The organism is Pseudomonas sp. R4-34-07, assembly GCF_003852375.1.
Taxonomy (GTDB): domain Bacteria; phylum Pseudomonadota; class Gammaproteobacteria; order Pseudomonadales; family Pseudomonadaceae; genus Aquipseudomonas.
The window spans coordinates 4,405,741-4,519,312 of sequence record NZ_CP027760.1 but is presented as its reverse complement, the minus strand read 5'-3'; the positions used below and the strand labels follow the sequence as shown (position 1 = coordinate 4,519,312).

The window sequence follows — 113,572 nt, the reverse complement described above, 5'->3', positions numbered from 1 at the left end:
AGAATGTTACAGAGATGCTGCGGCAGGTCAGTGTTTAAGGGATATGCGGGTGCCGCTGGTCTGTTAGGCACCGCCAAAACCGCGCACGGGGACGCAGAGCGTCACGGGCTGAATTCCCACGCGGGAGCGTGGGAACGATCGTCACGATCGTCATTCAGTAATCCTTGCGCTTCCTGAATGCCCAGCGCCCGGCAATCAAGGTGAAGGTCGCCACCAGCGCTACCAGGATCCAGAAGCCCTCCGGGTCGGTGGACAGCGGTACCCCACCCACATTCATGCCAAAAAAACCGGCGATGATATTGATCGGCAGCGCCAGCACCGTCACCACCGTGAGGGTGAACAGCGTGCGGTTGCTCTGTTCGTTGAGGTTGGCGGCGATCTCTTCCTGCAACAATTTGATGCGCTCGCCCAGGGCCGTCAGGTCGTTGATGATCAGCGCGAACTCTTCGGTGGATTTGCGCAACTCCTTCACGTCTTCCTTTTGCAGCCATTGCGGCGGCCGGTTGAGCAGGCGCAACAGCGAGCCCGGTTCCAGCGCCAGCAGGCGTTGCAAACGCACCAGCACGCGGCGCGCGGCACCGAGTTCGGCGCGGTTGGTGGACAGGCGCGAGGACAGCAACTGGTCTTCGATCTGGTCGACGCTGAGGCTGGTCTTGCGCACGATTTGCGTCAGTACTTCGCCCTGGTCGCGCAGCAAATGCACCAGCAATTCCAGCGGCGAGCGGAAGCGTTCACCGGCTTTCACCGACGAGCGCAATTTATCCACCGAGTGCAGCGGTTGCAGGCGCGCACTGATCAGCAGGCGACTGCGCGCACACACCCATAACGTGGAAATATCCGACGACACCATGCTGCTGAAGTTGAAGACCACGTCGTTGACCACCGCCAACAGGGCGGAATCGACGTGCTCGATGCGCGTGGAGCGCGATCCTTCGTGCAATGCTTCGAAGAACTCTTCGGGCAATTCCAGGTGGGCCTGCATCCAGCGCTCACAGGCGGCGTGGGCCAGGTTCAGGTGCAGCCAGAGAAATGCTTGCGGATCGCCGGGTTGTTGCAAGTACGCAAGCGCGGTGGCCGAGTCAATCTGCTCGCCCTTTTCGCCGGGCAGAAAGCGGAAACCGTAAAGCAGGCCAAACAGATCGGGATCCTGATGGGCGTGATCGATGCTGTGGTTCATGGAGGCTCGCAGACAAAGCGCCTGTAGGACGTTTCACAGGTTCGCATGCGAATCATTGCAAGGTGCGATGACGGTTATGTGACGGTTTGGCGAGCGCCCATAAAAAAACGCGCCACCCGCAGGTGACGCGTTTTTTGGGGATCGAACTCAGGTGTCTTGCTTGTCTTCCAATACGGCGCCTGTTTTGGCGTCGAGCTTCACGTCCCACTTCTTGCCGGTGGTGTCGGTCAGGTCCACTTCGTAGACCAGCTTGCCGGCTTCGTGATCCAGTTCGGTGTCGTTGATGGTGGCGCCGGCATGCTTGGCGACGGCGGCAGCGTTGAGTTTTTCAAACGCCATCACGTCACCGGATTTGAGCAGGCCTGGAATCTGGTCCGGACGAACATCAGCCTGTGCCAAACCGGCAGTCAGAGTCAGGGCAGTGGCGGCGAACAGAGTGGTCAAGGTTTTCATGGTGTGTGTCCTTCTGGTTGAACTGTTTAAGTGGCGCCAGATTAACCGGCGCAACTTAACTCATGCTTAATGGCTGACTGCCACAAACGCCTCAGTACTTATGGTCGTTCAGCAGGTCCTGCACGCTGGACGACGGCCAGCGCTTGTAGAACTTCAGCAGTTCGGCAGCGCGGTTGGTAAAGATGCCATCGACGCCGGCCTTCATCACCTTGTCGAAATCAACCGGTTCATCCACGGTGTACACATGCACCAGCAGGCCCTTGTCGTGGGTCAGCTGGTTCATTTCAGGCTTGACCAGGTCGGTGTAGCTTTGGTCGCCGTGGTCGGTCAGCTCCGCCGAAGGGCCGGTGCCGATGGCGCCCAGGCTCTTGGCCTGGTCGACCCATTTTTCGAACTCGGCCGCATCCTTTGGTTCCTGCTTGGCGTAATAGGCGGCTTTGGTCGGCTCGCCGGACTCGGCAAAGGGCACTTTGGACTTCGGTTCGATGCTGCCTTCACCGACCCACAACAGCAGGATCTTCGGCGTGTTGGGCATTTCTTTCTGCAGTTCTTTCAGGCTGGCCACCTCGAAGGTTTGCAGCACCACGCGGCCCTTGCCTTGGCCGACACCGGTGTTGCTCTTGCCCAGCTTGGAGCCGGCGGAACTCAACCAGCCCTTGTCCAGCAGCTTGTTTTTCAGGTCGGCCTCGATGCCCGGAAATTGCTTGGGCTCCTTGGTCTCGATGTACAGGCCGGGTTTGTGTTGCGGATTGCCTTCGGCGATTTTGATGATGTCATCCAGGCTCTGGATTTTCAGGCCGACGAAACCAGGGCGCGCGCGGTCCGGGTAGGCGGCGTTGAACCAGCTGCCGGCGTCGAGGGTTTGCAGCTCTTTCCAGGTGAATTCGTTGGCCGGCGCGTCTTTGCGCTCGGGGAACTTGGTCGCCACGTCGGTGGTGCGTTGCAGGTTGTTGTCGTGCAGGGCGAACAATACGCCGTCCTTGCTGCGCTGCAGGTCCAGTTCCAGATAGTCGGCGCCCAGGTCGCGCGCGACCTTGTAAGCGGCGGCGGTGGACTCGGGGGCGTCATAGGAAGCGCCACGGTGGGCGATCACGGCAGGGTAGGGAATGCCTTCGTTTGTCGCCAATTCAGCCGGGCTGATGGGGTCGGCAGCCTGTGCAGGGCCAAGGCCGAGCATCAGCGCCAGCAGCAAGGTACTCCCTAGCGTGGCGTGCACCGGGCCTTTGGTTAACGTGACAGGCATAAGCGAAGTCCTTTCGTGGAGGTGACTTTGAGAAGGTGTCCTTTTTAGCAATTGATTGCGAAAGGCGCTATCACCAAACCGACATTAACGTGCGCGCGGGCCAATTTTGTGAATTTTTTTGTGACGCATTGCAGTACCCTTAGCCGAAGCTGCCCCGTTAGAGGACGGTATTTTCTGCCACGCGTGTAAACCATCTTTCCAGTCCCAGTAGGACTTTTCAGTGAGGTTTACCATGCGCATCACTTCCGAACTTATCTGCCAGGCCGCCGACCAACTCCACGGTTTTGTCGGCCTGAACCGCAAGACGGGCCAGTACATCGTACGTTTCAGCGAAGATGCCTTCGGCATGGACGTGGCCGATGACGGCATCATCCCCACAGCCGAGTTCGTCTGGGAACCGGCTGCCGACCACAGCATGATCCTGTCCCGCGCGCGCATTCAGTTGCTGCTCGCACAAAACATTGACGATCGCATCAACATCAGCGAACCGCTGCGGGTGTATATGCGCCGGATTGAGATCCCGCAGATCAGTGCGTTGCGTAGTTTGGTCAGTTAAGCGCAGGCCATTTGCAGCGTAGGTATCTACACAACTTTGGCGTAGTCCTGAACCTGTGGCGAGGGAGCTTGCTCCCGTGGCGACCTGGCGGCCTATAGCTATCTGACTGATGCCGCGCGATCCAAATGTGGGAGGGGCGGTGCGACGATTCGACTTGCTCCCGATGGCGGCCTGACAGCCGACCAGGATGCTGGATCAGGGCGAGTACATATCCGTTGCTGCGGTAACGGCTGCTATGGGTTCCGCCCTTACGGCGTCTCACTTTTGAAAAGCGCAAAAGTAAGCAAAACGCTCTTGCCCCACCACTCGGCACCTCGCTTAGGCTCGGTGTGCCCGTAATCCGACATTGATTTGGGGGGCCGCCGCCACGCGCCATCCATGGCGCGGGGCGGCTAAACCGGCATCTCTGCCGGTTTACCCCCCAAATCACTGTCGAATTCCGGCCAGCGTGGTTTAACGGGGCGCTTAAGAGCAAGAGCAAGAGCAAGAGCAAGAGCAAGAGCGGCTCGCTTCGCATCGTGGTTACCGTAGGCTGCTACACACTTGTGTAGATACCTATGCATTTTGCAGACGCACGATCATTCAGCGTGGAAGCTATAGGCCCGCTCCACCTTGCACACGCGGGTATGAAACGCTGTGTACCAGAGGGAGCGCCCTTGCTCGCGCACCTGCTTATGTTCGGCCTGCTGTTTCCAGGCCAGGATCGCCGCTTCGCTGCTCCAATAAGACACGGTGATCCCCAGGCCTTCTTCCCGCGCCGATTCCACGCCCAGAAATCCCGGCTGTTCATGCGCCAGTTCCAGCATACGCGCGGCGGCCTGACCGTAGCCCTGGTCGCCAGCGGTGCGCAGTGAGCTGAAGATTACCGCGTAGTAGGGCGGCGCCGGTGTCTTGGCGATCATGCCGAGGCCTCCTGGCACGCCGTGAGCAGGGCAATTGCCAGCGGCGGCGTGATGCCTTTGAGGGCGGCGCGTTCGGGTTGGAACAGGGTGGCGACGAAAAACGGGTGGTTCAGCAGCTCCACCGCTCGAAGGTCGCCTGCAGCGTCGTGACCGCTGGCAATCATCTCTCCTTCAAGCAGTGCATGAGCGAACTCGGGGTTGATGCCGTAGCGGCACCGATAACCTTCGTGGATATCCACGCTGCCATAGGCTTGCGCGATACGGGTGTAGGGCTCCAGGCGCACGGTGTCGTCGGCCTCCACCAGCGCACAACTCAACGGCGTGATGACGGCACGTTTAGCGCCCGGTACCAACTCGCCGTGTTCGGCATCCGCCCAGGCCAGCACGTTGCGGGCATATTCCAGCACCGCGTGTTGAAAACCACCGCAAGTGCCGAGGAAAGGTCGCCGCTGTTCGCGGGCGAACCGGATGGCTCGCAGTGCGCCTTCGGTGTCGCGGTACGGGCTGGCGGGCACGCACCAGAAACCGTCGAACCCGTGCAGCGAGGCCGTGGCGGTGATGGCGTCGGTGTCGAGCCATTGCACCTTGACGCTCAGCTTCAAGGCTTGGGCTGCTTGTTGCAGCGCCACGGGAATGGCCTGGTGCGCAATCACGTCAGGGTTGTAATCGCCGATCAGAGCGAGGTGCAGCGGGGCGTCTTTCATCGTGTGATCCCATGGCTTGTGGTGTCCTCAGGGGCACTATAGATTGGCGCTCACGCAATCAATATTGGCATTTGCCCACATGCTCAATGCAGCCGTGCACTATCAAGTCGACTATAACGATCTGTCGCTGGTCCTCGCCCTGGTTCGCGGCGGCACCCTGGCGCGGGCTGCCGGGCTGCTGCGGGTGGATGTGTCCACAGTGTTCCGGGCGGTGCGGCGCCTGGAAGCTGCTCTTGGCCAGACGTTGTTTGAAAAAAACCGTGCCGGTTATCTGCCCACCGGATTGGCCACCCACTTGGCGCAACAGGCCGAGCGCGCAGAACTTGCCCTGGAGGCCGCGCGCATCGGTGTGGAGCAGGGCGGGGAAGTGATCAGCGGCACGGTGCGCCTGACCTGCACCGACGCTGTGCTGCAAGGTCTGCTGCTGCCGGCCCTGGCCGGGTTCATGGCGAATTATCCGGCGTTGATCCTGGAGCTGAGCACCTCCAATGATTTCGCCAACCTCAGCCGCCGCGATGCCGATATCGCGCTGCGTCTGACCAGCAAGCCGCCGGAGCATCTCGTCGGACGTTGCCTGGGGACGGTGACGTATCAGGTGTGCGCCAGCGCCGACTATGCTCTTCGGCATGCACGCCAGGAACTGGCTGACCTGGCCTGGATCGCGCCGGACGACTTTTTACCCGACCACCCCACAGTGGCCTGGCGCCGTGAGCATCTGCCGGGCGTGCGTCCCGGTTATCGTTGCAACAGCATGCAGTCGGTGACCGAGTTGGTGCGCGCCGGGCTGGGGGTGGCGGCGCTGCCGGATTTTCTGATAGGCGATGGCCTGCAACCACTGGGCTGCGCATTGGCAGGGCATGACACGGCGCTGTGGCTGTTGACGCGCCCCGACTGCCGGGCGTTGCGTTCAGTGGTGACCCTGTTTGATGAGCTGGGGCGACATGTAAGCGGGTTGCGCAATTAGGTTTTGCGCACAAATTGCTCATGTATTTCGCACGTCAGGGTTTCGATACGTTCGGTCAGCTGTTTAGTCATTTCCGTCAGCCGCGTGTTTTGTTCCAGTAGCTCCAGCAACTGTTTGGTGGTTTGTGCGGCCTGGGCCTGGCGGGCGGTGTTGGCGGTGGCCAGGGCTTCGCGGTGTTGTGCGTCGGCGTCGGACTGGGCTTTGTCGCGCGCAGCCTGGCGCGTCTGGGCCAGCAGGATCAACGGCGCGGCGTAAGCGGATTGCAGGCTGAATGCCAGGTTGAGCAGGATGAATGGGTATACATCGAAGTGGGTGATGCCGGTCGCGTTCAGCACCACCCACAGCACCACAATGGCGGTTTGCGCGCCGAGGAAGGTCGGTGTGCCAAAGAACCGCGCAAAGGCTTCGGCCTTGAGAGCAAAGGTATCGTTGCCAAAGGTCGGCGCCAGGTGGGCGTGATGTCGGTGGAAGCGCAAGGGGTCGACAGGGGTTGGGTCAGGTTTATCGGTCATGGCGGGCTCGAGTCGGTGGCGTGAGGCATCACGCACTATAGACCCAGCCCTCGGCCCGCACATGAAGAAGCCGTCAGCGGTTGCCCCGCTCGTTGGCAAACGCGCTCACCGCCTGTACCGCCTCGCTGGTGCCTTCACGGATCTGCAGGATCACCGTACCGGCCTGGTTGGCCAGTTCCACGCCCTGGGCCGCACGGTCGCGGGTGGCGTCCATGCTGTCGATGGCCTGGCGGGTTTCGTCCTGGATCATGGCGATCATGCCGGAAATTTCCGCCGTGGAGCCGCTGGTACGTGCCGCCAATTGGCGTACTTCATCGGCCACCACGGCAAAGCCGCGGCCTTGCTCGCCCGCGCGGGCCGCTTCGATGGCGGCGTTGAGGGCCAGCAGGTTGGTCTGGTCGGCGATGCCGCGAATGGTGTTGACGATGGTGGTGATCTGCTGCGACCGCTCGCCCAGCTTGGCGATCAGTTGCGAAGAGGCGTCGATATCAACGGCGATGTCGCGCATGCCGGTGGCGGTTTTCTGAATCACCTCGGCGCCTTTTTCGGCCATGTCCTGGGTGTTCAGCGACAGGTGATAGGCCTGCGCAGCGCTTTGCGCGTCGGCCGCATGCTGTTGCACACGGGCCGTGACGTCCGAAGCGAACTTCACCACTTTGCACAGGCGCCCGCTGGCGTCGTACACCGGGTTGTAGTTGGCCTCCAGCCACAGCGTATTGCCGTGCTTGTCCACCCGCTCGAACTGGCCACTGAACAGTTCACCCTGGTTCAGGCGCTTCCAGAACTCGCTATAGGCTGGGCTGCTGGCCAGCGCCGGGGTGCAGAACAGGCGGTGATGCTTGCCCTGGATCTGCGCCAGGCTGTAACCCATGCGCTGCAGGAAGTTGGCGTTGGCGGTGATGATGGTGCCATCGAGGTTGAATTCGATCATCGCCATGGCGCGGTCGATGGCTTGCAGCTTGGCATTGGCTTCACTTTCGGCTTGCAGGCGGGGGGTGACGTCCATGGCGTACTTCACCACTTTGACCACGCGACCGGCTTCATCGCGTACCGGGTTGTAGCTGGCTTCCAGCCACACCGATGCGCCGTTGGCGCCTACCCGTTCAAAGGTGCCGGACTTGAATTGGCCGTTGCGCAGATGTGTCCACAGCTGGTGGTAGTCGGCGCTGCGCGCAAACGCCGGTGTGCAGAATATCCGGTGGGGCTGGCCCAGGATCTGTTCGGCGCGGTAGCCCAGGGTCTTGAAGAAATTGTCATTGGCGCGCAGCACCGTGCCCTGCACATCGAATTCGATAACCGCCATCGAGCGCTCGATGGCGTCCAGCAGGCTGGACTGTTGCACAGTGGTATGTTGCAAGGCGGTGATGGTTTTTTTGTAAGCGTTGAATAGCATGATCGGAAGCTCGAGCAGGCATGCGTATGAGGGATCCATGTAAATGCGCCTGACCCCGTAGGGCACCTGGGCCTCACGGTTGACTTGCTCATTGCCAGCTCCTTGTGCTGACAGAGGGGGGTGGAACAACGGGTTCAGAGTGATCGGCCTGCCAGGAAGTTCGCCTTCGGGTGGACACATTTCTAGCGAGGCGACCAATGGCGGCATTGTGCTACTGCGGCGGACTGACCTCATAGCCTGCAAGGAACAGATCAATCGCCGATTCGATCACATGAGCCTGGGACGTTGCGTCGAGGGTAGGCTGGCCAAGGGTGATCTGTGGCCAGAACGCAAAGGCTTTGAGCAGGCTTTGTATCTGGTGAGCCGCGAACGCCGGGTCTTTGCAACTCAGGCGGCCGTCTTCCTGGGCGGCGCGAACCCACTGGGTAAAGCCTTCTTCGCGCTCACTCAAGCGGTTGACCATGTCTTGGGCACGTTCCGGCGAATGAATGGTGGCCGCGATGGCCACGCGTGCCAAGTCGAGGAAGTTGGCATCCGCCATCATCTTCATTTTCGCTTCCAGCAACCCGCGCAGTTGATTGCGCAGTGGTTGGTCGCGGCTGTACGCCACATCCAGTTGCGCGGCGCTGCTGGCCCACAATTGGTGGAGTATTTCGGCGAACAGCTCTTCTTTACTGGGGAAGTGGTTGTAGACCGTGCGCTTGGAAACGCCGGCCGTGGCGGCGATCCTGTCCATGCTGGTGACCTCGAAGCCATTCTCGCGAAATTCGGCAATGGCCGCCGCCACGATGGCTTCGCGTTTACGGTCGGTGAGGCGTTGGGAGGCAGTCATGGAGGAGGTTGGGCTCAAAAATGAAATTACACTCGGCAGTTTACTTGCTTCGGGTTTTGTTGCAATGTAGAAACTACACTGTGCAGTGTAATTTATGAGCGGACGCAGGAGTCACTCTGTAATGGCTACGATTTCAACCCGTGTTGACCCGACATCCACTGCGCTCAGGCCTGCCGAGCGCGACCAGGGGCATTTCACCAACGACGCGCCGGTGCCCCACGGTGGCTTTGGCAAGACCTTGCGTATCTTTTGGAACATGTTGTTTAACAAGCCGCGCACCACAAGGCCTGTGGGTAACATCCCGGTACAACCCCTGACCCGCGAACACTTGGTGGCAGCCCCCGATCACAGCGTGTTCCGCCTGGGCCATTCAACCGTGTTGTTGAAAATGCGCGGTAAATTCTGGATCACCGACCCCGTGTTCGCCGAACGCGCCTCACCGTTCAGTTGGGCCGGCCCCAAGCGCTTCCACCAACCCCCGATCAGCCTGGAGGAGTTGCCGCCGTTGGAAGCGGTGATCCTTTCCCATAATCACTACGACCACCTCGACCGCACGGCTGTGATCCAATTGGCCGCCAAGACGCGGTACTTTCTTGCGCCCTTAGGCGTGGGAGACACCCTGGTCAAATGGGGGGTGGACGCCGCCAAGGTGCGGCAACTGGATTGGTGGCAGGGCACCGAGGTCGATGGCATTCGTTTTATTGCCACGCCGGCGCAGCATTTTTCCGGGCGTGGCCTGTTTGATGGCAACCAGACCCTGTGGTGTTCCTGGGTGATGATCGATGACGCGCGGCGGATCTTTTTCAGCGGCGACACGGGTTATTTCGACGGCTTCAAGCGGATCGGCGAGCAATACGGACCGTTTGACCTGACCCTGATGGAAACCGGCGCCTATAACGTCGACTGGCCTCATGTGCATATGCAGCCGGAGCAAACGTTACAGGCGCATATCGACCTCAGGGGTCGCTGGTTGCTACCGATTCACAACGGCACCTTCGACTTGGCGTTTCACGCCTGGCACGAGCCGTTCGACCGCATCATGGCGCTGGCCTGGGAGCGCAATGTGTCGATTACTACGCCGGCGATGGGGCAAGCGTTCCGGCTCAACCAGCCCGAACGAGGGCATGCGTGGTGGTTGGAGGTAGAGACTCAGGATGTAAAAGAACCGGCTGCGGGTTAGCTGAAGAGCCTGTGAAAAAGGTGTTTTTCAGGGTGTTTCGACTCTGCGACAAACGTCAGAAGAGAGTGCGATGATCCGTCGGAAAGTTAATTTCGAGGGGCGTTGCAATGAACGAGGACTGCAAGAAACTCTGGCGATTGGGCATGCCGTGCCTCTCAGCATCGTCGCTCGCCGTATCAGGCGAGCATGCCGATCCTGGTTCTTCAACCGTCACGCAGGCGCGAACCGATAACGCCAGCACCGGTGCTATCGTTTTCGGTGCCGGACGCGCTGAGGGGACGGTACTCATACCCGGCTACAACGCCTTGCCTCCAATGATCAAGCCCACGCGAGACCCCGCGTTATCACTGGTTGCCCTCAGTGGTGTCGACCCCACTGGGCCGGTGATGGTTGAAGTGCCCCTGGTGCAAAACAACAGCGCTTTTACTGGCTCCCCTGTGCTGGCGGGGTGGCGCATCGGCTATGCCATCCGCTACGTACGCGGTGGGCATGTTGAACCCACGGACCAGCGTGCAACCTTGCACCGTGCCTTCGTTATCCTCGGCCAAGCGGGTGTGCAATTAGTCGCAGTGGACGCGCAGCGTACGGACGACCCTCTCGAATCCGGTACGGCCATCGATGCGCTCGTGGCCAGCCATCGTTTGGATGCCCTGGTGTCAGACGCTCAGAGTGCGGCGTTTCATGCAGCGCGCAGAAGTGGATACCCCAGCGCCTGTCAGGCGCTGGAGGATGGCACCCAACTCTGGTTTTACGGGGCCCGCTGGGCGGCTGATCGCGTGCAGGTCCTGCTGCGAACTTACCGCCAGCTTCTATCAACTGTCGCGCCCACACCGGGTACGGAATGATCATACCGGGCAGCAGGATTAGCCTGCATAGCGACGCCGGAACAGCCTCTTAGACTCGTGTTGGGTTATCGGCCGATAGCTCTCTTTCAGTCAATTAGGGGTATTTCCATGATCGGACCAGTTTCAGCAGGTGGGTGGGCGACAGGCCTGTTGCAAGCGCTTTCAAATCCGCCGCAGGGCTTCAAGGGCGCATCTCAAATGTCGGTGGAGATGGCCAGCCGCGGCGGGGTCACCTCAGAATCGCTGGTGAAAGACACGTTCCGACAAATTGCCAATATTGATCATGGGCTGCAGGGCGGTAACGCGTTCATAGAAACCAATCCGGATGCGCTCCAGCAAGCCAGGGCGCTGGACCTTGAACGTGAAAAAGGCCAGGTGCGCGGGTATTTGCATGGCGTTCCGATCGCGCTGAAGGATGTATTCGAAACCAGGGACCGGATGCAGACAAGCGCCGGTTCCAAGGCTCTGGTGGGCAAGGCCGCCACTCAAAATGCCAAGGTCGTGGACAACTTGCTGAAGGCCGGCGTGGTGGTTGTAGGTAAAACCAACATGAGCGAGCTGTCGAACTTCCGCTCTGAATTACCGGTGGATGGCTGGAGTTCCCGAGGTGGCCAGACGCTGAACCCGCATCGCCTGGGCGGGACGGTAGCGGGTTCGAGCTCAGGTTCTGCCGTAGCGGTTGCCCAAGGGCATGTGCCGCTGGCGTTAGGGGTGGAAACCAACGGATCGATCACTACTCCCGCGGCCTACAACGGCGTTTTTGGCTTGAAAACCTCCGTGGGCTTGCTGAGTACCGAGGGTGTCATGACCAGTTCACGCATGGATACGATTGGCACGTTCACGCGCAATGTCTGCGATGCGGCAGAAGCGCTCAACGCCATGACCGAGACCACGCTTTACACCGAGGGACTGCGCTCCGATGCCTTGAAAGGCAAGCGAATTGGCTACACGCCTGTGCCTGAATTGTCCGTAGAGGAGGCCAAAGACCCCGCGAAGCGGGCGGACCGTAAGCATTTCGCGGATGCGCTTGAGGTGTTGAAGTCTCAAGGTGCGATCCTGGTGCCCGTGGGAACGCTGGAGGATGGCGTCTCTGAGCAAACCTACGCCGATTACAACGACGCATTATTTTCAGACGTCAAGCACCAACTGGAAGAGTATCTCGCCGGGCGCGAGGGTTTGCCTGTCAAATCGCTTTCGGAGCTGATTGCTTTTAATAAGCGTCACCAGCAGCCCGGTGAGCCGGACCAGAAAGTGTTGGAGCTTATCAATGGCCTGGTGAGCACTCAGGACCAGCGCGATAAGCTGTGGGCGGCCGTCATTCCGGTTTTCCAGAAAACCATCGATGATCCGATGAAAAAGCACAGGCTCGATGCGATGGTGTCGAACTTCCTCTCAAACAACTATTTTTTCAGCGCTGCGGCAGGTTACCCGGCAATGTCCATTCCGTCCGGCCTTGATGATGAGGGGATGCCAACGGCGCTTTACCTTTACGGGTCGGCTAACAACGATGCCACAGTGCTGTCGGCGGCCTATGTTTATGAGCAAGCCACACGGGCGATTAAACAGCCGGCATTCCGCCCTGGCACTCCCTTTACGCCAGCACCCGTAATGGCAGATAACGCGGTTGGGGGCCTGCAGGCAACGTCTGAATGTGATTCAGCCTCTGCGTGAAAGCAGCATGAAAGCGGGCTAATCCATCGCGTTGCCGCTGATCAGGCTGGACTCTACGCACCATTCGGTTGGGGAGTGGGTGACTCATTTGATGCAGCGGGTGAGCCCAGCAACCGAGAGAGGAGGCCTGGCGCCGCCGCTTCGGCCGATATGCTGTCGAACCGGCGTTTACTCATCCCCCACCCCGGTGCGAACCCTGGGAAAAACACCAGCCCTTGCGCTTCCAGGCAAAATGCCAGGGCCAATCGAGTGTCATCATCCACGTCGCCGTGGCTTTCCAATTGTTGAATGGCTTGCACCGCCACGCCAGCCTCGCGGGCCAGCTCTTCGCGGCTCCAGCCCAACATGAGGCGCGCCTGGGCGCAGTGTTTGGCGGTGAATTGATGAAGGACGATCTGCTGTTCTACGTAAGAGCTCATTGCCAGAGAGGACATGGGGATTTCTCCAGGTTCGACAGGGGAGGCACAACTATACTGTGTTTTTATACAGTTGTTTGTACCGCTCATCAACTCAGGGCAACGGGTGGTGTTTTTCAGTGTGCGTTTACTCCATCCCCGGCGCCTCCCGGATGATCAGATGATCCAGGTTTTCAATATTCGCGCTGAATACCCCGAACGTCTGTTCGGGGTTCTTCTGGCTCGGTACCTGCTTGAGCGCCGGCGTCACGCCATAGAAAAAGCAATACAACGGTCGTTCGCTGCCTGCAGCGGCCTTGATCTGCTCCAGGAATGCCGTGCGCTTGCGGTAGCTATCGAGCAGTTTCTTGCTCAGGTAGACGTTGACGGAGTAGGGCTTCTTGTCGAGCCATACCTTCTTTTCGAAATCGATGCGAACACTGTTGGTGTAGTCCTTGATGGCTTTGATCTTGCCCCAATAGATCAGGCCCTGGTTGTCTTGCAGGTATTCGATTTTCTTGAAAAACGTCCAGTACGTCGCCGTGTGCTCGCCGATTTTCAACGGCATTGATTTGAGCTTGTCCTTGTCGTCGATATTCGACACGTAGCATTCCACCGGGTGGGCGAATACGCTGGTTTTATCCGGGGTGGTGTCGTTGTTGGCGTGGGGTGTGGAGACACGATTCGCGGGGGCTTTCACCGGGTCTTGCAGGGCGACGTTCTCTGCGCCTGTCAGAAGGCTCCTACGTGTGTATTGACGTCGTGTGAGCACAAACTCCGACGGGAAATTTTCCTCGCGCTCGTCATCGCTTTCACCGGTTGCGCTCTTATGGGTGCTGGCGTAGCGGCAACCGTCGATATGCCGGGTGCTGGTCTTGTTCTTGAAATGCGGCGTGCGCTGGTAGGTGACGTTTTTTGCGTTGAAGGTGCTCAGCGTATTGCCCGTATCAAACGCCGCACGGCACACATCGTTGGGGCAGAGAAAGCGCTCCTTGTCGGAATCGAAATCGGCGGTTTCGTCGAAATTCAGGTCTCGTACGTCATAGATTGACAGTTTGTCATCGAGACTCAGGCTGTAGGCCGTGTCGAATTTCATGGGGCTCGGGTCCGTGAGAGGTTTGGCTATTAATAGCGAGAACCTGCGCAAATATCAGCAAGAACTTGCAACCCGCCGTCCACTCAGGAAGCAATCGACGCTTGACCAGTAATGAAAATGTATATCCCGTTGACATATCCATGCCGTGGTGTAGCGTTGCGTAATCACTTGATTGCTGGAGGTAAGTCATTATGGACCAAGGTTCTGTATTCCAAAGTAACCGCAGCCAAGCTGTGCGTTTGCCAAAGGCCGCTGCACTACCGGATGACGTAAAACGTGTAGATGTTGTCTCAATTGGCAGAGCACGAATCATCACTCCGGCTGGTGAGTCATGGGACAGCTGGTTTGATGGAGAGGGCGTCACGCCGGACTTCATGAACGACCGCGAGCAGCCTGCTGACCAAGAGCGGGAATCTTTTTAATGCTCAAGTTCATGCTCGATACCAACATCTGCATCTTTACCATCAAAAACAGACCCCAGCAGGTGCGCGAAACATTCAAAAAGCACTATGGCCAATTGGCCATTAGTACAGTGACCCTGATGGAGCTGATTTACGGTGCGGAAAAATCATCCAACCCAGAGCGAAACCTGGCCGATATCGAAGGCTTTGCAGCACGTCTGGAAGTCCTGAAATACGACCAGGATGCCGCCATGCACACAGGCCAGCTTCGCGCAGAGCTGGCGAGAGCAGGTACTCCGATAGGGCCATATGACCAGATGATCGCTGGGCATGCGCGTTCGCAGGGCCTGATTATGGTCACTAACAACCGGCGCGAGTTCGACCGTGTGCCAGGTTTGCGGGTAGAGGATTGGGTATAAGCGGCACGGGATCAAATGTGAGAGCTCTCGAGCCCCAGCGAGGCTGCGAAGGGATCGCCTCGCTGTCCCTGCCGGTCCCAATGACCCACATCACCGCTGCAACCGGGCCCGCCTTTTCTTCTTCGCATGAAAATGCCGAAAATGCGCATCCTGCGCCGCCGCCAGCAACTCCCGATCCCCGCGCGTATCGCCCCAGGCCCGCAGCCGATACTCGCCCAAATCCCCATACACCGCCTCAAGCCGCAGCACCTTATTCTCACAGCGGCAATTATTTCCGGTGAGCTTACCGGTCAACACCCCGTCGACCACCTCAAGCTCAGTCCCGATCAAGCGGATCCCCAGCCGATCGGCAAATGGCTGCAACACCAACGCCGGCGACGCCGAACACAGCGTCACCACCGCTCCCGAGCCCAACTCCTGTTCCACCGACAACACGCCCGCCGGGCGCATCAACCGCGCCCAATTGCGCTGGCAATACTCCTCGGCCTTGCGCTGCACCCACGCCTTCTCCACTCCGGTCATGAAGGTGCGGATCAACTGCGCCTTCAACTCATCCCGGCTGATCTGCCGCACCAAAAAGCGCAGCCCGGGCACCGCGAGCTTGACCATCCGGCCATAAAACGCGCCAGTGCCAAAGGCAAACTTGAGGAAGGGCACGAAACTGTCGTGGTGGGTGAGGGTGCCGTCGAAGTCAAAGACGGAAAGTACTTTGGCGTCAACGGGGCCGGCTTCGAGCATGTCTGGGTTCACGGGTTGGCCTCGGTCCTATCTAGTATTTTTTTGAATGTGCATCAGGTGTGACAGCAGGAGTCTACTCCCGTGCCAATCTTCCGATTTTGGCGTAAAGCCCTTCGGTGAACGCCTCCCGGTCACTCGACCGGTGACAACGCTGATGGCAATTGGGGCACAAGGCTACAGCATTGGTGATGCGATCCGAACCCTTTTGGGCGAGGCGGGAAATGCGATGTACTTCAAGAAATGGCCGTTCACCGCGCATAAAAAAGCCCTGAACAAGTCAGGGCTTAATGAGGTTGCTTGGCTCAGGAATCAATCCCAGCTCAGCGCGCCGCCGGTCTGATACTCGATCACACGGGTCTCAAAGAAATTCTTCTCTTTCTTCAAATCCATAATCTCGCTCATCCAAGGGAACGGATTAGTAGTCCCCGGGTACTCTTCCTTCAACCCAATCTGCGACAACCGACGGTTAGCGATGAACTTGAGGTAATCCTCCATCATCGCCGCATTCATGCCGAGCACGCCGCGTGGCATGGTATCCCGCGCATATTCAATCTCCAGCTGCGTACCTTGCAGGATCATCTGGGTCGCTTCTTCCTTCATCTCGGCATCCCACAGGTGTGGGTTTTCGATTTTGATCTGGTTGATCACATCGATACCGAAGTTCAGGTGCATCGACTCATCGCGCAGGATGTACTGGAACTGCTCGGCCACGCCGGTCATTTTGTTGCGGCGGCCCATGGAGAGGATCTGGGTGAAGCCGCAATAAAAGAAGATGCCTTCCAGCACGCAGTAGTAGGCGACCAGGTTGCGCAGCAGTTCCTTGTCGGTGTCGACGGTGCCGGTTTCGAACTTCGGATCGGAGATCGAGCGGGTGTACTTCAGGCCCCAAGCGGCCTTTTTGGCGACCGATGGAATCTCGTGGTACATGTTGAAGATCTCGCCTTCATCCATGGCGAGCGATTCGATGCAGTACTGGTAGGCGTGGGTGTGGATCGCTTCTTCGAAGGCCTGGCGCAGGATGTACTGGCGGCACTCCGGGTTGGTGATCAGGCGGTACACGGCCAACACCAGGTTGTTGGCAACCAGGGAGTCGGCGGTGGAGAAGAAGCCGAGGTTGCGCATGACGATGCGGCGTTCGTCGTCGGTCAGGCCTTCGGGGTCTTTCCACAAAGCGATGTCGGCGGTCATGTTGACCTCTTGCGGCATCCAGTGGTTGGCGCAGCCGTCGAGGTACTTCTGCCAGGCCCAGTCGTACTTGAAGGGCACGAGTTGGTTGAGGTCGGCGCGGCAGTTGATCATGCGTTTTTCATCAACGGCGACGCGGGCGGAGGCGCCTTCGAGTTCGGCGAGGCCTTCGGCGACGTCGAGTTTGTCCAGGGCGGCCTTGGCGCGCACGATGGCGGCGGAGTCATTGGCGGTGACGGCGCGGGCTTCGATGGCGGCGGCAGCGCCGGCCCCGTCGAGGCGGTCCATGTTGGCTTCGGTGGCGTGGCCGGCGTTGGCGCCTTTGGTGGCTACTTCGCCTTCTTCTTCTTTGTCGAATTCGTCCCAGCTCAGCATGACGTGTCGTCTCCTGCGTGAGGGCTCAAAGGTGCCCGTGTGAAACCGGATGGTTGGGTGTTCACACGGCCCTCGGGCCGCGGTGGATCTTAAGGAATCGTTTGTTGCAGCAGCTAGCGCAGGCATTAAACGCAATTGGGCTACGGGTTCTGCATGAGGCTTGAGGTGCGGAGCGGCGGGGCTTGCTCCAGCGGAGGCCTCAGGTCTGGCTCTTCGTCCCTGTGTAAAGGGATATTGCAGGCCCGATTTACCCGCGCATTATAGGGAAAAATTCGGGTTTGTGTTGTGGCGGATTGTCCCGGTGAGCGGACAAAAAGGCTGCTATTTGGGCCAGAGCGAGGGTTTGCAGGGGGTTGGCGGGGGAGGAATTTTTTGACGGGCGGTGGGATGTTTTTTTGTGGAGGGGAGGGCGGTGGATTAAGGACCGGCTCTTTGCCGCAAGAACGATTTCTTGCGGCGAACAAGAATCCACTAACCAATAATCAGCCGTTAGAGCAGCCGTTACCCATTACATGATAATTAAGAATATGACGTTGACCTTGGGAATCTTCATATTCCATCTTCGCCGGTACAACTTCGCATACTTCCGGGATGTTGCTCATGGAGACTACTTTAGCGACGTCCAAGTGGGTGCTGTAGGTATAGTCCTCAACAATCGGGGCGTTCTGGCCAGCCAGCTCGGTCGGGGCTTCGTCGGCCAGGGCGGCGGTGGCGCACAGGCTGCTGAGGGCTAAAACTAATAACGCTTTCATTTCTCTGTTTACCTTCTTCAGGGCGAAAGGGGTCACGGGGCCCTTGTGAGGCCGCGTGTGTAACTTGAGAGTTGGGAAGTTCGGATTAACGTTGCCTTCGTGGGGGCTGTTGCGGTGTTAATCTCGGTGTCGTGTTGACGGGGTTGATTCTAGGCCTGCGGCTTATATTCATATACCCGTGGTTTTGATAAACACTTTTGGCAGTTTTTGTAACAATCCCTCCATGAAGGTTTTTTCAGAAACCTGCGAAGCGCCACGGGGCGCGGGCCAGAGCGGCAGCTGGGCATAGCTGGGTAATTTGTAGGGTCTTGTTACTACCATCGTCGAATGGTTCTATAGGCCCACCCCGGCTACAACAGGGGCCATACAACAACAACTATGTCACCGAGGTAAGAAAGATGAGTGCGGCTTCCCTGTACCCCGTTCGCCCCGAAGTAGCAGCCAACACGCTGACCGACGAGGCGACCTACAAGGCGATGTACCAGCAGTCGGTGGTCAACCCCGATGGTTTCTGGCGCGAGCAAGCCAAGCGTCTTGACTGGATCAAGCCTTTCACCACGGTGAAGCAGACGTCGTTCGACGATCACCATGTCGACATCAAGTGGTTCGCCGATGGCACCCTGAACGTTTCCTACAACTGCCTGGACCGTCACCTCGCCGAGCGCGGCGACCAGATCGCGATCATCTGGGAGGGCGATGACCCTGCCGAGAGCCGCAACATCACGTACCGCGAGCTGCATGAACAAGTCTGCAAGTTCGCCAACGCCCTGCGCGGCCAGGATGTGCATCGCGGCGACGTGGTGACTATCTATATGCCGATGATCCCCGAAGCTGTGGTCGCCATGCTCGCCTGCACCCGCATCGGTGCGATTCATTCCGTGGTGTTCGGCGGTTTCTCGCCGGAAGCCCTGGCCGGTCGCATCATCGACTGTAAGTCGAAGGTGGTGATCACTGCCGACGAAGGCATTCGCGCCGGTAAGAAGATTCCGCTGAAGGCCAACGTCGATGACGCACTGACCAACCCGGAAACCAGCAGCATCCAGAAGGTCATTGTGTGCAAGCGCACCAATGGCACGATCAAGTGGAACCAGCATCGCGACATCTGGTACGAAGACCTGATGAAAGTGGCGGGCACTGTGTGTGCGCCCAAAGAGATGGGCGCCGAAGAAGCGCTGTTCATCCTCTACACCTCCGGTTCCACCGGCAAGCCCAAGGGCGTGCAACACACCACCGGCGGTTACCTGCTGTATGCAGCCCTGACCCATGAGCGCGTGTTCGACTACCGCCCTGGCGAAATCTACTGGTGCACCGCCGACGTGGGCTGGGTCACCGGCCACACCTATATTGTCTACGGCCCGCTGGCGAATGGCGCGACCACCTTGCTGTTCGAAGGTGTGCCGAACTATCCGGACATCACCCGGGTGGCGAAAATCGTCGACAAGCACAAGGTCAATATTCTCTACACCGCACCTACCGCGATCCGCGCGATGATGGCATCGGGCACCGCCGCCGTTGAAGGCGCCGATGGCAGCAGCCTGCGCCTGTTGGGCTCGGTAGGCGAGCCGATCAACCCGGAAGCCTGGGACTGGTACTACAAGAATGTCGGCCAATCCCGTTGCCCGATTGTCGACACCTGGTGGCAGACCGAAACCGGCGGCAACATGATGAGCCCGCTGCCGGGCGCCCATGCGCTCAAGCCGGGTTCGGCGGCGCGGCCGTTCTTTGGCGTGGTGCCGGCGTTGGTGGACAACCTCGGCAACCTGATCGAAGGCGCGGCCGAGGGCAACCTGGTGATCCTCGATTCGTGGCCGGGCCAGGCGCGTACGCTGTTTGGCGACCATGACCGTTTCGTCGATACCTACTTCAAGACCTTCCGTGGCATGTATTTCACCGGCGACGGTGCGCGGCGCGACGAGGACGGCTACTACTGGATCACCGGGCGTGTGGACGACGTGTTGAACGTGTCGGGCCACCGCATGGGCACGGCCGAGATCGAAAGCGCGATGGTGGCACACCCGAAAGTCGCGGAAGCGGCGGTGGTCGGCGTGCCGCATGACATCAAGGGGCAGGGCATTTATGTCTATGTCACTTTGATCGGTGGCGAAGAGCCGACCGAACAATTGCGCCTGGAGCTGAAAAACTGGGTGCGCAAGGAAATCGGCCCGATTGCCTCACCGGACGTGATCCAGTGGGCGCCAGGCTTGCCGAAGACGCGTTCGGGGAAAATCATGCGGCGGATTCTGCGCAAGATTGCCACGGCTGAGTATGACGGGTTGGGGGATATCTCCACCCTGGCCGACCCGGGGGTGGTGGCGCATTTGATCGAGACGCACAAGACCATGAACGTCGCGTAAGGCGGAGTGGATGGGAAAGAGCCCCATTCGGCGCAGGCCGGGTGGGGCTTTTTCATGGGCTCTCGAGACCACTGAAGCTCTATTGTGGGAGGGGGCTTGCTCCCGATAGCGGTGGGTCAGTTGAGACAGCTGTCACTGACCCACCGCTATCGGGAGCAAGCCCCCTCCCACATTTGGATTGCATTTCAAGGCCTGTACAGCTGCTGCCTGCATAGCCAGCTGACAAATAAATATCGGTTTTCACAGTAGGACGTTTCTGAATGTTACCGGTTAACGCAAATGTGTAACCCCGCGCCCAGGCATGAGGCAAACGGCTACGCTCGCGCCCAGGAAAACCGCGTTTCAGACACCCTTTGAAATAAGATTAAACGCCACACTTGCCGTGCTAGAAGGGTTTGCGAATAATAGGCCCGCAATTTGCAGCATCAGCTGGTTTAATATCTTTTGTCTCTGCATAAAATTCAGAGGCTGTCAATGAGTTGGAACCGCTTTCTCGGTGCTTCTGTAAATTGTTGTCGCATTGAGGAAATATCGGCTTCCAGCCTGTCGTTAGAATGCCGATCACTCGCTCGTCGTCGCTGGCACGCACTGGCGCAGGACGCTGCACCGCTTTCGGTTTCACCTTCGCCGCATCGTGGGCCATGGCTCATACTGCTGTTTTGCCCTATACCGATGGAGTCCCAAGATGAAGAAACTCGTGCTGTTGGGCGCCCTGGCGCTGTCCGTGCTGTCCATGCAGGCTTTCGCTGAAGGCAAACCGCTGAAAATTGGTATCGAAGCCGCTTACCCTCCGTTTGCCTCGAAGGCGCCGGATGGCAGCATCGTCGGTTTTGACTACGACATCGGCAACGCCCTGTGCAAGCAGATGGACGTGAAGTGCACGTGGGTCGAGCAGGAATTCGACGGTCTGATCCCCGCGCTGAAAGTGCGCAAGATCGACGCGATCCTGTCATCCATGTCCATTACTGAAGACCGCAAGAAATCCGTGGACTTCACCACCCGCTACTACCTCACCCCAGCTCGCCTGGTGATGAAGGAAGGCACTGCCGTCAGCGACAGCCTGGATGAATTGAAAGGCAAGAAAATCGGCGTGCAGCGTGGTTCGATCCATGACCGTTTCGCCAAGGAAGTCCTGGCACCGAAGGGCGCCACCATCGTTCCCTACGGCACCCAGAACGAAATCTACCTGGACGTGCAAGCCGGTCGCCTTGACGGCACCGTGGCCGACGCCACCCTGCTGCAGGACGGTTTCCTGAAAACCGACGCCGGCAAAGGCTACGCGTTCACAGGTCCCGCGTTCACCGACGTCAAATACTTCGGCGACGGCGTAGGCATCGCGGTTCGCAAAGGCGACAAGGAAAACCTGGAGCGCATCAACGCCGCTATCGCCGCGATCCGTGCCAATGGCGAATACAAGAAGATCCAGGACAAGTACTTCGACTTCGATATTTACGGCGCTGATGCCAAGTAAATAGTCGCAGCTGTCTGTCCGAAATGGCGCAAGCAACAGAACACTCTGAAGTTTGCGCCATTTTTTCATCCCCCCCTTTTCGAGGACCTGAATCATGTTGAAAGGCTACGGGGCCGTCATCCTCGATGGCGCATGGTTGACGCTTCAGCTCGCCTTGTCGTCCATGGCCCTGGCCATTGTTCTGGGTCTGATCGGGGTCGCGTTGCGCCTGTCGCCGGTGCGCTGGCTGGCGTGGCTGGGCGACCTGTACTCCACGGTGATCCGCGGGATCCCCGACCTGGTGCTGATCCTGCTGATTTTCTACGGTGGCCAGGACTTGCTTAACCGCGTCGCGCCGATGCTCGGCTTTGACGACTATATTGACCTGAACCCCCTGGCCGCCGGTATCGGCACCCTGGGTTTCATCTTTGGCGCCTACCTGTCGGAAACCTTCCGCGGTGCCTTCATGGCTATTCCCAAGGGGCAGGCCGAGGCCGGCCTGGCGTATGGCATGAGCAGCTTCCAGGTGTTTTTCCGGGTGATGGTGCCGCAGATGATCCGGCTGGCGATCCCCGGTTTCACCAATAACTGGCTGGTACTCACCAAGGCCACCGCGCTGATTTCGGTGGTGGGCCTGCAAGACATGATGTTCAAGGCCAAGCAGGCGGCCGACGCCACCCGCGAGCCTTTTACCTTCTTCCTCGCAGTGGCGGCGATGTACCTGGTGATCACCAGCGTGTCGTTGCTGGCCCTGCGCTATCTTGAGAAGCGCTACTCGGTAGGCGTAAGGGCGGCTGATCTATGATCTTCGACTACAACGTCATCTGGGAGGCCATGCCGCTGTACCTTGGCGGCTTGCTGACCACCCTGAAACTGCTCGCCATTTCGCTGTTCTTCGGCTTGCTCGCCGCCTTGCCCCTGGGCTTGATGCGCGTGTCCAAGCAGCCGATCGTCAACGGCGTGGCATGGCTCTACACCTATGTGATCCGCGGCACACCGATGCTGGTGCAACTGTTCCTGATCTACTACGGCCTGGCCCAGTTCGAGGCCGTACGGGAAAGCTTCCTGTGGCCGTTGCTGTCCAGCGCCACGTTTTGCGCGTGCCTGGCGTTCGCGATCAACACCAGCGCCTACACCGCCGAGATCATCGCCGGCAGCCTCAAGGCCACGCCCAATGGCGAGATCGAAGCGGCCAAGGCCATGGGCATGTCGCGCTACAAGCTGTACCGTCGCATCCTGCTGCCCTCGGCCCTGCGCCGCGCGCTGCCGCAGTACAGCAACGAAGTGATCATGATGCTGCAGACCACCAGCCTGGCCTCCATCGTCACTTTGATCGATATCACCGGTGCCGCGCGCACGGTGAATGCCCAGTACTACCTGCCGTTTGAAGCCTATATCACCGCTGGCGCGTTCTACCTGTGCCTGACGTTCATCCTGGTGCGCCTGTTCAAGTTGGCCGAGCGCCGCTGGCTGAGCTACCTGGCGCCACGGAAGCATTGATATGGAACGTATCGATCACCTGTTGCCCTGGGGCCACCTGGGTTGTGAGCGCCAGCTGAGTGTGTTCCGTTTCGGCAGTGGCGAGCGCAAGGCCTATATCCAGGCCAGCCTGCACGCCGATGAGTTACCCGGCATGCGCGCCGCCTGGGAGCTGAAAAAACGCCTTACCGACCTGGAACGCCAAGGGGCGCTCAATGGCGTGATCGAGCTGGTGCCCGTGGCCAATCCGATGGGCCTGGGCCAGCTGCTGCAAGGCAGCCACCAGGGGCGTTTCGAGGTCGGCAGCGGCAAGAATTTCAACCGCGATTTCGTCGAGTTGAGCGCGCCCGTCGCCGAGCGTCTGCACGGCAAGCTGGGCGATGATCCCCACGCCAATGTGCGCCTGATCCGCCAGGCCATGAGCGATGTGCTCAACGCCTTGCCGCCGCCGAGCAGCCAGTTGCAAGGCATGCAGCGCATACTGCTGGGCCATGCCTGCACCGCCGACATCGTGCTCGACCTGCATTGCGACGCCGAAGCCGCGCTGCACATGTATGCGCTGCCCCAGCACTGGCCGCAGTGGCGTTCGCTGTCGGCGCATTTGAATGTGAAGGTCGGCCTGCTGGCGGAAGATTCCGGCGGCAGTTCGTTTGACGAGGCGTGTTCGCTGCCGTGGCTGCGTTTGTCCCGGGCGTTCCCCGAGGCGCAGATTGCGCTGGCCTGTCTGGCGACAACCCTGGAGTTGGGCGGCCAGGCCGACACCGGCCGCGACGAGGCGATCTTCCACGCCGAGGGCATCCTGGCGTTCCTCGCCGAACAAGGCTTGATCAAGGGCGAATGGCCCGCACCGCAGCACGAGGCGTGTGAAGGCATGCCCTTCGAAGGCACCGAGTTGCTGTTCGCCCCCCACGCAGGGGTGATCAGTTACCTGCGTAAAGCCGGTGACTGGGTTGAAACCGGCGAACCGATTTTTGAAGTGATTGATCCTCTGACCGACCGCGTCAGCATTGTCTGCGCGGGCACGTCCGGGGTGTTGTTCGCCGTTGAACGGCTGCGTTATGCCCAAGCGGGTTTCTGGCTGGCCAAGGTGGCGGGGCGCGAAGCGCTGCGTCACGGGCGCTTGCTCAACGACTGACCACCTGTTTTTGTGAGAACCGACCGCATGTACAAACTTGAAGTCCAAGACCTGCATAAACGCTATGGCAGTCATGAAGTGCTCAAAGGCGTGTCCCTGGCCGCCGCTGCCGGTGATGTGATCAGCATCATCGGCTCCAGCGGTTCGGGCAAAAGTACCTTTTTGCGCTGTATCAACCTGCTCGAGCAACCTCACGCCGGCAAGATTCTGCTCAATAACGAAGAGCTGAAACTGGTCGCGAACAAAGACGGCGCCATGAAGGCCGCCGACCCTAAACAACTGCAACGCATGCGTTCGCGCCTGTCCATGGTGTTCCAGCATTTCAACCTGTGGTCGCACATGACCGCGCTGGAAAACGTGATGGAAGCGCCGGTGCACGTGCTTGGCATGTCGAAAAAAGACGCCCGTGAAAAGGCCGAGCATTATCTGGCCAAGGTTGGCGTGGGCCATCGCAAGGACGCGTTCCCCGGCCACATGTCCGGCGGCGAGCAGCAGCGCGTGGCGATCGCCCGTGCCCTGGCGATGGAGCCGGAGGTGATGCTGTTCGACGAACCCACCTCGGCCCTCGACCCGGAGCTGGTCGGCGAAGTGCTCAAGGTGATGCAGGACCTGGCCCAGGAAGGCCGCACCATGGTGGTGGTGACCCACGAAATGGGCTTTGCCCGTGAGGTGTCCAACCAGCTGGTGTTCTTGCACAAAGGTATCGTCGAAGAGCGCGGCAATCCGCGTGAAGTGCTGGTGAATCCGCAGTCTGTGCGTCTTCAGCAGTTCCTCTCCGGCAGCTTGAAATAACCCACTTCACTGGAGACGCTGCACCCTGTGGGAGGGGGCTTGCTCCCGATAGCGGTACATCAGATACACATTTGCTGATTGATCCGCCGCTATCGGGAGCAAGCCCCCTCCCACATTGGGATCTTCATCGTTTTGAGATTTCTATTCACTTACGGGCTAGCATTGGCCTTTGTCTTCATTACCGTTACTCGCTTCGGATAGCCTTCCATGACCGCCCATAAAATTGGTTTCCTGATTTGGCCCAGCACAAAAGCCCTCACGCTTGCGCTGGCTGAGGAGGCCTTGCGCGTTGCTCAGCGGGTGCATCCGGACGTGGTCTACGAGCTGTCGTTTTTGCTCGCAGAGCCGGCCACCGAAGGCGCTTGGCAACTGCCGGGCGAACCGTGGGCCGGCAAGCTGGAGGGGTTTCAGAAGCTGTTCCTGCTGGCCGATGAGCCGCCGACCGTCATCGCTTCCCAGCTCAGTTCGGCGCTCAAGCAACTGGTGCGGGCAGGGTGTGTGATCGGTGGCCTGTCGGCCGGTGTCTACCCCTTGGCCCAGTTGGGCCTGCTCGACGGCTACCGCGCCGCCGTGCACTGGCGCTGGCAGGATGATTTTGCCGAGCGTTTCCCCAAGGTCATCGCCACCAGCCATCTGTTCGACTGGGATCGCGACCGCCTGACCGCCTGCGGTGGCATGTCGGTACTCGACCTGCTGCTGGCGGTGCTGGCCCGTGATCACGGCGCCGAACTGGCCGGTGCGGTCTCCGAAGAACTGGTGGTGGAGCGCATCCGCGAAGGCGGCGAGCGCCAGCGCATCCCGCTGCAAAACCGCCTGGGCTCCAGCCATCCGAAGCTGACCCAGGCGGTGTTGCTGATGGAAGCCAATATCGAGGAGCCGCTGACCACCGATGAAATCGCCCAGCACGTGTGCGTGTCGCGACGACAACTGGAGCGGATCTTCAAGCAGTACCTCAATCGCGTCCCCAGCCAGTACTACCTGGAACTGCGCCTGAACAAGGCGCGCCAGATGCTCATGCAGACCAGCAAGTCGATCATCCAGATCGGCCTGTCGTGCGGCTTCTCTTCGGGGCCGCATTTTTCCAGCGCCTACCGCAACTTCTTCGGCGCCACCCCGCGTGAAGACCGCAACCAGCGGCGCAGCAGCAGCCCGTTCGAACTGTCGTCGGTGCCGTCCGAGCGCGGTTGAGTCGCGCCGTTATTCCTCCATCGGCTGGGGCGTGCCGGGCGCCGACAGGGGAACGCCGGCGCCGTCGAACATCGCGTCTTCCACGCCTAATTCGTAGCCCGTCTGGCGGTAGTAACTGCGCAGCAGTTCCAGGCTTTGCGCAGACAACGGATTGCCGCTCAAATCAGAGTCGTCATCCAGCGGCACGGGCATTTCCAGCAGGTCGCTGGGCAGCTCCATGATCTGGTTGTCGCTCAGGTCCACGGCCCGCAGGCGGCGCAGGCTGAAGAGCCCTTCCGGTACGTTTGTCAGCTCACAGCTGTGCAGGTAAACCGATACCAACCGCCGGAAATGACGCAGGTCAGGCGTCAGTGTCAGGGGGTTGTTGCTCAGGTCCAGGTATTCCAGCTGGACCAGGCCCGACAACAGCTCATTGCTGGCGGGCGTCAAGCGGATGTGGTTTTGCGCCAGCTTCAGGTAGCGCAGGCGTCCCAGGTGCACCAACGAGGCGGGCAGGTCGCCCAGTGTGTGGCGCTCGATGGTCAGGTTGATCAGGTTGGGAAAACACCTGAGCAACCCGTCGACCTGTTGATTGGTGCCGTCGCCGATGATTTCCAGCAGGGTGACGTGGTCGAAGCGCGCGGTCAGCGTCGGCATGTCCCCCAACAGTTGCCCGTCGAACACCAGCTTGAAGCTGCGTCGGATAAACACGCTGGAGTCGTCCAGTTCGCCCTCCCGGCGCCAGCAACGTTCGAGCAGGCTTTTGAAGGCCAATCGGCGCAGTTGTTCACGTGCGCGGGTGTCTTCGTCCAGCACCGTGTCGAGCAGCGGATCCCGTTGCGGGATGTCCGTGGCCCAGGCCAGCAACTGGCGTTCCAACTGGCGGTATTCGACGCCCCGGCGCGTGATTTCGGGCGCGGCGGCGTCCAGGTCGCCGGGCAACTGAAAATACAGGCGATTGATTTCGCGGGCGCCCAGGCTTGGATACAGTGCCTGGAGCTGCTGCACGTGCACCGGGGGCGCCTCGACGTTCCAGTGTTCGCCGCTAGCCTGGCAGTAGGTCTTGATACGCGCCAATGTTTGCCGCGACAACGGGTTGCCCGCCAGGTCGAACGACGCGCCGAAGGCGGCGGGCAATGCAAACCCCTGATCGGAAATGTCCTCGATGACGTTGTGGCTCAGGTCGACCCGTGTTCGATAAACACTGCCGGAGAGCAGCGCCGGCGGAATTTCGCGCAGGCCTGTGTTACTGAGCGACAGGCTAGCGAGGTTGCTCAGGCGGTTGAAGTCCGGCAGCCAGCTCAGGCGGTTGTTCGCCAGGTCCAGGTGCTTGAGGTGAACCATGCCGGACAGCACCTGGGCGCTGACGGGGTTGAGGGTGAGGCCGCAGTCGTCCAGGCGCAGGTGGGTCAATCGCAGCAAGTGCGGCAAGGTCTTGGGAAAGTGACTGAGGGCATAGTGCTCAACGGACAGCCGTTCCAGGTTGGGAAAACTGCGCAGGAACGCCCCCAGCAGCAGGTCGGAACCATCGCCGCTCAGCAGCAGGGATGAGACCTGCTTGAGTGGCCGGCTCAGGGCGGGAAGCTCGCCGCTGACGGGGTGCGTCAGCCTGAGTGTGAAGCATGGCTGATTGCCCTGGGCCTGTTCATCCTGCTCGGCTTCCCGGCGCCAGACAGCCTCGAGGGTGTCCACCAACCGTGCGCGGGCGGCGCGCGCCTGGACCGAGGCCAGCGGGTCTTCGGCCCAGGGACTCAGGTCCTGGCGAATGCTGCGGTAATCGGTGCCAAGCTGCTCCAGCGCGGCCTGGGTGGCGTCGAGGTCACCTGGAAAATCAAAAATGAGCTGATTGATGTCATCGTCGCTCAGGGTCGGGAACAGGCGTTTGGCCTGCTCGATGTCCGCACTGGGCGCATCGATATCCCAGCGGCCTGTGGTCCTTTGATAGTAAGCCTTGACGCGCTGCAGGGTCGCCCGCGAGAGCGGGTTGGCGCTGAGGTCGAACTTGCGGCTGGTGGCCACCGGCAAATCGAAGAGCGCTGCCGGCAGCTCGCCGATCTGGTTGTTCGACAGCACCGCCAGTTCCAGCTGCGGGCGGTCGAGCATGCCCGGCGGCAGCTCGCGAATGCCGGTATAGCTTAAATCCAAGTGCTGCAGCCGGGGCATATTGGCGACGCTGGGGGTCAGGCCCAGCGGGTTGTTGTACAGGTCCAGGGTCACCAGGCGGGTCATGCCGCCGAGGGCTGCACGGCTTTCTTCGCTCAAGATAATGTTGCAGTCGCTCAGGATCAGGGTGTTGAGGTCTGGCAGTCGGGCGATGCTCGGCGCAAGGCGGCCGAGGGAAAATTTGCTGATGGTCAAGTGACGCAGGCGTTGAAACATTTGCACAAACCTGTCCACCTCCAGCGGGGTGTGCGCACCGCTCAACTCCAGCAGGGTGATGTGCTCGAAATGCGCGGTGAGTACCGGCAGTTCGCCGTAGATGGGCATCGTCAATTGCAGCTTATGGCCGCTGAGAGCCGGCTGTTCGTGAAACTCATCAATCTCGGTTTCCTGACGCCAGCTACGCCTGATTTCTTCGGCCCACAGCCCGCGATCGCGGCGGGCGTATTGATACTCCTGGGTCGTCAGTGGTGCCTCGGTAATGGGGTGGAACGGCGGCGTCGCGTGCTCCCACACGGCAAGGTCGGTGTCCATTTTGTCGTACTCGGCCTGCAGCGTGATCAGGCTGGGCAGGGCGCCGCCCGGTCGGTCTTCCAGGGTTTGCACCAGTTCGCTGATCTGCTCGCGGTTGAGCCGAGGCAGCAGGTGGTGGGCGCGCTGCTCGAGGGAGAGCTGCGCCTGTGACGGTCCGGCGGCCTGGTAGCCTTCCATGCCGCCACGCAGGCGCATCACTTCGGGATTATAGGTGGGTTTGCGATAGGTGTCCTTGCCGAGCAGGGCGCGCAATTGCTCGCGGTCCAGTACATGTTCGGCAACCGCCTGGCGCAGGCGTTCGCCCTGGCCGATATGGATGTCCAGGGCGTCGCGTTGGCTGTCCGGGATAGCCTGGAGGATGGCGGTGTAGAAATCGGTGTCGGCGAACACCGGCCCCGTTTCATCGACCGGGGTGTAGTGGCCCGTTTCGGTGCGCACCAGGGTCCTCTTGAGTGTGGCGTCTTCGGCGCCGATGGCTTGCAGCAGTGGGCCGTTGGCGTGGTACTCGCGCAGTTCCAGGCGCAGGTCGGTCGACCATCCGGGCAGGCGCTCCAGGGACCGCAGGACCAGCAGATAGGTGTCCGGGTTGTCGACGGCGTCCAGGTACAACCCTTCGTAGGCACGGGTGGTGCGTACCTCCAACTGGGCCGAGGCGGCCTGCTCGACGATACGGGCGGGCACCTTGCCGAGGTCGATGGCCCGCCACTCCGCGCCGCTGGCACTGGCCAGCAGTTCCTCGGCCACGCTGGTGGGCAGCCCGCGTTCCGGGGCGGCATCAATGATTTTTTGCAGCGAGGCAGTGGGGCTGCGTTCTTCGCTGCGGTAGCGGGAGTCGAACAGGTTGAAGCGTTTGTCATGGGCAAGCCGGGCGATTTTTTTGCGCAGGGCGCCGGCGCGCAGGTGAGTGTGCGGGGCGGGCAGGTCGGCGGGTTCCTCCAGCAGCAGCTTGCGCTCGGGTTCATCCAGGCTTTCGATCAGGATGCGCAGCAATTCACCGTTTTTCAGCTGGCTTTCGCGCACCTGCACCACGTGCGCACCGGATTGCCCGGCGAACTCCCACTGGGTATTGCCGCTGGAGTCGACAAGACGCAGTGTCCTGGATACCGGCCATAGGCCGTTGCTGGTCAGTACCTGCAACTGAGTCTGGATATCGGCCTGCCGGTAAATTCCGGGGTCATCGCTGTTCATTTGCGTGATGAAGTCTTGCAGCGCCTGGTCAATCTTGAAGCGCTTGAGGGTGTCGGCCAGCAGCGGGGGGAGCGTTTGCTGGCGCATGTGCATCTTGCGCAAGGCATTGTCGTGGGTGCCGCTGACGCTATGTGCCTGGCGCAGGCGGGCGTCGCTGAGCCCGTCCGCCCGGTAGCCGAGGCGACGCATCAGGGTGGCATTGTCCCAGTTCAGCGGGCGCTCCATTTCGGTGATCCAGGCGCCCTGGCCGTTGTTCAGTAACCGTGGAGCGTAGGCGGCTGGGCGGCTGGGATGGCGTAGGGAATAGCGCAGGCTGGCGGGGTCTTGTTGCAGGCTGTAGTAATCGCCATCCAAGGGCAGCAGGATGTTGCCATTATAGCGGTACAGGCCTTGTGGGTCGGGACGTACTGTCTTGGGCGGTGTGAACTTGACACGATAGGGCGCAAGGTCGGGTTTCCACAGGCGCTGACGGCCCTCGGGTGTGGTCACGGGTGTCAGGCCGTTGAGAAAAACCAGGCACTCGCCGGGCAGTACCTTGCGCAACAGGCCTTGGGCGATAGGGATTCCGGTGGCAAACAAGCCCAGTTGCACCAGTTGCTCGACAAACCCCATGGTGTGCCCGAACGCTTCCCGCGTCAGGCCTTCAGCCCAGTCGATAACGCCCTCGAAGGCCTCGTCCAGCAGTTGGTAAGCGGTGTAGCCCAGCATCAGCAGCCCAAGCGGTGGAACAAAAGGGCTGGCAATCAGGGCTGCCACTTGCAGCAGCGCCGAGCCGATTTTCTGCACCAGATCCCAGCGCTCCCAACGGGCCTTGCGGTTGACGGCGGCGGTGGACACTGCCTGGCTGCTCGCGTCATCGCGCAACTTGCTCAACTTCATCTGGTACAGGTGCTGGAACAGGGGTTGCTTGATGGGCAGGCCACGAAACTCCAGCTTCGGCCGGCCCACCTCGGTCTCGCGCCAGCTCGGCAGCGGATCGCCCGTCGTATGGGGGTGCCAGGTCACTTCGCTCAGGCGGCGGTTGAGGTCGGCGAAGAAGCTGCCGATATCGGCATGGCTGACAAAACGGCTGAAAAAATGTTGAAAGTCCGTCGAACGCAGCCGTGCCGCGAGCGCCTGCATAAACGCCTGCGCGCTGGGGTATTGCTTGATCGGGTGCTGCGGGTCGTCGGGGATATAGGCGATGACCGGCGCCACCGCGCGGCTTGAGTCCAGGTGCGGCGAAAACACCACAATCCCGACCAGGCGACTGGACATGATGACCAGCTCATGGGCGATCAATGCCGGGCGCTGGCTGGCGTGGCTGATCAGGCTGTGCACCGCGTCATACCCGGCCTGCGGGATGTCGCCCTTGAGCAGCGCCATGTACAGCGACAGCTTGAGCGCGCTGGCCTGGCTTTGCTCGACGCGGGCCTGAAGCACCGCTTCGGCCACGGGGTTGCCCAGCCCCAGGTAATCCTCCAGATAACGCTGGTAGCGCCCGCCTATATCGAGTTCGCGGCACAGGGTGGCGAATTGCGCGACGCTGATGCGCGCTGCAATCGCCGGCAGGCTCTGGAAGTGTCCGGCGGCATTGGGCCGGGTGCTGAAGCCGGAGTTGTGCTCGTAGGCATCGGGCTCGGCTTCAGCCGGCTCGAAGTTGTGCAGGGCGGCCTTCAGCAGCGATACGCTCCAGGTGCGCGAAGCCCCGGCCCTGACGCGAACCCCGGCGAGGGTCAAGGGCACGTAGAGTTGCAGCCAGGTGCTGCGCACATCCAGGTCCAGCGCATATTGGCGCTTGAGCGCCGCTTGCAGCAACTCGGCGCCAAACGTCTCCGGGCTCTTGAGCTCGGCCAGGGCCTTGTCCACTTGGTTCTGCCGGGTCCAGGCTTCGCCGTTCAGGCGCTTGAGTTCTGCGTGTTGGGCGTCGCAGGCGTGCTTGTACCAGTCGGGAATACTCGGCGCGTGTTCGCCAAGGGCCGAACGCCTGGCGGGCGCGGCATCCCCCAGCCAGTGGGGGATGGCCTGCGTGAGAATTGCGTGGTGGATGTCGGGTGCGACGGGGATGGGGCGTTGGCGCATTGGATCGGTCCTTGAGGCTACAGGTGTTAATCCAGCAGACCAGTCCACGCCCGATCGACGGCGGTAAATACGTGGGGCGCCACGCCCGCGCCGATTTGCGAAGATCCCCTGCGCACGGAGCGGGCGCACGGTTTAAACTGCGCCATTGCGACGCTATTTGTCGCATTGGCGTAAACCCGCGTAAAACGCGGGTTGGCGCTATAAGAAGTTGTCGCTTGGCGGCAAGGCCGCACTGAAAACTGTCCTTACAATCCCTGCATCGCCCGCCAGTTCCAGGCAGGCGTTCCTCTTCAGGAGACTCCGATGTCCGTTGAGCAAGCCCCGGTGCAACGTGCCGATTTCGACCAGGTCATGGTGCCTAACTATGCGCCTGCCGCCTTCATTCCCGTGCGTGGCGCAGGTTCGCGCGTGTGGGACCAGGCCGGTCGCGAGCTGATCGACTTTGCCGGCGGCATCGCGGTCAACGTATTGGGCCACGCCCACCCGGCGCTGGTCGGCGCACTGACCGAGCAGGCCAACAAGCTGTGGCATGTCTCCAACGTGTTCACCAATGAGCCGGCGTTGCGCCTGGCGCACAAGCTGATCGACGCCACCTTTGCCGAGCGCGTGTTCTTCTGCAACTCCGGCGCCGAAGCCAACGAGGCCGCCTTCAAACTGGCCCGTCGTGTGGCGTTCGACCGTTTCGGCAGCGAGAAGTACGAGATCATCGCCGCGCTGAACAGCTTCCACGGCCGGACCCTGTTCACCGTCAACGTCGGTGGCCAGTCCAAGTACTCCGATGGTTTCGGGCCTAAAATTACCGGCATCACCCACGTTCCTTATAACGACCTGGAGGCTTTGAAAGCCGCCGTGTCGGACAAGACCTGCGCCGTGGTGCTGGAGCCGATTCAGGGCGAAGGCGGCGTACTGCCGGCCGAGCTGGCTTATCTGCAAGGTGCTCGCGAATTGTGCGACGCGAATAACGCGCTGCTGGTGTTCGACGAAGTGCAAACCGGCATGGGCCGCAGCGGCCACCTGTTTGCTTACCAACACTACGGCGTGGTGCCGGACATCCTCACCAGCGCCAAGAGCCTGGGCGGCGGTTTCCCGATTGCCGCGATGCTCACCCGTGAAGACTTGGCCAAGCACCTGGTGGTCGGCACCCACGGCACCACCTACGGCGGTAACCCGCTGGCGTGCGCAGTGGCTGAAGCGGTGATCGACGTGGTCAACACTCCCGAGGTGCTGGCCGGCGTGAATGCCAAGCACGACCTGTTCAAGGCGCGCCTGGAGCAGATCGGCGAGCAGTACGGCATCTTCACCCAAGTGCGTGGCATGGGCCTGCTGATCGGTTGCGTATTGAGCGATGCGTTCAAGGGCAAGGCCAAGGACGTGTTCAACGCCGCCGAGAAAGAAAACCTGATGATCCTGCAAGCCGGCCCCGACGTGGTGCGTTTCGCGCCGAGCCTGGTGGTGGAAGAGGCGGACATCAACGAAGGTCTGGATCGCTTCGAACGTGCCGTAAAAACGCTGACCCAAGCCTGATACACATCTTTCTGCCGGACCGGATCAAATGTGGGAGGGGGCTTGCTCCCGATAGCGGACGGTCAGTTGATGCAACTGGTACTGAACCACCGCCATCGGGAGCAAGCCCCCTCCCACATTGGATATGGGTTGTGCCTGACGTGTCCGGTATTTTTTCCTATGAGTTCTAGAGTTAAGGAGTGACACCATGCTGGTGATGCGCCCCGCGCAAATGGCTGATCTGGGCGAGGTACAGCGTCTGGCTGCGGACAGCCCGATTGGTGTCACCTCCTTGCCGGATGATGTGGAACGCCTGAGCGACAAGATCGCGGCCAGCGAAGCGTCCTTCGCGGCCGAGGTGAGTTTCAACGGTGAAGAAAGCTATTTCTTCGTGCTCGAAGACACCGAGACGGGCAAGCTCGCGGGCTGCTCGGCCATCGTCGCGTCGGCCGGCTACTCGGAACCCTTCTACAGTTTCCGGAACGAAACCTTCGTGCACGCCTCCCGCGAGCTGAAGATCCACAACAAGATCCACGTGTTGTCCCAGTGTCACGACCTCACCGGTAACAGCCTGCTCACCAGTTTCTACGTGGTGCCTGAGCTGGTCGGTTCGGCGTGGTCGGAGCTCAACTCCCGTGGCCGCCTGTTGTTCGTCGCCAGCCACCCCGAGCGCTTTGCCGATTCAGTGGTGACCGAGATCGTCGGCTACAGCGACGAGAACGGTGATTCGCCGTTCTGGGACGCCATCGGTCGCAACTTCTTCGACCTCAATTACGCCGCCGCCGAGCGCCTGTGCGGGCTGAAAAGCCGTACGTTCCTCGCCGAGCTGATGCCGCATTACCCGATCTACGTGCCGCTGTTGCCGGACGAAGCCCAGGAAGCCATGGGCCAGGTGCACCCGCGTGCGCAGATTACCTTCGACATCCTCATGCGCGAAGGCTTTGAAACCGACCATTACATCGACATCTTCGACGGCGGCCCGACGCTGCACGCACGGGTTTCGGGCATCCGCTCGATCGCCCAGAGCCGCGTGGTGCCGGTGAAGATCGGCGAGATGCTCAAGGGGGTCGGCCGCCAGTACCTGGTCAGCAACGCGCAGTTGCAGGATTACCGTGCGGTGATGCTGGAGCTGGACTACGCGCCCGGCAAACCGGTGACCCTCGACCTCGCCGCCGCCGAAGCCCTGGGCGTTGGCGAAGGCGCGAGCGTGCGTCTTGTTGCAGTCTGAGAGCCGGTATAAAACAGAGTTTCGCGGGTGGCTGCAAAGCGGCCCGTTCGAGGAGATAGCATGATCGTTCGTCCCGTACGCAGCAGCGATTTACCGGCCCTGATTGATCTGGCGCGCAGCACCGGCACCGGCCTCACCACCTTGCCGGCCAACGAAGAGCGCCTGACCCACCGCGTGGGCTGGGCCGAGAAAACCTTTCGTGGCGAAGCCGGGCGCGGCGATGCCGACTACCTGTTCGTGCTGGAGAACGACGAAGGCCGCGTGGTGGGCATTTCGGCCATCGCCGGCGCCGTCGGCCTGCGCGAGCCGTGGTACAACTTCCGGGTCGGCCTGACGGTCAGCGCCTCCCAGGAATTGAACATCTACCGCGAAATTCCGACGCTGTTCCTGGCCAACGACCTTACCGGCAACTCCGAGCTGTGTTCGTTGTTCCTGCACGCCGATTACCGCAACGGCCTCAACGGCCGCATGCTGGCCAAGGCGCGCATGCTGTTCATTGCCGAATTCCCGCAACTGTTCGGCAACAAGATCATCGCCGAGATGCGCGGCGTGTCCAACGAAGCGGGGCGCTCGCCGTTCTGGGAAAGCCTGGGCCGACACTTCTTCAAAATGGAATTCAGCCAGGCCGACTACCTTACCGGTGTCGGCAACAAAGCGTTTATCGCTGAGCTGATGCCCAAGTTTCCGCTGTACAGCTGCTTTCTTTCCGAAGACGCGCGCAACGTGATCGGCAAGGTCCATCCGGATACCGAGCCGGCGCTGAGCATGCTCAAGAGCGAAGGCTTCAGCTACCAGGGCTATGTGGATATCTTCGACGCCGGCCCGGCGGTTGAGTGTGAAACCAGCAAGATTCGTGCGGTGCGCGACAGCCAGGCGCTGGTGCTGGCCATCGGCACGCCGGGGGACGACGCCACGCCGTTCCTGATCCATAACCGCAAACGCGAAGACTGCCGCATCACTGCTGCCCCGGCTCGTTTGGCGGCGGGCACGTTGGTGGTCGATCCGCTGACCGCCAAGCGTCTGCAGCTTGTGGTCGGTGATCAAGTGCGTGCCGTACCGTTGTCCGCAGCCCGGGAGTCGAAATAATGAATTCGTTGTATATCGCAGGTAGCTGGCTGGCCGGCCAGGGTGAACTGTTTGAATCGCGTAACCCGGTGACCCAGCAGGTGCTGTGGAGCGGCAACGGTGCGACGGCCGAGCAGGTCGAGTCCGCCGTGCAGGCCGCACGCCAGGCATTTCCAGGCTGGGCCCGGCGTTCGCTGGAAGAGCGCATCAGTGTGCTCGAAATCTTCGCCAGTACCCTGAAAAGCCGCGCCGATGAAATCGCCCGCTGCATCGGTGAGGAAACCGGTAAGCCGCTGTGGGAATCGGCCACCGAAGTCACCAGCATGGCCAACAAGATCGCGATCTCGGTGCAAAGTTATCGCGAGCGTACCGGCGAGAAGAGCGGCCCCCTGGGCGACGCCACCGCTGTGCTGCGTCACAAGCCCCACGGCGTGGTGGCGGTGTTCGGCCCTTACAACTTTCCTGGCCACTTGCCGAACGGGCATATCGTCCCGGCGCTGCTGGCGGGTAACACCGTACTGTTCAAGCCGAGCGAGCTCACGCCGAAAGTGGCCGAGTTGACCGTGCAGTGCTGGGTCGAAGCGGGTTTACCGGCGGGCGTGTTGAACCTGCTGCAAGGTGCGCGGGAAACCGGCATAGCGTTGGCGGCCAACCCAGGCATCGACGGGTTGTTCTTCACCGGTTCCAGCCGCACCGGCAACCATCTGCACCAGCAGTTTTCCGGGCGTCCCGACAAGATCCTGGCCCTGGAGATGGGCGGCAACAACCCGCTGGTAGTGGACGAAGTGGCCGACATGGATGCGGCGGTGTACACCATCATCCAGTCGGCGTTTATCTCCGCCGGCCAACGCTGCACCTGCGCCCGTCGCTTGCTGGTGCCACAAGGCGCCTGGGGTGATGCGTTGCTGGCGCGCCTGGTGGCGGTCAGCGCGGCCATTGAAGTGGGCGCGTTCGACCAGCAACCGGCGCCGTTCATGGGCTCGGTGATTTCCCTGGCGGCCGCCAAAGCCTTGATGGACGCCCAGGAACTGATGTTGGCCAATGGCGCCGTGGCCCTGCTGGAAATGACCCAACCGCGAGATCAGGCCGCCTTGTTGACCCCAGGCATCATCGACGTGACGGCGGTGGCCGAGCGCGAAGACGAAGAACTGTTCGGCCCGCTGTTGCAGGTGATTCGCTACGCAGATTTTGCTGCGGCCATTACTGAGGCCAATAACACCCAGTACGGCTTGGCTGCTGGTTTGCTCTCGGATTCCGAGGAGCGTTACCAGCAGTTCTGGCTGGAAAGCCGCGCCGGCATCGTCAACTGGAACAAACAGCTGACCGGCGCCGCCAGCACCGCACCGTTCGGCGGGGTAGGGGCTTCGGGCAACCACCGCGCCAGTGCGTATTACGCGGCGGATTATTGCGCGTATCCGGTGGCGTCGCTGGAAACCCCGAGCCTGGTCGTGCCAGCCACACTAACCCCGGGCATAACACTGGCCTAAATGTGGGAGGGGGCTTGCCCCCGATAGCGGTGGACCAGTCACCTGATTTATCAACAGACAGACTGCTATCGGGAGCAAGCCCCCTCCTACACTGAATCTGTGATGTGTTGAAGATTGCTTATAAAAACAGATGTTCGTGGAGCCTCGCCGATGAAATCCTATGAAGTCAATTTTGACGGTCTAGTGGGGCCGACCCATAACTACGGCGGTTTGTCCTTCGGCAACGTCGCGTCCCAGAGCAACAGCCAGCAACACTCCAACCCCAAGGAAGCGGCGTTGCAGGGGCTGCAGAAAATGAAAGCGCTGATGGACATGGGCTTTGTGCAAGGCGTGCTTGCACCCCAGGAACGTCCGGACGTGGCCGCCTTGCGCAGCCTCGGTTTCAGCGGCACCGACGCGCAGGTCATTCAGCAGGCGGCCAAGCAAGCCATGCCGTTGCTGGTGGCAAGCTGCTCGGCGTCGAGCATGTGGGTGGCCAACGCGGCCACCGTCAGCCCCAGCGCCGATACGGCGGACGGCCGCGTGCACTTCACCGCTGCCAACCTCAACTGCAAATACCACCGCAGCATCGAACACCCGACCACCAGCCGCGTGCTGGGGGCGATGTTTGCCGATCAGCAGCACTTCGCGCACCACGCCGCGTTACCGGCGGTGGCGCAGTTTGGTGATGAAGGCGCGGCGAACCACACGCGTTTCTGCCGTGACTATGGCGAGGCGGGCGTAGAGTTCTTTGTCTTCGGCCGCAGTGCGTTTGACGCTCGTTACCCGGCGCCACAGAAATACCCGGCACGTCAGACGCTCGAGGCGTCCCAGGCGGTTGCGCGTTTGCACGGCCTGAAGGATGAAGGCGTGGTCTACGCCCAACAGAACCCGGCGGTGATCGATGCTGGCGTGTTCCATAACGACGTGATCGCGGTAGGCAATGGCGAAGTGCTGTTCTACCACGAGGACGCGTTCCTCCATACCGAACAGATGCTCGCTGAGTTGCAGGGCAAACTGGGCAAGTTGGGCGGCAATTTCCAGTCGGTCTGCGTGCCGCGTGCCCAGGTCAGTGTGGAGGACGCGGTGCGCTCCTACCTGTTCAACAGCCAGTTGCTGACCCGTCCTGACGGCTCGATGCTGCTGATCGTGCCGGAAGAATGCCGCGCCAACGAGCGCGTCTGGCAGTACCTGCAACAGCTCACGGCCTCCGGCGGGTTGATCCGCGAAGTGAAAGTCTTCGACCTCAAGCAAAGTATGCAAAATGGCGGCGGCCCGGCGTGCCTGCGTCTGCGTGTGGCGTTGAACGAAACCGAACTGGCGGCGGTGAATCCAGGCGTTATCATGACCGCGCCGCTGTACGACACCCTGACCCAGTGGGTCAACAAGCACTACCGCGACAGCCTGCGCGAAACCGACCTGGCTGACCCGCAACTGCTGCTTGAGTGCCGGACGGCACTGGATGAACTGACGCAAATCCTTAAACTGGGCTCGGTTTATCCTTTCCAGACCCATTAACGCCCTACGGCTGAGATATTTTATTTATGACCGACACCCTTAAGCTGATCCTTGAAGACACCGACGGCACCCAGCTGGAAACCTCCTGCACCCGCGTTGCCGTGGTCTGGCAGGGCAAGGAGATCTGGATCCAGCACGACGGCCGTGGCCAACTGCTGATCGGCGTGGATGTGGAGGAGGGTGACGCCGAGTACGCCAACCTATTGATGCGCCCATTGGCAACCAACCTGATGAGCCTGCAACTGGAAATGGAACCGGCCGAGGTTGAAGGCGACGACGATCACGTCCATGGTCCTGGCTGCAACCACTAAGGAAGCTGCTTATGCTCGCCCTCGGCAAACTGCTTGAACTGACCCTCGCCGGTCGCGAACCGGCGCAAAAAATTCAACTGACTGTCGACGGCGTGCAGATGCGCTGGCTCAGTGAGGGCGCGCTTGAAGTGCGTCCTCCTGAAGCACGGGACAACGGCAGCGACCTGCTGTTGTCGTCCGGCATCCATGGCAACGAAACCGCGCCGATCGAGTTGCTCGACCGTCTGTTGCATGGCATCGCCCGTGGGGAAATCAAACCCCGCACCCGTATTCTGTTCCTGTTCGGCAACCCCGAGGCCATGCGTCGCGGCGAGCGTTACCTCGAACTGGACGTCAACCGGCTGTTCAACGGCCGGCATGAAAGCAACATCGGCCCCGAAGCCATGCGCGCCGCCGAACTGGAACAGCTGGCCCGCAGCTTTTTCAGCCAGCCTGGCCGTTCGCGCCTGCATTACGACCTGCACACCGCGATTCGTGGCTCGAAGATCGAGCAGTTTGCGCTGTACCCGTGGAAGGAAGGGCGCCAGCATTCACGCCGTGAGCTTGAGCGCCTGCACGCAGCCGGCATGCAAGCGGTGCTGTTGCAGAACAAGACCTCGATCACCTTCACCGCCTTTACCTACGAACAGCTGGACGCCGAGGCCTTCACCCTGGAGTTGGGCAAGGCGCGGCCGTTCGGGCATAACGAGGGCGTGGATGTTTCCCGCCTGGAGCTGCGCCTCAGGCAGATCATCGAAGGCACCGAACCTGCCACGGACAGCCTCGACGGTATGCAGCTGTTCGCCGTTGCGCGTGAAGTGATCAAGCACAGTGACGCCTTCCTGCTGCACCTGCCGGCGGATGTGGAAAACTTTTCGGAGTTGGAAAAAGGCTACCTGCTGGCCGAAGACGTAGCCAAGACCCGCTGGGTAATCGAGGAAGAGGGCGCACGCATCATCTTCCCCAACCCGAAGGTGAAGAATGGTTTGCGCGCGGGGATATTGATCGTGCCAACCACGGATGCCGACCTAGTGTAGTTTTCAAGGCCTGACCCTATGCAAATGTGGGAGGGGGCTTGCTCCCGATGGCGGTGTATCAGTTACAGATGAGCTGACTGACACACTGTTATCGGGAGCAAGCCCCCTCCCACATTGTTTTTGCGGTGTTGCTTATACCGCTACAGCCCGCGGCTCGCTACGACGGATCGCCCGCACTTTGTGCAGCGTGTCGGCACACGTACGCGCAGCTTCCTGACCCTTGTGCACGAAGTGCTCGTAGAAGAACGTGGTGTGTTCGCTGCCGCCGTGGAATTGATGTGGGGTCAGCGACACCGAAAATACCGGCACTTCGGTTTCGAGCTGCACCTGCATCAGGCCGCTGACCACCGATTGCGCGACGAATTCGTGACGGTAGATGCCGCCATCCACCACCAGCGCTGCGGCGACGATACCGGCGTAACGGCCGGTCTTGGCCAGCAGCTTGGCGTGCAGAGGCATTTCAAAGGCGCCGCCGACTTCGAAAAAATCGATATCCGATTCCTGGTAGCCCTGGGCGATCATTTCGGCGAGGAAACCTTTACGCGACTGGTCGACAATATCCTTGTGCCAGCAGGCCTGGATAAACGCGACGCGCTCGCCGTGGTGGTTTTTGCTTTTGCTGTCGATTGCGGTAGGTTGCATGTTCTGACTCCTGTTTAAGAAAAAAACAGGGCGTTATGAATCGAATGGGATTTAAGGGTATGCACCGCTGTTTTCATGCAGGCATGAATTCAACGCGCGGCCCTTAGGTGCCAATCCCGTTCTCTCTTCATCCGGACTATGACCGTCGGCCCCGGGATCACACCGGGTCTGCTGACCTTGTCGCCGTCCTGCCTGAGCAGTTCGAGGCGCCAAGCGCTCGCGGGCTATGCACATTGCGCGCAATTACCGCCGGTGGGGAATTGCACCCCGCCCTGAGAACGTTGCCACCAGAACCCTGGCGGCGGAGAGTTTTTAACATGCTTTTTCAAAAACTGCACGGTTGCCGTATCGATAAGCTATATCGGTTTGTTTGGTGGGTATTCGATTGAATGCAGCGGGGACTTGATATTGCGTGGCTTTGCCCGCAGTAATCACTCACAAAAGGACTTATCCATTCCGTTAGAGGCCCCCTTCATGACCGTGATCGACCTGCGCAGCGACACCGTGACCCAACCCACCCCCGGTATGCTCGATGCGATGGCTAGCGCCGTCAGCGGTGATGACGTCTACGGCGAAGACCCCAGCGTCAACCGACTGGAGGCTGAGTTGGCCAGGCGCCTGGGCTTTGCGGCCGCGCTGTTCGTGCCCACCGGCACCATGAGCAACCTGCTGGCGTTGATGGCCCACTGTGAGCGCGGCGAGGAATACATCGTCGGGCAACAGGCCCACACCTACAAATACGAAGGGGGCGGGGCGGCCGTGCTGGGTTCGATCCAGCCGCAGCCGCTGGAGGTGCAGCCAGACGGTTCCCTGGACCTCGACCAGGTGCTGGCAGCGATCAAACCCGATGATTTTCACTTCGCCCGCACGCGCTTGCTGGCGCTGGAAAACACCATGCAAGGCAAAGTGCTGCCATTGGCATACCTGGCCAAGGCGCGGGCGTTTACCCGTGAACACGGCCTGGCGTTGCATCTGGATGGCGCGCGGCTCTACAACGCAGCGGTCAAGCTGGGCGTGGACGCGCGGGAAATTGCCGGGCATTTCGACTCAGTGTCGGTGTGCCTGTCCAAGGGGCTCGGCGCGCCGGTCGGCTCGGTGCTGTGCGGTTCCACGGCATTGATCGCCAAGGCACGGCGTCTGCGCAAGATGGTCGGCGGCGGCATGCGCCAGGCCGGTTCACTGGCGGCGGCAGGCCTGTATGCCCTGGATCACCAGGTGCAGCGTTTGGCCGATGACCACGCCAATGCGCAGTGGCTGGGGGATGAGTTGCGCCAGGCGGGTTATACGGTGGAGCCGGTGCAGACCAACATGGTCTATGTGCAGATCGGTGACCGGGCCCAGGCGTTGAAAGCGTTTGCCGCCGAGCGCGGGATCAAGTTGAGCGCCGCTCCGCGCCTGCGCATGGTGACGCACCTGGACGTCAGCCGGGCGCAGATTGAGCAAGTCGTGCAGACATTCGTCGCATTTTCGCAGAAATGACAGTGCAGGCCGTCTAATTGACTGCTTCTATCACATAAACACGCTGTACCACCGGCAAAGGGCCGATATAATGCGGCCCTTTGCCGTCGCTTCGTCTGATGATGTTGCGCACTGGCCTTTGGCCGCAGCCTCCGTGGAAGAACCTAATGAAAAGCGCAGAAATCCGTGAAGCCTTCCTTCGCTTCTTCGAAGAGCAAGGCCACACCCGTGTAGCCTCAAGCTCCTTGATCCCAGGCAATGACCCCACCCTGCTGTTCACTAACGCGGGGATGAACCAGTTCAAGGACTGTTTCCTGGGCCAGGAAAAACGCGCCTACACTCGCGCCACCAGCAGTCAGAAGTGCGTACGCGCCGGCGGCAAGAACAGTGACCTGGAAAACGTGGGTTACACCGCGCGCCACCACACCTTCTTCGAAATGCTGGGTAACTTCAGCTTTGGCGATTATTTCAAGAAAGACGCGATCACCTTCGCCTGGACCTTCCTGACCGGCGTGCTCAAGCTGCCCGAGGAAAAGCTCTGGGTAACCGTCTATGCCACGGATGACGAAGCGTATGACATCTGGACCCAGCAAATCGGCGTGCCCGCCGAGCGCATGATCCGCATCGGCGACAACAAAGGCGCGCCGTACGCCTCCGATAACTTCTGGACCATGGGCGACACCGGCCCCTGCGGCCCCTGCACCGAGATTTTCTACGATCACGGCGCCGACATCTGGGGTGGCCCGCCGGGTTCGCCGGATGAAGACGGCGACCGCTACATCGAAATCTGGAACAACGTGTTCATGCAGTTCAACCGCACCGCTGATGGCGTGTTGCATCCGTTGCCGGCACCGTCGGTGGACACCGGCATGGGGCTGGAACGGATCAGTGCGGTCATGCAGCACGTTCATTCCAACTATGAAATCGACCTGTTCACCAATCTGTTGAGCGCATCGGCTGCGGCCATTGGCTGCGCCAATGAAGGCCAGTCTTCGCTCAAGGTCGTATCGGACCACATCCGCTCCTGCGGCTTCCTGATTGCCGATGGGGTGCTACCGTCCAACGAAGGCCGTGGCTATGTGCTGCGCCGCATTATCCGCCGCGCCTGCCGTCACGGTAACAAACTGGGCGCTACCGGCAGCTTCTTCTACAAGATCGTGGCTGCCCTGGTGGCCGAGATGGGCGATGCCTTCCCGGAATTGAAGCAGCAACAAGCCAACATCGAGCGGGTGCTCAAGGCTGAGGAAGAGCAGTTCTCCAAGACCCTGGAGCACGGCCTGAAAATTCTCGAGCAGGACCTGGCTGAACTCAAAGGCACCGTGGTGCCGGGCGATGTAGTGTTCAAGCTCTACGACACCTATGGCTTCCCGATGGACCTGACCGCCGACATCGCCCGTGAGCGTGAGCTGACCGTCGATGAGGCCGGTTTCGAGCGTGAGATGGAAGCCCAGCGTGTGCGTGCGCGTTCCGCCAGCTCGTTTGGCCTGGACTACAACACCCTGGTCAAGGTTGATGTGCCTACCGCGTTCATCGGCTACAAGGCTACCGCCGGCGCGGCCAAAATCGTTGCCATTTATAAAGACGGCAAGTCAGTCGATGTGCTGAACGAGGGCGATGAAGCGGTGGTGGTCCTGGACCAGACGCCGTTCTACGCGGAGTCGGGCGGGCAAATCGGTGACTGTGGTTTCCTCAGTTCGACGTCCGGTCGTTTCGACGTGCGCGACACCACCAAGACCGGTGGTGCGTTCCTGCACCATGGTGTGTTGGTACTGGGCAACCTGGTCGTCGGCGCGCCAGTCGAGACTCAGGTCGATGCCGATGTACGGCATGCAACCGCGTTGAACCACTCGGCTACTCACTTGCTGCACGCTGCGTTGCGTCAGGTGTTGGGCGAGCATGTCCAGCAAAAGGGCTCGTTGGTCAACAGCCAGCGCCTGCGTTTCGACTTCAGCCACTTCGAAGCGATCAAGCCTGATCAGATCAAGGCGCTGGAAGATATCGTCAACGCCGAAATCCGTAAGAACACCCCGGTTGAAACCGAGGAAACGGATATCGAAACCGCCAGGAACAAGGGCGCCATGGCGCTGTTTGGCGAGAAGTATGGCGATGAAGTGCGCGTACTGAGCATGGGCGGCAGTTTCTCGGTGGAACTGTGTGGCGGTATCCACGCCAACCGCACCGGTGACATTGGCCTGTTGAAAATCATCAGCGAAGGCGGTGTGGCCTCCGGTGTGCGTCGTATCGAGGCAGTCACCGGTGCCGCGGCGCTGGCCTACCTCAATGCAGCCGAAGAACAACTCAAGGAAGCGGCCGGCCTGGTCAAGGGTAGCCGCGACAATCTGATCGACAAGCTGTCCGCCGTGCTTGAGCGCAACCGTGCGCTGGAGAAACAGCTGGAGCAGTTGCAAGCCAAGGCGGCCAGTGCTGCGGGCGACGATCTGTCGGCCTCGGCGGTTGACGTCAAGGACGTAAAAGTCCTGGCGGCGCGCCTGGACGGGCAGGACGGCAAGGCGTTACTGGCTTTGGTCGATCAGTTGAAGAACAAGCTCGGCCGCGCAGTGATCCTGCTCGGCAGTGTCCATGAGGATAAGGTCGTGCTGGTTGCCGGTGTAACCAAGGACCTGACTGGCCAACTCAAAGCCGGTGATTTGATGAAGCAAGCCGCTGCGGCAGTGGGCGGCAAAGGCGGTGGTCGTCCGGACATGGCGCAAGGCGGTGGTGTAGATGCCGGCGCCCTGGACGCGGCGCTGGCCTTGACCGTGCCGTTTGTCGAGGCAGGTATTTAAGGCGCTGTTAATGAGCCCATGGTCTAGTCGTGGGCTCGCTCGGTTGCTGGAAGATTCGTTTATTGGGCGCCCCTTTACGGGCTGAGGCGGCTTAGAAATGGCTTTGATCGTACAGAAATTCGGAGGCACCTCGGTCGGTTCTGTCGAAAGAATCGAGCAGGTGGCCGACAAGGTTAAGAAGTTCCGTGATGCTGGCGACGACCTGGTGGTGGTGTTGTCGGCCATGAGCGGCGAGACCAATCGCCTGATCGACCTGGCCAAGGCCATCAGCGGTGATCAACAACCGCTCCCGCGTGAGCTGGATGTGATTGTGTCCACCGGTGAGCAGGTAACCATTGCGCTGCTGGCCATGGCTCTGAACAAGCGTGGTGTGCCAGCGGTGTCCTACACTGGGAGTCAGGTGCGCATCCTTACCGACAGCGCACATACCAAGGCGCGCATCCTGCAGATCGACGATCAGAAGATTCGTGCTGATCTGAAGGCTGGGCGCGTGGTCGTGGTAGCGGGTTTCCAGGGTGTTGACGAGCAGGGCAATATCACCACGCTTGGGCGTGGCGGTTCGGACACCACGGGCGTGGCACTGGCAGCGGCTCTCAAGGCTGACGAATGCCAGATCTATACCGATGTCGATGGCGTCTACACCACCGACCCGCGCGTCGTGTCCGTGGCCCAGCGCCTGGACAAGATCACCTTTGAAGAGATGCTGGAAATGGCCAGCCTCGGTTCCAAGGTGCTGCAGATTCGTGCGGTGGAATTCGCCGGCAAGTACAACGTTCCGCTGCGCGTATTGCACAGCTTCAAAGAGGGTCCGGGCACCCTCATTACTATTGATGAAGAGGAATCCATGGAACAGCCGATCATTTCCGGCATCGCTTTCAACCGCGATGAAGCCAAGCTGACGATCCGTGGCGTGCCAGACACCCCGGGTGTGGCCTTCAAGATCCTCGGTCCTATCAGCGGCGCGAATATCGAAGTCGACATGATCGTGCAGAACGTTTCGCACGATAACACCACCGATTTCACCTTCACCGTGCACCGCAACGAGTACGATGCGGCCGAGCGTATCCTGCAGAACACTGCAAGCGAGATCGGCGCCCGTGAAGTGATCGGCGATACCAAGATTGCCAAGGTGTCGATCGTGGGTGTGGGCATGCGCTCCCATGCCGGTGTTGCCAGTCGCATGTTCGAAGCGCTGGCCAAGGAAAGCATCAACATCCAGATGATCTCCACGTCGGAAATCAAAGTCTCGGTAGTGATTGAAGAAAAATACCTGGAACTGGCCGTGCGCGCGCTGCATACCGCTTTTGAGCTGGACGCTCCGGCCCGACAGGGCGAGTGATGCGATGCCAGGAAGGCGCGGCTTACCGCGCCTTTCATTTTTTTGTAGGGCGCATGTTCTTTTGCGTGGGCTCGACAATACTTAGGCGGTAGGGCTACGGCCTTTTGGTTGTAGGTCGAATGCCTTTTTTTTGCAGACTGTTGTTCCTGAAATGAATTGCGTGAGGTGAAAGGTATGTTGATTCTGACTCGTCGTTGCGCAGAAAGCCTGATTATCGGTGATGGCGAAATCACCGTGACCGTGCTCGGCGTCAAAGGCAATCAAGTGCGTATCGGGGTTAACGCTCCGAAAGAGGTAGCGGTCCATCGCGAGGAAATCTACCTGCGGATCAAGAAAGAGAAGGACGAAGAACCAAGCCTTTAATTTTTATCGTTTTTTATGTTTGCAAACGGGGAGGAACGTGGTTAATATACGCCCCGTGTTGCGGAGAGCTGGCCGAGTGGCCGAAGGCGCTCCCCTGCTAAGGGAGTACACCTCAAAAGGGTGTCGGGGGTTCGAATCCCCCGTTCTCCGCCATTATTTGCTTAGTACGTTGCAATCTGGTTTTTTCGGTAAGTTGTTGAAATTGATCGAAAAAATAGCTTTACATAGAGATTGAACGGCCTATAATGCGCGGCAACAAATGCACTCGTAGCTCAGCTGGATAGAGTACTCGGCTACGAACCGAGCGGTCACAGGTTCGAATCCTGTCGAGTGCACCATTTAAGAGTCAATTGCAGCAATGCAGATGGCTTGGTTTCAACCAGTTGTGATCTGGTCTAAAAAACACACTCTGCACTCGTAGCTCAGCTGGATAGAGTACTCGGCTACGAACCGAGCGGTCACAGGTTCGAATCCTGTCGAGTGCACCATACAAACAAAAAGCCCGCCTAGTGCGGGCTTTTTGCCGTCTGGGGTTTGTGTAGGCTTTATCCTGGCGTACGTCTTTTTCTGTTTCCCTTGTGTTTTCCCTTCCCGCTGCGTCGTCGCAGTTCATAGATGTAGCCAGCACTCAGCTTTGGCTTGCAAGCGCTTGTTCTTTCCAGTTTTTTTTGACGTTAAAAGCGGCCGAGCGGTGTATCATGCGCCGGTCAGCCCCGCCGGGGCTTGTGGAATGCCTCCATGGACTTACCCAGTAGTTACTCAGTATCCCGCTTTACCAATCATGAATTGACTGATTGATTCTTCCGGCGCGCTCCGCTGCTGGGAGTGGAGTTCGCCTATGACCGAAGTAGAAGTAAAGAAAACACAAGAAAGCCTGCAGGATCGCCTGGCTCAAGTTATCGAGCTGCTGCAGCGCCAGCGCGTGGTCGAAGACCTCACGCACCGCCAGGAAGGTCCGCACCACGACCGCGTCGAAAACCTGGTTCACCGGCAAAATCTCGTCGAGCTGCAACGCAAACTCGATGACCTGCACTCCGCCGACGTTGCTTATATTCTCGAAGCCTTGCCGCTGGATGATCGCCTGACGCTCTGGCAGTTGGTCAAGGCTGATCGCGACGGCGACATTCTCCTCGAAGTATCTGATTCGGTCCGTGAAACCCTGATCGCCGACATGGACGATCATGAGCTCCTGGCTGCGGCCAAGGAGATGGATGCGGACGAGCTGGCCGACCTGGCGCCTGAATTGCCGCGCGATGTTGTTCATGAGCTGATGGAGGCGTTGGACACTCAGCAGCGTGAGCGTGTGCGTTCCGCACTGTCTTATGATGAAGACCAGGTCGGCGCGCTGATGGACTTCGAGATGGTCACCATCCGCGAAGACGTCAGCCTGGAAGTGGTACTGCGCTACCTGCGCCGTCTCAAAGAGCTGCCGGGGCATACCGACAAGCTGTTTGTGGTCGACTATGAAGGCATTCTCAAGGGCGTATTGCCCATCAAGCGCCTGCTGGTAAATGATCCGGAGAAGAGAGTTGCTGACCTGATGGCCAGCGATACCGTGAGCTTTCACCCGGATGAAGATGCCTACGACGCAGCCCAGGCTTTTGAGCGTTACGACTTGATCTCTGCCCCGGTGGTGGACAAGAACGGCAAGTTGATCGGCCGTTTGACGATTGACGAAATCGTTGACCTTATTCGCGAAGAGAGTGAAACCGAAGTCCTCAACATGGCGGGTTTGCGTGAAGAGGAAGATATTTTCGCGTCAGTCTGGCGGTCGCTGCACAACCGTTGGGCTTGGTTGGCCGTTAACCTGATTACTGCATTTATCGCCTCCCGCGTGATCGGGCTGTTCGAGGGCTCCATCGAAAAGTTGGTGGCCCTGGCGGCGTTGATGCCGATTGTGGCCGGCATCGGCGGTAACTCCGGTAACCAGACCATCACCATGATCGTACGCGCCATGGCGCTGGATCAGGTCAGTACCGCCAACTCTTCGCGTCTGCTGCGCAAGGAGCTGGCCGTGGGGCTCATCAACGGCCTGGTGTGGGGAGGGGTAATCGGCGTGGTGGCTTACTTGCTATATGGCAGTTGGTCGCTGGGTGTGGTGATGACCGCTGCAATGACCCTCAATTTGCTTCTGGCTGCCCTCATGGGGGTTTTGATCCCTATGACCCTGGCGCGTCTGGGGCGCGATCCTGCCATGGGGGCCAGCGTGATGATCACGGCCATGACTGACAGTGGTGGCTTCTTCATCTTCCTGGGCTTGGCTACGATCTTCCTGCTCTGACCTTTCCTGCGGGGGCAAATCTGCCCTCGCATTGCTTTCTTGCTCAACTCCCACGCAAAAAAAAGCCAGCACATGGCTGGCTTCGACTTTCAGCTGCAAATCAATTGGCTTCTGCGGCCGCCTCTACGTCGTGCGCGATCAGCGAGACGAGAGCATTTTGCTGGCGGTGGGAAAGCTGACGAAAACGCTGCAGCAGTTCGCGTTCGTGCAGTGACAGCTCTGGGCTGTCCAGGCGCATGCTCAACTCTTCACCCAAGGCACCTTCCTGAATAAGGCTCTGTTCCAGGCGAGCGATGATTTCGGAGTTCATGCTGCGATGATGATTGCGAGCCACCTCGGCAATGCGTTCCCGCATTCCGTCTGGCAGACGTACGACGAACTTGTCAGCCGTACGGCTGGAATAAATTGCCTGTTTCAATGGGCGCATATATTTAACCGGTTAGTTCAGGGGAGCGGTTTTTGGAATTGGCCGCAAGATGAGTGTTAAGACAAGGCTCACGACCAAAGTTCAACCCGAATTGCAAAGAGGCCGCATCATGCCTCAGATTTGACATTTCCTTGGCGTCAATTCTGTGACAAATATTGAACCGCCTAAAGGCTTTATGCCAGCACTGATTTGCATTTTTGCGGACTGGTTGGAAAAGTTTTCGCGTTGGGTCGGGTATTCCTGATCTTCGCGCAAGCCTTATCCGAAATCGGGTTGAAGAGCGCACGCCCTAAGCAACATGGCCTTTTGCCCTCATCTGTAAGGGTAGTGGCAGTTTGCTGATTTGCTAGCGCAAAGCGACATAAGGTCGGGCTGGAGGGGGATTAGCGCAGTATGGGGTCGAATTTTATCCGCCGCCCGAGGGCGAGCGTCAGGATCAGGAGGCATCCAAAAACAGCACTGGCGATGAACGCCAGGGTGCGAGTGTTTTGCATAGCATTACTTAAGCCCAGTAGGGCGGTTGCGAGCGTCAGGCACAAAAAAAACCATGCAGATTTGGACATGAGTAGCGCTCTCAGAAAACCCAGTGTTCGGATGTTGGGGTGGCTTGGGTGCCTTGGGTTAAGCGAATAGGGGATTGAGGGTCGGCTGTCATCACCGCCAGCTGTGGTCTTTGCTGCAGGTGGTGCGGTACGGCCTGGGTGATTTGAGCCGGGTCTTGCAATTTGGCTGGGAAGAAATGAAAAGTTACCAGCGCAGTCAGTGCCATTGCGTTGAGGGCGAGTAGTAGGGCGCTGTTCATAGTCTTCTTCTCCGTATGCCTTGGCCAAATGGGTTTATGGGAGAAGTGTTGCAGGTCGCGTGCCAACTGATTTATTCAATATAATCAATGGGTTATATTGGTTTATGGGGAGTCGTATAGTGCAATTTGCAATGATGGCACTTTGGGGGAGTGCATTTTGCACGACGGCATAGGCCGCCCGGATTGTATTGGGCTGCGCTACCGCATGCTTGCAAGCGTTGGCTTACGATCAAAAAGCCAAGGGATGACATGACAAAAACTACCTTGCCCGTTAACATGCACGCCGTCCGTCGTTGAGCCTTTGGCTTGTCGATTGCGATTTGTCCCAGTAGCTCAATTGGATAGAGCATCCCCCTCCTAAGGGGAAGGTTGGCCGTTCGAACCGGCCCTGGGACACCATTCCTCAGTTGTTGTCTTGTTGCGTTCGTCAATATCAAATCAATCGCTTAGCTTCCTGACTGTAGCCGTGAGAAGTGCGGCGGTATTCAGTTGCTGGTCGGTGGGCAATCGAATCGCGATGGTCCCTGGGTCGTCCTTTTGTTTCCTCTATATAGAAGGGCGGTGGGATGGAAAAGAATTCTCAGGTTTTCGATTTAACTGCTTGACGCTCCTGCTTAAAGCTGTAGAATTCGCCTCCCGCTTACGAGAGATCGCAAGCGCAAGTGGTTGAAGTTGTTGAAGAATTCTTCGAAAACTTCTGAAAATAACCGCTTGACAGCAAATGAGGCTGCTGTAGAATGCGCGCCTCGGTTGAGACGAATAGCTCTTAACCAACCGCTCTTTAACAACTGAATCAAGCAATTCGTGTGGGTGCTTGTGGGGTCAGACTGATAGTCAACAAGATTATCAGCATCACAAGTTACTCCGCGAGAAATCAAAGATGTAACCAACGATTGCTGAGCCAAGTTTAGGGTTTCTTAAAAACCCAAAGATGTTTGAACTGAAGAGTTTGATCATGGCTCAGATTGAACGCTGGCGGCAGGCCTAACACATGCAAGTCGAGCGGTAGAGAGAAGCTTGCTTCTCTTGAGAGCGGCGGACGGGTGAGTAATGCCTAGGAATCTGCCTGGTAGTGGGGGATAACGTTCGGAAACGGACGCTAATACCGCATACGTCCTACGGGAGAAAGCAGGGGACCTTCGGGCCTTGCGCTATCAGATGAGCCTAGGTCGGATTAGCTAGTTGGTGAGGTAATGGCTCACCAAGGCGACGATCCGTAACTGGTCTGAGAGGATGATCAGTCACACTGGAACTGAGACACGGTCCAGACTCCTACGGGAGGCAGCAGTGGGGAATATTGGACAATGGGCGAAAGCCTGATCCAGCCATGCCGCGTGTGTGAAGAAGGTCTTCGGATTGTAAAGCACTTTAAGTTGGGAGGAAGGGCAGTTACCTAATACGTGATTGTTTTGACGTTACCGACAGAATAAGCACCGGCTAACTCTGTGCCAGCAGCCGCGGTAATACAGAGGGTGCAAGCGTTAATCGGAATTACTGGGCGTAAAGCGCGCGTAGGTGGTTTGTTAAGTTGGATGTGAAATCCCCGGGCTCAACCTGGGAACTGCATTCAAAACTGACTGACTAGAGTGTGGTAGAGGGTGGTGGAATTTCCTGTGTAGCGGTGAAATGCGTAGATATAGGAAGGAACACCAGTGGCGAAGGCGACCACCTGGACCAACACTGACACTGAGGTGCGAAAGCGTGGGGAGCAAACAGGATTAGATACCCTGGTAGTCCACGCCGTAAACGATGTCAACTAGCCGTTGGGAGCCTTGAGCTCTTAGTGGCGCAGCTAACGCATTAAGTTGACCGCCTGGGGAGTACGGCCGCAAGGTTAAAACTCAAATGAATTGACGGGGGCCCGCACAAGCGGTGGAGCATGTGGTTTAATTCGAAGCAACGCGAAGAACCTTACCAGGCCTTGACATCCAATGAACTTTCCAGAGATGGATTGGTGCCTTCGGGAACATTGAGACAGGTGCTGCATGGCTGTCGTCAGCTCGTGTCGTGAGATGTTGGGTTAAGTCCCGTAACGAGCGCAACCCTTGTCCTTAGTTACCAGCACGTTATGGTGGGCACTCTAAGGAGACTGCCGGTGACAAACCGGAGGAAGGTGGGGATGACGTCAAGTCATCATGGCCCTTACGGCCTGGGCTACACACGTGCTACAATGGTCGGTACAGAGGGTTGCCAAGCCGCGAGGTGGAGCTAATCCCAGAAAACCGATCGTAGTCCGGATCGCAGTCTGCAACTCGACTGCGTGAAGTCGGAATCGCTAGTAATCGCGAATCAGAATGTCGCGGTGAATACGTTCCCGGGCCTTGTACACACCGCCCGTCACACCATGGGAGTGGGTTGCACCAGAAGTAGCTAGTCTAACCTTCGGGAGGACGGTTACCACGGTGTGATTCATGACTGGGGTGAAGTCGTAACAAGGTAGCCGTAGGGGAACCTGCGGCTGGATCACCTCCTTAATCGACGACATCAGCTGCTTCATGAGCTCCCACACGAATTGCTTGATTCATTGAAGAAGACGAAAAGAAGCAGCCCAAAGGGTTGTAGCTTAGTTGGTTAGAGCGCACCCCATGCTTTGTGGTAAAGAGCAGGGTGAGGTCGGCCTTAGCAGCTCGAAATTGGGTCTGTAGCTCAGTTGGTTAGAGCGCACCCCTGATAAGGGTGAGGTCGGCAGTTCGAATCTGCCCAGACCCACCAATTTTGTGTGGGAAACGCCTGTAGAAATACGGGGCCATAGCTCAGCTGGGAGAGCGCCTGCCTTGCACGCAGGAGGTCAACGGTTCGATCCCGTTTGGCTCCACCACTACTGCTTCTGTTTGTAGAAAGCTTAGAAATGAGCATTCCATCGCTGTGATGGTGAATGTTGATTTCTAGTCTTTGACTAGTTCGTTCTTTAAAAATTTGGGTATGTGATAGAAAGATAGACTGGACGTTACTTTCACTGGTAACGGCTCAGGCTAAGGTAAAATTTGTGAGTCGCTCTTAATTGAGTATGATCGAATTTTCGGCGAATGTTGTCTTCACAGTATAACCAGATTGCTTGGGGTTATATGGTCAAGTGAAGAAGCGCATACGGTGGATGCCTTGGCAGTCAGAGGCGATGAAAGACGTGGTAGCCTGCGAAAAGCTTCGGGGAGTCGGCAAACAGACTTTGATCCGGAGATGTCTGAATGGGGGAACCCAGCCATCATAAGATGGTTACCTTACACTGAATACATAGGTGTATGGAGCGAACCAGGGGAACTGAAACATCTAAGTACCCTGAGGAAAAGAAATCAACCGAGATTCCCTTAGTAGTGGCGAGCGAACGGGGACTAGCCCTTAAGTGGCTTTGAGATTAGCGGAACGCTCTGGAAAGTGCGGCCATAGTGGGTGATAGCCCTGTACGCGAAAATCTCTTAGTCATGAAATCGAGTAGGACGGAGCACGAGAAACTTTGTCTGAATATGGGGGGACCATCCTCCAAGGCTAAATACTACTGACTGACCGATAGTGAACTAGTACCGTGAGGGAAAGGCGAAAAGAACCCCGGAGAGGGGAGTGAAATAGATCCTGAAACCGTATGCGTACAAGCAGTGGGAGCCCACTTTGTTGGGTGACTGCGTACCTTTTGTATAATGGGTCAGCGACTTATTTTCAGTGGCGAGCTTAACCGAATAGGGGAGGCGTAGCGAAAGCGAGTCTTAATAGGGCGTCTAGTCGCTGGGAATAGACCCGAAACCGGGCGATCTATCCATGGGCAGGTTGAAGGTTGGGTAACACTAACTGGAGGACCGAACCGACTACCGTTGAAAAGTTAGCGGATGACCTGTGGATCGGAGTGAAAGGCTAATCAAGCTCGGAGATAGCTGGTTCTCCTCGAAAGCTATTTAGGTAGCGCCTCATGTATCACTGTAGGGGGTAGAGCACTGTTTCGGCTAGGGGGTCATCCCGACTTACCAAACCGATGCAAACTCCGAATACCTACAAGTGCCGAGCATGGGAGACACACGGCGGGTGCTAACGTCCGTCGTGAAAAGGGAAACAACCCAGACCGTCAGCTAAGGTCCCAAAGTTATGGTTAAGTGGGAAACGATGTGGGAAGGCTTAGACAGCTAGGAGGTTGGCTTAGAAGCAGCCACCCTTTAAAGAAAGCGTAATAGCTCACTAGTCGAGTCGGCCTGCGCGGAAGATGTAACGGGGCTCAAACCATACACCGAAGCTACGGGTATCACGTAAGTGATGCGGTAGAGGAGCGTTCTGTAAGCCTGTGAAGGTGAGTTGAGAAGCTTGCTGGAGGTATCAGAAGTGCGAATGCTGACATGAGTAACGACAATGGGTGTGAAAAACACCCACGCCGAAAGACCAAGGTTTCCTGCGCAACGTTAATCGACGCAGGGTTAGTCGGTCCCTAAGGCGAGGCTGAAAAGCGTAGTCGATGGAAAACAGGTTAATATTCCTGTACTTCTGGTTATTGCGATGGAGGGACGGAGAAGGCTAGGCCAGCTTGGCGTTGGTTGTCCAAGTTTAAGGTGGTAGGCTGGAATCTTAGGTAAATCCGGGATTCCAAGGCCGAGAGCTGATGACGAGTTGTCTTTTAGACGACGAAGTGGTTGATGCCATGCTTCCAAGAAAAGCTTCTAAGCTTCAGGTAACCAGGAACCGTACCCCAAACCGACACAGGTGGTTGGGTAGAGAATACCAAGGCGCTTGAGAGAACTCGGGTGAAGGAACTAGGCAAAATGGCACCGTAACTTCGGGAGAAGGTGCGCCGGTGAGGGTGAAGGACTTGCTCCGTAAGCTCATGCCGGTCGAAGATACCAGGCCGCTGCGACTGTTTATTAAAAACACAGCACTCTGCAAACACGAAAGTGGACGTATAGGGTGTGACGCCTGCCCGGTGCCGGAAGGTTAATTGATGGGGTTAGCTAACGCGAAGCTCTTGATCGAAGCCCCGGTAAACGGCGGCCGTAACTATAACGGTCCTAAGGTAGCGAAATTCCTTGTCGGGTAAGTTCCGACCTGCACGAATGGCGTAACGATGGCGGCGCTGTCTCCACCCGAGACTCAGTGAAATTGAAATCGCTGTGAAGATGCAGTGTATCCGCGGCTAGACGGAAAGACCCCGTGAACCTTTACTATAGCTTTGCACTGGACTTTGAATTTGCTTGTGTAGGATAGGTGGGAGGCTTTGAAGCGTGGACGCCAGTTCGCGTGGAGCCAACCTTGAAATACCACCCTGGCAACTTTGAGGTTCTAACTCAGGTCCGTTATCCGGATCGAGGACAGTGTATGGTGGGTAGTTTGACTGGGGCGGTCTCCTCCTAAAGAGTAACGGAGGAGTACGAAGGTGCGCTCAGACCGGTCGGAAATCGGTCGTAGAGTATAAAGGCAAAAGCGCGCTTGACTGCGAGACAGACACGTCGAGCAGGTACGAAAGTAGGTCTTAGTGATCCGGTGGTTCTGTATGGAAGGGCCATCGCTCAACGGATAAAAGGTACTCCGGGGATAACAGGCTGATACCGCCCAAGAGTTCATATCGACGGCGGTGTTTGGCACCTCGATGTCGGCTCATCACATCCTGGGGCTGAAGCCGGTCCCAAGGGTATGGCTGTTCGCCATTTAAAGTGGTACGCGAGCTGGGTTTAGAACGTCGTGAGACAGTTCGGTCCCTATCTGCCGTGGACGTTTGAGATTTGAGAGGGGCTGCTCCTAGTACGAGAGGACCGGAGTGGACGAACCTCTGGTGTTCCGGTTGTCACGCCAGTGGCATTGCCGGGTAGCTATGTTCGGAATAGATAACCGCTGAAAGCATCTAAGCGGGAAACTAGCCTCAAGATGAGATCTCACTGGGACCTTGAGTCCCCTGAAGGGCCGTCGAAGACTACGACGTTGATAGGTTGGGTGTGTAAGCGCTGTGAGGCGTTGAGCTAACCAATACTAATTGCCCGTGAGGCTTGACCATATAACACCCAAGCAATTTGTTGCTCCTAGTTGAAAGACGAAAGAGGCCAGATTGCGGTGTGTGAAGACGCAATGAACCGAAAGTTCGATACTCACAAAACACCGACTTCTATCCCATACCCAATTTGCTGAAGCGAGGCCATATGGCCACGACTCAGTACCCGAATTTCTTGACGACCATAGAGCATTGGAACCACCTGATCCCATCCCGAACTCAGTAGTGAAACGATGCATCGCCGATGGTAGTGTGGGGTTTCCCCATGTGAGAGTAGGTCATCGTCAAGATTAAATTCCGAAACCCCATTTGCGAAAGCAGATGGGGTTTTGTTTTGGGCGGTCGAAACCCTCACACCTCTTGCAAACGCCAGCCTGCTCGCGAGATCGCCGACGCCAATGCGAACGTACCGGTAAGGCTCTATATCCTATAGAGCGCTCTATTCTGGCCTTTTATGGCAGATACCTAAAGACCAGTCGAACCTTGGCTATGATCAAGGTTCACAGATGGTGCGTTGTATATTTATCTCCACTTCATGTACCTCGCAGACACGCATACAGCGTCTGAACGGTTAAGCAAAATAATCCCGGAAACGGCTCATGCCGCCTGTCCGGACCCGACCACTGCGGACTATCATGCCGATAGCCCTGTCCCCTCACTGCAAGGAGCCGCTCGGAACGCCGATGCGCCAAATCTGGAAATCTTTTCGAGCCCTCTATTTCGCCTCCCTGATGATGCTGATCGGCTCCGGCCTGCTCAGTACTTATCTGGCCTTGCGTTTGGCGGCGGATAACGTCGATAGCCTGTGGGTCGGTGCGCTGATGGCGGCCAACTACTTTGGCCTGGTGCTGGGCGGCAAGATCGGACACCGTTTGATTGCGCGTGTCGGGCATATACGCGCCTACGCGACCTGCGCCGGTATCGTCGGCGCGGCCGTGCTGGGTCATGGCTTGATCGATTGGCTACCGGCGTGGATCGTACTGCGGGTGATTGTGGGCCTGGGAATGATGTGCCAGTACATGGTCATCGAAAGCTGGCTCAACGAGCAGGCCGATGCCAAGCAGCGCGGCGTAGTGTTCAGCGGCTACATGATCGCCTCCTACCTCGGTCTGGTGCTGGGCCAACTGATCCTAGTCATGCATCCCCACCTGGGTCTTGAACTGCTGATGCTGGTGGCGCTGTGCTTCGCCCTGTGCCTGGTGCCGGTGGCCATGACCCGCCGCATTCACCCGGCACCATTGCACCCGGCGCCGATGGAGCCGCGTTTCTTTATCAAGCGTGTGCCCCAGTCGCTCAGCACAGTGCTGGGGGCAGGGCTGATCGTCGGCTCTTTCTATGGCTTGGCACCGCTCTATGCCTCCCAGCAGGGGTTGACGACCGAACAGGTCGGTTTGTTCATGGGCTCCTGTATTTTCGCGGGACTGCTCGTGCAGTGGCCGCTGGGCTGGTTGTCGGACCGCTATGACCGCGCACTGCTGATTCGCTGCTTTGCCTTGTGTTTGGCGGTGGCGGCGTTGCCTCTGGCGATCATGACCCAGGTCCCTCTGGAAATGCTGTTCGTGGCGGGCTTCCTATGTTCACTCGTGCAGTTTTGTCTTTACCCGTTGGCAGTGGCGTTTTCCAACGACCATGTGGAAGGTGATCGCAGGGTGTCGCTGACCGCTATGTTGCTGGTGACTTACGGCATTGGGGCCAGTATCGGGCCGCTTCTGGCGGGCGTGCTGATGAAGCTGTTCGGCAGCCAGATGCTGTACGCCTTCTTCAGTTTGTGTGCGTTGATCCTGGTATGGCGTATTCGGCCGAAGGCGGTGACTAACCTGCACCAGGTAGACGATGCGCCGCTGCATCACGTGGCGATGCCTGACAGCATGTCCAGTTCGCCGTTGGTGGCCGCCCTTGACCCACGGGTAGATGAGCAGGTGGTACAGGAGCAGATGCAGGCCACTGTTCCTGAGCCAGAGCCCGAACCCACGGTGGACGAGGCGGTTGCGCAGACGCCACCGGAATCAACGGACCCGGACGATCACCCCCATGATTTGAGCAGGGCACGCCCCTGAACGAAAAAACGGGCAGATCCCATCAGGATCTGCCCGTTTTTTTACAGCTGCGTCCAAGGCTTAAAAATCGTCATCCTTGTCGAAGCGTCGAGCTTCGCGCTGCAGTTGATACACAAAACGCTCCACCTGGCGCTGCACCAGGCCGCTCATGTTATGGAAGCGCACACCCGCGAAGGTGGTATTGATCTTGTCTTCGAAATGCAGGTAACGCAGCTCGACAGCGGTGGTCATGTTGCCGAACGGCAGCGCGGCGACAAAACGGTCATAGACTTGGCCCAGCTGCAAGCGGTCGGAAATGTCGCCTTCAAAGCGCAATTTGCATCCGGTGGCCGAGATATCCAGCAGCTTGCCGTTGAACGGTGCCTTGAGCTTCTCGCCGCCCAGTTCGATGTTCACCAATTGCGCCAGCTTCAATGCAGCGCGAAATGCGTTACGACGTTGATGGTAAACCACCTCGCCGGGCATGCTGCCAGTGTAGATACGGTGGCCGTCTTTTTCGCTGATGCTCAGCGTGCCGTTACTTTCCCAGGCGACCCGCACGCCATCATGGAAACCCTCGATGCGGAAGGGCTCGCCATTTTCCAGGTAACGTTCACCATCGCGCGGGATCATTTCGTCCAGTGCCAGCGTCTTGTTATCCCGATCGATATCCACCAGATAGCTTTGGAAGCGTTGGCTGCGTTCGTGGAAAGTGATGATCAATGGATCATGGCTTTCCTGGAGCATTCGCAAAGTGCTGGCGATTTCCAGAGGCGTGGTGAGGACCTTCGGTGGCTGCGGTGCATCTTCCGCATTAAGGGCGTTGAACACAGTTGTTCCATCTCCAGGCAAAATACGACTACACGCAAGAACCGGCATTTTGCCAGTATGTAGCGCACCTTGGATAGCTCGCGCTGTAAACCGGCGTCAGGCTTGGCTGCGGGTGCTTGGCTTGACCAGGCGTGAAGTGGAACCTTGGGCGTTATACAGGGCCGGTGGCTCGCCGCCGTGAAGGATGCGTAACTGGTTGGCGGTGGTGGCTTGCTGAAGCTGGATCGACTGGCCGTTGAGCAGATTGGCTTCCTGGCACTGGGCGAGCAACTGATTGAGTTCTTTGCTTTGCGCCAGCAATTGATCGCCGACCGAAGAATGACTCGCCAGCTGTGCCAGGCCGTCGTGATCGGCGGGCAGGCCCAGGCTGGTGAGGATTTCGCTGCGCTTCTTGCCGTGCTGTTCGAGCAGCACAATCAGCGACTGTTTGCGCGCCAGTATTTCTTCGAGCAAAGGCATATCCCGGCCATACAGGGCCAGGGATTCCTCTTTGAGCAGCTCGAGCAATTGCTGCGTCGGCGCCAGATCATCAATGATCAGTTGAAGCAAATGTTCGTCGTGGTGCATGGCTGGCCTTGGGTTTTAAGCGTCCAGAAGCCCAGCGCAGGCCTTTGCCTAGCGCTCGGCTTCGAAGTTAAGCAGCTTGCTGGCTACACGGTTGCTGTCGACCGTATAAGTGCCATCGGCGATTGCCTGTTTCAACTCGGCCACACGGGCTTTATTGACAATCGGTTGATCGCGCAGCGAGTCAGTGACCTTCTGCAACTGTTGAGCCTCATTGCTCAGGTGTACCGATTCCCCACTGTGGCTCGCGCTTGCTTGCTCTGCCTTGGCGGGCAAGGGCTGGGACTTGGCTTCTACGCTGTCCTTGGTACCGTTGGTGCGCGTGTTGCCTGGTAAGGGCTGAGTGCTGTTCAAACGATTGAAATCAATGACCATGATAAAAAAACCTCTGGGTAGTGGACGCTTGCCATGTTTTCGGCCATACCCAAACAAACTTTAGGCTTTAGTGACAATAAACCTGTACGGCGCGGCATCCAACCCACAGTGTAGGAAAAGCGGGCAATTGATTCCAGTCATCTATAGCGCCACCTCGACTTGGCCGGGGGCCGTCACCCGCGCCTTGATCACACGGTTGGAGTTGAGGTTCTTGACCCGGATCTGTTCGCTCATACCGCCATTGGACAGCGCTTCCCCCGGCATTCTTACGTTCAAACCGCCGCTGCTGGCGGAAATCACCACTTGGTCACCCTTGCGAATCACTTCCGCCTGCTCCAGATGCACCAGCGTGATCACCTGATCGGTGACCATCGGTCGGGTGAGTCGCTGCCCGACAGCCTGTTCCAGGGAGGTCAAGTAACCCTGGTTGATCAGGCTGATATCCCGCTCACGCAGCACAACATCGTCATAGCCAATAATGCCGGTGCGCTTCAAAGGGCGCGCCACCACGACCACGTCGCGGAACAATTTGACCTGGGCCGGCACAAACACCGTCCAGGGGGAGGCGCTCTCACAGCGGACTTTAACGGTTACCCGACCGATGGGCTGGGCGGGACTTTCCAGGGTGGCTGTCAATTCCTTGTCGCACATTGGCAGGCGCAGACGCGGGTCCAAGGGGTTGACCTGGATTTCATAGCGCCCCGGTGTCTGGGTGGTTGCCAGATAATCTTCTACAGTGAATTCAAGAAAGCCCTGGGTGACGCCGATAAGTAGATCAGGCAGGGTGACGTTGTCGGCACGAGCCGCGACGCCCACGCCCCAGACAAGCAGCGCCATCGCGGCGCAGAGCAGTCTGCGGTACTTTGGGCGGCTTGGACGTCGGGAAACTGTCATTTTAATATCCATAGCCAAGCAAATTGCAAAGCTCGTGCCGTTTAGTGTTGGGTACGCATCGTACCTCTGGGATTTAGGAGTCTGGGCATGGCAGGAGTAATGGATTCAGTAAACCAGCGCACACAGCTGGTAGGGCAGAATCGCCTGGAGTTGTTGCTATTTCGCCTGGACGGCAAGCAGCTGTACGGCATTAACGTGTTCAAAGTGCGGGAAGTGTTGCAGTGCCCCAAGCTGACGATCATGCCTAAATCCAGTCCGGTGGTATGCGGCGTAGCCAATATCCGTGGCGCAACCATTCCGATTCTTGATTTGGCAATGGCCACCGGCTCCGCTGGTTTGCAGGACCGTCAGAGCCCGTTCGTCATCATTACCGAATACAACACCAAGACCCAGGGGTTCCTGGTGCGCTCGGTGGAACGTATCGTCAATATGAACTGGGAAGAGATCCATCCGCCGCCCAAGGGCACCGGGCGCGATCATTACCTGACGGCCGTGACGCGGGTTGATAACCAGTTGGTGGAAATCATCGACGTAGAGAAAATTCTCGCCGAAGTCGCGCCCACGTCGGAGACCATCTCGGTCGGTGTGGTGGATGCCGAGACAGCGCACAAGGCGGTGTCCCTGCGCGTGTTGACCGTGGACGACTCCTCTGTCGCCCGCAAGCAGGTCACGCGTTGCCTGCAAACCATCGGCGTCGATGTGGTGGCCCTCAATGACGGACGCCAAGCCTTGGATTACCTGCGCAAGTTGGTCGATGAGGGCAAGAAGCCGGAAGAAGAATTCCTGATGATGATCTCCGACATTGAAATGCCGGAAATGGACGGCTATACCCTTACAGCTGAAATACGCAACGATCCACGCATGCAAAAATTACATATCATCCTGCATACTTCGTTGTCGGGGGTATTCAATCAGGCAATGGTCAAGAAGGTCGGCGCAGATGACTTCCTGGCCAAATTCCGGCCTGATGACCTCGCATCCCGGGTAGTCGACCGGATCAAGGCAGCAGATCACGGCTAGGGGGATTTCCCCTGGCGGTCACACGATTTAAGAGGCGGTATCATTGTCTACGGGTAATTTGGATTTCGAACAGTTCCGGGTCTTCCTGGAAAAAGCCTGTGGCATATTGCTCGGTGAAAACAAGCAATACCTGGTATCCAGCCGTCTCAACAAACTGATGGAACAGCAGGGCATCAAGTCCCTGGGTGAGTTGGTCCAGCGGATCCAGGGGCAGCCGCGCAGCGGGCTCAAGGAGATGGTGGTCGATGCCATGACCACTAACGAAACCCTGTGGTTTCGCGATACCTACCCGTTTGAGGTGCTCAAGAACAAAGTGCTGCCGGCGGCCATCAAGGCCAGCCCGGGCCAGCGCCTGCGTATCTGGTCGGCGGCGTGCTCTTCCGGGCAGGAACCGTATTCGATCTCGATGTCCATCGACGAGTTCGAACGGACCAACATGGGACAGTTGAAGGCCGGCGCGCAAATCGTCGCGACCGACTTGTCCGGCACCATGCTCACCAACTGCAAGACGGGTGAATACGATAGCCTGGCCCTTGGCCGGGGTTTGTCCCCGGAGCGTCTGCAGCGCTACTTTGATCCGAAAGGGGCAGGGCGCTGGGCGATCAAGGCGCCGATCAAGAATCGCGTGGAGTTCCGCTCGTTCAACCTGCTCGACAGCTACGCCAGCCTGGGCAAGTTCGACATGGTGTTCTGCCGCAACGTGCTGATTTATTTCTCGGCCGAAGTGAAGAAAGACATCCTGTTGCGCATCCATGGCACGCTCAAGCGTGGCGGGTATCTGTTCCTCGGCGCTTCGGAAGCCTTGAACGGATTGCCGGATCACTACCAGATGGTGCAGTGCAGCCCGGGAATCATCTACCAGGCCAAATAAGCAGTACGCAGTCAAAATGTGGGAGGGGGCTTGCCCCCGATAGCGATGGTTCAGTTGATATCTTTATCACTGATACACCGCTATCGGGGCCTTGCCCCCTCCCACATTTGTTTTGCCACCATCCCACCGGAAGCGGCAAGTCGTATTGCCGCTTTACTGACGCCACGCGGAAAGTACTTGCCGCTTTTCTGGCATTGCCACCGGCAACCTCCCCGCCAGCCCTTGATATACGGGGCCCCCGCAGATTGGCATGCACCTTGCTATAGCCCTGTTAACGAATAGCAGGTCAGCCTAAAGGTTTCCGCCATGAGCATCAGCTTCGATAAAGCGCTCGGTATCCACGAACAAGCCCTGGGCTTCCGCGCCCAGCGTGCCGAAGTCCTGGCCAACAACATTGCCAACGCCGATACCCCGAACTACAAGGCTCGGGATCTGGACTTCTCCGCCGTGCTCGCCGCGCAGCAGGACAAGACCAAGAACGGCACCTTCGCCTTGAACATGACCAACAGCCGTCATATCGAAGCGCAAGGCCTGAGCAGTGGTGACGAGTCGCTGCTGTATCGCACGCCCATGCAGCCATCGATCGACCAGAACACCGTCGATGCCCAGCTGGAACAATCGAACTACGCCGAAAACTCGGTGAATTTCCAGGCCAGCTTTACCCTGCTCAACAGCAAATTCAAAGGGCTGATGTCAGCCCTGCGTGGAGAATAAGCCATGTCCCTGTCCAGTGTTTTCAATATTGCCGGCAGTGGCATGAGCGCGCAGACCACGCGTTTGAACACCGTCGCCAGTAACATCGCCAACGCCGAGACCGTGTCTTCGAGCATTGACCAGACTTACCGCGCCCGGCATCCAGTGTTCGCCACCATGTTCCAGGGCGGCCAGAGCGGCGGCAGTGATTCGTTGTTCCAGAACCAGGATGCCGCCGGCCAAGGCGTGCAGGTACTGGGTGTGGTCGAAGACCAGAGCAACCTCGAAGCGCGTTACGAGCCCAACCATCCGGCGGCGAACGAAAAGGGTTACGTCTACTACCCCAACGTCAACGTGGTCGAGGAAATGGCCGACATGATTTCCGCCAGTCGCTCGTTCCAGACCAACGCGGAAATGATGAACACCGCCAAAACCATGATGCAGAAGGTCCTGACCCTGGGTCAGTGATAAGGGGCGCCAAATAATGGCCATCGTTGATACGTCGAACAATACGGCAGTCCAGGACCTCTTCAATTCCAAGGTCAAGGACGCTTCAAACAATGTAGCGAATGTTTCCAAGGCCGCCACCGGCGACCAGGCCCTCGGCAAGGATGCATTCCTGCAACTGCTGGTGACCCAGCTGAAAAACCAGAACCCCTTGTCGCCGCAGGATAACGGTGCGTTCGTGGCCCAGCTGGCGCAGTTCAGCAGCCTGGAAGGCATCAATACCCTGAATGACTCGGTGAATAACATCTCGAGCAACTTCAGTTCTTCCCAGGCGCTGCAGGCTTCGTCGCTGGTAGGACGCTCGATCATCACCCAGACCGACAAGGCGCTGGTCGATACCAGCAAGAGCATGACCGGTTCGGTGGCGGTGACAGCGGCGACGGGCAATGTCTCGGTCAAGATCACCGATAAAGACGGCAACGTGGTGCGCACCCTCGATCTGGGCGCTCAGAGCGCAGGGACTTCGGACTTTATCTGGGATGGCAAGAACGAAGCGGGTGAGGTGGCCCCAGCCGGTACTTACACCTTCGCGGCCTCCACCAAGAATGACAAGGGCGATGCGGTTGCCCTGGCCACTTCGCTGCCGGCAACCGTCACCAGCGTGACGCTGAGCAAGACCGGCGGCGAGATGCTGCTGAACCTGGCAGGCGGCATGGGCAGCGTCAAGCTGTCGCAAATTCAGACTATCGGTACATAGAGCCGGCTAAATACGGCAGAGGGAGAGAAACATGTCTTTTAATATCGGCCTTAGCGGCCTCTATGCGGCCAACAAACAACTGGACGTGACCGGCAACAACATCGCCAACGTCGCGACCACGGGTTTCAAGTCGTCTCGTGCAGAGTTCGCGGATATCTACGCGGCGTCCAAACTGGGCACCGGCCAGAACAGCATCGGCAATGGTGTGAACCTGGCCGCGGTGTCCCAGCAATTCACCCAGGGTGACGTTAACGGCAGCGGCGGTATCCTGGACATGGCGATCCAGGGCGGTGGCTTCTTCGTACAGAAGGGCAGCGACGGTTCGCTGGAGTACACCCGCAGCGGTGCCTTCCGTGCCGACAAAGACGGCTTCATCACCAACAACACGGGTACCTCGCGCCTGCAGGGTTACGCAGCGGATGATGACGGCAAGATCATCAAGGGCGGGCTCACCGACCTGCAACTGAACCTGACGAACCTGCCGCCCAAGGCGTCCACCAAGGTGGACTCCACCAGTAACCTGAATTCCTCGGAGCCTGTGATCGACCAAACGGCCAAGCCGTTCGACCCCACCAAGACCGATACCTTCACCACTCAATACAGCACCACTTTGTACGACTCCCAGGGCAACGCGCACCCAATGGTGCAGTACCTGGTGAAAACCGACGGCAACAAGTGGAATGCCTATACCCTGATCGACGGTCGCAATCCTGATGGTTCGGCACCGACGGGCACTCCATCGACCCCGCCTGTGGCGTCGACATTGACCTTCGATGGCGCGGGCAAACTCACCAGCGTGGTGACCGGTGGTGTGTCCGATAAGACGCTCACCGTTGCAGGCTGGGTGCCGGGCACAGTGACTAATGGTGTGTGGAAGGCTAACGGCGCGAACGCCAACCCGGGCGGGATTGCCGTCAACATGGCCAACATTACCCAATACAATTCGGCCACCTACCGTAACCCTCCGGTCACCGATGGCTATGCCACCGGCCAGATCACCGGCCTGAAGATCGACGGTAACGGCGTAATGTTCGCCACCTTCAGCAATCAGCAGAGCAAGGCCATCGGCCAGATCTCGCTGGCCAGCTTCAATAACGAACAAGGCCTGCAACCTGCCGGCAGCACCACCTGGAAAGAGACCTTCGCTTCGGGCCAGCCTGGGTACGACACCCCACAAGCCGGCACCTTGGGTTCGATCGTGGCCAACTCTCTGGAGAACTCCAACGTCAACCTGACCAACGAGCTGGTGGACCTGATCAAGGCCCAGAGCAACTACCAGGCGAACGCCAAGACCATCTCCACCCAGAGCACCATCATGCAGACCATCATTCAGATGACGTGATGCGGTAGCGCTCGACAAGAAGCCCCTCTTAGGAGGGGCTTTTTTGTGGGCGTAAGAAAATAGCCTGCGGCACATCGGGTAACGCCCGGAAATGCTTGAGAAGGAACGCTTCAATCCTGGCGCACCACTGATCGGGCAACGGCCCTGGGGGGCTCAAGAATCAGTGAGGAGGGCTTGGTATGTGGAGCTCAGGAATATCTGCGCCAGGTGCTGGACGCATAAATCATGTACCGGTCATTGCGCGTAGGGAGTCAGCTCCCCCCGAACCTGCTGGTGAAGTGTCCGCAGTCAAGACATTACTCAACCAGTTGTTCGATGCCGAACAAGGCTCCAAGACCCAGACGGCTCAGGATTTGCGCGACAAGTTGAATGAGCTGCGCCAGAAACTGGGTGATGAGAAATTCAAGGAAGTGCTTAACAAGCTGATCCAGGAAGCGGATGACAAATTCCTTGAGTTCCTCAAACGGATGCTGGAGGAATGGTTTCCCAATGATGATGTAGCACCGCCTGCCCCGCCGCCGCCGGGAGGTCGCGGTGGTGGAGGAGGTGGCGGCGGTAGAGTGAGCCCGGAGGGATTTGGTCCTGTCGAGTCCATGAGCAACAAGCCGATTACCGAAGGCTCAAAGCATTTCAATTACAAGCCTGATAACAGTAATCCGGGGAAAAAGCCGGACAATATCTGGAGTGGCTTCAGCCAGGGGCCTGATGGCAATTGCGTTACCGTTTCTGCAATAAAGGCCGCCATGATGCATTTCGGCCAGAAACCGACAGACATTTACAAAAGTGTGAAAGAGACCGCCAATGGTTACGAGGTGGTCATGAGGGACAGCGACAAGGTCTACAAGTTAACCAAGGACGAATTGCAACAAGCGGCAACCTATGCACGATTTAAGGGTGATGATCCACAAATGATGACGGATGCCAACTTCATGTTTGCGATGAGTGCCAAGCGGGCACAAATGGAGAACAACGATGGCACGGCTGGGAAGGGTTTTATTGAAGCGATGAAAAGTGTGAACGATGGTGAGTACTCTCGTGAAGGGTTAGACCGTTTGGGGCTCAGGAATCATTACAGGCAGGCTACGGATGCCGACTTGCGAAGCAGCAAGGTGGGTACAGTCGCGTACGGGGGGCATTCCATGGCGGTGATCAACGGGCGGGTTGAGTTGTGGGGCCGTCGAGGCGGTGTGCCTCAGGCGGGTATCGCAACCGTATTGTTTTAGCCGCGCACGAACGTTTCACCAGGCAAAAGAAAGCCCCCGATACACCAGAGGCCTATCGAGGGCTTTTCAGCCTTGGGGTCAAACCCAGGGCGTGCTCAGCTTATTGGCAAGCCTCACAATCCGGCTCGTCAATCGCACAAGCCTTCGGCACTGGTGCCGGGCCGGCTGGCGCAGCGAGTACCGAATCGTCACCATGGTTGCCGCTGGAAACCGCGTTCAGCTTACCGGTGTTGATGGTCGACTTCTCGGTGCTGGTCGCGGCCAGGGCACGGAGGTAGTAAGTGGTTTTCAAGCCACGGTACCAAGCCATGCGGTAGGTCACGTCGAGTTTCTTGCCCGAAGCACCGGCGATGTAGAGGTTCAGGGACTGCGCCTGGTCGATCCACTTCTGACGACGGCTGGCGGCGTCAACGATCCACTTGGTGTCCACTTCGAACGCAGTGGCGTAGAGCTCTTTGAGCTCTTGCGGGATGCGCTCGATCTGTTGCACCGAACCGTCGTAGTACTTCAGGTCGTTGATCATCACCGAGTCCCACAGGCCGCGGGCTTTCAGGTCGCGGACCAGGTACGGGTTGATCACGGTGAATTCGCCCGACAGGTTCGATTTCACATACAGGTTCTGGTAGGTCGGTTCGATCGACTGCGACACGCCAGTGATGTTGGCGATGGTCGCGGTCGGTGCGATGGCCATGATGTTGGAGTTACGAATACCTTTCTGCACACGGGCACGTACCGGCGCCCAGTCCAGGGATTCTTCCAGGTCAACGTCGATGTACTTCTGGCCACGCTGTTCGATCAGGATCTGTTGCGAATCCAGCGGCAGGATGCCCTTGGACCACAGCGAACCCTGGAACGTCTCGTAGGCGCCGCGCTCGTCGGCCAGGTCGCAGGACGCCTGGATCGCGTAGTAGCTGACCGCTTCCATGGACTTGTCGGCGAACTCGACGGCAGCATCCGAACCGTAAGGAATATGCTGCAGATACAAAGCGTCCTGGAAGCCCATGATGCCGAGGCCCACTGGACGGTGCTTGAAGTTGGAGTTCTGCGCCTGTGGCACCGAGTAGTAGTTGATGTCGATCACGTTATCGAGCATGCGTACGGCGGTGTTGACGGTGCGCGCAAGCTTTACGGTGTCCAGCTTGCCGTTGACGATGTGGTTCGGCAGGTTGATCGAGCCCAGGTTGCAAACGGCGATCTCGTCCTTGTTGGTGTTCAAGGTGATCTCGGTGCACAGGTTTGAGCTATGCACCACGCCGACGTGCTGCTGCGGGCTGCGCAGGTTGCACGGGTCTTTGAAGGTCAGCCATGGGTGGCCGGTTTCGAACAGCATGGACAGCATTTTGCGCCACAGGTCTTTGGCCTGGATGGTCTTGAACAGCTTGACCTTGCCTGGGTACTCGGTGAGGGCTTCGTAGTACTCGTAGCGCTCTTCGAAGGCCTTGCCGGTCAGGTCGTGCAGGTCCGGCACTTCGGAGGGCGAGAACAGGGTCCACTTGCCGTCATCGAAGACACGCTTCATGAACAGGTCAGGGATCCAGTTGGCGGTGTTCATGTCGTGGGTACGACGACGATCATCACCGGTGTTCTTGCGCAACTCGATGAATTCTTCAATGTCCATGTGCCAGGTTTCCAGGTAGGCACACACAGCGCCTTTGCGCTTGCCGCCCTGGTTTACGGCTACGGCGGTATCGTTCACTACTTTGAGGAACGGCACGACGCCCTGGGATTTACCATTGGTGCCCTTGATGTACGAACCCAGTGCACGAACCGGCGTCCAGTCGTTACCCAGGCCACCAGCGAATTTGGACAGCATGGCGTTGTCGTGGATCGCGTGGTAGATGCCCGACAGGTCATCCGGCACGGTGGTCAGGTAGCAGCTCGACAGCTGTGGACGCAGGGTACCGGCGTTGAACAGGGTCGGCGTGGACGACATGTAGTCGAAGGACGACAACAGGTTGTAGAACTCGATCGCACGGTCTTCTTTGTGCTTCTCTTCGATCGCCAGGCCCATGGCCACGCGCATGAAGAACACTTGCGGCAGTTCGAAACGGATCCCGTCCTTGTGGATGAAGTAACGGTCGTACAGGGTTTGCAGGCCCAGGTAGGTGAACTGCTGGTCGCGCTCGTGGTTGATCGCCTTGCCGAGTTTTTCCAGGTCGAAGGTGGCCAGGATCGGGTTCAGCAATTCGAATTCAATACCCTTGGCGATGTAGGCGGGCAGCGCCTTGGCGTACAGGTCAGCCATCTCGTGGTGGGTGGCGCTGTCGGCCACGCCCAGGAAACCCAGGCCTTCGGCGCGCAGGGTGTCCATCAGCAGGCGCGCGGTGACGAACGAGTAGTTCGGCTCACGCTCGACCAGGGTACGGGCAGTCATCACCAGGGCGGTGTTGACGTCGGTCAGGGCCACGCCGTCGTACAGGTTCTTCAGGGTTTCGCGCTGGATCAGGTCACCATCGACTTCTTCCAGGCCTTCGCAGGCTTCGGTGATGATGGTGTTGAGGCGGCCCAGGTCCAGCGGCGCAAAGCTGCCATCGGCCAGGGTGATGCGGATCGAAGGATGCGCCTGGACGGATTCGGCGGCCGGCGCGTGCACGGCACGTTCCTTGGCGCGGGAGTCACGGTAGATCACGTAGTCACGGGCAACTTTCTGCTCGCCGGCACGCATCAGGGCCAGTTCGACCTGGTCCTGGATTTCTTCGATGTGGATAGTGCCGCCCGATGGCATGCGGCGCTTGAAGGTCGCGGTCACTTGTTCGGTCAGGCGTGCAACAGTGTCGTGGATGCGCGACGAGGCGGCAGCGGTGCCGCCTTCAACTGCAAGAAACGCTTTGGTGATGGCGACGGTGATTTTGTCATCGGTGTAAGGAACGACAGTGCCGTTACGCTTGATCACGCGCAATTGGCCAGGTGCAGTGGCGGCCAGATCCAGATTCGAATCAGCGGCCTGCGGCACGGAGCCCTGCGGGTTCTCGCGAGTTGTGTCGGTTTGCATGGGGGGTTGTCTCCACGTTCTATATTTGATTGCGAGTGCCAGGCTTTCCTGCAACACCCGTACCGTTTTCCATGACTTGGATGAAAAACAGCTGCCATCCGCGTGAGCGGTTTGGTCTACTGATAATCGGTTGGTTCCACGCTGTGCCAGCAATAAAGCGCTTGAATTTCGAGCTGCTTATGTGGTTGGGCGCTTATTTCCAAAACCCTACATGTAGGGTCTCTGGAAGTGCCGAGGTACAAGATAATGCGTTTTCGGGGGCTTAGCAACGCACTACCTGTGGATAACGCTGTGGGTAAAATGTGTATGAATCATGGAACGCCCGTGTAGGCCGCAGTACTGCTGGATTACGCCGCCTGTCACTGAATATTTCCAGGCAAAAACTGTCGGTTGGATTTTTGAGGGCGCGAACCCTATCACAAAAAAACGCCATGACCGAATGGATTTCCAGGCTTGTGTTCAGGGGTTGGCCCGTGGCTACAATCGACCCTCGTTATGCCCTCAATACATGACAACCAGGGTATGCCTCGACCGTGTCGACCATCAGCATTTCTTATAACAATGAGGACACCGCGTGGAGCAAGAACCCTGGCAGATATTGATTGTCGAGGACGACGAGCGGCTGGCCGAGCTGACTCGCGAATACCTGGAGAGCAACGGCCTGCGGGTGTCGGTGGAGAACGACGGCGCCCAGGCCGCAGCGCGCATCGTCGCCGAACAGCCGGACCTGGTGATCCTCGACCTGATGCTGCCGGGCGAAGACGGCCTGAGCATCTGCCGCAAGGTGCGCGAGCGCTATGAGGGCGTGATCCTGATGCTGACGGCGCGTACCGATGAGGTGGACCAGGTGCTCGGCCTGGACCTGGGCGCCGACGACTACGTGTGCAAACCCGTGCGCCCGCGCCTGTTGCTGGCACGCATCCAGGCCCTGCTGCGGCGCAGCGAGCCGGCGTTACCGGTTGTGGTGGAAAACCAGCGCCGCCTGCAATTCGGCCCGCTGGTGGTGGACAACGCCTTGCGCGAGGCCTGGTTGCACCAAAAGGGTATCGAACTGACCAGTGCCGAGTTCGACCTGCTGTGGTTGTTGGTGGCGAATGCCGGGCGCATCCTCTCGCGCGAAGAAATCTTCATTGCCCTGCGCGGCGTTGGCTACGACGGCCAGGATCGCTCGATTGATGTGCGCATCTCACGTATTCGACCGAAGATCGGCGATGACCCGATCCACCCGCGCCTGATCAAGACCATCCGCAGCAAAGGCTACCTGTTCGTGCCTGAAGCCGCCGCCGATATGCCCCTGTGAACTCGATCTTCCTGCGCATCTACGGCGGCATGTGCGCCGCGCTGATCCTGGTCGCGCTGCTGGGCGTACTGGCGCTGCACTTGCTCAACGATGTGCGCAGCGACCAATACCGCGAACGCCTGGCACACGGCACCTTTGCGCTGATGGGCGACAACCTGCAGCCCATGAGCGCCCTCGAGCGCCAGCGCGCGTTGGCGGTGTGGGAACGATTGCTGGGCATCCCGCTGCAGTTGCGCACCTTCACCGACGCACAACTGGACCTGAGCCAGCGCAAGCGTCTGCAACGTGGCCAGGTCCTGGTGGAACAGACCGGGCCTCATGCCGCGCGCGTAGTGCGCCTGGTCAGCGAACCGGAGCAATTGGTGCTCACCGGCGAAGTGCAGCAAATCAGCGAGCAATTGGCCCGCGCCACGATCTACCTGCTGGCCGACGAACTGGTGCGGTTCCCGGTGGCCGAGCAGCCGCAACGTTTGGCTGATCTCAAGCAGGCCAAGGGCTTTGGGTTCGAGATGCATCTGATGGCCCTCGACCAGGCCGATATGGACGACGACCAGCGCCGTCGCGTGGCGGAAGGCGATACGGTGATGGCGCTGGGCAAGGGCGGTGATTCGATCCGCGTGTTCGCCGGCATGGTCGGCACGCCGTGGGTGCTGGAGATCGGCCCGCTGTATCAAATGAACCCGTACCCGGCGCAATGGCTGGTCCTGATCGCCCTGATCGGCCTGACCCTGATCGGTTTGATCGTCTACCTGTTGGTGCGTCAGCTCGAGCGCCGGCTCAAGGGGCTGGAGGCGGCGGCCACGCGGATCGCCAAGGGCAATCTGGAAGTTCGCGTACCGGCCCGTGGCGCCGATTCGGTGGGGCGGCTCGCGTCCGCGTTCAATGGCATGGCCGAGCACCTGCAACAATTGCTGGCGATTCAGCGTGAACTGGTGCGTGCGGTGTCCCACGAACTGCGCACGCCGGTAGCGCGCCTGCGCTTCGGCCTGGAGATGCTGGGCGATGCCACCACAGCCGAGGCGCGGCGCAAATACCTGGAGGGCATGGACGGGGATATCCAGGACCTCGATGGCCTGGTGGATGAAATGCTCACTTATGCGCGCCTGGAGCAGGGCGCGCCGGCGTTGAACTTCCAGCGCGTCGACCTCGATGCATTGCTCGATCAGGTGATCGGCGAATTGTCGCCACTGCGCCCGCAGGTCAGCGTCAGCCGGGGTACCTGCCTGTCATCGGCGCATTGGCAGGATGCCTGGGTCGATGCCGAACCCCGCTACCTGCATCGCGCGCTGCAGAACCTGGTGAGTAACGCCATGCGCCACGCCAAGGGCCAGGTGCTGATCAGTTATCAGGTAGGGCAGGTGCGTTGCCGTATCGACGTGGAAGACGATGGCCCCGGCGTGCCGGAAAGCGCCTGGGAACGCATCTTCACACCGTTCCTGCGCCTGGACGACAGCCGCACCCGCGCCTCGGGCGGGCATGGCCTGGGCCTGTCGATTGTGCGGCGGATTATCCATTGGCATGGCGGGCGGGCGCTGATCAGCAAGAGCAATAACCTGGGCGGCGCGTGTTTCAGTCTGAGCTGGCCCAGGGATCAGGAGAAACCCTGATATTGCCATGCATTCCAAATGTGGGAGGGGGCTTGCCCCCGATGGCGGCCTATCAAATGCCGACAGCCACCAGGCTCAACAACTGCTCCCCCTCCACCGCAAACTGCCCAACCAGCTCCTTGCCATGACACCACTCACTGGACAGGTCCGTCAGCAACCGCAGCCGCACCTGCCCCGCCAGTGACCACTCCACCACCTCGGCATGCTCAAAATAGAAGCGCTTCTGCACGATCGGGTAGAGCGCCTTGAACAGACTCTCCTTGGCCGAAAACGTGAGTGTCACCAGCAAGGCGATTTGCTCACGGGGCAGGGCCGCCATGCGCTGCAGTTCATCCACGGTGAGAATTTCCCCCGCCAGGCGTTCCGCCCGTTCCAGCGCCAGCAGGTTCTCCAGGTCCATCCCCAGCCCTCGCCATTGCGCCTTATGCCCGACAATTGCTGCGGCGTGCCCGGTGCTGTGGGTAATGGAGCCACTGATATGCCCTGGCCAGATCGGCGCGCGGTCCTCACCGATGGCCGGGATGCAGTCGAGATTATCCAGTCGTTGCAACGCTTCACGGGCGCACAGGCGGCCGGCGAGGAATTCCGCCTGGCGCTTGGCCACCGAGCGCTGGATGCTCGCCGGTGGCGGCACGGCGCTGCGCTGAAAATCCCCGGGGTTCAATAAGGCCGGGTCGAAACGCGTGCTCAAGAATACGGTGCCAGGCAAGGGCGCAGGCAGCGGCCAATGGGCATCGAGTGGGGTACAACAGGCGGGTAGGGGCATCATGCGCGACATTTTGCCGAGTTGGCGCGCCAGTGCATAGCCCGTTGCGGTCAAGGCCAGGTTCAAAGCCTGTTCAGGGGGAGTTCAGGGGCGCTTGCGTAGTCTGGACGTCACAGCCTGAATGCGTACGAGGTAACGACCATGACTGCGATCAAGAAGCTGATGTTGGCGTTGACCATGCTCAGTGCCACCGCCGGCGTGCAAGCCAGCGATAGCAGCTTTGCCGGCTTTGGCCGCGAGAAGAACAGGAAATCCAGCAACCTGATCCAGCGGGTCAGCTTCGAAGAGGTGAGCATTCAGGCCGCCCCGTGGGGCCAGTCGCTGAGCGCTGGCGCCCCAAAACCGGGCTACCGCACCGGCTACGCGCTTGAGTCGGGCCACTACAATGGCATTAAACTGCGCCCGCAAGACCTGCAGGGCCGCTATGATATGCCTCGGTCGGACTGTTGAATTGCCTTGGAGAGCCTTATGAAATTGCTGGTGGTGGAAGATGAGGCGCTGTTGCGTCATCACCTGTTTACCCGCCTGACCGACAGCGGCCACGTCGTCGAGGCTGTGGCCAATGCCGAGGAAGCCCTGTACCAGACCGGCCAATTCAATCATGACCTGGCGATCATCGACCTGGGCCTGCCCGGCATGGGCGGCCTGGACCTGATCCGGCAACTGCGCACCCAGGCCAAGACCTTTCCGATCCTCATTCTTACCGCCCGTGGCAACTGGCAGGACAAAGTCGAAGGCCTGGCTGCCGGTGCCGACGACTATGTGGTCAAACCGTTCCAGTTCGAAGAGCTGGAGGCGCGGATGAACGCCTTGCTGCGCCGCTCCAGCGGCTTTACCCAATCCACCATCGTTGCCGGCCCACTGCTGCTGGACCTCAATCGCAAGCAAGCCTCGCTGGATGAGCAGCCGCTGGCGCTGACCGCCTATGAGTACCGGATCCTCGAGTACCTGATGCGCCATCATCAACAAGTGGTGGCCAAGGACCGCTTGATGGAGCAGCTGTATCCCGATGACGACGAGCGCGACCCGAACGTCATCGAAGTACTGGTCGGTCGCCTGCGCCGCAAGCTGGAAGGGCCGGCCGGGTTCAAGCCGATCGACACCGTGCGGGGCCTGGGCTACCTGTTCAATGAGCGCTGCCGTTGATTCGCTCGCTACGCGTGCGCCTGATGCTGGCCGCCGCCACCCTGGCGGTGCTGTTCATGCTGGGCTTGCTGCCCGCCATGCAAGGCGCGTTCAGCCTGGCGTTGCAGGATTCTATCGAGCAACGCCTGGCGTCAGATGTAACCACCTTGATCTCTGCGGCGCGCGTGGAAAATAACCGGCTGCTGATGCCGGCGCAGCTGCCCGATGAGCGCTTCAATCTGACCGACAGCCGCCTGCTCGGCTATATCTACGACCGTGAAGGCCACCTGGTGTGGCGTTCGCGGGCGACCCAGGAAGAAAACATCAACTACAAGCCGCGCTACGATGGACGCGGCAACGAATTTGCGCGCATTCGCGAGGCCAACGGCCAGGAATTTTTTGTCTACGACGTCGAGGTCCGGTTGCTGGGCGGCAAAAGTGCGGCCTTCAGCATCGTCGCCCTGCAACCGGTGCGCGAGTACCAATTGACCCTCGAAGGCCTGCGCGAGAATCTCTACCTGGGGTTCGGCGCGGCGTTGCTGGTGCTGCTGACGTTGCTGTGGCTTGGCCTGACCTGGGGCCTGCAGGCCTTGCGGCGGCTGAGCCAGGAACTGGACCAGATCGAAGGCGGCACCCGCGAGAGCCTCAGCGAAGAACATCCCCGGGAACTGCTGCGCCTCACCGGTTCCCTCAACCGTTTGCTGCACAGCGAACGCGAGCAGCGTGCGCGCTACCGCGACTCTCTGGATGACTTGGCCCATAGCCTGAAAACCCCGCTGGCGGTACTGCAGGGGGTCAGCGAAGACATGGCCCAGCGCCCCGAAGAACGCAGCCAGGCCTGGGTGCTGCAATCGCAGATCGAGCGCATGAGCCAGCAGATCGGCTATCAATTGCAGCGCGCCAGCCTGCGCAAGAGCGGCCTGGTACGCCACCAGGTCCGCCTGGAACCGGTGCTGCAAAGCCTGTGCGACACGTTGGACAAGGTTTACCGGGACAAACGCGTCACCGTCTCCCTCGAGCTGCCCGATGAGTGCGACGTGCCCATCGAGAAAGGCGCCCTGCTCGAAATGCTCGGCAACCTGCTGGAAAATGCCTATCGCCTATGCCTGAGCGAAGTGCGCATCAGCCTGGTGGAAAACCTTGAAGGCATTGAGTTGTGCATCGAAGACGACGGCCCCGGCGTACCACCGGATCAGCGCGCGCGGATTCTGCAGCGGGGCGAGCGGCTCGACCGTCAGCATCCAGGGCAGGGGATCGGGCTGGCGGTGGTCAAGGACATCATTGAAAGCTATCACGCACGACTGACCCTGGGTGATTCGGCGCTGGGTGGCGCTGCGTTCAGGATTCATTTTCCGGCCGTGTGATCGGTAGTGACTGGGCAAGCCCTAATGCCAGTCAGTTAAGCGTACACCACCGTCAGTAGGAGCGAGCTTGCTCGCGAAAAACGTCAACGATAACGCGTGCTTTCTGAATGAACGCGGTGCCTGTGAGTTTTTCGCGAGCAAGGGCTAGCCGCCCGCCTCGTTCCTACAAAAAGCCTTAACTGACTGGCATTAGGGCAAGCCCCCGATGAGGCCCTCTGCCACAACACTCTTCTAACTCTCCTGCGCCCGATAGGCCCCCGGCGTCAGCCCCGTCCACTTCTTGAACGCCCGATGAAACGCCGACGGCTCGGAGAAGCCCAGTTGTTCGGCGATCTCTTGTAATGACAAATCCGCTCGCCCCAAATGGTAGATGGCGATGTCCCGCCGCAGCTCGTCCTTGAGTGCCTGAAAACTGCTGCCTTCTTCGCGCAAATGCCGACGCAGGGTCTGTGGGCTGATATGCAAGTGCTGGGCAACGGCTTCCAGGTCTGGCCAGGGCGTGCGGTCGCGGCTCAACAGGCGGCGCAACTGGCTGCTCAAGCTGTCGCCTTCATCCGGGCGTGACAACAGGTCGGCGGGGGAGCGCTCGAGAAAGTGCTTGAGGGTGCGCTCGTCCTGCAACAGCGGCAGGCTCAAGTAGCGGGCGGGGAACACCAGACTGCTGTTCGGTGCACCGAATACCAGGGGGCAGGGGAACAACAGGTCATATTCATTGGCGTGTGGCGGCATCGGGTAGCTGAACGTGGTCTGGTGCAACCGGATGCGCTGGCCGATCAGCCAACTGCCCAGGCGATGCCAGATCACCAGCAGGCATTCGCTGAGAAAGTGGTCCGGGTCCCAGAGTTGCGAGTCGTCCAGGCTCAAGCGGGCCATGTCGCCTTCCCGTGTCAGCTGCCAGCGCGGGCCGTGTGGGAATAGGCTATAAAACAATAAGCCGCGTTCCAGCGCCTTCTCCAGCGTGCGGCAATGAATCAGCGCATGGCACATCATGGCAAAGGTGCCGCGCTTGCTTGGCCCGTCGGCGAAACCCAGGTATTCGTCATCCAGCGCCAGCCAGAGCATTTGCAGCAACCGGGTAAATTGCTCCGGAGCGATACGCGCACGGGGTTCGCTCAGCAGTTCGGGGGTGATGCCCGCCTGCTGCAACAGGCCCGAGTAGTCGTAACCGCCCCGACGCGCGCCCTCCAGGGCGGCGCGGGCGAAGTGACTGGCGATGGTGCGTTCACGCATGACAGGGCCTCGTCCATGGGAGTGGCGATGGTAGTCATCACCCGACGACGCGACAAGGCGGATATCCGCCAAATTGCAGGACGTCATTGGGCAGCTAGGCGGAAATCCGCCACCTGGCTCGTGTCCAGAGCGGGCCCCGGTAGACCTTCGGGCCTGATGCCTAAAGGCCTTCAGGGTGTTTAGCGTAAAGTGGCGCGCCGTTTGCAGTAAGGATGACAGCGCAGGCTTGTTCCTACAGGTCTCGCAAACAACAAATCCCTCCAGTGCAGGAGGGTTCGCAATTCAAGTGTCGTGGGCAATGGCGGATATTTGCCACACGGGACGATTGAGGAACTTTGCAATGACGACTCGTCAGCCAATCTACAAATCCCTGTATTTCCAGGTGATCGTTGCAATCGTTATCGGTATTTTGCTTGGTCACTTCTACCCGCAGACCGGCGTGGCCCTCAAGCCACTGGGTGACGGCTTTATCAAGCTGATCAAAATGGTCATCGCCCCGATCATCTTCTGCACCGTGGTCAGCGGCATCGCTGGCATGCAAAGCATGAAATCGGTCGGCAAGACCGGCGGCTATGCGTTGCTGTACTTCGAAGTGGTTTCCACCATCGCGTTGCTGATCGGCCTGATCGTGGTCAACGTCGTGCAACCGGGCGCCGGCATGCACATCGACGTGGCAACCCTGGACGCTTCCAAAGTCGCCGCCTACGTGACGGCCGGTAAAGACCAGAGCATCGTCGGCTTTATCCTCAATGTGATCCCTAACACCATCGTCGGCGCCTTCGCCAACGGCGACATCCTGCAAGTGCTGATGTTCTCGGTGATCTTCGGTTTCGCCCTGCACCGCCTGGGTGCCTACGGCAAGCCGGTACTGGACTTCATCGATCGCTTCGCCCACGTGATGTTCAACATCATCAACATGATCATGAAGCTCGCGCCAATCGGTGCCCTGGGCGCCATGGCATTCACCATCGGCGCCTACGGTGTGGGTTCCCTGGTGCAGTTGGGCCAGTTGATGATCTGCTTCTACATCACCTGCCTGCTGTTCGTGCTGGTGGTGCTCGGCGCTATCTGCCGCGCCCACGGTTTCAGCGTGATCAAGCTGATCCGCTACATCCGTGAAGAGCTGCTGATCGTGCTGGGCACGTCGTCTTCCGAATCCGCACTGCCACGCATGCTGATCAAGATGGAGCGTCTGGGCGCGAAGAAATCCGTGGTCGGCCTGGTGATCCCAACCGGCTACTCGTTCAACCTTGACGGTACCTCGATCTACCTGACCATGGCCGCCGTGTTCATCGCCCAGGCGACCGACACGCACATGGACATCACTCACCAGATCACCCTGCTGCTGGTGCTGCTGCTGTCCTCCAAGGGCGCTGCGGGTGTGACGGGCAGTGGTTTCATCGTACTGGCTGCCACCCTGTCGGCCGTCGGCCACTTGCCGGTTGCCGGCCTGGCGCTGATCCTGGGTATCGACCGCTTCATGTCCGAAGCCCGTGCGCTGACCAACCTGGTGGGTAACGCAGTGGCCACCCTCGTTGTAGCCAAGTGGGTCAAGGAACTGGACACCGACAAGCTGCAAAGCGAACTGGCGTCCGGCGGTACTGGTATCTCCGACACCCGCCAGGAAGACGACCTGGGCGTGGCCGAAGGCCCTGCGCCTGTCATCAAGTAAGCCGCTGATGGCGTGAACCTGCGCCGCTCGGTTATCCGCAAACGCCCCGACCCGTTCGGGGCGTTTGCGTTTGCGCGCGGTGACTTTCGAGCGTTTTGGTTTACATTACGTGGATGCTCCACCAAAGGCCCGGTGAAGACCTGTCTTCACAAGAGAGCCTCCTCAGCCTGAGCCAATCTGTGCGCACCGAACCGCGTGACCTCTTGCAACAGATTGCTCGCCCCTAACCATGCAATGAACAGGCGGGCGTGCCCATGATTACCCTGAAACTCAACGGCCAAGACCATCAACTGGACGTCACCGAGGATATGCCGCTGTTGTGGGCGATTCGCGATGTGGCGGGCTACAACGGCACCAAGTTCGGTTGCGGCATGGGCCTGTGCGGCGCCTGCACCATTCACATCGACGGTTCGCCCGCGCGCAGTTGCATCACCCCGATCGGCGCGGTCAAAGGCCAGGCCATCAGCACCATCGACAACCTGCACACCGATCCTGTCGGCCAGGTGGTGCAGCAAGCCTGGCTCGACACCGCCGTGGCCCAATGCGGCTATTGCCAGGGCGGGCAGATCATGTCGGCCACCGCGTTGCTGAAAACCCACCCCAATCCCAGTGACGAACAGATCGAAGAGGCCATGGTCGGCAACATCTGCCGCTGCGGCACCTACAACCGGATCAAGACCGCGATCCGTCAGGCGGCCACGCACCTGGGGGCCAAGGCATGAGCCGGTTACCCGCTGATTTCGTGCTGAATAACCTCAGTCGTCGCGGCTTTCTCAAAGGCGCGGGGGCCACCGGTGTGCTGGTGATCGCTGCCAGCTGGGGCCTGCCTGACGCCTTCGCGGCTGATGCGGTCAAGCAATATGGCGGCGATGCAATGCCCCATGGGCTGATCGACGACCCCAAGGTCTACGTCAGCATCGCCACCGACGGCACGGTGACCGTGGTCTGCAACCGTTCGGAGATGGGCCAGGGCGTGCGCACCAGCCTCAGCCTGGTGGTGGCCGATGAGCTGGAGGCCGATTGGGCCAAGGTGAAGGTCCAGCAAGCGCCGGGTGATGAGGTGCGTTATGGCAACCAGGACACCGACGGCTCGCGCAGCATGCGCCATTGGTACGAGCCGATGCGGCGTTGCGGCGCTAGTGTGCGGGCGATGCTGGAGCAGGCCGCTGCCGAGCAGTGGAAGGTCCCGGTCAGCGAGTGCCGTGCGCAATTGCATAAGGTGATCCACCAACCGAGCGGTCGTGAGCTGGGCTATGGCGAGTTGGCCACCGCGGCCGGTGCGCTGGCCGTTCCCGCACGCGACAGCCTGCGGCTCAAGCAGCCGACGGAATTTCGCTATATCGGCAAAGAAGGCGTCAAGGCCATCGATGGCGTCGACATCGTCAACGGCAGCGCCGTCTACGGTGCCGACGTGCATTTCGACGGCATGCTCTACGCCACCATCGCACGGCCGAAGGTGTATGGCGGCAAGGTCAAATCCTTCGATGCCAGTGCCGCGATGAAAGTCCCTGGCGTGATCAAGGTGCTGGAAATCGACAGCCGGCCGATCCCCTCCGAATTCCAGCCCCTCGGTGGCGTGGCCGTGGTGGCCAGCAATACCTGGGCGGCGATCAAGGGTCGTGACGCGCTGAACATCGTGTGGGACGACGGCGTCAACGCCGGCTACAACTCCGTCGATTACCGCAAGGAGCTGGAGGCCGCCGCCCGCCAGCCCGGCAAAGTGGTGCGCAACACCGGCACCCTCGACCAGGCCATGGGCGATGCCGACAGCACCTTGGAGGCCGCCTACTACCTGCCGCACCTGGCGCAGTCGCCGATGGAGCCGATGGTCGCCGTCGCCCGTTTCGACAAGGGCCAGTGCGAAGCCTGGGCGCCGAGCCAGGCACCGCAAGTCACTCGCGAGCGTATCGCTGAGCGCCTGGGCGTGCCCTTCGATAACGTCACGGTGCACGTGACCTTGCTGGGCGGTGGCTTCGGGCGCAAATCCAAGCCGGACTTCATCATCGAAGCCGCCGTGCTGGCCAAACAATTTCCGGGCAAAGCCGTGCGCGTACAGTGGACCCGTGAAGACGATATCCACAATTCCTACTTTCATACCGTGTCCGCCGAATACCTCAAAGCCGGCCTGAATAAAGACGGCCTGCCTGCCGCCTGGCTGCACCGCACGGTAGCGCCGAGCATTACCGCGCTGTTCGCGCCGGGCATGAACCACGAAGCGGCATTCGAACTGGGCATGGGCTTTACCAATATGGCTTACGCCATTCCCAACGTGCGCCTGGAAAACCCTGAAGCGGCGGCGCATACCCGTGTGGGTTGGTACCGTTCGGTGTCAAACATTCCCCACGGTTTTGCCATCCAGAGTTTTGTCGATGAGTTGGCGCACAAGGCCGGCCAGGACCCGTTGCAGTACCAGCTCAAGTTGCTCGGCCCGGACCGCCGGATCGATCCGAAAACCTTGAGCGACGAGTGGAACTACGGCGAATCCCCCGAGCGTTACCCGATCGACACCGCGCGCCTGCGTGGCGTACTGGAAACTGCCGCCAAGGCCGCCGGCTGGGGGCGCAAGCTGCCCAAGGGGCGTGGTCTGGGGCTGGCGGTGCACTACAGTTTCGTCACCTATGTGGCAGCGGTGATCGAGGTGGAAGTCAAAGACGACGGCACGCTGATTGTGCACAAGGCCGATATCGCCGTGGACTGCGGCCCGCAGATCAACCCGGAACGCATCCGCTCGCAGTTCGAGGGCGCGTGTGTGATGGGCCTGGGCAACGCGGTGCTGGGCGAGATCAGCTTCAAGGACGGTAAGGTCCAGCAGGACAATTTTCATATGTACGAAGTGGCGCGCATGTCCCTGGCGCCCAGGCAGATCGCCGTGCACCTGGTGACTCCGACCGGCGAGGTGCCGTTGGGTGGTGTCGGTGAACCGGGCGTACCGCCGATTGCGCCGGCGTTGTGCAACGCGATCTTCGCAGCGACCGGCCAGCGCATCCGTAACCTGCCGGTACGCTATCAATTGCAGGGTTGGCAGGAGGCGAAGGCCTGATGGACAGTGTGGATCTGAATGTCTTGCGCAGCGTGCTGCAATGGCGCCGCGCCGGGCAACGCGTGGTGTTGTACAGCGTGGTGCAGACGTGGGGCAGCGCGCCGCGCCCACCGGGAGCGATGTTGGCCTTGCGCGGCGACGGGGTGGTGATCGGCTCGGTGTCCGGCGGCTGCATCGAGGACGACTTGATCGCACGCCTGCAGGATGGCCGTTTACCCGCCGACGGCCCGCCCGTGCAGCTGGTGACCTACGGCGTTACTCGCGATGAGGCGGCGCGTTTTGGCCTGCCCTGCGGCGGCACCCTGCGCCTGACCGAAGAACGGGTGGAAGAGTGGGCCTGGGTGGAGCAATTGCTGGCGCGCTGCGAGGATCATCAGATTGTCGCGCGGGAGCTGAACCTGGCCACCGGCAAAGTGACCCTCAGCCCTGCGAGCAAGACCGATGTGGTGACCTTTGACGGCCAGTGCCTGCGCGCCATCTATGGGCCGCGCTGGCGCCTGCTGCTGATCGGCGCTGGGCAACTGTCGCGCTACGTCGCGGAAATGGCGCGCCTGCTCGACTTCGAAGTGCTGATCTGCGACCCGCGCGAAGAGTTTGTCTACGGTTGGGAGGAACAACACGGCCGCTTCGTGCCGGGCATGCCCGATGAAGCGGTGTTGAATATCCAGACCGACGAACGCACGGCGGTTGTCTGCCTGACCCACGATCCGCGCCTGGACGACATGGCTTTGCTCACGGCGTTGAATTCCAGCGCGTTCTACATTGGCGCCCTGGGCTCGCGGGTCAATACGCTGAAACGTCGGGAAAACCTGGCGGCGCTGGGCTTGTCGGCGGACGCAATCGCGCGCTTGCATGGGCCCATCGGTTTGCACATCGGCAGCCATACGCCGGCGGAAATCGCACTGTCGCTCATGGCGGAAATCGTCGCGATCAAGAACGGCGTGGCGCCCTTGCAGAAAAAGCCGCTGCCGGTGGCTGCACAGTGACAGTGACGGCAATAGTGCTGGCGGCGGGGCAGGGCAGTCGCTTCCGTGCTGAGGCCGGGACTGATCAAGACAAGTTGCTTGCAGATTGCACGGGTTTGGATGGTGTGACGCGAGCGGTTATCGAGCAGGTGTTGGTGAACCTTCCGGCGACGCTTGTTGAGCGTTGGGTGGTGACTTCACCGGAACGCCTTGAGGTGATTCGGTTGGCAGAGGCACATGGTTGTAAGGTCCTGCTGCTGGAATCGGCCGGTATGGGCGATAGCATTGCCGCCGCTGTCACGGCCAGTGCTTCGGCAGAGGGCTGGCTAGTGGTACTGGGGGATATGCCGTTTATTCGTTCCGCGACGATCGAGCGTGTGCTGGCCGATCCGGGAAGCATCACTGTGCCGGTGCATGCCGGACAGTATGGGCATCCAGTCGCTTTCGGCCGTGTATTTGGGCCTGCATTGATGGCATTGGCCGGCGACCGGGGCGCGAAGGCTTTGTTTGCACTGGCACAGGTGCGAGGCGTGCCGGTGGATGATCCTGGCGTGCTATGGGATGTGGATGTGCCGCAACAGTTGAGTTTCAGCGCCGACTGATGTGGGAGGGAGCAAGCCCCCTCCCACCTTTGAACAGCCGTGTGTTTGATTTTTTTGCAAAAAAAAGCCCCGCCTGATTGCTCAGGCGGGGCTTTTTAATAGCCGATGGAATCAGACGAGGGGTTTAGGCTCGTGCTCTTCTTCCTAGGCCTTTTGCTCTAACGCTGCAGCAGCAGCGGCAGCCTCGGCTTCCTTGCGGCGGCGACGCACTTCACGTGGGTCGTTTGGTGCACGGCCGTTTTCAGTCAGGGCGCTTGCCGGTGCAGCTTCAACCACCGGAGCGGCGACTTCGGCCACTACCGGCGCTTCAACCACGGGGGCAGGCTCTACGCCTGGGGCGGGCTCAACCACGGGGGCAGTTTCGACCTCTGGGGTCGGCTCTGCCACTACGACATCTGCAACCGGAGCGGGTGCCTCTTCTACCACGGGGGCAGGAGCGGGCACTTCAACCGGAGCGGCAGGTTCGGCAGTCCATTGGAAGGCGGTCTGTTCTTCGCGAACTTCACGCACCACTGGAGCAGCTTCTTCAGCAACCGGTGCTTGCTCGGGCGCTTGAACCACTGGCTCAGGCTCGACGACCGGGGCGACTTCAACGGCAACCACTTCGGTCACGGGTTGAGCGTCGCGAACCGGTGCTACTTCCACTTCCGGAACCACTGGGGTTTCGATTGGGGTAGTGGCTTCCACCACCGGTGCTTCAACCACTGGAGTCTCGGCAACGGGCGCTTCTACCGCAGCGGTCTCTTCGAAAGCAGCATTATCTTCGACAGCGGCGGTAGCGCGTTCAGCCTGCTCATGAGCCTGGGCTTCAGCCGGTGCGCTGATGACCGAGCTGGCCACAGCGGCAGTCACGGCCAGGCCGGCAGCCAGTTCGTCACCGGTCGGTTCGTGGTTGCCAGCTTCTGCGTGCTCGCCGGCTTCTTCCGAGCCTTCGATCACGTTGCCGTTGGCATCACGTTGACGCTCACGACGGTTGCTGCGACGACGCTGACCACGGGAGCGGCGGCGTGGACGATCGCCTTCGGCGTTGTCCTGGCCATCTTCCTGCAGTTGCTCTTCGCCGGTCAGCACTTCTTCTTCGCTGGCGGCAGCGGCTTGTTCGGCGCGCGGTTGACGCTCTTCACGCGGAGCACGTGGTTGGCGTTCCTCACGTGGCGCGCGTTCTTCACGCGGCTGACGAGCCGGGCGTTCTTCGGTGGTTGCGGCTGCGGCTGCGGCAACGGCAGGTGCCGCGTCCAGAGGCTCGCGCAGTTCGCGCACACGTTCTTCACGCTCGCCGCGCGGCTTGCGGTCTTCACGTGGGGCACGTGGAGTGCGCGGTGCACGCTCCTCGCGAGGTGCGCGTTCTTCACGGGCTACGGTCGGGGTTTCTTCACGGGCTTCGCGAGGTGCACGCTCTTCACGTGGCGCGCGTTCTTCACGCGGAGCACGTTCTTCGCGCGGCTTGCGCTCTTCGTCGCGGCGACCGTTGCGGTTACGGCTCTGCTGACGACCGTTGCGACGCTCTTCGTTGCGCGCAGGGCGTTCGGCGGCAGTTTTTTCAACCACAACCGGCGCGGCGGGCTCTTCCTTGGTGGCGAACAGGCTGACCAGGGATTTCACCAGGCCTTTGAACAGGCTTGGCTCAGGCAGGGCGGCCGGCGCGGCAACCGGAGCGGCGGCTTCAACCGGAACCGGTGCGTTGGCACGGGCCGGCGCGGTCTTCACGGCGGCTTCCTGGCGGACCAGAGTGCGGGTCGCAGCGGCTGGCTGGACTTCTTCCACTTCGGCAGCGGCAGCAGCGATTTCGTAGCTGGACTGGCCGCTGTGGGCTTCCGGGCTGTCATCGCGCAGGCGCTGCACTTCGAAGTGCGGCGTCTCGAGGTGATCGTTCGGCAGGATGACGATACGGGCGCGGGTGCGCAGTTCGATCTTGGTGATCGAGTTGCGCTTTTCGTTGAGCAGGAAGGCGGCAACCGGAATCGGCACTTGTGCGCGAACTTCGGCGGTGCGGTCTTTCAGGGCTTCTTCTTCGATCAGGCGCAGGATCGCGAGCGACAGCGATTCAACGTCACGGATGATGCCGGTGCCATTGCAACGCGGGCAAACGATGCCGCTGCTTTCACCCAGGGATGGGCGCAGGCGCTGACGGGACATTTCCAGCAGGCCGAAGCGCGAGATGCGGCCGACCTGCACGCGGGCACGGTCAGCTTCCAGGCATTCGCGGACTTTCTCTTCCACGGCGCGCTGGTTCTTGGCCGGGGTCATGTCGATGAAGTCGATCACGATCAGGCCGCCGATGTCACGCAGGCGCAGTTGGCGGGCGATTTCTTCAGCCGCTTCCAGGTTGGTCTGCAGGGCGGTTTCTTCGATGTCGCTGCCCTTCGTGGCGCGCGCCGAGTTGATGTCGATGGACACCAGAGCTTCGGTCGGGTCGATCACGATGGAGCCGCCGGAAGGCAGTTCGACTACGCGCTGGAAAGCGGTCTCGATCTGGCTTTCGATCTGGAAACGGTTGAACAGCGGAACGCTGTCTTCGTACAGCTTGATCTTGCTGGCGTACTGCGGCATCACCTGGCGGATGAAGGTCAGGGCTTCGTCCTGGGCTTCAACGCTGTCGATCAGCACTTCGCCGATGTCCTGGCGCAGGTAATCGCGGATGGCGCGGATGATCACGTTGCTTTCCTGGTAGATCAGGAAGGGCGCGGAGCGATCCAGGGATGCTTCTTTGATGGCGGTCCAGAGTTGCAGCAGGTAGTCGAGGTCCCACTGCATTTCTTCGCTGCTGCGGCCCAGGCCTGCAGTGCGCACGATCAGGCCCATGTCGGCCGGTGCGATCAAGCCGTTGAGCGCTTCACGCAGTTCGTTGCGCTCTTCGCCTTCGATGCGACGGGAAATACCGCCGGCACGCGGGTTGTTCGGCATCAGCACCAGGTAACGGCCAGCCAGGCTGATGAAGGTGGTCAGGGCAGCGCCCTTGTTGCCACGTTCTTCTTTCTCGACCTGAACGATGACTTCCTGGCCTTCGCTCAGGACGTCCTTGATGTTCACCCGGCCTTCGGGGGCCTTCTTGAAGTATTCGCGGGAGATTTCTTTGAGGGGCAGGAAGCCGTGGCGCTCGGAGCCGAAATCGACAAAGGCAGCCTCAAGGCTAGGTTCGATGCGAGTAATACGGCCTTTATAGATGTTGGCCTTCTTTTGCTCGCGGGCACCGGATTCGATATCCAGGTCGTAGAGGCGTTGGCCATCTACCAGTGCAACACGCAACTCTTCGGGTTGGGTTGCGTTAATCAGCATTCTTTTCATGTTGTACCGTCGGTTTCCGGGCTGCCGGAAACGGCGTTCGGCACACACGACTTCTCACGGTCGGTGTCAGGTGCGTCAAGAGTGGTTGGCCACTCCAGTGTCCAGCAAAACCTGCCAATTGGGCGGGTATCGCGACGGACGCGTCCTGCTTGTTAGCGGTGGTGACAAATGCACCACTTCAACAAAAGCTAAGGTCAGGAGGAGGAATCAACCGGCGACTGTGGACGAGATGAAGCGTCTAAATATAAGCCTAGTGCTACACGGTCCGACGGTTGTGCATCTCCACCCTACACGTATCCCTGATAATTCGGGTGCTGCCGCGCGCAGAATCCGCAGCGGGTTGGCATTTACCGTGTTCTCCAATGGGGAGTCCACGCTCATGGCTAAACAAGACTAGGTGTGGGCGACTGCGCTCGCACTCAGCTCTTAACAGGCGTTGTTTCCGAAGCATTCGCCATGGTCTGGCCCGAGACTGACTGCACTTTGTGAACTGGCCGTAAATATCGGCGCGCAAGGCGAGTATTCACTCTGCTTTGCGCACTCGCTTCAGGCCTCATGTCACCTGCGCTTGTTACAATCTCAAGCCTTCCAAGGTGGCGAACGCCCCGTAGGACGGCCTCGCGTCCTGATGAATTGCGATGGTCAGGGCCGGCAGTTTGCCGCAAGTCCTCTGTCCAGGCCGCTTTTGGCGGCGTTCGCGACTATAGCAGCAATGATTAAGTGCTTCAATTCCATAAAAAATTGTTATCATCGCCGCCATGACGACTACCGCCCCCCAGACCCCCAGCGTCCAACTGCTCGAGGTCTCGCCGGAATATGCCGGCCAACGCATCGATAATTTTCTCCTGGCCAGGCTCAAAGGCGTGCCCAAGACCCTGATTTACCGCATCTTGCGCAAAGGCGAGGTGCGCGTGAACAAAGGCCGGATCAAGCCTGAGTACAAGTTGCAGGCGGGCGATATCGTCCGCGTGCCGCCAGTGCGTGTGCCCGAGCGCGACGAGCCGGTGCCGCTGGCCCAGGGCCTGCTGCAGCGCCTGGAAGCCTCGATCGTGTTCGAAGATAACAAACTCATCGTGATCAACAAACCCTGCGGCATTGCCGTTCATGGCGGCAGCGGCCTGACGTTCGGCGTGATCGAAGCCTTTCGTCAGTTGCGCCCGGATGCCAAGGAGCTGGAGCTGGTCCACCGACTGGACCGCGACACCTCCGGCCTGTTGATGATCGCCAAGAAGCGCAGCATGTTGCGTCACCTGCACACCGCCCTGCGTGGCGATGGCGTGGACAAGCGCTACATGGCGCTGGTGCGAGGTAACTGGGCCAGCTCGATCAAGAGCGTGCGAGCGCCGTTGCAGAAAAGCAACCTGCGCTCCGGTGAACGTATGGTGGAAGTGGACGAGGAGGGCAAAGAGGCCCTGACCCTGTTCAAGGTGCTGCGCCGCTTCGGCGACTTCGCCACCCTGGTCGAGGCCAAGCCGGTGACCGGGCGTACCCACCAGATTCGCGTGCACACCCTGCACGCTGGCCATTGCATTGCCGGTGATACCAAATACGGTGACGAGGATTTCTCCAAAGAAATTCGCGACCTCGGCGGCAAGCGTCTGTTCCTGCACGCCTATATGCTGACCGTGCCGCTGCCCGATGGCGGTGAGTTGAAGTTGCAGGCGCCAGTCGACGAGATGTGGGCCAAGACCGTGGAGCGTTTGAGTGTCGCGCCTTGATTACAAGCTGCTGATCTTCGACTGGGATGGAACGCTGGCCAACTCCATAGGGCGGATTGTCGAGTCGATGCACATGGCCTCGACCCGTTCCGGCTTCGAGCCGTGCAGCGACCTGGCGGTCAAGGGCATCATTGGCCTGGGCTTGCCTGAGGCCATCCGCACCCTGTATCCGCAGATCGACGACTCGCAACTGATCGCGTTTCGACAGCACTACGCGGATCACTACATCGCCCTGGAGGCCGAGCCTTCCCCGCTGTTCGACGGTGTGAGGCAGTCCCTGGAGGCGTTCCGTGCCCAGGGCTATTACCTCGCCGTGGCCACCGGCAAGGCCCGGCGCGGGCTTGACCGCGTGCTCAAGGCACATGGCTGGGACGATTATTTCGACATCACCCGTGCCGCGGATGAAACCGCCAGCAAACCCCACCCTCTGATGCTGGAGCAGATCCTGGCTCACTGCGGTGTAGCGCCGCGCCAGGCACTGATGGTGGGGGACGCGTCCTTCGACCTGATAATGGCGCGCAATGCCGGCATGGACAGCGTGGCGGTCAGCTACGGCGCCCAGGCGGCCGAAGCCTTGCAGCAATATGAGCCCAGGCTGACGATCGATCATTTTTCTGAACTGCAGGCCTGGCTCGGTCGGGCTCAATAAGTCTTTGCTGGGGTTAATGGCATGAGTGACGAGTGGAAAGCGCCTGAAAAGGCCGATAGCAGCGACGACAAAAGCTGGAAGTTGCTGGAAAAGACCTTGTTGGCCAGCGTGCAGGAGCAGCGTCGTTCACGGCGTTGGGGGATTTTCTTCAAGCTGCTGACCTTCGTGTATCTGCTGGGCATGCTGGCGTTGTTCAGCCCGCTGATGGACATGGAAAAAAGCGCCACCCGTGGCAGCCACTACACCGCCTTGATCGAAGTGCGCGGGGTGATTGCCGACAAGGAACCCGCCAGCGCCGACAATATCGTCAGCAGCCTGCGCGCCGCGTTCGAAGACCCCAAGGTCAAAGGCGTGGTCCTGCGCATCAATAGCCCCGGTGGCAGCCCGGTGCAGTCGGGTTATGTGTATGACGAGATCCGCCGTCTGCGCGCCCTGCATCCAGATATCAGGCTTTATGCGGTGATCTCGGACCTGGGGGCCTCGGGTGCCTATTACATCGCCAGCGCTGCCGACCAGATCTATGCGGACAAGGCCAGCCTGGTCGGCTCTATTGGCGTGACGGCGGCCGGCTACGGTTTTGTCGGCACCATGGAAAAGCTGGGCGTGGAGCGTCGCACCTACACGTCGGGGGAGCACAAGGCGTTCCTCGACCCGTTCCAGCCGCAAAAGGCTGATGAAACGCAGTTCTGGCAGGGCGTGCTCGATACCACCCATCGTCAGTTCATTGCCAGCGTCAAGCAAGGGCGCGGCGATCGGCTCAAGGACAAGGACCATCCAGAGCTGTTCTCCGGCCTCGTGTGGTCGGGTGAGCAAGCGCTTCCGCTGGGCTTGATCGACGGCCTGGGCAGTGCCAGTTCGGTGGCGCGGGATGTGATTGGCGAGAAGGAGTTGGTGGATTTTACGGTTGAGGAATCGCCGTTTGATCGCTTCTCCAAAAAACTGGGCGCCAGTGTGGCTGAGAAGCTGGCCCTGTACATGGGCTTCCAGGGCCCGACCCTGCGCTGATAGCTCAAAGTAAATGCAGGACAAAATGTGGTGTATCTAGGGGATTTGCACACCTTCCGCCAGCAGCATATCTACCAGGCGAATCAGCGGCAGGCCCACAAGGCTGGTCGCATCCGGCCCTTCGGTGCTCTGGAACAGGCTCACGCCCAGGCCTTCGGCCTTGAAGCTGCCCGCGCAGTCATACGGCTGCTCGACCCGCAGGTAGCGTTCGATGCGTTCAACGCTCAGTTCGCGCATGTGCACCGTAAAAGGGATGCAGTCGACCTGGCAGTGCCCGGTATCGCTATTGAGCAGCGCCAGTCCGGTGAGGAAGCTCACACGCTTGCCGCTGGCTGCCAGCAATTGCTCGCGGGCGTTTTCGAAGGTGTGCGGCTTGCCGATAATCCGTCCTTCAAGCGCAGCCACCTGATCCGAACCGATGATCAGGTGTCCGGGATGGCTGGCGGCGAGGGCGCGCGCTTTCTCTTCGGCCAGGCGCTTGACCAGCGCAATGGCGGATTCATCCGGGCGATGGCTTTCATCGATATCCGGTGCGCCGCAGGTGAACGGCAAGTGCAGGCGGCTCAGTAATTCCCGGCGATAAACCGAGCTGGACGCAAGTAATAAAGGCAGCATGGACGTCTCCTCAAGGCAGCCGCAGATTCTAGCGGCGTGACCGGCTGACGCACAGGGCTGAATTTCCTTTGACATGGCTGGGTGCATCCCTATAATGCTGCGCCTATGTTGAATGACCCGATTCCACCTCACGTTGACCCGCGCAAATTGGCTGATCGTGGCACTTCCCTTCAAGGTGAATTGCCGCTGGCCGATTTGGAGAGACTCTGCGACTCGCTTTCCGACACTGTCGGTGCGGTCCAGGCCAAATTCGTTTTTGAACGAGATGAACGTAAGTCTGTGGTAATCCACAGTTTTATCGACACCGAAGTCAAGATGGTTTGCCAGCGTTGTCTTGAGCTGGTCACCCTGCCGATCCACAGCGAATGCAGTTATGCCGTGGTGAAGGAGGGTGCGAATACCCAGTCGTTGCCGAAAGGTTATGACGTGCTGGAACTGGGCGAAGATCCTTTGGATCTGCATGCACTGATCGAGGAGGAGCTTTTGCTCGCCTTGCCCATTGTGCCTGCTCATCATCCGGAAGAATGCCAGCAGCCGGCGGGTCTCGATGACGAGCCCGAACCGAGCGAGGACGAGGTAACGCGGTCCAACCCGTTCAGTGTATTGGCGCAGTTAAAGCGTGACCCAAACGTTTAGGAGTTAATCAATTATGGCTGTTCAGCAGAACAAAAAATCCCGCTCTGCCCGTGACATGCGTCGTTCGCACGATGCCCTGACGGCAAGCACTCTGTCTGTAGAAAAAACCACCGGTGAAATTCACCTGCGTCACCACGTATCGCCAGAAGGCGTTTACCGTGGCCGTAAAGTGATCGACAAGGGCGCTGACGAGTAATCACTTGTCTGCTCAAGTCATCGCGATTGACGCAATGGGCGGGGACTTCGGTCCCCGCAGCATTGTTCAGGCCTGCATTGCCAGCCTGTCTGCAACGCCCTCGCTGCACCTGACCCTCGTCGGTCAACCCTCCCTTCTTGAAGAACTGATTGCCAGCCATCCGGCGGTGGATCGCGCGCGCCTGACGGTTACAGCGGCCAGCGAAATCATCACCATGGACGAAAAGCCGGCAGCGGCCCTGCGCGGCAAGCCCGACTCGTCCATGCGCGTGGCGTTGCAATTGCTGCGCGATGGCAAGGTGCAGGCCTGTGTCAGTGCCGGCAATACGGGCGCGCTGATGGCTCTGTCGCGGCATGTGCTCAAGACGCTGCCGGGCATCGACCGGCCGGCGATGGTGGCGGCGATTCCGACGCAGAAAGGTTATTGCCAGTTGCTGGACCTGGGGGCGAACGTCGACTGCAGTGCCGAGCACCTGTTCCAGTTCGCCGTGATGGGCTCGGTGGCGGCCGAAGCGCTGGGCGTGGTACGGCCACGCGTAGCCTTGCTGAACATCGGCACCGAAGACATCAAGGGCAACCAGCAGGTCAAGCTCGCCGCTGCGTTGCTGCAGGGCGCGCGAGGCTTGAACTACATCGGTTTTGTCGAAGGTGACGGTTTGTACCGGGGCGAAGCGGATGTGGTGGTGTGCGACGGGTTCGTCGGCAATATCCTGCTCAAATCCAGTGAAGGCCTGGCGACCATGATCGCCACGCGCATCGAAGCGCTGTTCAAACAGAACCTGGTGTCGCGTGCTGTCGGCGCCCTGGCGCTGCCGTTGATGCGCCGTCTGCAGGCCGACCTGGCCCCGGCCAGGCACAATGGCGCGAGTTTTCTGGGTTTGCAGGGCATTGTGGTGAAAAGCCACGGTTCGGCCGGTGTGGAAGGTTTTCAAAGTGCCATTGCGCGGGCCGTGATCGAGATTCAGGAAAACCTGCCGCAACGTTTGCACGGCCGTCTCGAGGATCTGTTGCCTTAGGCGAATTGGCCCGGGAATGCTTAAATGTGACCGGCCAGTTCAATTGACCATCCAATCTGTCAGTTTCGTGCGCCCCCACCGTAGGGGCGCCTCTTTCCGACGACAAGATCATTAGGGGCTTGTTACATGTCTACATCCCTCGCATTCGTCTTTCCAGGGCAGGGTTCGCAGTCCCTCGGCATGTTGGCCGAGCTGGGCGCGCAATACCCGCTGATCCTGGACACCTTCAAGGAAGCTTCCGACGCACTGGGTTACGACCTGTGGGCGTTGACCCAGCAGGGGCCGGAAGAGCAACTCAATCAAACCGATAAGACCCAGCCGGCCATCCTGACCGCTTCGATCGCCCTGTGGCGCTTGTGGCTGGCCGAAGGCGGCGCGCGCCCGGCATTCGTTGCCGGCCACAGCCTGGGCGAATACAGCGCGCTGGTCGCGGCGGGCAGCCTGACCCTCGCTGAAGCGGTCAAACTGGTCGAGCGTCGTGGTCAATTGATGCAGGAAGCCGTTCCGGCCGGGCAGGGCGGCATGGCCGCTATCCTGGGCCTGGACGACGCCGTGGTGATCGAAGCCTGTGCCGAAGCGGCCCAGGGCGAAGTGGTCAGCGCGGTCAACTTCAACTCCCCTGGTCAAGTGGTCATCGCCGGTGCCAAGGCGGCGGTCGAACGCGCCATCGAAGGCTGCAAGGCCCGTGGCGCCAAGCGTGCGCTGCCGTTGCCGGTCAGCGTGCCGTCGCACTGCGAACTGATGCGCCCGGCCGCCGAGCGTTTTGCCGAGTCTATCGCTGCCATCCACTGGCAGGCGCCGCAGATCCCGCTGGTGCAGAACGTCAGCGCGGCGGTTGCCCCTGACCTGGACACCCTCAAGCGCGACCTGCTGGAGCAGCTTTACAAGCCGGTACGCTGGGTGGAATCGGTGCAGACCCTGGCCGCCAACGGCGCCACCGAGCTGGTCGAGTGCGGTCCGGGCAAAGTCCTGGCCGGCCTGAACAAGCGCTGCGCCGACGGTGTGTCGACTGCCAACCTCAATACCCCTGAAGCCTTCGCTGCCGCTCGCGGCACTGGCCTGAACGCTTAATCCCGATTTTGTACTTAGGAGAAGCCTGCATGAGTCTGCAAGGTAAAGTTGCACTGGTTACCGGCGCAAGCCGTGGCATCGGCCAGGCCATCGCCCTGGAGCTGGGCCGTCAGGGCGCCGTTGTGATCGGCACCGCCACTTCCGCTTCGGGCGCCGAGCGTATCGCCGCGACCCTCAAGGAAAACGGCGTGCAGGGCACGGGCCTCGAGCTGAATGTGACCAGTGATGCGTCCGTGGCGGCCGTGCTGGCCGAGATCACCGCTCAGTTCGGTGCGCCGGCGATTCTGGTGAACAATGCCGGTATCACCCGCGATAACCTGATGATGCGCATGAAAGACGACGAATGGTACGACGTGGTCGATACCAACCTGAACAGTCTGTTCCGCCTGTCCAAGGGCGTTTTGCGCGGCATGACCAAGGCGCGTTGGGGCCGAATTATCAATATTGGCTCCGTAGTGGGTGCCATGGGCAACGCCGGCCAAGTAAACTACGCCTCCGCCAAGGCCGGTCTGGAAGGTTTCAGCCGTGCACTGGCGCGTGAAGTCGGTTCGCGGTCGATTACGGTAAACTCGGTGGCTCCAGGGTTCATCGACACCGATATGACCCGCGAACTGCCGGAAGCACAGCGTGAAGCCTTGCTGACGCAGATTCCGCTGGGCCGTCTGGGCCAGGCTCAAGAGATCGCGAATGTGGTCACTTTCCTGGCATCCGACGGTGCGGCATACGTGACTGGGGCTACAATTCCAGTGAACGGCGGGATGTACATGAGTTAAATTGTGACGGATCGCTTCAAAAATATGTCATACGAGCTGTCTAAAATCCGTTATAAAGCTGCAACTTAATTTATAGGCAGGTGGCAGAGCGGGTACAGGGTGAAGCTTTCAGTTGAAAAGCTGAAATGGCTTTCTATACACTTACCCACTGGCCAGCTGCCTGAATTTGTCCATTAGGAGTTAAACAAGGTATGAGCACCATCGAAGAGCGCGTCAAGAAAATCGTTGCCGAGCAACTGGGCGTCAAAGAAGAAGAAGTGACCAACACTGCTTCCTTCGTAGAAGACCTGGGTGCCGATTCCCTTGACACCGTTGAGCTGGTGATGGCTCTGGAAGAGGAATTCGAGACCGAAATCCCGGACGAAGAAGCTGAAAAAATCACTACTGTTCAAGCTGCTATCGACTACGTTACTGCCCACCAGGCGTAATAGTTTGTAGTCGTCGCTTGCTGTCAGGGAAAAACCGCACTGCTGTAACGGCGTGCGGTTTTTTCTTTAAGCGGTGACGAAAAGTACGCTGCGAAGCAAAGTGTCGTCATTAGAAAAAGGAGAGTGCTGTGTCGCGTAGACGCGTCGTAGTCACCGGTATGGGTATGTTGTCGCCACTGGGCACGGATGTGCCAAGCAGTTGGCAGGGCATTCTGGCTGGCCACAGTGGTATCGGTCTGATCGAACACACGGACCTTTCTGCCTATTCCACCCGTTTTGGCGGCTCGGTAAAGGGTTTCAATGTCGAGGAATACCTCTCGATCAAGGAATCCCGCAAGCTCGACCTGTTCATTCAGTACGGCCTGGCAGCCGGTTTTCAGGCGGTGCGCAATGCCGGCCTGGAGGTCACCGACGCCAACCGTGAGCGCATCGGCGTGGCCATGGGTTCGGGTATTGGTGGCCTGACCAATATCGAAGAAACCAGCCGCACGCTGCACGATTCCGGCCCCCGTCGAATTTCACCGTTCTTCGTGCCGGGCTCGATCATCAATATGATTTCCGGTTTCCTGTCGATCCACCTGGGCGCACAGGGGCCTAACTACGCCATCGCAACGGCGTGCACCACGGGCACTCACTGCATCGGCATGGCGGCGCGCAATATCGCCTACGATGAAGCCGACGTGATGATCGCCGGCGGCGCCGAGATGGCCGCCTGCGGCCTGGGCATGGGCGGCTTCGGCGCGTCCCGTGCGCTGTCGACCCGCAACGACGAACCGACCCGTGCCAGCCGTCCGTGGGACAAAGGCCGCGACGGTTTCGTACTGTCCGACGGTGCCGGCGCCCTGGTGCTGGAAGAGTTGGAGCATGCCAAGGCGCGCGGTGCCACCATCTATGCCGAGCTGATCGGCTTTGGCATGAGCGGCGACGCCTACCACATGACCTCGCCACCGGCCGACGGTGCCGGTGCCGCGCGTTGCATCACCAACGCCTTGCGCGATGCGAAGGTCAACGCCGACCAGGTGCAGTACATCAATGCCCATGGCACTTCGACGCCAACCGGCGATCTGGCGGAAGCCGAGGCCATCAAGTCGGTGTTCGGCGAGCATGCCTATAAGCTGGCCGTCAGCTCCACCAAGTCCATGACCGGCCATCTGCTGGGCGCGGCGGGCGCGGTCGAGGCGATCTTCAGTGTCATGGCCATCAAGGACCAGGTCGCTCCGCCGACCATCAACCTCGATGAGCCGGACGAAGGTTGCGACCTGAACTTCGTGCCTCACGAAGCGCAACCGATGCCGATCGACGTGGTGATCTCCAACTCGTTTGGTTTTGGTGGCACTAACGGCTCGCTGGTGTTCCGCCGGTTCGCCGAGTGATGCACAGCTGGGTCGACGGTCAGCCAGCGGACAGCGTGCCCCTGAAAGATCGCGGCCTGGCGTATGGCGATGGGGTGTTTGAAACCATCGCGGTCAAGGCCGGGCAGCCGGTGCTGCTTGACCGTCATCTGCAGCGCCTCCATGAGGGCTGCAGGCGCCTTGGGTTAGCCGCAGATCACGGGCTGGTCCGTAGCGAGGTGCTGGCCTATGCCACAGCCCTTGGCGATGGCGTGCTCAAGTTGATCCTGACCCGTGGCGACAGCCAGCGCGGTTATGGCATCGACCCCGAGGCCGCTGCGCGCCGTATCCTGCAGGGCAGTCCGCCTGCCGCTTATCCCGAAACCCATGGAACCGACGGCATCCGCCTGTTTGCGTGTGTCACCCGCTTGGCCGAACAACCGCTGCTGGCCGGGCTCAAACACCTCAACCGCCTTGAGCAGGTGATCGCCCGCGCCGAATGGCGGGATGCCGAGCATGCCGAAGGCTTGATGCTGGATACGTCCGGTCGTGTCATTGAAGGCGTGTTCAGCAACCTGTTCCTGGTGCGCAATGGCTTGTTACTAACCGCTGATCTGAAGCGTTGCGGCGTTGCCGGCGTTATGCGCGCCGAGATCCTGGCCCAGGCGCAAGTGCTGGGCGTCCCGGTGGCTGTGGCCGACATCAGCCTCGAACAGTTGCAGCAGGCCGACGAAGTCTTTGTGTGCAACAGCGTTTATGGCATCTGGCCGGTACGCGAGTGCGCTGGGATGAGCTGGTCGGTTGGCCCGCTCACCCGTAAACTGCAAGGCATTGTTCGCGCGCTATTGGATATTTGAGTGATACGAAAACTGGTTGTGCTGCTGCTGATCGGTGTGTGCTCGGCGGCTTTGCTGGCGGGCTTTTGCGCCTGGAAATACAACGCTGCCTTGAAACAGCCGTTGCATTTGACCCAGGAGCAATTGCTCGATGTGCCGGCAGGCGCGACGCCCACTGGCACCTTCAATCGTCTGGAAGCCGATGGCGTGCTCGACGGTGCCTTCTGGCTGCGTCTTTATTGGCGTTTCAACCTTGAGGGCCAGCCGCTGCACAGCGGCGAATACCGGATGACCCCAGGCATGACCGCCGAAGGCCTGATCGGCCTGTGGCAGCGTGGGGAAGTGGTGCAATACAGCCTGACCCTGGTGGAGGGGTGGAACTTTCGCCAGGTACGCTCGGCCCTGGCCAAGCATGACAAGATCGTGCAGAGCCTCTCGGGCCTCAGTGACAGCGAAGTGATGGACAAGCTCGGCCATCCTGGCGTATTCCCTGAAGGCCGCTTCTTTCCCGACACCTACCGTTTCGTGCGCGGCATGACCGATGTCGAATTCCTGAAGAAAGCCTACAACCGCCTCGATGATGTACTGGCCCAGGAGTGGAGCAGGCGCGCCGCGGATGCGCCTTACACAGAACCTTATCAAGCCCTGATCATGGCCTCCCTGGTGGAAAAGGAAACCGGCGTGCCCGAAGAGCGCGGGCAAATTGCCGGTGTGTTCGTGCGTCGCCTGAAGATGGGCATGATGTTGCAGACCGATCCCACGGTGATCTACGGCCTGGGTGAGCGCTACAACGGCAAGTTGACCCGCGCCCATCTCAAGGAAGCCAACCCCTATAACACCTACATGATCGCCGGCCTGCCGCCGACACCCATTGCCATGGTCGGCCGCGAGGCGATTCATGCCGCACTGAACCCGGTGCCGGGCAGCAGCCTGTATTTCGTCGCCCGTGGCGATGGCAGCCATATTTTCTCGGATGACCTGGATGCGCATAATGCCGCCGTGCGTGAGTTTCAGCTCAAGCGCCGCACCGATTACCGTTCCAGCCCGGCACCGACGGCCAAGCCGCTGGACGACGCGGTGCCACCGGTTGACGTACCGGCAGAGCCTGCGCCGGACACCAGCGCCCCGCAAAGCCCGCAATGACTCTGACTAAGGACTGCCTGTGACTGGCTTGTTTATAACCCTCGAAGGCCCGGAAGGCGCCGGCAAAAGCACCAACCGCGACTACCTGGCCGAGCGCCTGCGTGCTGCGGGCATCGAAGTGGTGTTGACCCGTGAGCCCGGCGGTACCCCGCTGGCCGAGCGCATCCGTGAAGTATTGCTGGCGCCGGGTGATGAACCGATGAATCCGGACACCGAGCTGCTGCTGGTGTTCGCCGCCCGTGCCCAGCATCTGGCCGAGGTCATCCGACCGGCGCTGGCACGCGGCGCCGTGGTGATCTGCGACCGTTTCACTGACTCCACCTACGCCTACCAGGGCGGTGGTCGTGGGTTGTGCCTGGAGCGTATCGCTACCCTGGAAACCTTCGTGCAGGGCGCTCTGCGTCCAGACCTGACCCTGCTGTTCGACCTGCCGGTGGAAGTGGGGATGGCCCGCGCCAGTGCACGCGGCCGCCTGGATCGTTTCGAGCTGGAAGGCCAGGGGTTTTTCGACGCTGTGCGCGCTGCGTTCCTCGCGCGTGCCAAGGCGGAGCCTGCGCGTTATCACCTGCTCGATGCGGCTCAGCCGCTGGTGCAGGTGCAGCACGCCATCGATGCGCTGTTGCCCACCCTGCTGGAGCGCGCCCGTGGCTGATGCCTATCCGTGGCAGGACGGCCTCTGGCAACAATTGGCCGGCCGTGCCCAGCACGCCCACGCCTATTTGCTGCACGGCCCGACAGGCATCGGCAAGCGCGCCCTTGCCGAACGCTTGATGGTCAGCTTGTTGTGCCAGCGCCCGGTCGGCCTGGAAGCCTGCGGCGCATGCAAATCCTGCCTGCTGCTGAAGGCGGGTAGCCATCCTGACAACTATGTGCTGGAACCTGAGGAAGCGGACAAAGCGATCAAGGTCGACCAGGTCCGTGACCTCGTCAGTTTCGTGGTGCAAACCGCGCAGATGGGCGGGCGCAAGGTGGTGCTGATCGAGCCGGTGGAGGCGATGAACATCAACGCCGCCAACGCCTTGCTCAAAAGCCTTGAAGAACCGTCCGGCGACACCGTGCTATTGCTGGTGAGCCATCACTCCAGCCGCTTGTTGCCGACTATCCGCAGCCGTTGCGTGCAGCAGGCGTGCCCGTTGCCGAGCGAGGCCATGAGCCTGCAATGGCTGGCGCAGGCGCTGCCGGACTGCTCGGCAGAAGAACGGGTTGAATTGCTGACCCTGGCCGCCGGTTCCCCTTTGGCTGCGGTGAAGCTGCAAGCCCAGGGCGTGCGCGAGCAACGTGCACTGGTCGTGGACGGGGTGAAGAAGCTGATCAAACAGGAACTGTCCGCCACGCAATTGGCCGAAACTGCGTGGAAGGACATTCCCCTGTTGCTGCTGTTCGACTGGTTCTGCGACTGGTCCAGCCTGATCCTGCGCTACCAGCTGACCCAGGACGAAAACGGCCTGGGCCTGCCGGACATGCGCAAGGTGGTGCAATACCTGGCGCAGAAAAGTGCCCAGGACAAGGTGTTGAGCATTCAGGACTGGATCCTCGCCCAGCGCCAGAAGGTGCTCGGCAAGGCCAACCTCAACCGCGTGCTCTTGCTCGAAGCGCTGCTGGTGCAGTGGGTCGGTCTGCTCGGCCGGCGTTAATTTCCGTGGCCAGCGGGTGTATCGTTGGCCAGACACGTTCCGTCACTCAAGTTGTAGAGACCCATGCTCGTAGATTCCCACTGTCACCTTGATCGACTCGACCTCGCTCAGCATGGCGGCTCCCTTGACGCCGCCCTTGAGGCTGCGCGCCAGCGCGGGGTAGGGCACTTCCTGTGCATCGGCGTCAGTGCCGAAAACGCCGCCGACGTCAAAGCCCTCGCCGATCGCTACGCCGACGTGGATTGTTCGGTGGGTATCCACCCGCTGGATCTCAAACCCGGCGAAGCACCGGCCCTGGACTGGCTGTTGGGCGAGCTCAATCACCCGCGCGTCGTCGCCATTGGCGAAACCGGTCTGGATTACCACTACGAACCCGAAGCCGCCGACCTGCAGCAGGCCTCGTTCCGCCTGCACCTGCAGGCCGCGCAACAGACCGGCAAACCGGTGATCGTCCACACCCGTGGGGCTCGCGCCGATACCCTGGCGCTGTTGCGTGAAGCCGCGCTGCCCCAGGCAGGTGTATTGCATTGCTTTACCGAGGATTGGGAGATGGCCAAGGCTGCCCTGGACCTGGGCTTCTATATTTCCCTGTCGGGCATCGTTACCTTTCGCAATGCCGACGCGCTGCGTGATGTCGCCCGCCAGGTGCCTGCCGACCGGCTGCTGGTGGAAACCGACTCGCCATACCTGGCGCCGATCCCCCATCGCGGCAAGCCGAACCTGCCCGAGTATGTGCGTGACGTGGCGGATTATCTGGCAATGCTGCGCGGTGAGTCCTACGAGCGCTTCGCCGAGCAGACCACTGAGAACTTCAGGCGTTTGTTTCCACTGGCCCATGTGGCCTGCTGATCGCGCTCAAATCCCAGGCAAAAAAAACCCGGGTTCTGGGGGGTGAATCCGGGCTAAGACCATTAGGAGTAAAACAAGGGCACACAGTCCGTCGGTACCCAGGTCGACGCGTCACTTGGGGGAGATGTCGCGCCGACACTTGAAGTATTGATCACTATCCGATTCAGTCCAGTGTCGATTGGTCGTTTTTTAAACAGATTTGGAATACGCGCTCTTCGCTTGAGTTCTCATTGCACAGGATGCTCGGGTCGAGTGGTGCGTATTGTTTCTGACTGATATCGCCAAAATCGTTGGCGTATTGAAAGTTAAGTGCGTAACGGGTTCACATAGGCGTTGCCCAACGACCGTTCAGTCGGGATAATCCCTCGCATCGGGTAAATCGTATCGCCACGTATCCATGGCGCGCGAAACCCTCCCTATTCCGACCTTTGCAGACCTCTTCCTCATGCATAAAGAACCCCGTAAGGTCCGTGAGTTTCGCCGCCGTGAGCAGGAAATTCTCGACACCGCACTCAAATTGTTCCTCGAACAAGGCGAAGACAGCGTCACCGTCGAGATGATCGCGGATGCCGTGGGTATCGGCAAAGGCACTATCTACAAGCACTTCAAGTCCAAGGCCGAGATTTACCTGCGCCTGATGCTCGACTACGAGCGCGACTTGAACGAGCTGCTACATTCGGCCGATGTCGACAAGGACAAAGAAGCCTTGTCCCGAGCCTATTTCGAGTTCCGCATGCGCGACCCGCAGCGCTACCGCCTGTTTGACCGCCTGGAAGAAAAGGTCGTCAAGGGCCATCAAGTGCCGGAAATGGTCGAGGAACTGCACAAGATCCGCGCCTCGAATTTCGAACGCCTGACCTTGCTGATCAAGGGCCGTATCAGTGAAGGCAAGCTCGAAGACGTGCCGCCGTATTTCCACTACTGCGCCGCCTGGGCCCTGGTACATGGCGCCGTCGCGCTGTACCACTCGCCGTTCTGGAGCAATGTGCTGGAAGACCAGGAAGGCTTCTTTCAGTTCCTGATGGACATCGGCGTGCGCATGGGCAACAAGCGCAAGCACAGCGCTGACTTGCCGGGCCCGGAAAAAGCTGGCGAAGCACCCACTGCCTGAGTCATTCATCACGCTGATGGCTCAATGATTTACTGCCAGGCGCAGTACCCTAGGAATATACTCAGGCAAGGATCTTGCTAAAAGCTGATTTATAAGTCAGCTTCTAGCACGCCCGAAATATCCTCTGCCGGAGTGGTTCATGATCGTTGATCGTCAAGGCAGGCGGTTTCGCAATTTGCGGATCAGCCTGACCTCAGCCTGCAATTACGCATGTACCTACTGCGTGCCCAACGGCAAGCGGCTGGTCGCTGCGCAGGACGAACTCTCGGCCCAGGCGATGGCGCGAGGCGTGGCTTATCTGATCGAAGCGGCGGGCATCGACCGCTTGCGCATTACCGGTGGTGAGCCGCTGGTAAGTCCCAAGCTGGAAGCCTTCATGGACGCCGTGGGGCAGATGGGGCTCAGCGATATCAGCCTGACCACCAACGGCCAGTTGCTGGCGCGCAAGCTGCCGCTGCTGGTAGACGCGGGTATCCGGCGCATCAACGTTTCCCTCGACACCCTGGATGCCGACGCTTTCCGCAGTATCGCCCGCGGTGGCGACCTGGCCACGGTGCTCGACGGTATGGACCAGGCCCGCGCGGCCGGGATCAAGATCAAGGTCAATATGGTGCCCCTGCGTGGCCAGAACCTGGACCAGGTGATGCCCTTGCTCGATTACTGCCTGGAGCGGGGCTACGAGCTGCGCTTTATCGAGTTGATGCGCATGGGGCACTTGGCGAAGGACTCCAACGCGTTCCTGCAGCAATTCGTCAGCCTGCAACAATTGCTCAGCCTGATCGGCGAACACCACGAATACCTGCAAGCCAATGCGCCTGTCGACGCCACGGCCGTGCGCTATGAAGTGCCGGGCAAGGGCTTCTTTGGCGTGATCGCCAATGAAAGCGTGCCGTTCTGCCGTACCTGCTCGCGCTTGCGTCTGTCCTCCACGGGCTGGTTGCACGGCTGCCTGTCGTCGAGCAACCGTCACTACGTCGGCGACCTGCTGGACCAGCCGCGCCACCAGGCACTGCCGGCGTTGCAGGGGCTGTTGATGAAGGCCCTGGGCGACAAGCAGGAAGTAGCGTTCTCGGGCGGCGCGACGGTGATGAAGATCATTGGCGGCTGATTTGCTCGAATGCCAGTCAGTCAGCGCACATCCCCTGTGGGAGGGGGCTTGCTCCCGATGGCGGTGTGTCAGCTAAAGATAAGCTGGCTGATACACCGCTATCGGGAGCAAGCCCCCTCCCACATTTGATTCAAGCTGGCGCAGATTCTGCATCTCACGCCCATTCGCCGGTTTTCCGTCACCGGCTTCTGGAGGAATAGGATGCGTAGTCTGGTTTTGTTGCTGGCGTCGTTGGCGCTGAGTGGTTGCATGACCGTCAGCGATATGGCCGAAGGCACCCGCTATCAGATGAGCGACGCCGGCTTGCTCGACCACAGCGATACGCGCCGCACCGCCTCGGTCCGTGTGCAGCCGGACTCCTTTATCTTTATCGCCCAGGGCGCTTTCGTCCCGCCCGGCAGCGCGTATCCGCGACCGAACGTGGTAGCCGAAGAAGCCTTCAACGGCTTCGTCGAATATTTCCCCATGGTGCGTCGCGCCCGTCAGCCTGAAGGCCTTGAGCAGGCCATGGCCGAAGCGCGCGCGGCGGGGGCTCACTACTTGCTGTATTGCCGTTTTGCGGCAGCCGACGACCGTATCGGCAACGCCGATGAGTGGACCGACCAGCAAGCGCTGGACCGCCTTGGCCTGGACAGCGGCGTGATCCAAATCATGTTGATCGAGACCAGTACCCAGTATTTGATTGATACTGCACGTATTCGCAGTCGTGGCGGTTTACTGACGTTCCACGACAACTCGCCACAAGATCTGATCGCCCGACCCCTGGCCCAGTACGCCCGGAACTTGCTGGGCATGAGTGATCAGTAAGCCTGAGGAGACCCCCATGACCGATACCGCCAAGGCCAACGACCTGTTGGCGCAACTGCCCAAAGGTAAAGGGCCGGCGCCGGTGCATCTGTGGAACCCGGATTTCTGCGGCCATATCGACATGCGCATCGCCCGTGACGGCACCTGGTTCTATCAGGGCACGCCTATCGGGCGCAAACCCATGGTCAAGTTGTTCTCCAACATCATCCGCCGCGATGGCGATGATTATTTCCTGGTGACACCCGTGGAGAAGGTCGGCATCCGCGTCGATGACGCGCCCTTCGTCGCCGTCACGCTCGAGGTGCAAGGGCAGGGCGAAAGCCAGGTGCTTACGTTTACCACCAATGTCGACGAACAGATCGACGCCGGCCCTGAACACCCGCTGCGTGTGGTGATCGATCCGCTCACCGAGGAACCGGCGCCTTACCTGCGGGTGCGCAGCAACCTCGAGGCCCTGGTGCACCGCAATGCGTTCTACCAATTGGTCGAGCTGGCCGTGAGCCGTCCGATCAATGGTCAAAACTGGCTTGGCGTATGGAGCAGCGGGGAGTTTTACCCAATTGGCCTGGAGCCCTGAGGCCGGTTTTCTGACTGTCCTGCAATAATTCGCTTGCTGGGAAGGTCGGCTTTCGGGTATCAATTTGTACATGATTAGACATGTTCGATTCGATAAGAAAAAACGCGTCGTCGACGAACTCATCCGCCGTATCGAGGGTGGGGTGATTGCCGACGGCTTCCTGTTGCCCGGTGAGCATCAACTGGCCGAAGAGTTTGCGGTCAGTCGTGGCACGCTGCGCGAAGCGCTGGCTGAGCTCAAGCGCCGCAACTACATCGCCACCCAAAGCGGTGTCGGCTCCATCGTCACGTTTGACGGCATGGGGCTCGACCAACGCCACGGTTGGGCCCAGGCCCTGGCGGACACCGGCGCGCAGGTGAGCACCGAGGTGTTGCGCTTCGAAGCGGTGACGCGCCCTGACTTGGCCAGCCGTTTCGGCAGCGAACACTTCATTGCCCTCGACCGCCTGCGACGCACGGCCGACGGTACGGCGGTGTCCCTGGAACGCTCGCTGATGCCGGCCACCGGCGACCTGGAAAGCCTGCCCCGCATCGGCCTGATCGACAATTCCCTGACCATCACCCTGGCGGCCTATGGCTATGTAGGCGCCGCAGGCGACCAATGGCTTGGCGCCGAGGCCCTGAGCGATGACGACGCGCAGTTGCTCGGGCGCCCGGCCGGTACGGTATTTCTCAAGGCCTCGCGCACAACCTATGACCGTCGTGAGCGTTTCATGGAGCATGTTGAAAGCTTGCTCGACCCGCTGCACTTTCGTTTGCACCTGCAATTCGGGGCTTCCAAATGACTGCTGAAATTCGCGCGCTTGGCGCTTTCTATGGCCTGGCCCTGGGCGATGCGCTGGGCATGCCCACCCAATCCTTGAGCCGTGAGCAAGTCCGGCAGCGTTTCGGTGCGATCACCGCCCTGCAAGACGCTGGCCCCGATCAACCCATCGCGCCGAACATGCCCGCCGGTTCCATCACCGATGACACCGAACAGGCGATTCTGGTCGGTGAGTTGTTGGTGGAAGGCCACGGCATTATCGAACCCAGTGTGCTCGCCCGACGCCTGATCGACTGGGAAGCGGCCATGCGCGCCAAGGGCTCCCAGGATTTGCTCGGGCCGTCCACCAAGCGTGCGATCGACATGATTCTCGCCGGGCACACTCCCGAAGAATCCGGGCGCTACGGCACCACCAATGGCGCGGCCATGCGCATCACGCCGGTCGGCATCGCCGCCGATGTCAGCGACCCGGCGCGGTTTATCCAGGCGGTGATCCAGGCCTGCCAGGTCACCCATAACACCAGCCTGGGCATTGCCAGCGCGGCAGCGGTCGCGGCGGTGGTTTCGGCCGGCATCAACGGCGTCGACCTGGGCGAAGCGCTCAACATCGGCACACAGGTTGCGCAACAGGCCGAACACCACGGCCACTGGATAGCCGGCGGACGCATCGCCACCCGCATCAGTTGGGCCCGCACCCTGAGCGTCGGCAGCGGCGACAACGCGCTGTTCGCCGACTTGCTCTATGAATTGATCGGCACCTCCGTCGCGTCCCAGGAATCGGTGGTGGTGTCGTTCGCCCTCGCGCAGCAAGTCGCGTCGGGTGACATGAACGCCTTCGAGGCGCTGTGCCTGGCCGCGAGCCTGGGGGGCGACACCGACACCATCGCTGCGATCCTCGGCGCCATGCTCGGTGCCTGTCTGGGCATGCAGTGCTGGCCGCACGCGATGGTCGAGCAGGTCAAACGCGTGAATGGCCTGGACCTGCAACCGCTGGTGCAAAGCCTGCTCGCGTTGCGTTGAGTCATTGACGCGTTGCCACAACCACAACAATAAAGCATCAGGAGCCCCCACATGAGCAGCCCCTCTTCCGGCCAAGGCGCCGGGCAATTGGAAACGCGCGGCATCGAACCGGTCCCGGAAGGCGAGTGCAACGGGCATCCGCTGCAGCTGTTCTGGGTATGGTTCGCGGCCAATATCAGCATCCTCGGCTTGCCGCTCGGCGCCACGCTGGTGGCGTTTCGTGGCCTGGCCATCTGGCAGGCGATAATCGTCGCGGTCCTCGGCGCTGCCGGCTCTTTCGCGGTGGTGGGCATCATCTCCATCGCCGGTCGCCGTGGCCGCGCGCCCAGCCTGACCTTGTCCCGCGCGATCTTCGGCGTACGCGGCAATATCGGGCCGACCCTGGTGTCGCTGATGTCGCGCCTGGGCTGGGAAACGGTCAACACCACCACGGCCGCCTTCGTGTTGCTGTCGCTGTGCTCGATCCTGTTCGGTTCCCCGGTGGAAGCGAAAAGCGCGCCGTTGCTTACCCTGATCTTCATCGGCCTCTTCGTGCTGCTGACCCTGGCCGTTTCCGGCCTGGGCCATGCCACCTTGCTGGTGATCCAGAAATGGGCGACCTACGTGTTCGGCGCCCTGAATATCCTGGTGGGCGGCTTCCTCTGCGCCACCATCGACTGGAGCGCAGTGTTCAATGCCACCCCGGCGCCGCTGAGCGCCATGATCATCGGCGTCGGCACCATGGCGGCCGGCACCGGTATCGGCTGGGCCAACGCCGGTGCCGACATGTCGCGTTACCAGCATCGCAGCGTCAAGGCGGTGCGCCTGGTGGCCTCCGCCGCGTTCGGCGCGGGCATTCCACTGGTGTTGCTGATCACCCTTGGTGGCCTGCTGTCGGTGGGTAACAACGACCTGGCGTCGGCCACGGACCCGATCATTGCAATCCGCGACATGCTGCCGACCTGGATGGCGGTGCCCTACCTGATCACCGCGTTCGGCGGGCTGCTGTTGTCGAATAACCTGTCGGTGTATTCCGCCGGCCTCACCACCCTGACCCTGGGCTTGAAGGTCAAGCGTGTGCATGCGGTGATCGTCGACATCGTGGCGATTTTTGCCGGCTCCATTTATTTCATGCTGATCGCCGACAGCTTCTACGGCCCGTTCATTACCTTTATCTCGTTGCTGGCGGTACCGATCACCGCCTGGGTGGGGATTTTCGTGGTCGACCTGATTCACCGTCACTACTACAGCCCCACGGATTTGCTGGATGTCAGCTCGAGCAGCGCCTACTGGTATCGCGGCGGTGTGGAGTGGCGCGCGTTTGGCGCGTGGGCGTTGGCCATCGTGCTCGGGTTCAGCTTCACCACCATCGGCACCACCGCCGACAACATCTGGTTTGCCGGGCCGCTGTCCGACTCCTGGCTCGGCCATAACGGCCTCGGCTGGGTCGTCACCTTCCTGGTAGCCGGCGGGGTGTACGCAGTATTGGGCGGCGCGGCCGATCGGCGTGCGGCTTTAGTCGAGAGCCCTAATGTCTAGATTGCTGCACACCGGGCAGGTCATCGTTGACTTGGTCATGGCCCTGGATAGGTTACCGGCGAGCGGTGGCGACGTGCTGGCCAGCTCTGCCCGTTTCGAAGCCGGTGGCGGCTTTAACGTCATGGCTGCGGCGCGGCGCAATGGCCTGCCGGTGGTTTACCTGGGGCGGCACGGCAGCGGCCGATTTGGTGACCTGGCCCGCGCTGCGATGCAGGCCGAAGGTATCGAGATGGCACTGCCGGCGAGCAGCGGCAAGGACACGGGTTTGTGCGTGGCCCTGACCGAGGCCACCACCGAGCGCACGTTCATTTCCCATCTGGGTGCTGAGGGTGAACTCAGTGCCGAAGACCTCGCCGGCATCGTCCCGCGTGCCGACGATTACGTGTATGTCAGTGGTTACAGCCTGCTGCTTGAAGGCAAGGCGCAGCCACTGATCGACTGGTTGCTGGCGCTGCCGCGCAAGGTGATGGTGGTGTTCGATCCGGGCCCGCTGGTCAAGGCGCCGGACTCGGCCTTGATGCGCGCGTTGTTGCCGCGTATCGATATCTGGACCAGCAACGGCCCTGAAGCCCTGGCATTCACCGGGGCCATGGATATCGCCGCCGCGTTGCCCGAGTTGAGTCGACACCTGCCGGCCGAGGCGCTGTTGGTGGTGCGCGATGGGCCGAATGGTTGCTGGGTGGGGCAGGTGGGCGATATCAGGCATGTGCCGGGTTTCAAGGTGCAGGCGGTGGACAGCAATGGCGCGGGGGATGCGCATGCGGGGGTCTTTATTGCCGGATTGGCAAAGGGCTTGAAACCGGTTGAGGCGGCCCGTCGAGCGAATGCGGCAGCGGCGTTGGCGGTGATGCGCTGGGGGCCGGCAACTTCCCCTGGCACCGCCGAGGTCGACGCATTAGTTTCTGAATAAACACACATCAAAATGTGGGAGGGGGCTTGCTCCCGTGGCAGTGGGTCAGCTATAGATGAACTGGCTGACCCACCGCCATCGGGAGCAAGCCCCCTCCCACATTTGTTCGGTGTTTTTCAACCGGCCTTGCGTAGCGCTTCGATCAACTCATCCTTACGCATGGTCGAACGCCCGGGAATATCCTTGGCCCGCGCTTCTTTCATCAGGCTTTCCTTGGTTTGCGTGCCTAGCGACGCGCGGCTGCTGCGAGGCTGTCCCTCACGGCTGGCTGCTGCGCGCTTCGCCGAATCCTGGCGATCCTGGGCCTTCTTCGCCGGTGCTTTGCGTTTGCCGGATCCAGCCTTTTCGCCGCCGCCAGACTGCTTGTTGACGGTGGCCCAGGCACGGGCTTCGGCTTCTTCCTTGGACACGCCCTTGTGCTCATAACTGTCTTCGATATGAGCGGCCTTGCGTTTCTGTTCGGTGGTGTATTTGGCTTTGCTTCCACGAGGCATCGCTAAAACTCCTTCTGGCCCCAGCTGCGGGGCCAGACCAGAAATGAATCACTGAACGGATGGTTCTTCGAGCTTGCGCGCTTCTTCTACACCCGACGCGGTCAACTTGATCGGCAGGTTCAACGAATATTCACCGGCGTCGTCGGTGGTCACATGCCCATCCCTGATCAGCCCGCGGTCCTGCAAGTGCGCCAAGACACTGGCGACTTCTTTTTCGCCGCGGTAGTTGTCCAGCACCTCCTTGCCCAAGCCTTGCGGATGGGCATGCAGCAGGCGGGTGAGGACTTCTTTTTCAAGGTTTGTATCGACGTTCATGTGTACCTCTTCACTGGGAAATGATCGGGTGCTGATCGTGCTGGGGATGCATCAAGGCGCTGGTTGCTTCGGTGCGCCCGGCAGATTCGAGTCGTCGCCTTTATTGATCTTCGGCTCATTGACCGAAGGGCCCATTTTGCCGTTACCGACGGCGGCAGGTGCCTGACGCTGGGTATCGTGACCCTGGGTGCGAGGGTCGGCGCCGTTGGTGTTGTCGATGATCGCGCCGCCATTGGTGTCCAGGCCTGTGCCCATGGAATCCTGGGATTCCTGGGTGGCAGGGCTTGGTGGGGAGCCGACTGGGTCCGTGGTGCCGGTGGACGAAGTCGCGGCAATGGCGCTCAGCGACGCTGCAGACAACAGGCCGGTGAGAGCGAGGGCAGCCAATTTGGAATTTTTCATGAGGGTGTCTCCATATGATTGATGTCCTTACCCTGTATTGGTCAGCCCCAAATTGCGGTTCGTGCCTTGATGGCGACGAACGGTCTTGCGTGACCTGTAAGATTTTGTGTGCCCGCCACATGGAAAATGCGCTGCAATCGGTCATCAAAGCGTCTTAGTATGTGGGCTTTGAACTTGCCCAAGGCGCACCCATGACCATCGAGATTCGCCCCGCCGTACCCAGCGATGCTGCGCAGATTCTGACCTTCATCACGGAACTGGCCGAGTATGAAAAAGCCCGGCACGAAGTGATCGCCAGCGTGGCGGATATAGAGCGCAGCCTGTTCAGCGAGGGCGCCACCGCCCACGGTCTGATCTGCTTGCGCGACGGCTTGCCGATTGGCTTTGCGGTGTTCTTTTTCAGCTATTCCACTTGGCTGGGCAGCAACTGTCTTTACCTGGAAGACCTTTATATCAACCCGGAACAACGTGGCGGCGGGGCGGGCAAGAAGTTGCTGCGCCACCTCGCCAAGATCGCCTGCGACAACGGCTGTGGCCGCTTCGAATGGAGCGTGCTGGACTGGAACGAGCCGGCGATTGCCTTCTACAAATCCATCGGCGCGCAGCCCCAGGAAGAATGGGTGCGCTATCGCATGGAGGGCGATGCGCTTAGGGATTTCGCCCAAGGCTGACAGGGCGCCCCGGAGCCGGCCATTCATGGCCGGTTTTTTAATGTGTTTGCTCACATTATGGGACGTAAATTTATATATTGAGATATTTCAAGGTCTGGGTTTATAGTCGCCTGCATCAGCACTCACTGCCAAAAATAAAACAGGTGAAGCGATGCAGGCACAACCGTTGTCCTTACCCGCCGTGCCCGAGCCGACCTACGGCGAGCGCCTCAAGCACAAGGTGGTGATCATCACCGGCGCCGCACAAGGCATTGGCGAGGCAATCGTCGCCTGCTTCCAGGCGCAGCAGGCGCGGTTGGTGATCGCGGATATCCAGGCGGACAAAGTCGAAAAAGTCGCGGCCCATTGGCGCGGGCGTGGCGCCGAGATTGTCGCGCAGGCCGTCGATATCACCTCCAAAGAGCAATGGCAGACGCTGGTCAATGTGGCCATCGAGCGCTTCGGCCGCGTGGACGTGCTGGTCAACTGCGCCGGGGTCAATGTGTTTCGCGACCCGCTGGAAATGACCGACGAAGACTGGCGCCGCTGCTTCGCCATTGACCTTGACGGCGCCTGGTACGGTTGCCGCTCGGTGCTGCCGCACATGATCGAGCAGGGCATCGGCAACATCATCAATATTGCTTCCACCCATTCCAGCCACATCATTCCCGGCTGCTTTCCTTACCCTGTCGCCAAGCACGGCCTGCTCGGCCTTACCCGCGCCCTTGGCATCGAATACGCGCCCAAGGGTATTCGCGTGAATGCCATTGCGCCGGGCTATATCGAAACCCAGCTCAACGTCGACTACTGGAACGGGTTCCCTGACCCCTCTGCGGAGCGTCAGCGTGCGTTCGACCTGCACCCGCCCAAGCGCATCGGCCAGCCCATCGAGGTGGCGATGACCGCGCTGTTTCTGGCGACCGACGAGGCGCCCTTTATCAATGCCACCTGCCTGATGATCGATGGCGGGCGGTCGGTGATGTACCACGACTAAAGCGTTTTCCAATAACAACAATGAGGTGGTCCATGTTCAAGAAAACACTCGGCGCTGTGGCGCTTGCGATGGCGTTCAGTGGGTTCGTATCCGCTGAGGAAGTGAAGATCGGTTTTCTGGTCAAGCAGGCCGAAGAACCCTGGTTCCAGACTGAATGGGCCTTCGCCGAAAAAGCCGGCAAGGAGCACGGTTTCACTGTGATCAAGATCGCCGTGCCCGACGGTGAGAAAACCCTTTCGGCCATCGACAGCCTGGCGGCCAACGGCGCCAAGGGCTTCGTGATCTGCCCGCCGGATGTGTCCCTGGGCCCGGCGATTGTCGCCAAGGCCAAGGTCAACGGCTTGAAAGTAATGGCCGTGGACGACCGCTTCGTCGATGCCAAGGGCAACTTCATGGAGGACGTGCCGTACCTGGGCATGGCCGCGTTTGAAGTGGGCCAGAAGCAGGGCGCCGCCATGGCTGCCGAAGCGAAAAAACGCGGCTGGGACTGGAAGGACACCTACGCGGTGATCAACACCTATAACGAACTCGACACCGGCAAGAAACGCACCGACGGCTCGATCAAATCCCTGGAAGAAGCCGGCATTCCCAAGGACCATATCCTGACCGCCGCGCTGAAAACCCTCGACGTGCCAGGCAGCATGGACGCCACCAACTCGGCGCTGGTCAAGCTGCCCAGCGGCGCGAAAAACCTGATCATCGGCGGCATGAACGACAACACCGTGCTGGGCGGCGTACGTGCTACCGAAAGCGCCGGCTTCGCGGCGGCTAATGTGATCGGCATCGGCATCAATGGCACCGACGCCATCGGCGAATTGAAGAAAGCCGACAGCGGCTTCTTCGGTTCGATGCTGCCCAGCCCGCATATCGAGGGCTACAACACCGCGTTGGCGATGTACGAGTGGGTCACCACCGGCAAGGAACCGGCTAAATACACCGCCATGGACGAAGTGACCTTGATCACCCGCGCCAACTTCCAGGAAGAACTGACCAAAATCGGCCTCTGGAAATGACCGGCGCGGCCTTGCGTTTCAACGGCATCGGCAAGGAGTTTCCCGGTGTGAAAGCCCTGGCGCAGATCAGCTTTGAAGCGCGGCCGCACTCGGTGCATGCGCTGATGGGCGAGAACGGCGCGGGCAAGTCGACGCTGCTGAAGATCCTCGGCGGCGCCTATATCCCCAGCAGTGGCACGCTGCAGATCGGCGAGCAGACCATGGCGTTCAAGAACGCCGCCGACAGCATTGCCAGCGGCGTCGCGGTGATCCACCAGGAGCTGCACCTGGTGCCGGAAATGACCGTGGCCGAGAACCTGTTCCTTGGGCATATGCCGTCACGCTTTGGCGTGGTCAACGGCGGTTTGCTGCGCCAGCAGGCGCTGGCCTGTCTCAAGGGCCTGGCCGATGAAATCGACCCCCAGGAAAAGCTCGGGCGCCTGTCCCTGGGCCAGCGCCAACTGGTGGAAATCGCCAAGGCGCTGTCCCGTGGCGCCCATGTGATTGCCTTCGACGAGCCGACCAGCAGTTTGTCTGCCCGCGAAATCGATCGGTTGATGGCGATCATCACGCGCTTGCGCGATGAAGGCAAAGTGGTGCTCTACGTATCGCACCGCATGGAAGAAGTGTTCCGCATCTGCGACGCGGTAACGGTATTCAAGGATGGCCGCTTTGTGCGCACCTTCGACGACATGGGCACATTGACCCACGACCAGTTGGTGACTTGCATGGTCGGCCGCG

At 60.0% G+C, this 113,572-nt stretch carries 102 protein-coding genes, 6 tRNA genes, 3 rRNA genes, 1 pseudogene and 1 riboswitch (1 of these 113 cut by a window edge); of the genes and pseudogenes, 80 read left to right on the top strand and 32 right to left on the bottom strand.

Annotated elements, in window-relative coordinates; translation table 11 throughout:
• Positions 1-154: 154 nt before the first annotated feature.
• The 3 genes from C4J85_RS20790 to C4J85_RS20780 all read right to left on the bottom strand — a co-directional run bounded on the left by C4J85_RS20790 (position 155) and on the right by C4J85_RS20780 (position 2,873).
• Positions 155-1,177: a transporter gene (locus tag C4J85_RS20790; RefSeq protein WP_124364081.1), complete on the bottom strand. Its 1,023-nt coding sequence runs from the start codon at positions 1,175-1,177 to the stop codon at positions 155-157.
• A gap of 147 nt (positions 1,178-1,324) precedes the next feature.
• Positions 1,325-1,630, bottom strand: coding sequence for a PepSY domain-containing protein (locus C4J85_RS20785; protein ID WP_124371629.1), 306 nt, complete (start codon positions 1,628-1,630; stop codon positions 1,325-1,327).
• 91 nt (positions 1,631-1,721) lie between these two features.
• A complete protein-coding gene (locus tag C4J85_RS20780; protein ID WP_124371628.1) occupies positions 1,722-2,873 on the bottom strand; it encodes a glycerophosphodiester phosphodiesterase family protein in 1,152 nt (383 codons plus the stop codon).
• 232 nt (positions 2,874-3,105) lie between these two features.
• Here C4J85_RS20780 and C4J85_RS20775 point away from each other — a divergent pair, with 232 nt between their 5' ends.
• Positions 3,106-3,429, top strand: a complete 324-nt coding sequence (locus C4J85_RS20775) for a DUF2025 family protein (protein WP_124368078.1) — start codon at positions 3,106-3,108, stop codon at positions 3,427-3,429.
• A 578-nt stretch (positions 3,430-4,007) separates the two neighbouring features.
• Here the strand turns inward: C4J85_RS20775 and C4J85_RS20770 are convergent.
• Both C4J85_RS20770 and C4J85_RS20765 read right to left on the bottom strand, forming a co-directional pair.
• Positions 4,008-4,331: an antibiotic biosynthesis monooxygenase gene (locus C4J85_RS20770; protein WP_124410611.1), complete on the bottom strand. Its 324-nt coding sequence runs from the start codon at positions 4,329-4,331 to the stop codon at positions 4,008-4,010.
• A complete protein-coding gene (locus C4J85_RS20765; protein ID WP_124410610.1) occupies positions 4,328-5,035 on the bottom strand; it encodes a CTP synthase in 708 nt (235 codons plus the stop codon). Before C4J85_RS20765 ends, C4J85_RS20770 begins: the two co-directional genes overlap by 4 nt.
• Positions 5,036-5,114: 79 nt before the next feature.
• Here C4J85_RS20765 and C4J85_RS20760 point away from each other — a divergent pair, with 79 nt between their 5' ends.
• Positions 5,115-5,999 carry a LysR family transcriptional regulator gene (locus tag C4J85_RS20760; RefSeq protein WP_124410609.1) on the top strand — a complete coding sequence of 295 codons (885 nt, stop codon included), beginning with the start codon at positions 5,115-5,117 and terminating at the stop codon, positions 5,997-5,999.
• Here C4J85_RS20760 and C4J85_RS20755 read toward each other — a convergent pair.
• The 3 genes from C4J85_RS20755 to C4J85_RS20745 all read right to left on the bottom strand — a co-directional run bounded on the left by C4J85_RS20755 (position 5,996) and on the right by C4J85_RS20745 (position 8,736).
• Positions 5,996-6,511: a DUF1003 domain-containing protein gene (locus tag C4J85_RS20755; RefSeq protein ID WP_124371623.1), complete on the bottom strand. Its 516-nt coding sequence runs from the start codon at positions 6,509-6,511 to the stop codon at positions 5,996-5,998. The genes C4J85_RS20760 and C4J85_RS20755 overlap by 4 nt on opposite strands.
• Before the next feature lie 73 nt (positions 6,512-6,584).
• Positions 6,585-7,904, bottom strand: a complete 1,320-nt coding sequence (locus C4J85_RS20750; RefSeq protein WP_124411222.1) for a PAS domain-containing methyl-accepting chemotaxis protein — start codon at positions 7,902-7,904, stop codon at positions 6,585-6,587.
• 211 nt (positions 7,905-8,115) lie between these two features.
• Positions 8,116-8,736, bottom strand: a complete 621-nt coding sequence (locus C4J85_RS20745) for a TetR/AcrR family transcriptional regulator (RefSeq protein WP_124371621.1) — start codon at positions 8,734-8,736, stop codon at positions 8,116-8,118.
• Positions 8,737-8,857: 121 nt separating this feature from the next.
• On the opposite strand from C4J85_RS20745, the gene C4J85_RS20740 reads away from it, so the two are divergent.
• The 3 genes from C4J85_RS20740 (at position 8,858) to C4J85_RS20730 (ending at position 12,432) form a co-directional block, all read left to right on the top strand.
• Complete coding sequence (locus C4J85_RS20740; protein ID WP_124410608.1) at positions 8,858-9,916, top strand: MBL fold metallo-hydrolase; 1,059 nt, start codon at positions 8,858-8,860, stop codon at positions 9,914-9,916.
• A gap of 107 nt (positions 9,917-10,023) precedes the next feature.
• Positions 10,024-10,761 carry a hypothetical protein gene (locus C4J85_RS20735; protein ID WP_177413572.1) on the top strand — a complete coding sequence of 246 codons (738 nt, stop codon included), beginning with the start codon at positions 10,024-10,026 and terminating at the stop codon, positions 10,759-10,761.
• Positions 10,762-10,959: 198 nt separating this feature from the next.
• Positions 10,960-12,432, top strand: a complete 1,473-nt coding sequence (locus tag C4J85_RS20730; RefSeq protein ID WP_124411220.1) for an amidase family protein — start codon at positions 10,960-10,962, stop codon at positions 12,430-12,432.
• Positions 12,433-12,485: 53 nt separating this feature from the next.
• On the opposite strand, the gene C4J85_RS20725 is transcribed toward C4J85_RS20730, so the two are convergent.
• Together C4J85_RS20725 and C4J85_RS20720 are read right to left on the bottom strand one after the other, a co-directional pair.
• Complete coding sequence (locus C4J85_RS20725; protein ID WP_124410607.1) at positions 12,486-12,866, bottom strand: helix-turn-helix transcriptional regulator; 381 nt, start codon at positions 12,864-12,866, stop codon at positions 12,486-12,488.
• A 109-nt stretch (positions 12,867-12,975) separates the two neighbouring features.
• Positions 12,976-13,923: a hypothetical protein gene (locus C4J85_RS20720; RefSeq protein WP_124410606.1), complete on the bottom strand. Its 948-nt coding sequence runs from the start codon at positions 13,921-13,923 to the stop codon at positions 12,976-12,978.
• Between the two features lie 191 nt (positions 13,924-14,114).
• Here C4J85_RS20720 and vapB point away from each other — a divergent pair, with 191 nt between their 5' ends.
• Positions 14,115-14,345, top strand: coding sequence for a type II toxin-antitoxin system VapB family antitoxin (gene vapB, locus C4J85_RS20715; RefSeq protein ID WP_124407974.1), 231 nt, complete (start codon positions 14,115-14,117; stop codon positions 14,343-14,345).
• Entirely contained in the window at positions 14,345-14,743 is a 399-nt protein-coding gene (vapC, locus tag C4J85_RS20710) for a tRNA(fMet)-specific endonuclease VapC (RefSeq protein ID WP_124407973.1), read from the top strand. Before vapB ends, vapC begins: the two co-directional genes overlap by 1 nt.
• Before the next feature lie 90 nt (positions 14,744-14,833).
• Here vapC and C4J85_RS20705 read toward each other — a convergent pair whose 3' ends face one another.
• The 4 genes and pseudogenes from C4J85_RS20705 to C4J85_RS20690 form a co-directional block, all read right to left on the bottom strand.
• The gene (locus C4J85_RS20705) at positions 14,834-15,481 is read right to left on the bottom strand and encodes an HAD-IB family hydrolase (protein ID WP_124365199.1); all 648 of its coding nucleotides are present in this window, start codon (positions 15,479-15,481) and stop codon (positions 14,834-14,836) included.
• Between the two features lie 73 nt (positions 15,482-15,554).
• Positions 15,555-15,725, bottom strand: a pseudogene (locus C4J85_RS20700) (HNH endonuclease); the annotation flags it as partial.
• Between the two features lie 65 nt (positions 15,726-15,790).
• Positions 15,791-17,041, bottom strand: coding sequence for a ribonucleotide-diphosphate reductase subunit beta (locus C4J85_RS20695; RefSeq protein WP_124364060.1), 1,251 nt, complete (start codon positions 17,039-17,041; stop codon positions 15,791-15,793).
• A gap of 482 nt (positions 17,042-17,523) precedes the next feature.
• Positions 17,524-17,793, bottom strand: a complete 270-nt coding sequence (locus C4J85_RS20690; protein WP_124364059.1) for a DUF2790 domain-containing protein — start codon at positions 17,791-17,793, stop codon at positions 17,524-17,526.
• Between the two features lie 398 nt (positions 17,794-18,191).
• On the opposite strand from C4J85_RS20690, the gene acs reads away from it, so the two are divergent.
• Positions 18,192-20,147 carry an acetate--CoA ligase gene (gene acs / locus C4J85_RS20685; RefSeq protein ID WP_124368069.1) on the top strand — a complete coding sequence of 652 codons (1,956 nt, stop codon included), beginning with the start codon at positions 18,192-18,194 and terminating at the stop codon, positions 20,145-20,147.
• Between the two features lie 385 nt (positions 20,148-20,532).
• Here the strand turns inward: acs and C4J85_RS20680 are convergent, their stop codons facing one another.
• Positions 20,533-20,790 carry a hypothetical protein gene (locus tag C4J85_RS20680; protein WP_124364057.1) on the bottom strand — a complete coding sequence of 86 codons (258 nt, stop codon included), beginning with the start codon at positions 20,788-20,790 and terminating at the stop codon, positions 20,533-20,535.
• 42 nt (positions 20,791-20,832) lie between these two features.
• On the opposite strand from C4J85_RS20680, the gene C4J85_RS20675 reads away from it, so the two are divergent.
• The 6 genes from C4J85_RS20675 (at position 20,833) to argR (ending at position 26,191) form a co-directional block, all read left to right on the top strand.
• Positions 20,833-21,618 (top strand): ABC transporter substrate-binding protein, encoded by a 786-nt coding sequence (locus tag C4J85_RS20675; protein ID WP_124405049.1) that lies wholly within the window; start codon positions 20,833-20,835, stop codon positions 21,616-21,618.
• A gap of 94 nt (positions 21,619-21,712) precedes the next feature.
• Positions 21,713-22,402 carry an ABC transporter permease gene (locus C4J85_RS20670; protein WP_078738713.1) on the top strand — a complete coding sequence of 230 codons (690 nt, stop codon included), beginning with the start codon at positions 21,713-21,715 and terminating at the stop codon, positions 22,400-22,402.
• Positions 22,399-23,097 (top strand): ABC transporter permease, encoded by a 699-nt coding sequence (locus C4J85_RS20665; protein ID WP_124371614.1) that lies wholly within the window; start codon positions 22,399-22,401, stop codon positions 23,095-23,097. The genes C4J85_RS20670 and C4J85_RS20665 overlap by 4 nt, the downstream gene beginning before the upstream one ends.
• A 1-nt stretch (position 23,098) precedes the next feature.
• A complete protein-coding gene (locus tag C4J85_RS20660; RefSeq protein ID WP_124410605.1) occupies positions 23,099-24,211 on the top strand; it encodes a succinylglutamate desuccinylase/aspartoacylase family protein in 1,113 nt (370 codons plus the stop codon).
• 27 nt (positions 24,212-24,238) lie between these two features.
• Complete coding sequence (locus C4J85_RS20655; protein ID WP_046069190.1) at positions 24,239-25,003, top strand: ABC transporter ATP-binding protein; 765 nt, start codon at positions 24,239-24,241, stop codon at positions 25,001-25,003.
• A gap of 207 nt (positions 25,004-25,210) precedes the next feature.
• Positions 25,211-26,191: a transcriptional regulator ArgR gene (gene argR / locus C4J85_RS20650; protein WP_124371611.1), complete on the top strand. Its 981-nt coding sequence runs from the start codon at positions 25,211-25,213 to the stop codon at positions 26,189-26,191.
• A gap of 9 nt (positions 26,192-26,200) precedes the next feature.
• On the opposite strand, the gene C4J85_RS20645 is transcribed toward argR, so the two are convergent.
• Positions 26,201-32,113 carry a dermonecrotic toxin domain-containing protein gene (locus tag C4J85_RS20645; protein WP_124410604.1) on the bottom strand — a complete coding sequence of 1,971 codons (5,913 nt, stop codon included), beginning with the start codon at positions 32,111-32,113 and terminating at the stop codon, positions 26,201-26,203.
• Positions 32,114-32,416: 303 nt separating this feature from the next.
• Between C4J85_RS20645 and C4J85_RS20640 the strand changes: the two genes are divergently transcribed.
• The 7 genes from C4J85_RS20640 (at position 32,417) to astE (ending at position 40,220) form a co-directional block, all read left to right on the top strand.
• Positions 32,417-33,637, top strand: a complete 1,221-nt coding sequence (locus C4J85_RS20640) for an aspartate aminotransferase family protein (RefSeq protein ID WP_124407967.1) — start codon at positions 32,417-32,419, stop codon at positions 33,635-33,637.
• A 187-nt stretch (positions 33,638-33,824) separates the two neighbouring features.
• Positions 33,825-34,844, top strand: coding sequence for an arginine/ornithine succinyltransferase subunit alpha (gene aruF / locus C4J85_RS20635; protein WP_124410603.1), 1,020 nt, complete (start codon positions 33,825-33,827; stop codon positions 34,842-34,844).
• 60 nt (positions 34,845-34,904) lie between these two features.
• A complete protein-coding gene (gene astA / locus C4J85_RS20630) occupies positions 34,905-35,930 on the top strand; it encodes an arginine N-succinyltransferase (RefSeq protein ID WP_124368060.1) in 1,026 nt (341 codons plus the stop codon).
• Positions 35,927-37,396, top strand: a complete 1,470-nt coding sequence (gene astD / locus C4J85_RS20625; RefSeq protein WP_164487884.1) for a succinylglutamate-semialdehyde dehydrogenase — start codon at positions 35,927-35,929, stop codon at positions 37,394-37,396. The genes astA and astD overlap by 4 nt, the downstream gene beginning before the upstream one ends.
• A gap of 150 nt (positions 37,397-37,546) precedes the next feature.
• A complete protein-coding gene (astB, locus tag C4J85_RS20620; RefSeq protein ID WP_124407964.1) occupies positions 37,547-38,893 on the top strand; it encodes an N-succinylarginine dihydrolase in 1,347 nt (448 codons plus the stop codon).
• A 26-nt stretch (positions 38,894-38,919) separates the two neighbouring features.
• Entirely contained in the window at positions 38,920-39,204 is a 285-nt protein-coding gene (locus C4J85_RS20615) for a topoisomerase II (RefSeq protein WP_124364046.1), read from the top strand.
• Between the two features lie 11 nt (positions 39,205-39,215).
• Positions 39,216-40,220, top strand: coding sequence for a succinylglutamate desuccinylase (gene astE / locus C4J85_RS20610; RefSeq protein WP_124368057.1), 1,005 nt, complete (start codon positions 39,216-39,218; stop codon positions 40,218-40,220).
• A gap of 132 nt (positions 40,221-40,352) precedes the next feature.
• Here the strand turns inward: astE and C4J85_RS20605 are convergent, their stop codons facing one another.
• Positions 40,353-40,862: a 6,7-dimethyl-8-ribityllumazine synthase gene (locus tag C4J85_RS20605; RefSeq protein ID WP_124410601.1), complete on the bottom strand. Its 510-nt coding sequence runs from the start codon at positions 40,860-40,862 to the stop codon at positions 40,353-40,355.
• 114 nt (positions 40,863-40,976) lie between these two features.
• Positions 40,977-41,146: riboswitch (FMN riboswitch) on the bottom strand.
• A 190-nt stretch (positions 41,147-41,336) separates the two neighbouring features.
• On the opposite strand from C4J85_RS20605, the gene ltaE reads away from it, so the two are divergent.
• From ltaE to mgtE, 8 genes are all read left to right on the top strand, one after another.
• The gene (gene ltaE / locus C4J85_RS20600; protein ID WP_124410600.1) at positions 41,337-42,341 is read left to right on the top strand and encodes a low-specificity L-threonine aldolase; all 1,005 of its coding nucleotides are present in this window, start codon (positions 41,337-41,339) and stop codon (positions 42,339-42,341) included.
• Positions 42,342-42,487: 146 nt separating this feature from the next.
• The gene (gene alaS, locus C4J85_RS20595) at positions 42,488-45,106 is read left to right on the top strand and encodes an alanine--tRNA ligase (RefSeq protein WP_124410599.1); all 2,619 of its coding nucleotides are present in this window, start codon (positions 42,488-42,490) and stop codon (positions 45,104-45,106) included.
• A gap of 97 nt (positions 45,107-45,203) precedes the next feature.
• Positions 45,204-46,445 carry an aspartate kinase gene (locus tag C4J85_RS20590; protein ID WP_124368054.1) on the top strand — a complete coding sequence of 414 codons (1,242 nt, stop codon included), beginning with the start codon at positions 45,204-45,206 and terminating at the stop codon, positions 46,443-46,445.
• A gap of 174 nt (positions 46,446-46,619) precedes the next feature.
• Positions 46,620-46,808, top strand: coding sequence for a carbon storage regulator CsrA (csrA, locus tag C4J85_RS20585; protein ID WP_003175645.1), 189 nt, complete (start codon positions 46,620-46,622; stop codon positions 46,806-46,808).
• A 62-nt stretch (positions 46,809-46,870) separates the two neighbouring features.
• Positions 46,871-46,961 (top strand) — tRNA-Ser (locus C4J85_RS20580).
• 108 nt (positions 46,962-47,069) lie between these two features.
• Positions 47,070-47,146: transfer RNA gene (locus tag C4J85_RS20575), tRNA-Arg, on the top strand.
• A 73-nt stretch (positions 47,147-47,219) separates the two neighbouring features.
• A tRNA-Arg gene (locus C4J85_RS20570) sits at positions 47,220-47,296 on the top strand.
• Between the two features lie 350 nt (positions 47,297-47,646).
• Entirely contained in the window at positions 47,647-49,089 is a 1,443-nt protein-coding gene (gene mgtE, locus C4J85_RS20565) for a magnesium transporter (protein ID WP_065892684.1), read from the top strand.
• A 100-nt stretch (positions 49,090-49,189) separates the two neighbouring features.
• On the opposite strand, the gene C4J85_RS20560 is transcribed toward mgtE, so the two are convergent.
• From C4J85_RS20560 to C4J85_RS20550, 3 genes are all read right to left on the bottom strand, one after another.
• A complete protein-coding gene (locus C4J85_RS20560; RefSeq protein WP_003193592.1) occupies positions 49,190-49,516 on the bottom strand; it encodes an Arc family DNA-binding protein in 327 nt (108 codons plus the stop codon).
• Between the two features lie 383 nt (positions 49,517-49,899).
• Positions 49,900-50,079, bottom strand: coding sequence for a PA3371 family protein (locus tag C4J85_RS27775; protein WP_124407961.1), 180 nt, complete (start codon positions 50,077-50,079; stop codon positions 49,900-49,902).
• Positions 50,080-50,090: 11 nt separating this feature from the next.
• Positions 50,091-50,318 (bottom strand): hypothetical protein, encoded by a 228-nt coding sequence (locus C4J85_RS20550; RefSeq protein WP_124407960.1) that lies wholly within the window; start codon positions 50,316-50,318, stop codon positions 50,091-50,093.
• Positions 50,319-50,640: 322 nt separating this feature from the next.
• Here C4J85_RS20550 and C4J85_RS20545 point away from each other — a divergent pair.
• The 7 genes from C4J85_RS20545 to C4J85_RS20510 all read left to right on the top strand — a co-directional run bounded on the left by C4J85_RS20545 (position 50,641) and on the right by C4J85_RS20510 (position 58,328).
• Positions 50,641-50,717, top strand: a tRNA-Arg gene (locus C4J85_RS20545).
• Between the two features lie 538 nt (positions 50,718-51,255).
• Positions 51,256-52,792, top strand: a 16S ribosomal RNA gene (locus C4J85_RS20535).
• Between the two features lie 161 nt (positions 52,793-52,953).
• Positions 52,954-53,030: transfer RNA gene (locus C4J85_RS20530), tRNA-Ile, on the top strand.
• Positions 53,031-53,060: 30 nt separating this feature from the next.
• Positions 53,061-53,136 (top strand) — tRNA-Ala (locus tag C4J85_RS20525).
• A 249-nt stretch (positions 53,137-53,385) separates the two neighbouring features.
• Positions 53,386-56,277, top strand: a 23S ribosomal RNA gene (locus tag C4J85_RS20520).
• A gap of 168 nt (positions 56,278-56,445) precedes the next feature.
• Positions 56,446-56,561: ribosomal RNA gene (rrf, locus tag C4J85_RS20515) — 5S ribosomal RNA — on the top strand.
• Together the 16S, 23S and 5S rRNA genes with 2 tRNA genes alongside form the textbook arrangement of a ribosomal RNA operon.
• 393 nt (positions 56,562-56,954) lie before the next feature.
• Positions 56,955-58,328 carry an MFS transporter gene (locus C4J85_RS20510; RefSeq protein WP_124407959.1) on the top strand — a complete coding sequence of 458 codons (1,374 nt, stop codon included), beginning with the start codon at positions 56,955-56,957 and terminating at the stop codon, positions 58,326-58,328.
• Between the two features lie 60 nt (positions 58,329-58,388).
• Here the strand turns inward: C4J85_RS20510 and C4J85_RS20505 are convergent, their stop codons facing one another.
• The 4 genes from C4J85_RS20505 to flgA form a co-directional block, all read right to left on the bottom strand.
• Entirely contained in the window at positions 58,389-59,138 is a 750-nt protein-coding gene (locus C4J85_RS20505) for a flagellar brake protein (RefSeq protein WP_124368050.1), read from the bottom strand.
• A 96-nt stretch (positions 59,139-59,234) separates the two neighbouring features.
• Positions 59,235-59,705 carry a flagella synthesis protein FlgN gene (locus C4J85_RS20500; protein WP_124368049.1) on the bottom strand — a complete coding sequence of 157 codons (471 nt, stop codon included), beginning with the start codon at positions 59,703-59,705 and terminating at the stop codon, positions 59,235-59,237.
• Positions 59,706-59,753: 48 nt separating this feature from the next.
• Positions 59,754-60,077 carry a flagellar biosynthesis anti-sigma factor FlgM gene (gene flgM, locus C4J85_RS20495; protein WP_124410598.1) on the bottom strand — a complete coding sequence of 108 codons (324 nt, stop codon included), beginning with the start codon at positions 60,075-60,077 and terminating at the stop codon, positions 59,754-59,756.
• Between the two features lie 141 nt (positions 60,078-60,218).
• Positions 60,219-60,983, bottom strand: a complete 765-nt coding sequence (gene flgA / locus C4J85_RS20490) for a flagellar basal body P-ring formation chaperone FlgA (RefSeq protein WP_124407958.1) — start codon at positions 60,981-60,983, stop codon at positions 60,219-60,221.
• A 75-nt stretch (positions 60,984-61,058) separates the two neighbouring features.
• On the opposite strand from flgA, the gene C4J85_RS20485 reads away from it, so the two are divergent.
• The 7 genes from C4J85_RS20485 to C4J85_RS20455 all read left to right on the top strand — a co-directional run bounded on the left by C4J85_RS20485 (position 61,059) and on the right by C4J85_RS20455 (position 67,324).
• Positions 61,059-61,991, top strand: a complete 933-nt coding sequence (locus tag C4J85_RS20485) for a chemotaxis protein CheV (RefSeq protein ID WP_124368046.1) — start codon at positions 61,059-61,061, stop codon at positions 61,989-61,991.
• A gap of 43 nt (positions 61,992-62,034) precedes the next feature.
• Positions 62,035-62,862, top strand: a complete 828-nt coding sequence (gene cheR / locus C4J85_RS20480; protein WP_124364034.1) for a protein-glutamate O-methyltransferase CheR — start codon at positions 62,035-62,037, stop codon at positions 62,860-62,862.
• Positions 62,863-63,168: 306 nt separating this feature from the next.
• Complete coding sequence (gene flgB / locus C4J85_RS20475; RefSeq protein ID WP_057726450.1) at positions 63,169-63,576, top strand: flagellar basal body rod protein FlgB; 408 nt, start codon at positions 63,169-63,171, stop codon at positions 63,574-63,576.
• Positions 63,577-63,579: 3 nt separating this feature from the next.
• On the top strand, positions 63,580-64,023 hold the full coding sequence (flgC, locus tag C4J85_RS20470) for a flagellar basal body rod protein FlgC (protein ID WP_024076985.1): 444 nt from the start codon (positions 63,580-63,582) through the stop codon (positions 64,021-64,023).
• A gap of 16 nt (positions 64,024-64,039) precedes the next feature.
• Positions 64,040-64,759: a flagellar hook assembly protein FlgD gene (flgD, locus tag C4J85_RS20465; RefSeq protein WP_124368045.1), complete on the top strand. Its 720-nt coding sequence runs from the start codon at positions 64,040-64,042 to the stop codon at positions 64,757-64,759.
• 31 nt (positions 64,760-64,790) lie between these two features.
• Positions 64,791-66,101, top strand: a complete 1,311-nt coding sequence (gene flgE, locus C4J85_RS20460; RefSeq protein ID WP_124368044.1) for a flagellar hook protein FlgE — start codon at positions 64,791-64,793, stop codon at positions 66,099-66,101.
• Positions 66,102-66,280: 179 nt separating this feature from the next.
• The gene (locus tag C4J85_RS20455; protein WP_124368043.1) at positions 66,281-67,324 is read left to right on the top strand and encodes a hypothetical protein; all 1,044 of its coding nucleotides are present in this window, start codon (positions 66,281-66,283) and stop codon (positions 67,322-67,324) included.
• A gap of 100 nt (positions 67,325-67,424) precedes the next feature.
• Here C4J85_RS20455 and C4J85_RS20450 read toward each other — a convergent pair whose 3' ends face one another.
• Complete coding sequence (locus C4J85_RS20450) at positions 67,425-70,316, bottom strand: ribonucleoside-diphosphate reductase subunit alpha (protein ID WP_124410597.1); 2,892 nt, start codon at positions 70,314-70,316, stop codon at positions 67,425-67,427.
• Between the two features lie 574 nt (positions 70,317-70,890).
• Here C4J85_RS20450 and C4J85_RS20445 point away from each other — a divergent pair.
• Together C4J85_RS20445 and C4J85_RS20440 are read left to right on the top strand one after the other, a co-directional pair.
• Entirely contained in the window at positions 70,891-71,616 is a 726-nt protein-coding gene (locus C4J85_RS20445) for a response regulator (RefSeq protein ID WP_124410596.1), read from the top strand.
• Complete coding sequence (locus C4J85_RS20440) at positions 71,613-73,223, top strand: ATP-binding protein (protein WP_124410595.1); 1,611 nt, start codon at positions 71,613-71,615, stop codon at positions 73,221-73,223. The genes C4J85_RS20445 and C4J85_RS20440 overlap by 4 nt, the downstream gene beginning before the upstream one ends.
• 52 nt (positions 73,224-73,275) lie before the next feature.
• Here the strand turns inward: C4J85_RS20440 and C4J85_RS20435 are convergent, their stop codons facing one another.
• The gene (locus C4J85_RS20435; protein ID WP_124411219.1) at positions 73,276-73,992 is read right to left on the bottom strand and encodes a 4'-phosphopantetheinyl transferase; all 717 of its coding nucleotides are present in this window, start codon (positions 73,990-73,992) and stop codon (positions 73,276-73,278) included.
• A 138-nt stretch (positions 73,993-74,130) separates the two neighbouring features.
• On the opposite strand from C4J85_RS20435, the gene C4J85_RS20430 reads away from it, so the two are divergent.
• The 3 genes from C4J85_RS20430 to C4J85_RS20420 are packed head-to-tail and all read left to right on the top strand — an operon-like array spanning position 74,131 to position 76,478.
• Positions 74,131-74,439: a hypothetical protein gene (locus C4J85_RS20430; protein ID WP_124410594.1), complete on the top strand. Its 309-nt coding sequence runs from the start codon at positions 74,131-74,133 to the stop codon at positions 74,437-74,439.
• Positions 74,440-74,457: 18 nt separating this feature from the next.
• On the top strand, positions 74,458-75,135 hold the full coding sequence (locus C4J85_RS20425; protein ID WP_010208358.1) for a response regulator: 678 nt from the start codon (positions 74,458-74,460) through the stop codon (positions 75,133-75,135).
• The gene (locus tag C4J85_RS20420) at positions 75,132-76,478 is read left to right on the top strand and encodes an ATP-binding protein (protein ID WP_124368038.1); all 1,347 of its coding nucleotides are present in this window, start codon (positions 75,132-75,134) and stop codon (positions 76,476-76,478) included. Before C4J85_RS20425 ends, C4J85_RS20420 begins: the two co-directional genes overlap by 4 nt.
• 231 nt (positions 76,479-76,709) lie before the next feature.
• On the opposite strand, the gene C4J85_RS20415 is transcribed toward C4J85_RS20420, so the two are convergent.
• Entirely contained in the window at positions 76,710-77,708 is a 999-nt protein-coding gene (locus C4J85_RS20415) for an AraC family transcriptional regulator (RefSeq protein WP_124410593.1), read from the bottom strand.
• A gap of 340 nt (positions 77,709-78,048) precedes the next feature.
• Here C4J85_RS20415 and C4J85_RS20410 point away from each other — a divergent pair, with 340 nt between their 5' ends.
• From C4J85_RS20410 to C4J85_RS20390, 5 genes are all read left to right on the top strand, one after another.
• On the top strand, positions 78,049-79,380 hold the full coding sequence (locus C4J85_RS20410) for a dicarboxylate/amino acid:cation symporter (protein WP_124364023.1): 1,332 nt from the start codon (positions 78,049-78,051) through the stop codon (positions 79,378-79,380).
• 254 nt (positions 79,381-79,634) lie between these two features.
• Complete coding sequence (locus tag C4J85_RS20405; RefSeq protein ID WP_124368036.1) at positions 79,635-80,102, top strand: (2Fe-2S)-binding protein; 468 nt, start codon at positions 79,635-79,637, stop codon at positions 80,100-80,102.
• Positions 80,099-82,420: a xanthine dehydrogenase family protein molybdopterin-binding subunit gene (locus C4J85_RS20400; protein ID WP_124410592.1), complete on the top strand. Its 2,322-nt coding sequence runs from the start codon at positions 80,099-80,101 to the stop codon at positions 82,418-82,420. The genes C4J85_RS20405 and C4J85_RS20400 overlap by 4 nt, the downstream gene beginning before the upstream one ends.
• Entirely contained in the window at positions 82,420-83,406 is a 987-nt protein-coding gene (locus tag C4J85_RS20395; protein WP_124368034.1) for an XdhC family protein, read from the top strand. Before C4J85_RS20400 ends, C4J85_RS20395 begins: the two co-directional genes overlap by 1 nt.
• Positions 83,403-83,987, top strand: a complete 585-nt coding sequence (locus tag C4J85_RS20390; protein WP_124410591.1) for an NTP transferase domain-containing protein — start codon at positions 83,403-83,405, stop codon at positions 83,985-83,987. Before C4J85_RS20395 ends, C4J85_RS20390 begins: the two co-directional genes overlap by 4 nt.
• A 144-nt stretch (positions 83,988-84,131) precedes the next feature.
• Here the strand turns inward: C4J85_RS20390 and rne are convergent, their stop codons facing one another.
• Positions 84,132-87,272, bottom strand: coding sequence for a ribonuclease E (gene rne, locus C4J85_RS20385; RefSeq protein WP_177413571.1), 3,141 nt, complete (start codon positions 87,270-87,272; stop codon positions 84,132-84,134).
• A 758-nt stretch (positions 87,273-88,030) separates the two neighbouring features.
• Between rne and rluC the strand changes: the two genes are divergently transcribed.
• From rluC to C4J85_RS20370, 3 genes are read left to right on the top strand one after another with little or no spacing between them, the layout of a single operon-like run.
• The gene (gene rluC, locus C4J85_RS20380) at positions 88,031-88,990 is read left to right on the top strand and encodes a 23S rRNA pseudouridine(955/2504/2580) synthase RluC (protein WP_032886795.1); all 960 of its coding nucleotides are present in this window, start codon (positions 88,031-88,033) and stop codon (positions 88,988-88,990) included.
• Positions 88,977-89,639, top strand: coding sequence for an HAD-IA family hydrolase (locus tag C4J85_RS20375; RefSeq protein ID WP_124410589.1), 663 nt, complete (start codon positions 88,977-88,979; stop codon positions 89,637-89,639). The genes rluC and C4J85_RS20375 overlap by 14 nt, the downstream gene beginning before the upstream one ends.
• Before the next feature lie 21 nt (positions 89,640-89,660).
• Entirely contained in the window at positions 89,661-90,644 is a 984-nt protein-coding gene (locus C4J85_RS20370) for a S49 family peptidase (RefSeq protein ID WP_124410588.1), read from the top strand.
• Between the two features lie 36 nt (positions 90,645-90,680).
• On the opposite strand, the gene C4J85_RS20365 is transcribed toward C4J85_RS20370, so the two are convergent.
• A complete protein-coding gene (locus C4J85_RS20365) occupies positions 90,681-91,259 on the bottom strand; it encodes a nucleoside triphosphate pyrophosphatase (RefSeq protein ID WP_124410587.1) in 579 nt (192 codons plus the stop codon).
• Positions 91,260-91,364: 105 nt separating this feature from the next.
• Between C4J85_RS20365 and C4J85_RS20360 the strand changes: the two genes are divergently transcribed.
• The 20 genes from C4J85_RS20360 (at position 91,365) to C4J85_RS20265 (ending at position 108,984) form a co-directional block, all read left to right on the top strand.
• Positions 91,365-91,895, top strand: a complete 531-nt coding sequence (locus tag C4J85_RS20360; RefSeq protein WP_124364014.1) for a YceD family protein — start codon at positions 91,365-91,367, stop codon at positions 91,893-91,895.
• A 13-nt stretch (positions 91,896-91,908) separates the two neighbouring features.
• A complete protein-coding gene (gene rpmF, locus C4J85_RS20355) occupies positions 91,909-92,091 on the top strand; it encodes a 50S ribosomal protein L32 (RefSeq protein ID WP_008152339.1) in 183 nt (60 codons plus the stop codon).
• A 4-nt stretch (positions 92,092-92,095) separates the two neighbouring features.
• Positions 92,096-93,106, top strand: a complete 1,011-nt coding sequence (gene plsX, locus C4J85_RS20350; protein WP_124410586.1) for a phosphate acyltransferase PlsX — start codon at positions 92,096-92,098, stop codon at positions 93,104-93,106.
• A gap of 126 nt (positions 93,107-93,232) precedes the next feature.
• Positions 93,233-94,177 (top strand): ACP S-malonyltransferase, encoded by a 945-nt coding sequence (fabD, locus tag C4J85_RS20345; protein ID WP_124410585.1) that lies wholly within the window; start codon positions 93,233-93,235, stop codon positions 94,175-94,177.
• A gap of 29 nt (positions 94,178-94,206) precedes the next feature.
• Complete coding sequence (gene fabG / locus C4J85_RS20340; protein WP_124368026.1) at positions 94,207-94,950, top strand: 3-oxoacyl-ACP reductase FabG; 744 nt, start codon at positions 94,207-94,209, stop codon at positions 94,948-94,950.
• A 191-nt stretch (positions 94,951-95,141) separates the two neighbouring features.
• Positions 95,142-95,378: an acyl carrier protein gene (acpP, locus tag C4J85_RS20335; RefSeq protein ID WP_010566559.1), complete on the top strand. Its 237-nt coding sequence runs from the start codon at positions 95,142-95,144 to the stop codon at positions 95,376-95,378.
• A gap of 128 nt (positions 95,379-95,506) precedes the next feature.
• The gene (fabF, locus tag C4J85_RS20330; RefSeq protein ID WP_124364010.1) at positions 95,507-96,751 is read left to right on the top strand and encodes a beta-ketoacyl-ACP synthase II; all 1,245 of its coding nucleotides are present in this window, start codon (positions 95,507-95,509) and stop codon (positions 96,749-96,751) included.
• A complete protein-coding gene (gene pabC / locus C4J85_RS20325; protein ID WP_124368025.1) occupies positions 96,751-97,566 on the top strand; it encodes an aminodeoxychorismate lyase in 816 nt (271 codons plus the stop codon). The genes fabF and pabC overlap by 1 nt, the downstream gene beginning before the upstream one ends.
• Positions 97,567-98,688: an endolytic transglycosylase MltG gene (gene mltG, locus C4J85_RS20320; protein WP_124368024.1), complete on the top strand. Its 1,122-nt coding sequence runs from the start codon at positions 97,567-97,569 to the stop codon at positions 98,686-98,688.
• 19 nt (positions 98,689-98,707) lie between these two features.
• Positions 98,708-99,340: a dTMP kinase gene (tmk, locus tag C4J85_RS20315; protein WP_124410584.1), complete on the top strand. Its 633-nt coding sequence runs from the start codon at positions 98,708-98,710 to the stop codon at positions 99,338-99,340.
• On the top strand, positions 99,333-100,322 hold the full coding sequence (locus C4J85_RS20310) for a DNA polymerase III subunit delta' (protein ID WP_124410583.1): 990 nt from the start codon (positions 99,333-99,335) through the stop codon (positions 100,320-100,322). The genes tmk and C4J85_RS20310 overlap by 8 nt, the downstream gene beginning before the upstream one ends.
• 63 nt (positions 100,323-100,385) lie before the next feature.
• The gene (locus C4J85_RS20305) at positions 100,386-101,171 is read left to right on the top strand and encodes a TatD family hydrolase (RefSeq protein ID WP_124364005.1); all 786 of its coding nucleotides are present in this window, start codon (positions 100,386-100,388) and stop codon (positions 101,169-101,171) included.
• Positions 101,172-101,616: 445 nt separating this feature from the next.
• Positions 101,617-102,282 (top strand): TetR/AcrR family transcriptional regulator, encoded by a 666-nt coding sequence (locus tag C4J85_RS20300; RefSeq protein ID WP_124368021.1) that lies wholly within the window; start codon positions 101,617-101,619, stop codon positions 102,280-102,282.
• A 139-nt stretch (positions 102,283-102,421) separates the two neighbouring features.
• Entirely contained in the window at positions 102,422-103,390 is a 969-nt protein-coding gene (locus tag C4J85_RS20295) for a GTP 3',8-cyclase MoaA (protein WP_124368020.1), read from the top strand.
• A 201-nt stretch (positions 103,391-103,591) separates the two neighbouring features.
• Entirely contained in the window at positions 103,592-104,197 is a 606-nt protein-coding gene (locus C4J85_RS20290; RefSeq protein ID WP_124368019.1) for a DUF4823 domain-containing protein, read from the top strand.
• A gap of 16 nt (positions 104,198-104,213) precedes the next feature.
• Positions 104,214-104,774: a DUF1285 domain-containing protein gene (locus tag C4J85_RS20285; RefSeq protein WP_124364001.1), complete on the top strand. Its 561-nt coding sequence runs from the start codon at positions 104,214-104,216 to the stop codon at positions 104,772-104,774.
• Positions 104,775-104,844: 70 nt separating this feature from the next.
• Positions 104,845-105,558: a GntR family transcriptional regulator gene (locus C4J85_RS20280; protein WP_124410582.1), complete on the top strand. Its 714-nt coding sequence runs from the start codon at positions 104,845-104,847 to the stop codon at positions 105,556-105,558.
• Entirely contained in the window at positions 105,555-106,556 is a 1,002-nt protein-coding gene (locus C4J85_RS20275; RefSeq protein ID WP_124410581.1) for an ADP-ribosylglycohydrolase family protein, read from the top strand. The genes C4J85_RS20280 and C4J85_RS20275 overlap by 4 nt, the downstream gene beginning before the upstream one ends.
• A 51-nt stretch (positions 106,557-106,607) precedes the next feature.
• Positions 106,608-108,074, top strand: coding sequence for a cytosine permease (locus C4J85_RS20270; protein ID WP_124368016.1), 1,467 nt, complete (start codon positions 106,608-106,610; stop codon positions 108,072-108,074).
• Positions 108,067-108,984 carry a PfkB family carbohydrate kinase gene (locus C4J85_RS20265; RefSeq protein WP_124410580.1) on the top strand — a complete coding sequence of 306 codons (918 nt, stop codon included), beginning with the start codon at positions 108,067-108,069 and terminating at the stop codon, positions 108,982-108,984. The genes C4J85_RS20270 and C4J85_RS20265 overlap by 8 nt, the downstream gene beginning before the upstream one ends.
• 116 nt (positions 108,985-109,100) lie before the next feature.
• Here the strand turns inward: C4J85_RS20265 and C4J85_RS20260 are convergent, their stop codons facing one another.
• From C4J85_RS20260 to C4J85_RS20250, 3 genes are read right to left on the bottom strand one after another with little or no spacing between them, the layout of a single operon-like run.
• The gene (locus C4J85_RS20260) at positions 109,101-109,478 is read right to left on the bottom strand and encodes a Rho termination factor N-terminal domain-containing protein (protein WP_124410579.1); all 378 of its coding nucleotides are present in this window, start codon (positions 109,476-109,478) and stop codon (positions 109,101-109,103) included.
• A gap of 48 nt (positions 109,479-109,526) precedes the next feature.
• Positions 109,527-109,793: a hypothetical protein gene (locus C4J85_RS20255; protein WP_124368013.1), complete on the bottom strand. Its 267-nt coding sequence runs from the start codon at positions 109,791-109,793 to the stop codon at positions 109,527-109,529.
• 51 nt (positions 109,794-109,844) lie between these two features.
• Entirely contained in the window at positions 109,845-110,195 is a 351-nt protein-coding gene (locus C4J85_RS20250; RefSeq protein WP_124363994.1) for a hypothetical protein, read from the bottom strand.
• A gap of 191 nt (positions 110,196-110,386) precedes the next feature.
• Between C4J85_RS20250 and C4J85_RS20245 the strand changes: the two genes are divergently transcribed.
• The 4 genes from C4J85_RS20245 to araG all read left to right on the top strand — a co-directional run.
• Positions 110,387-110,866, top strand: a complete 480-nt coding sequence (locus C4J85_RS20245; RefSeq protein WP_124410578.1) for a GNAT family N-acetyltransferase — start codon at positions 110,387-110,389, stop codon at positions 110,864-110,866.
• 151 nt (positions 110,867-111,017) lie between these two features.
• Positions 111,018-111,839, top strand: coding sequence for an SDR family oxidoreductase (locus C4J85_RS20240; RefSeq protein ID WP_124410577.1), 822 nt, complete (start codon positions 111,018-111,020; stop codon positions 111,837-111,839).
• A gap of 32 nt (positions 111,840-111,871) precedes the next feature.
• Positions 111,872-112,852 carry a substrate-binding domain-containing protein gene (locus C4J85_RS20235; protein WP_124405006.1) on the top strand — a complete coding sequence of 327 codons (981 nt, stop codon included), beginning with the start codon at positions 111,872-111,874 and terminating at the stop codon, positions 112,850-112,852.
• Positions 112,849-113,572 carry the 5' end (the start) of an L-arabinose ABC transporter ATP-binding protein AraG gene (araG, locus tag C4J85_RS20230; protein WP_124410576.1) on the top strand. 776 nt of this gene lie beyond the right edge of the window, so 724 of the gene's 1,500 nt are visible here — the first part of the coding sequence; the start codon lies at positions 112,849-112,851; its stop codon lies off the right edge, out of view. The genes C4J85_RS20235 and araG overlap by 4 nt, the downstream gene beginning before the upstream one ends.

Coding starts and splice junctions, on each gene's coding strand:
- C4J85_RS20790 (WP_124364081.1), bottom strand. CDS start 1,177: ATGAACCACAGCATCGATCACGCCCATCAGGATCCCGATCTGTTTGGC.
- C4J85_RS20785 (WP_124371629.1), bottom strand. CDS start 1,630: ATGAAAACCTTGACCACTCTGTTCGCCGCCACTGCCCTGACTCTGACT.
- C4J85_RS20780 (WP_124371628.1), bottom strand. CDS start 2,873: ATGCCTGTCACGTTAACCAAAGGCCCGGTGCACGCCACGCTAGGGAGT.
- C4J85_RS20775 (WP_124368078.1), top strand. CDS start 3,106: ATGCGCATCACTTCCGAACTTATCTGCCAGGCCGCCGACCAACTCCAC.
- C4J85_RS20770 (WP_124410611.1), bottom strand. CDS start 4,331: ATGATCGCCAAGACACCGGCGCCGCCCTACTACGCGGTAATCTTCAGC.
- C4J85_RS20765 (WP_124410610.1), bottom strand. CDS start 5,035: ATGAAAGACGCCCCGCTGCACCTCGCTCTGATCGGCGATTACAACCCT.
- C4J85_RS20760 (WP_124410609.1), top strand. CDS start 5,115: ATGCTCAATGCAGCCGTGCACTATCAAGTCGACTATAACGATCTGTCG.
- C4J85_RS20755 (WP_124371623.1), bottom strand. CDS start 6,511: ATGACCGATAAACCTGACCCAACCCCTGTCGACCCCTTGCGCTTCCAC.
- C4J85_RS20750 (WP_124411222.1), bottom strand. CDS start 7,904: ATGCTATTCAACGCTTACAAAAAAACCATCACCGCCTTGCAACATACC.
- C4J85_RS20745 (WP_124371621.1), bottom strand. CDS start 8,736: ATGACTGCCTCCCAACGCCTCACCGACCGTAAACGCGAAGCCATCGTG.
- C4J85_RS20740 (WP_124410608.1), top strand. CDS start 8,858: ATGGCTACGATTTCAACCCGTGTTGACCCGACATCCACTGCGCTCAGG.
- C4J85_RS20735 (WP_177413572.1), top strand. CDS start 10,024: ATGAACGAGGACTGCAAGAAACTCTGGCGATTGGGCATGCCGTGCCTC.
- C4J85_RS20730 (WP_124411220.1), top strand. CDS start 10,960: ATGTCGGTGGAGATGGCCAGCCGCGGCGGGGTCACCTCAGAATCGCTG.
- C4J85_RS20725 (WP_124410607.1), bottom strand. CDS start 12,866: ATGTCCTCTCTGGCAATGAGCTCTTACGTAGAACAGCAGATCGTCCTT.
- C4J85_RS20720 (WP_124410606.1), bottom strand. CDS start 13,923: ATGAAATTCGACACGGCCTACAGCCTGAGTCTCGATGACAAACTGTCA.
- vapB (WP_124407974.1), top strand. CDS start 14,115: ATGGACCAAGGTTCTGTATTCCAAAGTAACCGCAGCCAAGCTGTGCGT.
- vapC (WP_124407973.1), top strand. CDS start 14,345: ATGCTCAAGTTCATGCTCGATACCAACATCTGCATCTTTACCATCAAA.
- C4J85_RS20705 (WP_124365199.1), bottom strand. CDS start 15,481: ATGCTCGAAGCCGGCCCCGTTGACGCCAAAGTACTTTCCGTCTTTGAC.
- C4J85_RS20695 (WP_124364060.1), bottom strand. CDS start 17,041: ATGCTGAGCTGGGACGAATTCGACAAAGAAGAAGAAGGCGAAGTAGCC.
- C4J85_RS20690 (WP_124364059.1), bottom strand. CDS start 17,793: ATGAAAGCGTTATTAGTTTTAGCCCTCAGCAGCCTGTGCGCCACCGCC.
- acs (WP_124368069.1), top strand. CDS start 18,192: ATGAGTGCGGCTTCCCTGTACCCCGTTCGCCCCGAAGTAGCAGCCAAC.
- C4J85_RS20680 (WP_124364057.1), bottom strand. CDS start 20,790: ATGGCCCACGATGCGGCGAAGGTGAAACCGAAAGCGGTGCAGCGTCCT.
- C4J85_RS20675 (WP_124405049.1), top strand. CDS start 20,833: ATGAAGAAACTCGTGCTGTTGGGCGCCCTGGCGCTGTCCGTGCTGTCC.
- C4J85_RS20670 (WP_078738713.1), top strand. CDS start 21,713: ATGTTGAAAGGCTACGGGGCCGTCATCCTCGATGGCGCATGGTTGACG.
- C4J85_RS20665 (WP_124371614.1), top strand. CDS start 22,399: ATGATCTTCGACTACAACGTCATCTGGGAGGCCATGCCGCTGTACCTT.
- C4J85_RS20660 (WP_124410605.1), top strand. CDS start 23,099: ATGGAACGTATCGATCACCTGTTGCCCTGGGGCCACCTGGGTTGTGAG.
- C4J85_RS20655 (WP_046069190.1), top strand. CDS start 24,239: ATGTACAAACTTGAAGTCCAAGACCTGCATAAACGCTATGGCAGTCAT.
- argR (WP_124371611.1), top strand. CDS start 25,211: ATGACCGCCCATAAAATTGGTTTCCTGATTTGGCCCAGCACAAAAGCC.
- C4J85_RS20645 (WP_124410604.1), bottom strand. CDS start 32,113: ATGCGCCAACGCCCCATCCCCGTCGCACCCGACATCCACCACGCAATT.
- C4J85_RS20640 (WP_124407967.1), top strand. CDS start 32,417: ATGTCCGTTGAGCAAGCCCCGGTGCAACGTGCCGATTTCGACCAGGTC.
- aruF (WP_124410603.1), top strand. CDS start 33,825: ATGCTGGTGATGCGCCCCGCGCAAATGGCTGATCTGGGCGAGGTACAG.
- astA (WP_124368060.1), top strand. CDS start 34,905: ATGATCGTTCGTCCCGTACGCAGCAGCGATTTACCGGCCCTGATTGAT.
- astB (WP_124407964.1), top strand. CDS start 37,547: ATGAAATCCTATGAAGTCAATTTTGACGGTCTAGTGGGGCCGACCCAT.
- C4J85_RS20615 (WP_124364046.1), top strand. CDS start 38,920: ATGACCGACACCCTTAAGCTGATCCTTGAAGACACCGACGGCACCCAG.
- astE (WP_124368057.1), top strand. CDS start 39,216: ATGCTCGCCCTCGGCAAACTGCTTGAACTGACCCTCGCCGGTCGCGAA.
- C4J85_RS20605 (WP_124410601.1), bottom strand. CDS start 40,862: ATGCAACCTACCGCAATCGACAGCAAAAGCAAAAACCACCACGGCGAG.
- ltaE (WP_124410600.1), top strand. CDS start 41,337: ATGACCGTGATCGACCTGCGCAGCGACACCGTGACCCAACCCACCCCC.
- alaS (WP_124410599.1), top strand. CDS start 42,488: ATGAAAAGCGCAGAAATCCGTGAAGCCTTCCTTCGCTTCTTCGAAGAG.
- C4J85_RS20590 (WP_124368054.1), top strand. CDS start 45,204: ATGGCTTTGATCGTACAGAAATTCGGAGGCACCTCGGTCGGTTCTGTC.
- csrA (WP_003175645.1), top strand. CDS start 46,620: ATGTTGATTCTGACTCGTCGTTGCGCAGAAAGCCTGATTATCGGTGAT.
- mgtE (WP_065892684.1), top strand. CDS start 47,647: ATGACCGAAGTAGAAGTAAAGAAAACACAAGAAAGCCTGCAGGATCGC.
- C4J85_RS20560 (WP_003193592.1), bottom strand. CDS start 49,516: ATGCGCCCATTGAAACAGGCAATTTATTCCAGCCGTACGGCTGACAAG.
- C4J85_RS27775 (WP_124407961.1), bottom strand. CDS start 50,079: ATGTCCAAATCTGCATGGTTTTTTTTGTGCCTGACGCTCGCAACCGCC.
- C4J85_RS20550 (WP_124407960.1), bottom strand. CDS start 50,318: ATGAACAGCGCCCTACTACTCGCCCTCAACGCAATGGCACTGACTGCG.
- C4J85_RS20510 (WP_124407959.1), top strand. CDS start 56,955: ATGCGCCAAATCTGGAAATCTTTTCGAGCCCTCTATTTCGCCTCCCTG.
- C4J85_RS20500 (WP_124368049.1), bottom strand. CDS start 59,705: ATGCACCACGACGAACATTTGCTTCAACTGATCATTGATGATCTGGCG.
- flgM (WP_124410598.1), bottom strand. CDS start 60,077: ATGGTCATTGATTTCAATCGTTTGAACAGCACTCAGCCCTTACCAGGC.
- flgA (WP_124407958.1), bottom strand. CDS start 60,983: ATGGATATTAAAATGACAGTTTCCCGACGTCCAAGCCGCCCAAAGTAC.
- C4J85_RS20485 (WP_124368046.1), top strand. CDS start 61,059: ATGGCAGGAGTAATGGATTCAGTAAACCAGCGCACACAGCTGGTAGGG.
- flgB (WP_057726450.1), top strand. CDS start 63,169: ATGAGCATCAGCTTCGATAAAGCGCTCGGTATCCACGAACAAGCCCTG.
- flgC (WP_024076985.1), top strand. CDS start 63,580: ATGTCCCTGTCCAGTGTTTTCAATATTGCCGGCAGTGGCATGAGCGCG.
- flgD (WP_124368045.1), top strand. CDS start 64,040: ATGGCCATCGTTGATACGTCGAACAATACGGCAGTCCAGGACCTCTTC.
- flgE (WP_124368044.1), top strand. CDS start 64,791: ATGTCTTTTAATATCGGCCTTAGCGGCCTCTATGCGGCCAACAAACAA.
- C4J85_RS20455 (WP_124368043.1), top strand. CDS start 66,281: ATGTGGAGCTCAGGAATATCTGCGCCAGGTGCTGGACGCATAAATCAT.
- C4J85_RS20450 (WP_124410597.1), bottom strand. CDS start 70,316: ATGCAAACCGACACAACTCGCGAGAACCCGCAGGGCTCCGTGCCGCAG.
- C4J85_RS20435 (WP_124411219.1), bottom strand. CDS start 73,992: ATGATGCCCCTACCCGCCTGTTGTACCCCACTCGATGCCCATTGGCCG.
- C4J85_RS20430 (WP_124410594.1), top strand. CDS start 74,131: ATGACTGCGATCAAGAAGCTGATGTTGGCGTTGACCATGCTCAGTGCC.
- C4J85_RS20425 (WP_010208358.1), top strand. CDS start 74,458: ATGAAATTGCTGGTGGTGGAAGATGAGGCGCTGTTGCGTCATCACCTG.
- C4J85_RS20415 (WP_124410593.1), bottom strand. CDS start 77,708: ATGCGTGAACGCACCATCGCCAGTCACTTCGCCCGCGCCGCCCTGGAG.
- C4J85_RS20410 (WP_124364023.1), top strand. CDS start 78,049: ATGACGACTCGTCAGCCAATCTACAAATCCCTGTATTTCCAGGTGATC.
- C4J85_RS20405 (WP_124368036.1), top strand. CDS start 79,635: ATGATTACCCTGAAACTCAACGGCCAAGACCATCAACTGGACGTCACC.
- C4J85_RS20400 (WP_124410592.1), top strand. CDS start 80,099: ATGAGCCGGTTACCCGCTGATTTCGTGCTGAATAACCTCAGTCGTCGC.
- C4J85_RS20395 (WP_124368034.1), top strand. CDS start 82,420: ATGGACAGTGTGGATCTGAATGTCTTGCGCAGCGTGCTGCAATGGCGC.
- rne (WP_177413571.1), bottom strand. CDS start 87,272: ATGAAAAGAATGCTGATTAACGCAACCCAACCCGAAGAGTTGCGTGTT.
- rluC (WP_032886795.1), top strand. CDS start 88,031: ATGACGACTACCGCCCCCCAGACCCCCAGCGTCCAACTGCTCGAGGTC.
- C4J85_RS20370 (WP_124410588.1), top strand. CDS start 89,661: ATGAGTGACGAGTGGAAAGCGCCTGAAAAGGCCGATAGCAGCGACGAC.
- C4J85_RS20365 (WP_124410587.1), bottom strand. CDS start 91,259: ATGCTGCCTTTATTACTTGCGTCCAGCTCGGTTTATCGCCGGGAATTA.
- C4J85_RS20360 (WP_124364014.1), top strand. CDS start 91,365: ATGTTGAATGACCCGATTCCACCTCACGTTGACCCGCGCAAATTGGCT.
- rpmF (WP_008152339.1), top strand. CDS start 91,909: ATGGCTGTTCAGCAGAACAAAAAATCCCGCTCTGCCCGTGACATGCGT.
- fabD (WP_124410585.1), top strand. CDS start 93,233: ATGTCTACATCCCTCGCATTCGTCTTTCCAGGGCAGGGTTCGCAGTCC.
- fabG (WP_124368026.1), top strand. CDS start 94,207: ATGAGTCTGCAAGGTAAAGTTGCACTGGTTACCGGCGCAAGCCGTGGC.
- acpP (WP_010566559.1), top strand. CDS start 95,142: ATGAGCACCATCGAAGAGCGCGTCAAGAAAATCGTTGCCGAGCAACTG.
- pabC (WP_124368025.1), top strand. CDS start 96,751: ATGCACAGCTGGGTCGACGGTCAGCCAGCGGACAGCGTGCCCCTGAAA.
- C4J85_RS20305 (WP_124364005.1), top strand. CDS start 100,386: ATGCTCGTAGATTCCCACTGTCACCTTGATCGACTCGACCTCGCTCAG.
- C4J85_RS20300 (WP_124368021.1), top strand. CDS start 101,617: ATGCATAAAGAACCCCGTAAGGTCCGTGAGTTTCGCCGCCGTGAGCAG.
- C4J85_RS20295 (WP_124368020.1), top strand. CDS start 102,422: ATGATCGTTGATCGTCAAGGCAGGCGGTTTCGCAATTTGCGGATCAGC.
- C4J85_RS20290 (WP_124368019.1), top strand. CDS start 103,592: ATGCGTAGTCTGGTTTTGTTGCTGGCGTCGTTGGCGCTGAGTGGTTGC.
- C4J85_RS20285 (WP_124364001.1), top strand. CDS start 104,214: ATGACCGATACCGCCAAGGCCAACGACCTGTTGGCGCAACTGCCCAAA.
- C4J85_RS20280 (WP_124410582.1), top strand. CDS start 104,845: ATGATTAGACATGTTCGATTCGATAAGAAAAAACGCGTCGTCGACGAA.
- C4J85_RS20275 (WP_124410581.1), top strand. CDS start 105,555: ATGACTGCTGAAATTCGCGCGCTTGGCGCTTTCTATGGCCTGGCCCTG.
- C4J85_RS20270 (WP_124368016.1), top strand. CDS start 106,608: ATGAGCAGCCCCTCTTCCGGCCAAGGCGCCGGGCAATTGGAAACGCGC.
- C4J85_RS20265 (WP_124410580.1), top strand. CDS start 108,067: ATGTCTAGATTGCTGCACACCGGGCAGGTCATCGTTGACTTGGTCATG.
- C4J85_RS20260 (WP_124410579.1), bottom strand. CDS start 109,478: ATGCCTCGTGGAAGCAAAGCCAAATACACCACCGAACAGAAACGCAAG.
- C4J85_RS20255 (WP_124368013.1), bottom strand. CDS start 109,793: ATGAACGTCGATACAAACCTTGAAAAAGAAGTCCTCACCCGCCTGCTG.
- C4J85_RS20250 (WP_124363994.1), bottom strand. CDS start 110,195: ATGAAAAATTCCAAATTGGCTGCCCTCGCTCTCACCGGCCTGTTGTCT.
- C4J85_RS20245 (WP_124410578.1), top strand. CDS start 110,387: ATGACCATCGAGATTCGCCCCGCCGTACCCAGCGATGCTGCGCAGATT.
- C4J85_RS20240 (WP_124410577.1), top strand. CDS start 111,018: ATGCAGGCACAACCGTTGTCCTTACCCGCCGTGCCCGAGCCGACCTAC.
- C4J85_RS20235 (WP_124405006.1), top strand. CDS start 111,872: ATGTTCAAGAAAACACTCGGCGCTGTGGCGCTTGCGATGGCGTTCAGT.